The 115343-nt window shown below is 62.7% G+C and carries 100 protein-coding genes, 6 tRNA genes, 3 rRNA genes and 1 pseudogene (2 of these 110 only partly in view); 37 read left to right on the forward strand and 73 right to left on the reverse strand.

Translation table 11 applies throughout. The features are described from left to right. The 37 genes from rplX to FAZ95_RS20315 form a co-directional block, all read right to left on the reverse strand. A protein-coding gene (gene rplX / locus FAZ95_RS20135; protein ID WP_137334060.1) for a 50S ribosomal protein L24 crosses the window boundary here: on the reverse strand, positions 1–131 show its beginning. It extends 178 nt beyond the left edge of the window; 131 of the gene's 309 nt are visible here — the first part of the coding sequence; its start codon is at positions 129–131; its stop codon lies beyond the left edge, outside the window. Positions 132–140: 9 nt separating this feature from the next. Beyond that, entirely contained in the window at positions 141–509 is a 369-nt protein-coding gene (gene rplN / locus FAZ95_RS20140; protein WP_012402188.1) for a 50S ribosomal protein L14, read from the reverse strand. Positions 510–814: 305 nt separating this feature from the next. Next, on the reverse strand, positions 815–1087 hold the full coding sequence (gene rpsQ / locus FAZ95_RS20145; protein ID WP_102611090.1) for a 30S ribosomal protein S17: 273 nt from the start codon (positions 1085–1087) through the stop codon (positions 815–817). Then, positions 1084–1278, reverse strand: coding sequence for a 50S ribosomal protein L29 (rpmC, locus tag FAZ95_RS20150; RefSeq protein WP_054918554.1), 195 nt, complete (start codon positions 1276–1278; stop codon positions 1084–1086). Before rpmC ends, rpsQ begins: the two co-directional genes overlap by 4 nt. Positions 1279–1288: 10 nt before the next feature. Continuing rightward, a complete protein-coding gene (gene rplP / locus FAZ95_RS20155) occupies positions 1289–1705 on the reverse strand; it encodes a 50S ribosomal protein L16 (protein WP_121281878.1) in 417 nt (138 codons plus the stop codon). Between the two features lie 2 nt (positions 1706–1707). After that, entirely contained in the window at positions 1708–2520 is an 813-nt protein-coding gene (gene rpsC / locus FAZ95_RS20160; RefSeq protein ID WP_137334061.1) for a 30S ribosomal protein S3, read from the reverse strand. Positions 2521–2531: 11 nt separating this feature from the next. After that, positions 2532–2861 carry a 50S ribosomal protein L22 gene (gene rplV / locus FAZ95_RS20165; RefSeq protein WP_004199272.1) on the reverse strand — a complete coding sequence of 110 codons (330 nt, stop codon included), beginning with the start codon at positions 2859–2861 and terminating at the stop codon, positions 2532–2534. Positions 2862–2873: 12 nt separating this feature from the next. Continuing rightward, on the reverse strand, positions 2874–3149 hold the full coding sequence (gene rpsS / locus FAZ95_RS20170; RefSeq protein WP_137334062.1) for a 30S ribosomal protein S19: 276 nt from the start codon (positions 3147–3149) through the stop codon (positions 2874–2876). 10 nt (positions 3150–3159) lie between these two features. Further along, the gene (gene rplB / locus FAZ95_RS20175; protein ID WP_137334063.1) at positions 3160–3987 is read right to left on the reverse strand and encodes a 50S ribosomal protein L2; all 828 of its coding nucleotides are present in this window, start codon (positions 3985–3987) and stop codon (positions 3160–3162) included. Positions 3988–3989: 2 nt separating this feature from the next. Then, positions 3990–4304 carry a 50S ribosomal protein L23 gene (rplW, locus tag FAZ95_RS20180; protein ID WP_137334064.1) on the reverse strand — a complete coding sequence of 105 codons (315 nt, stop codon included), beginning with the start codon at positions 4302–4304 and terminating at the stop codon, positions 3990–3992. Beyond that, positions 4301–4921 carry a 50S ribosomal protein L4 gene (gene rplD, locus FAZ95_RS20185; RefSeq protein WP_136899562.1) on the reverse strand — a complete coding sequence of 207 codons (621 nt, stop codon included), beginning with the start codon at positions 4919–4921 and terminating at the stop codon, positions 4301–4303. Before rplD ends, rplW begins: the two co-directional genes overlap by 4 nt. Further along, positions 4921–5580 (reverse strand): 50S ribosomal protein L3, encoded by a 660-nt coding sequence (rplC, locus tag FAZ95_RS20190; RefSeq protein WP_137334065.1) that lies wholly within the window; start codon positions 5578–5580, stop codon positions 4921–4923. The genes rplD and rplC overlap by 1 nt, the downstream gene beginning before the upstream one ends. Before the next feature lie 200 nt (positions 5581–5780). Beyond that, positions 5781–6092: a 30S ribosomal protein S10 gene (gene rpsJ, locus FAZ95_RS20195; RefSeq protein WP_006998489.1), complete on the reverse strand. Its 312-nt coding sequence runs from the start codon at positions 6090–6092 to the stop codon at positions 5781–5783. Positions 6093–6229: 137 nt separating this feature from the next. Then, on the reverse strand, positions 6230–7420 hold the full coding sequence (gene tuf / locus FAZ95_RS20200; RefSeq protein ID WP_102645092.1) for an elongation factor Tu: 1191 nt from the start codon (positions 7418–7420) through the stop codon (positions 6230–6232). Between the two features lie 48 nt (positions 7421–7468). Next, entirely contained in the window at positions 7469–9571 is a 2103-nt protein-coding gene (gene fusA, locus FAZ95_RS20205) for an elongation factor G (RefSeq protein ID WP_137334066.1), read from the reverse strand. 124 nt (positions 9572–9695) lie between these two features. Continuing rightward, the gene (gene rpsG, locus FAZ95_RS20210) at positions 9696–10166 is read right to left on the reverse strand and encodes a 30S ribosomal protein S7 (protein ID WP_027797954.1); all 471 of its coding nucleotides are present in this window, start codon (positions 10164–10166) and stop codon (positions 9696–9698) included. A 212-nt stretch (positions 10167–10378) separates the two neighbouring features. Then, positions 10379–10759, reverse strand: a complete 381-nt coding sequence (rpsL, locus tag FAZ95_RS20215) for a 30S ribosomal protein S12 (protein ID WP_006053290.1) — start codon at positions 10757–10759, stop codon at positions 10379–10381. Between the two features lie 234 nt (positions 10760–10993). Then, complete coding sequence (recQ, locus tag FAZ95_RS20220; RefSeq protein WP_137334067.1) at positions 10994–12841, reverse strand: DNA helicase RecQ; 1848 nt, start codon at positions 12839–12841, stop codon at positions 10994–10996. 176 nt (positions 12842–13017) lie between these two features. After that, a complete protein-coding gene (rpoC, locus tag FAZ95_RS20225) occupies positions 13018–17256 on the reverse strand; it encodes a DNA-directed RNA polymerase subunit beta' (protein WP_137334068.1) in 4239 nt (1412 codons plus the stop codon). Positions 17257–17277: 21 nt separating this feature from the next. Further along, positions 17278–21384 (reverse strand): DNA-directed RNA polymerase subunit beta, encoded by a 4107-nt coding sequence (rpoB, locus tag FAZ95_RS20230; RefSeq protein WP_137334069.1) that lies wholly within the window; start codon positions 21382–21384, stop codon positions 17278–17280. 367 nt (positions 21385–21751) lie between these two features. Further along, entirely contained in the window at positions 21752–22129 is a 378-nt protein-coding gene (gene rplL / locus FAZ95_RS20235) for a 50S ribosomal protein L7/L12 (protein WP_137334070.1), read from the reverse strand. Positions 22130–22207: 78 nt separating this feature from the next. After that, positions 22208–22744, reverse strand: a complete 537-nt coding sequence (rplJ, locus tag FAZ95_RS20240; protein WP_175425653.1) for a 50S ribosomal protein L10 — start codon at positions 22742–22744, stop codon at positions 22208–22210. 262 nt (positions 22745–23006) lie between these two features. After that, positions 23007–23705 (reverse strand): 50S ribosomal protein L1, encoded by a 699-nt coding sequence (rplA, locus tag FAZ95_RS20245; RefSeq protein WP_137334071.1) that lies wholly within the window; start codon positions 23703–23705, stop codon positions 23007–23009. Beyond that, positions 23706–24137: a 50S ribosomal protein L11 gene (gene rplK / locus FAZ95_RS20250; RefSeq protein ID WP_118185824.1), complete on the reverse strand. Its 432-nt coding sequence runs from the start codon at positions 24135–24137 to the stop codon at positions 23706–23708. 150 nt (positions 24138–24287) lie between these two features. Continuing rightward, a complete protein-coding gene (gene nusG, locus FAZ95_RS20255; RefSeq protein WP_026121916.1) occupies positions 24288–24845 on the reverse strand; it encodes a transcription termination/antitermination protein NusG in 558 nt (185 codons plus the stop codon). 1 nt (position 24846) lies between these two features. Next, entirely contained in the window at positions 24847–25227 is a 381-nt protein-coding gene (secE, locus tag FAZ95_RS20260; protein ID WP_137334072.1) for a preprotein translocase subunit SecE, read from the reverse strand. Positions 25228–25262: 35 nt separating this feature from the next. Beyond that, positions 25263–25338, reverse strand: a tRNA-Trp gene (locus tag FAZ95_RS20265). A 67-nt stretch (positions 25339–25405) separates the two neighbouring features. Beyond that, a complete protein-coding gene (tuf, locus tag FAZ95_RS20270) occupies positions 25406–26596 on the reverse strand; it encodes an elongation factor Tu (protein ID WP_102645092.1) in 1191 nt (396 codons plus the stop codon). Positions 26597–26659: 63 nt separating this feature from the next. Further along, a tRNA-Thr gene (locus FAZ95_RS20275) sits at positions 26660–26734 on the reverse strand. Between the two features lie 15 nt (positions 26735–26749). Beyond that, positions 26750–26823: transfer RNA gene (locus tag FAZ95_RS20280), tRNA-Gly, on the reverse strand. Positions 26824–26864: 41 nt separating this feature from the next. After that, positions 26865–26950 (reverse strand) — tRNA-Tyr (locus FAZ95_RS20285). 146 nt (positions 26951–27096) lie between these two features. Further along, a 5S ribosomal RNA gene (gene rrf / locus FAZ95_RS20290) occupies positions 27097–27209 on the reverse strand. A gap of 183 nt (positions 27210–27392) precedes the next feature. Next, positions 27393–30273: ribosomal RNA gene (locus FAZ95_RS20295) — 23S ribosomal RNA — on the reverse strand. A gap of 315 nt (positions 30274–30588) precedes the next feature. Then, positions 30589–30665 (reverse strand) — tRNA-Ala (locus FAZ95_RS20300). A 47-nt stretch (positions 30666–30712) separates the two neighbouring features. Then, positions 30713–30789: transfer RNA gene (locus FAZ95_RS20305), tRNA-Ile, on the reverse strand. A gap of 65 nt (positions 30790–30854) precedes the next feature. Next, positions 30855–32384 (reverse strand): 16S ribosomal RNA (locus FAZ95_RS20310). The 16S, 23S and 5S rRNA genes sit together here with 5 tRNA genes alongside, the layout of an rRNA operon. Before the next feature lie 437 nt (positions 32385–32821). Beyond that, on the reverse strand, positions 32822–34108 hold the full coding sequence (locus tag FAZ95_RS20315; protein WP_137334073.1) for an SGNH/GDSL hydrolase family protein: 1287 nt from the start codon (positions 34106–34108) through the stop codon (positions 32822–32824). Between the two features lie 267 nt (positions 34109–34375). On the opposite strand from FAZ95_RS20315, the gene FAZ95_RS20320 reads away from it, so the two are divergent. The 3 genes from FAZ95_RS20320 to FAZ95_RS20330 are packed head-to-tail and all read left to right on the forward strand — an operon-like array spanning position 34376 to position 35703. Beyond that, on the forward strand, positions 34376–34756 hold the full coding sequence (locus FAZ95_RS20320; RefSeq protein WP_254699756.1) for a hypothetical protein: 381 nt from the start codon (positions 34376–34378) through the stop codon (positions 34754–34756). Between the two features lie 18 nt (positions 34757–34774). Then, positions 34775–35206, forward strand: coding sequence for a hypothetical protein (locus tag FAZ95_RS20325; protein ID WP_137334074.1), 432 nt, complete (start codon positions 34775–34777; stop codon positions 35204–35206). A 26-nt stretch (positions 35207–35232) separates the two neighbouring features. Continuing rightward, positions 35233–35703 carry a lytic transglycosylase domain-containing protein gene (locus FAZ95_RS20330; protein WP_137334075.1) on the forward strand — a complete coding sequence of 157 codons (471 nt, stop codon included), beginning with the start codon at positions 35233–35235 and terminating at the stop codon, positions 35701–35703. Between the two features lie 67 nt (positions 35704–35770). Here the strand turns inward: FAZ95_RS20330 and zwf are convergent, their stop codons facing one another. Then, the gene (zwf, locus tag FAZ95_RS20335; RefSeq protein ID WP_137334076.1) at positions 35771–37243 is read right to left on the reverse strand and encodes a glucose-6-phosphate dehydrogenase; all 1473 of its coding nucleotides are present in this window, start codon (positions 37241–37243) and stop codon (positions 35771–35773) included. Between the two features lie 291 nt (positions 37244–37534). On the opposite strand from zwf, the gene paaA reads away from it, so the two are divergent. From paaA to FAZ95_RS20375, 8 genes are all read left to right on the forward strand, one after another. Beyond that, positions 37535–38536 carry a 1,2-phenylacetyl-CoA epoxidase subunit PaaA gene (gene paaA / locus FAZ95_RS20340; RefSeq protein ID WP_137334077.1) on the forward strand — a complete coding sequence of 334 codons (1002 nt, stop codon included), beginning with the start codon at positions 37535–37537 and terminating at the stop codon, positions 38534–38536. Between the two features lie 23 nt (positions 38537–38559). After that, positions 38560–38844 (forward strand): 1,2-phenylacetyl-CoA epoxidase subunit PaaB, encoded by a 285-nt coding sequence (gene paaB, locus FAZ95_RS20345; RefSeq protein WP_010092957.1) that lies wholly within the window; start codon positions 38560–38562, stop codon positions 38842–38844. Positions 38845–38851: 7 nt separating this feature from the next. Next, entirely contained in the window at positions 38852–39655 is an 804-nt protein-coding gene (gene paaC / locus FAZ95_RS20350; protein ID WP_137334078.1) for a 1,2-phenylacetyl-CoA epoxidase subunit PaaC, read from the forward strand. Between the two features lie 41 nt (positions 39656–39696). Further along, a complete protein-coding gene (gene paaD / locus FAZ95_RS20355) occupies positions 39697–40239 on the forward strand; it encodes a 1,2-phenylacetyl-CoA epoxidase subunit PaaD (protein ID WP_137334079.1) in 543 nt (180 codons plus the stop codon). A gap of 2 nt (positions 40240–40241) precedes the next feature. Then, positions 40242–41330 carry a 1,2-phenylacetyl-CoA epoxidase subunit PaaE gene (gene paaE, locus FAZ95_RS20360; RefSeq protein ID WP_137334080.1) on the forward strand — a complete coding sequence of 363 codons (1089 nt, stop codon included), beginning with the start codon at positions 40242–40244 and terminating at the stop codon, positions 41328–41330. Between the two features lie 115 nt (positions 41331–41445). Beyond that, the gene (locus tag FAZ95_RS20365; protein WP_137334081.1) at positions 41446–42279 is read left to right on the forward strand and encodes a DUF1835 domain-containing protein; all 834 of its coding nucleotides are present in this window, start codon (positions 41446–41448) and stop codon (positions 42277–42279) included. A gap of 33 nt (positions 42280–42312) precedes the next feature. Further along, positions 42313–42918 (forward strand): TetR/AcrR family transcriptional regulator, encoded by a 606-nt coding sequence (locus FAZ95_RS20370; RefSeq protein ID WP_137334082.1) that lies wholly within the window; start codon positions 42313–42315, stop codon positions 42916–42918. Positions 42919–43246: 328 nt separating this feature from the next. Then, complete coding sequence (locus FAZ95_RS20375) at positions 43247–43918, forward strand: GNAT family N-acetyltransferase (RefSeq protein ID WP_137334083.1); 672 nt, start codon at positions 43247–43249, stop codon at positions 43916–43918. A 74-nt stretch (positions 43919–43992) separates the two neighbouring features. Here FAZ95_RS20375 and FAZ95_RS20380 read toward each other — a convergent pair whose 3' ends face one another. After that, entirely contained in the window at positions 43993–44517 is a 525-nt protein-coding gene (locus FAZ95_RS20380) for an Lrp/AsnC family transcriptional regulator (RefSeq protein WP_137334084.1), read from the reverse strand. 145 nt (positions 44518–44662) lie between these two features. Here FAZ95_RS20380 and hppD point away from each other — a divergent pair, with 145 nt between their 5' ends. Next, positions 44663–45760: a 4-hydroxyphenylpyruvate dioxygenase gene (hppD, locus tag FAZ95_RS20385; RefSeq protein ID WP_137334085.1), complete on the forward strand. Its 1098-nt coding sequence runs from the start codon at positions 44663–44665 to the stop codon at positions 45758–45760. A gap of 129 nt (positions 45761–45889) precedes the next feature. Here the strand turns inward: hppD and FAZ95_RS20390 are convergent, their stop codons facing one another. Next, positions 45890–46072: a hypothetical protein gene (locus FAZ95_RS20390; RefSeq protein WP_137334086.1), complete on the reverse strand. Its 183-nt coding sequence runs from the start codon at positions 46070–46072 to the stop codon at positions 45890–45892. A gap of 384 nt (positions 46073–46456) precedes the next feature. Here FAZ95_RS20390 and FAZ95_RS20395 point away from each other — a divergent pair, with 384 nt between their 5' ends. After that, the gene (locus tag FAZ95_RS20395; protein ID WP_137334087.1) at positions 46457–50056 is read left to right on the forward strand and encodes an indolepyruvate ferredoxin oxidoreductase family protein; all 3600 of its coding nucleotides are present in this window, start codon (positions 46457–46459) and stop codon (positions 50054–50056) included. 126 nt (positions 50057–50182) lie between these two features. On the opposite strand, the gene FAZ95_RS20400 is transcribed toward FAZ95_RS20395, so the two are convergent. Then, positions 50183–52207: a YadA family autotransporter adhesin gene (locus tag FAZ95_RS20400; protein WP_137334088.1), complete on the reverse strand. Its 2025-nt coding sequence runs from the start codon at positions 52205–52207 to the stop codon at positions 50183–50185. A gap of 430 nt (positions 52208–52637) precedes the next feature. After that, a complete protein-coding gene (locus tag FAZ95_RS20405) occupies positions 52638–54908 on the reverse strand; it encodes an NADP-dependent malic enzyme (protein WP_137334089.1) in 2271 nt (756 codons plus the stop codon). A gap of 501 nt (positions 54909–55409) precedes the next feature. Here FAZ95_RS20405 and FAZ95_RS20410 point away from each other — a divergent pair. Next, positions 55410–56096 (forward strand): orotate phosphoribosyltransferase, encoded by a 687-nt coding sequence (locus tag FAZ95_RS20410; protein WP_137334090.1) that lies wholly within the window; start codon positions 55410–55412, stop codon positions 56094–56096. A gap of 141 nt (positions 56097–56237) precedes the next feature. Here FAZ95_RS20410 and FAZ95_RS20415 read toward each other — a convergent pair whose 3' ends face one another. After that, on the reverse strand, positions 56238–56927 hold the full coding sequence (locus FAZ95_RS20415; protein ID WP_137334091.1) for a response regulator: 690 nt from the start codon (positions 56925–56927) through the stop codon (positions 56238–56240). A 274-nt stretch (positions 56928–57201) separates the two neighbouring features. Here FAZ95_RS20415 and FAZ95_RS20420 point away from each other — a divergent pair, with 274 nt between their 5' ends. The 5 genes from FAZ95_RS20420 (at position 57202) to FAZ95_RS20440 (ending at position 63195) form a co-directional block, all read left to right on the forward strand. After that, positions 57202–57804: a YbhB/YbcL family Raf kinase inhibitor-like protein gene (locus FAZ95_RS20420; protein ID WP_137334092.1), complete on the forward strand. Its 603-nt coding sequence runs from the start codon at positions 57202–57204 to the stop codon at positions 57802–57804. Between the two features lie 270 nt (positions 57805–58074). After that, positions 58075–59022 (forward strand): N-acetyl-gamma-glutamyl-phosphate reductase, encoded by a 948-nt coding sequence (argC, locus tag FAZ95_RS20425; RefSeq protein WP_137334093.1) that lies wholly within the window; start codon positions 58075–58077, stop codon positions 59020–59022. Between the two features lie 492 nt (positions 59023–59514). Beyond that, positions 59515–60855 carry a DUF2957 domain-containing protein gene (locus tag FAZ95_RS20430; protein WP_137334094.1) on the forward strand — a complete coding sequence of 447 codons (1341 nt, stop codon included), beginning with the start codon at positions 59515–59517 and terminating at the stop codon, positions 60853–60855. Between the two features lie 86 nt (positions 60856–60941). Next, positions 60942–62198 carry a DUF2957 domain-containing protein gene (locus FAZ95_RS20435; RefSeq protein WP_137334095.1) on the forward strand — a complete coding sequence of 419 codons (1257 nt, stop codon included), beginning with the start codon at positions 60942–60944 and terminating at the stop codon, positions 62196–62198. A gap of 169 nt (positions 62199–62367) precedes the next feature. After that, the gene (locus tag FAZ95_RS20440) at positions 62368–63195 is read left to right on the forward strand and encodes an OmpW/AlkL family protein (protein ID WP_137334096.1); all 828 of its coding nucleotides are present in this window, start codon (positions 62368–62370) and stop codon (positions 63193–63195) included. A gap of 233 nt (positions 63196–63428) precedes the next feature. Here the strand turns inward: FAZ95_RS20440 and FAZ95_RS20445 are convergent, their stop codons facing one another. Next, complete coding sequence (locus FAZ95_RS20445; RefSeq protein ID WP_137334097.1) at positions 63429–63803, reverse strand: response regulator; 375 nt, start codon at positions 63801–63803, stop codon at positions 63429–63431. Between the two features lie 612 nt (positions 63804–64415). Between FAZ95_RS20445 and FAZ95_RS20450 the strand changes: the two genes are divergently transcribed. Together FAZ95_RS20450 and FAZ95_RS20455 are read left to right on the forward strand one after the other, a co-directional pair. Beyond that, a complete protein-coding gene (locus FAZ95_RS20450; RefSeq protein WP_175425705.1) occupies positions 64416–64838 on the forward strand; it encodes a DUF2844 domain-containing protein in 423 nt (140 codons plus the stop codon). Between the two features lie 10 nt (positions 64839–64848). After that, the gene (locus tag FAZ95_RS20455; RefSeq protein ID WP_137334099.1) at positions 64849–66111 is read left to right on the forward strand and encodes a DUF3443 domain-containing protein; all 1263 of its coding nucleotides are present in this window, start codon (positions 64849–64851) and stop codon (positions 66109–66111) included. Between the two features lie 75 nt (positions 66112–66186). On the opposite strand, the gene FAZ95_RS20460 is transcribed toward FAZ95_RS20455, so the two are convergent. Both FAZ95_RS20460 and FAZ95_RS20465 read right to left on the reverse strand, forming a co-directional pair. Then, entirely contained in the window at positions 66187–66822 is a 636-nt protein-coding gene (locus FAZ95_RS20460) for a LysE family translocator (RefSeq protein ID WP_137334100.1), read from the reverse strand. 143 nt (positions 66823–66965) lie between these two features. Then, the gene (locus tag FAZ95_RS20465) at positions 66966–67835 is read right to left on the reverse strand and encodes an NAD(P)-dependent oxidoreductase (RefSeq protein ID WP_137334101.1); all 870 of its coding nucleotides are present in this window, start codon (positions 67833–67835) and stop codon (positions 66966–66968) included. A gap of 157 nt (positions 67836–67992) precedes the next feature. Between FAZ95_RS20465 and FAZ95_RS20470 the strand changes: the two genes are divergently transcribed. From FAZ95_RS20470 to FAZ95_RS20480, 3 genes are all read left to right on the forward strand, one after another. After that, the gene (locus FAZ95_RS20470) at positions 67993–68784 is read left to right on the forward strand and encodes a Mut7-C RNAse domain-containing protein (RefSeq protein ID WP_137334645.1); all 792 of its coding nucleotides are present in this window, start codon (positions 67993–67995) and stop codon (positions 68782–68784) included. A 108-nt stretch (positions 68785–68892) separates the two neighbouring features. After that, a complete protein-coding gene (locus FAZ95_RS20475) occupies positions 68893–70689 on the forward strand; it encodes an IlvD/Edd family dehydratase (RefSeq protein WP_137334102.1) in 1797 nt (598 codons plus the stop codon). A gap of 98 nt (positions 70690–70787) precedes the next feature. Then, complete coding sequence (locus FAZ95_RS20480) at positions 70788–71063, forward strand: hypothetical protein (protein ID WP_137334103.1); 276 nt, start codon at positions 70788–70790, stop codon at positions 71061–71063. A 122-nt stretch (positions 71064–71185) separates the two neighbouring features. Here the strand turns inward: FAZ95_RS20480 and FAZ95_RS20485 are convergent, their stop codons facing one another. Then, complete coding sequence (locus FAZ95_RS20485; protein ID WP_137334104.1) at positions 71186–71530, reverse strand: hypothetical protein; 345 nt, start codon at positions 71528–71530, stop codon at positions 71186–71188. Between the two features lie 291 nt (positions 71531–71821). Between FAZ95_RS20485 and FAZ95_RS39400 the strand changes: the two genes are divergently transcribed. Continuing rightward, on the forward strand, positions 71822–71971 hold the full coding sequence (locus FAZ95_RS39400; protein ID WP_175425654.1) for a hypothetical protein: 150 nt from the start codon (positions 71822–71824) through the stop codon (positions 71969–71971). Positions 71972–72063: 92 nt separating this feature from the next. Then, entirely contained in the window at positions 72064–73719 is a 1656-nt protein-coding gene (locus FAZ95_RS20490; protein ID WP_137334105.1) for an NRAMP family divalent metal transporter, read from the forward strand. Here the strand turns inward: FAZ95_RS20490 and FAZ95_RS39760 are convergent. The 4 genes from FAZ95_RS39760 to FAZ95_RS20505 all read right to left on the reverse strand — a co-directional run bounded on the left by FAZ95_RS39760 (position 73691) and on the right by FAZ95_RS20505 (position 77808). Continuing rightward, entirely contained in the window at positions 73691–73846 is a 156-nt protein-coding gene (locus FAZ95_RS39760) for a hypothetical protein (protein WP_217497413.1), read from the reverse strand. The two genes, FAZ95_RS20490 and FAZ95_RS39760, sit on opposite strands and share 29 nt — an antisense overlap. After that, positions 73843–75435, reverse strand: a complete 1593-nt coding sequence (locus FAZ95_RS20495) for a methyl-accepting chemotaxis protein (protein WP_137334106.1) — start codon at positions 75433–75435, stop codon at positions 73843–73845. Before FAZ95_RS20495 ends, FAZ95_RS39760 begins: the two co-directional genes overlap by 4 nt. A 235-nt stretch (positions 75436–75670) precedes the next feature. After that, positions 75671–76696, reverse strand: coding sequence for a class I fructose-bisphosphate aldolase (locus FAZ95_RS20500; RefSeq protein ID WP_137334107.1), 1026 nt, complete (start codon positions 76694–76696; stop codon positions 75671–75673). A 197-nt stretch (positions 76697–76893) separates the two neighbouring features. Continuing rightward, positions 76894–77808 carry a DMT family transporter gene (locus FAZ95_RS20505; protein ID WP_137334108.1) on the reverse strand — a complete coding sequence of 305 codons (915 nt, stop codon included), beginning with the start codon at positions 77806–77808 and terminating at the stop codon, positions 76894–76896. A 166-nt stretch (positions 77809–77974) separates the two neighbouring features. Between FAZ95_RS20505 and FAZ95_RS20510 the strand changes: the two genes are divergently transcribed. Beyond that, a complete protein-coding gene (locus FAZ95_RS20510; RefSeq protein WP_254699757.1) occupies positions 77975–78904 on the forward strand; it encodes an AraC family transcriptional regulator in 930 nt (309 codons plus the stop codon). Positions 78905–79240: 336 nt separating this feature from the next. After that, entirely contained in the window at positions 79241–80248 is a 1008-nt protein-coding gene (locus FAZ95_RS20515; RefSeq protein WP_137334647.1) for an ABC transporter substrate-binding protein, read from the forward strand. Between the two features lie 77 nt (positions 80249–80325). On the opposite strand, the gene FAZ95_RS20520 is transcribed toward FAZ95_RS20515, so the two are convergent. From FAZ95_RS20520 to FAZ95_RS20545, 6 genes are all read right to left on the reverse strand, one after another. After that, entirely contained in the window at positions 80326–80598 is a 273-nt protein-coding gene (locus FAZ95_RS20520; protein WP_137334109.1) for a type II toxin-antitoxin system Phd/YefM family antitoxin, read from the reverse strand. A gap of 131 nt (positions 80599–80729) precedes the next feature. After that, positions 80730–81533: an ABC transporter permease gene (locus FAZ95_RS20525; protein WP_137334110.1), complete on the reverse strand. Its 804-nt coding sequence runs from the start codon at positions 81531–81533 to the stop codon at positions 80730–80732. Next, entirely contained in the window at positions 81530–82399 is an 870-nt protein-coding gene (locus tag FAZ95_RS20530) for an ABC transporter permease (protein ID WP_137334111.1), read from the reverse strand. The genes FAZ95_RS20525 and FAZ95_RS20530 overlap by 4 nt, the downstream gene beginning before the upstream one ends. A gap of 38 nt (positions 82400–82437) precedes the next feature. Further along, the gene (locus tag FAZ95_RS20535; RefSeq protein WP_137334112.1) at positions 82438–83742 is read right to left on the reverse strand and encodes an NAD(P)/FAD-dependent oxidoreductase; all 1305 of its coding nucleotides are present in this window, start codon (positions 83740–83742) and stop codon (positions 82438–82440) included. Positions 83743–83776: 34 nt separating this feature from the next. Next, complete coding sequence (locus FAZ95_RS20540; RefSeq protein WP_137334113.1) at positions 83777–84490, reverse strand: HAD-IA family hydrolase; 714 nt, start codon at positions 84488–84490, stop codon at positions 83777–83779. A 75-nt stretch (positions 84491–84565) separates the two neighbouring features. Beyond that, positions 84566–85654 carry an ABC transporter ATP-binding protein gene (locus tag FAZ95_RS20545; RefSeq protein ID WP_137334114.1) on the reverse strand — a complete coding sequence of 363 codons (1089 nt, stop codon included), beginning with the start codon at positions 85652–85654 and terminating at the stop codon, positions 84566–84568. 101 nt (positions 85655–85755) lie between these two features. Here FAZ95_RS20545 and FAZ95_RS20550 point away from each other — a divergent pair, with 101 nt between their 5' ends. Both FAZ95_RS20550 and FAZ95_RS20555 read left to right on the forward strand, forming a co-directional pair. After that, positions 85756–86727 (forward strand): LysR family transcriptional regulator, encoded by a 972-nt coding sequence (locus tag FAZ95_RS20550; RefSeq protein ID WP_137334115.1) that lies wholly within the window; start codon positions 85756–85758, stop codon positions 86725–86727. 212 nt (positions 86728–86939) lie between these two features. Then, a complete protein-coding gene (locus FAZ95_RS20555; RefSeq protein WP_137334116.1) occupies positions 86940–87965 on the forward strand; it encodes an IS110 family RNA-guided transposase in 1026 nt (341 codons plus the stop codon). 445 nt (positions 87966–88410) lie between these two features. Here FAZ95_RS20555 and FAZ95_RS39405 read toward each other — a convergent pair whose 3' ends face one another. The 10 genes and pseudogenes from FAZ95_RS39405 to FAZ95_RS20605 form a co-directional block, all read right to left on the reverse strand. Further along, positions 88411–88665, reverse strand: coding sequence for a hypothetical protein (locus FAZ95_RS39405; protein WP_175425656.1), 255 nt, complete (start codon positions 88663–88665; stop codon positions 88411–88413). Between the two features lie 344 nt (positions 88666–89009). Further along, positions 89010–90137, reverse strand: a pseudogene (locus FAZ95_RS20565) (IS110 family RNA-guided transposase). 361 nt (positions 90138–90498) lie between these two features. Next, positions 90499–90816: a helix-turn-helix transcriptional regulator gene (locus FAZ95_RS20570; protein ID WP_137334118.1), complete on the reverse strand. Its 318-nt coding sequence runs from the start codon at positions 90814–90816 to the stop codon at positions 90499–90501. 11 nt (positions 90817–90827) lie between these two features. Beyond that, the gene (locus FAZ95_RS20575) at positions 90828–91982 is read right to left on the reverse strand and encodes an NAD(P)/FAD-dependent oxidoreductase (protein ID WP_137334119.1); all 1155 of its coding nucleotides are present in this window, start codon (positions 91980–91982) and stop codon (positions 90828–90830) included. Next, positions 91979–93355, reverse strand: a complete 1377-nt coding sequence (locus tag FAZ95_RS20580) for an FAD/NAD(P)-dependent oxidoreductase (RefSeq protein ID WP_137334120.1) — start codon at positions 93353–93355, stop codon at positions 91979–91981. Before FAZ95_RS20580 ends, FAZ95_RS20575 begins: the two co-directional genes overlap by 4 nt. Next, positions 93352–93645 (reverse strand): (2Fe-2S)-binding protein, encoded by a 294-nt coding sequence (locus FAZ95_RS20585; RefSeq protein ID WP_137334121.1) that lies wholly within the window; start codon positions 93643–93645, stop codon positions 93352–93354. Before FAZ95_RS20585 ends, FAZ95_RS20580 begins: the two co-directional genes overlap by 4 nt. A 32-nt stretch (positions 93646–93677) precedes the next feature. Beyond that, the gene (locus FAZ95_RS20590; RefSeq protein ID WP_137334122.1) at positions 93678–94955 is read right to left on the reverse strand and encodes an NAD(P)/FAD-dependent oxidoreductase; all 1278 of its coding nucleotides are present in this window, start codon (positions 94953–94955) and stop codon (positions 93678–93680) included. Between the two features lie 203 nt (positions 94956–95158). Then, positions 95159–95827, reverse strand: coding sequence for a haloacid dehalogenase type II (locus FAZ95_RS20595; RefSeq protein WP_137334123.1), 669 nt, complete (start codon positions 95825–95827; stop codon positions 95159–95161). A gap of 179 nt (positions 95828–96006) precedes the next feature. Beyond that, on the reverse strand, positions 96007–97866 hold the full coding sequence (locus FAZ95_RS20600; RefSeq protein ID WP_137334124.1) for a hypothetical protein: 1860 nt from the start codon (positions 97864–97866) through the stop codon (positions 96007–96009). 285 nt (positions 97867–98151) lie between these two features. Continuing rightward, on the reverse strand, positions 98152–99633 hold the full coding sequence (locus tag FAZ95_RS20605; protein ID WP_137334125.1) for an aldehyde dehydrogenase family protein: 1482 nt from the start codon (positions 99631–99633) through the stop codon (positions 98152–98154). A gap of 290 nt (positions 99634–99923) precedes the next feature. On the opposite strand from FAZ95_RS20605, the gene FAZ95_RS20610 reads away from it, so the two are divergent. From FAZ95_RS20610 to FAZ95_RS20640, 7 genes are all read left to right on the forward strand, one after another. Continuing rightward, positions 99924–100745 carry a GNAT family N-acetyltransferase gene (locus FAZ95_RS20610; protein ID WP_137334648.1) on the forward strand — a complete coding sequence of 274 codons (822 nt, stop codon included), beginning with the start codon at positions 99924–99926 and terminating at the stop codon, positions 100743–100745. A gap of 50 nt (positions 100746–100795) precedes the next feature. Next, the gene (locus FAZ95_RS20615) at positions 100796–101734 is read left to right on the forward strand and encodes a 2-hydroxyacid dehydrogenase (protein ID WP_137334126.1); all 939 of its coding nucleotides are present in this window, start codon (positions 100796–100798) and stop codon (positions 101732–101734) included. Positions 101735–101944: 210 nt separating this feature from the next. After that, positions 101945–103324, forward strand: a complete 1380-nt coding sequence (locus tag FAZ95_RS20620) for an aspartate aminotransferase family protein (protein WP_137334127.1) — start codon at positions 101945–101947, stop codon at positions 103322–103324. 176 nt (positions 103325–103500) lie between these two features. Beyond that, entirely contained in the window at positions 103501–103983 is a 483-nt protein-coding gene (locus FAZ95_RS20625; protein ID WP_137334128.1) for an Lrp/AsnC family transcriptional regulator, read from the forward strand. Between the two features lie 156 nt (positions 103984–104139). Next, a complete protein-coding gene (locus tag FAZ95_RS20630; RefSeq protein ID WP_137334129.1) occupies positions 104140–105621 on the forward strand; it encodes an NAD-dependent succinate-semialdehyde dehydrogenase in 1482 nt (493 codons plus the stop codon). Between the two features lie 32 nt (positions 105622–105653). After that, entirely contained in the window at positions 105654–106637 is a 984-nt protein-coding gene (locus FAZ95_RS20635; RefSeq protein ID WP_137334130.1) for a M14 family metallopeptidase, read from the forward strand. A gap of 19 nt (positions 106638–106656) precedes the next feature. Further along, positions 106657–107208, forward strand: coding sequence for a SanA/YdcF family protein (locus FAZ95_RS20640; protein ID WP_137334131.1), 552 nt, complete (start codon positions 106657–106659; stop codon positions 107206–107208). Positions 107209–107311: 103 nt separating this feature from the next. Here the strand turns inward: FAZ95_RS20640 and FAZ95_RS20645 are convergent, their stop codons facing one another. The 6 genes from FAZ95_RS20645 to FAZ95_RS20670 all read right to left on the reverse strand — a co-directional run. Further along, the gene (locus FAZ95_RS20645) at positions 107312–107890 is read right to left on the reverse strand and encodes a hypothetical protein (RefSeq protein WP_137334132.1); all 579 of its coding nucleotides are present in this window, start codon (positions 107888–107890) and stop codon (positions 107312–107314) included. Beyond that, on the reverse strand, positions 107845–110472 hold the full coding sequence (locus FAZ95_RS20650) for a glycoside hydrolase family 19 protein (RefSeq protein ID WP_137334133.1): 2628 nt from the start codon (positions 110470–110472) through the stop codon (positions 107845–107847). The genes FAZ95_RS20645 and FAZ95_RS20650 overlap by 46 nt, the downstream gene beginning before the upstream one ends. Positions 110473–110759: 287 nt before the next feature. Next, complete coding sequence (locus tag FAZ95_RS20655) at positions 110760–111143, reverse strand: cupin domain-containing protein (protein WP_137334134.1); 384 nt, start codon at positions 111141–111143, stop codon at positions 110760–110762. Between the two features lie 37 nt (positions 111144–111180). After that, complete coding sequence (locus tag FAZ95_RS20660; RefSeq protein WP_137334135.1) at positions 111181–113178, reverse strand: hydantoinase B/oxoprolinase family protein; 1998 nt, start codon at positions 113176–113178, stop codon at positions 111181–111183. Positions 113179–113191: 13 nt separating this feature from the next. Further along, positions 113192–115255 carry a hydantoinase/oxoprolinase family protein gene (locus tag FAZ95_RS20665; RefSeq protein ID WP_137334136.1) on the reverse strand — a complete coding sequence of 688 codons (2064 nt, stop codon included), beginning with the start codon at positions 115253–115255 and terminating at the stop codon, positions 113192–113194. Between the two features lie 84 nt (positions 115256–115339). Next, positions 115340–115343, reverse strand: partial view of an ABC transporter ATP-binding protein gene (locus FAZ95_RS20670; RefSeq protein WP_137334137.1) — the end only. 1907 nt of this gene lie beyond the right edge of the window; only the last 4 of its 1911 coding nucleotides appear in the window; its start codon lies beyond the right edge, outside the window — the gene reads right to left on this strand; the stop codon is at positions 115340–115342.

The raw sequence follows: 115343 nt of genomic DNA on the forward strand, positions 1-115343 counted from the left end.
ACGTGCTTTTTGACGAGGTTGACACCCTCGACCGTCACACGATCTTCGCCAACAGCCAGCACGACACCGCGCTTGCCCTTGTCCTTGCCGGTGATGACGATCACTTCGTCACCCTTGCGAATCTTGTTCATCGCGACTCCTTACAGCACTTCCGGCGCCAGCGAAACGATCTTCATGAATCGTTCGCTACGCAGCTCACGCGTGACCGGCCCGAAAATGCGGGTGCCGATGGGCTCAAGCTTGGTATTCAAAAGCACGGCGGCGTTGCCATCGAACTTGATCAGCGAGCCGTCTTGACGGCGCACGCCCTTGGCGGTGCGAACCACCACGGCGTTGTAAATCTCGCCTTTCTTCACGCGCCCGCGCGGCGTTGCCTCTTTGACGCTCACCTTGATGATGTCGCCGATGTTGGCGTAACGACGCTTCGAGCCGCCGAGCACCTTGATGCACATGACTTCACGCGCACCCGTGTTGTCGGCCACTTCAAGCCGAGTTTCGGTCTGGATCATGGTTTATCTTTCCCAACTTAATCCGATTGCACCACCATGGCGCATCCGGTCAGTCTTGGTCCCGTCAGCCGTACTGCATTGCTCAGCTGCTTGGGTCAGAACAGCAGCGACGGCAAACGAAACCCGCCATCGCAATCAGGTGAATCCTTCGGAGAGGCATGGCGCCCATCCGCTTCCCCCACCAACTTCGCCCGCGACGGGGCTCCCATAAAGAGGGAAGACCGAGATTATAACAAATAATCTCGGTCTTGCAAGCGAAATCTACTGCGATTTCAACTACTTCTACTACTCAAGCTGCCGCAGTCTTAGATGACGCGGGCGGCTTCGACCAGGCGGGACACGGTCCAGGCTTTCGTCTTCGAGATCGGACGGGTTTCCTGGATTTCAACGAGGTCGCCCTCGTTGTACGTGTTCGCGTCGTCATGCGCGTGGTACTTCTTCGAGCGAACGACATACTTCCCGTAGATCGGGTGCTTCACGCGGTGCTCGACCAGCACGGTGACAGTCTTGTCCATCTTGTTGCTGACGACCTTGCCGACCAGCGTCCGCTTGAGCGAGGTTTTTACGCTATCGTTCATTTCTGGTTCGCCTTCTCAGTCAGGACGGTCCGCACACGTGCGATGTCGCGACGAACCTTCTTCAGCTGGCTCGTGTTCGTGAGCTGCTGAGTCGCGAGTTGCATGCGCAGGCCGAATTGCGCCTTCAAAAGGTCCGACAGCTCTTTGTCGAGCGCGGCCTTGTCTTTCTGGTGAAGTTCGGAAGCCTTCATCATTTGCTCCTTAGGCGCCGAGCTGACGCACGATGAAGGTCGTCTTCAGCGGCAGCTTCGCTGCAGCCAGACGGAACGCCTCACGCGCCAGTTCTTCGGTTACGCCGTCCATTTCGTACAGCATCTTGCCCGGTTGAATCTCGGCGACGTAGTACTCAGGGTTACCCTTACCGTTACCCATCCGCACTTCGGCCGGCTTTTGCGAGATCGGCTTGTCCGGGAAAATGCGAATCCAGATGCGGCCACCGCGCTTGATGTGACGCGTCATTGCACGACGCGCCGCTTCAATTTGACGCGCGGTCAGACGGCCACGACCGATAGCCTTCAGGCCGAACTCACCGAACGACACGGCGTTGCCGCGCGTCGCGATACCGGTGTTACGACCCTTCTGCTCTTTGCGATACTTCCTGCGTTTCGGTTGCAGCATCGTTATTCTCCAGTCTTGCCGTCGCCGCCGGCGCCGCCAGCACCACCGCTACGACGCGGGCCACCGCGACGAGCACCTGCCGGCGCACCTTCGCCATCACGACGCGGACGGCGATCGCCACCCGGACGTGCGTTGCGGCGCGGACGCTTTTCTTCAGCGACTTCTTCCACCACCGGCGCGTCGTTGCGGCCCAGGGTATCGCCCTTGTAGACCCACACCTTGACGCCGATGATGCCGTACGTCGTCTTCGCTTCCGAGGTTGCGTAGTCGATGTCCGCACGCAGCGTGTGCAGCGGCACGCGGCCTTCGCGATACCACTCGGTACGAGCGATTTCGATACCGTTCAGACGGCCGGCGCTCATGATCTTGATGCCTTGGGCGCCAAGACGCATCGCGTTTTGCATCGCACGCTTCATCGCGCGGCGGAACATGATCCGGCGCTCGAGCTGTTGCGTGATCGAATCGGCGATCAGTTGAGCATCGGTTTCCGGCTTGCGGATTTCTTCGATGTTCACGTGAACCGGAACGCCCATGCGCTTTTGCAGCTCGGACTTCAGCAGTTCGATGTCCTCGCCCTTCTTGCCGATAACGACACCCGGACGCGAGCTGAAAATCGTGATGCGAGCGTTCTTCGCCGGACGCTCGATGACGACGCGGCCAACCGAAGCGTTCTTCAGCTTCTTCTTCAGGTATTCACGAACACCGATGTCTTCCTGCAACATCGCCGCGAAATTGTTGTTGTTCGCGTACCAACGCGACGCCCAATTGCGGCTGACGGCCAAACGGAAGCCAGTCGGATGAATTTTCTGTCCCATCGTATGACCCCTTAATTCCCGACCGTCACAGTGATGTGACAGGATTGCTTCTCAATGCGGTTGCCGCGGCCTTTGGCGCGCGCGGTGAAACGCTTGAGCGATGCAGCCTTGTCGACGTAGATGCTCTTGATCTTGAGCTCGTCGATATCGGCGCCTTCGTTGTGCTCCGCATTCGCGATTGCCGACAGCACAACCTTTTTCACGATGCCAGCCGCTTTCTTCGGCGAGAACGTCAGAACGTTCAGCGCCTTGTCGACCGGCAGACCGCGGATCTGGTCAGCCACAAGGCGCGTCTTCTGCGCCGAGATGCGGGCACCGCGATGAATTGCTTTCACTTCCATCTTGATTGCCCCTTATTTCTTGGCCTTCTTGTCGGCTGCGTGACCCTTGAACGTGCGGGTCAATGCGAACTCGCCAAGCTTGTGGCCGACCATGTTTTCCGAGATGTACACCGGAACGTGTTGACGGCCGTTGTGAACGGCGATCGTCAGACCGATGAAATCCGGGAGGATCGTCGAGCGACGCGACCAAGTCTTGATTGGCTTCTTGTCGCGCGAAGCTGCAGCCGCCTCAACTTTCTTCAGCAAATGGGCGTCGCAGAACGGACCTTTTTTGATTGAACGTGCCATTGCCTACTCCTTAACGCTTGTGACGGCGCTGGACGATCATCGTCGTCGTGCGCTTGTTGCTGCGGGTGCGATAGCCCTTCGTCGGCGTGCCCCACGGGCTCACCGGATCGCGACCTGCTGCCGTCTTGCCTTCACCACCGCCGTGCGGGTGATCGACCGGGTTCATTGCAACGCCACGCACCGTCGGACGGATACCGCGCCAGCGGTTCGCGCCAGCCTTACCGATTTGACGGAGGCTATGCTCTTCGTTGCCCACTTCACCGATCGTCGCGCGGCACTCGACGTGCACGCGGCGAATTTCGCCCGAACGCAGACGGACCTGCGCGTAGACACCTTCGCGAGCCAGCAGCATGGCCGACGTACCAGCCGAACGCGCCATTTGCGCGCCCTTGCCCGGCAGCATCTCGATGCAGTGGATCGTCGTACCGACCGGAATGTTGCGGATCGGCAGCGTGTTGCCTGCCTTGATCGGCGCTTCCGAACCGGACATCAGCTGTTGGCCCACCACGACGCCCTTCGGCGCGATGATGTAGCGACGTTCGCCGTCGGCGTACAGCACGAGCGCGATGTTCGCGCTACGGTTCGGGTCGTACTCGAGACGCTCGACCTTGGCCGGAATGCCGTCTTTCGTGCGACGGAAGTCGACGACACGGTAGTGCTGCTTGTGACCGCCGCCTTGGTGGCGCGTCGTCACGTGACCGTTGTTGTTACGGCCGGCAGCCTTGCTCTGCGGCTCGAGCAGCTGCGCAAACGGCTTGCCCTTATGCAGATCCTTGTTGACCACCTTCACCATCGCGCGGCGACCCGGCGAGGTCGGCTTAACTTTCACGATTGCCATGATTACTTGGCCTCCGCTTCAAAGTTGATTTCCTGGCCGGGCTTCAGGCAGACGTACGCCTTCTTCACGTCCTTACGGCGGCCCATGCCAAAGCGGTTACGCTTGACCTTGCCTTTCACGTTCAGAACGTTGACGGAATCGACTTCCACCTTGAACAGCAGTTCGACCGCAGCCTTCACTTCCTGCTTCGTGGCATCGGGCGCGACTTCGAACACGACTTGCTCGTTCTTGTCGGCCACCAGCGTCGCCTTTTCGGAGATCACCGGCGCGAGCAGGACCTGCATCAAACGATGATCGTTCTTGCGAATCTCGCTCATGACAGCAACTCCTCGATCTGGGCGACCGCTGCCTTCGTGATCAGGACTTTCTTGAAGTAGATCAGCGAGAGCGGGTCGGCGTAACGCGGCTCGACAACCGCCACGTGGGCGAGGTTGCGCGACGCGAGGTAGAGGTTCTCGTCGACCGTGTCGGTGATGACCAGCACGGAATCGAGACCCATGGCCTTGAATTTTTCAGCCAGCAGCTTGGTCTTCGGCGCTTCGAGGATGATGTCCTCGACGACCGACAGACGGCCTTCGCGGGCCAGCTGCGAGAAGATCGAGCAGAGACCTGCGCGATGCATCTTCTTGTTGACCTTGTGCGAGAAGTTTTCTTCCGGCGAGTTCGGGAAGATGCGACCACCGCCGCGCCACAACGGGCTCGACGACATACCGGCACGAGCACGGCCCGTACCCTTTTGACGCCACGGCTTCTTGGTCGTGTGCTTGACTTGCTCACGGTCCTTCTGCGCGCGGTTGCCGCTGCGTGCATTGGCTTGGTAAGCCACCACGATCTGGTGGATCAGCGCTTCGTTGTAGTCGCGGCCGAACACTGCGTCCGACGCGGTCACACCTGCACCTTCCTGACCGTTTGCGTTCAGGAGCTTAAGTTCCATTATTTCGCTCCTTTCACGGCACGCGCCTTGACAGCCGGCGTCACGAAAACCTTGCCGCCCTTAGCACCCGGAACGGCACCCTTGACCAGCAGCAGCTTGCGTTCAGCGTCGATGCGAGCGATTTCGAGGTTCTGCACCGTCACCGTCTCGTCACCCATGTGACCGGTCATGCGCTTACCCGGGAACACACGGCCCGGATCCTGCGCCATACCGATCGAGCCAGGCACGTTGTGCGAACGCGAGTTACCGTGCGAAGCGCGGCCCGAGCTGAAGTTGTAGCGCTTGATGGTACCGGCATAGCCTTTACCGATCGACACGCCTTGCACGTCGATTTTCTGGCCGACTTCGAAGAGGTCGACACCGATCACGGCGCCGGCGGAAAGCTCGGCAGCCTTGGCGGCATCGATCTTGAATTCTTTGAGGACTTCACCGGCTTGAACACCGGCTTTGGCGAGATGACCTGCCAGCGGCTTCGTCACGCGCGAAGCACGACGCTCACCGAATGCAACTTGAACGGCGGTATAACCATCCGTTTCAACAGTCTTGATCTGCGTCACGCGGTTGTCGGACACGTCCAGCACGGTGACGGGAATCGAATCCCCTTCAGCCGTGAAGATACGGGTCATGCCAACCTTGCGACCTACGAGTCCAAGGCTCATCGTTTTCTCCATTCCCGACTGCGATTGGTCGGGGCTAATTTACAAAATTGCCGGCGATTTTCAGCCCAATTGCACGAGCCAAATCACCGACTTTTTTACGCAAATGCGCGAAAAGCCTTGCATTATAGCGAGGCTTTTCGTTTTCCGCAAGCAATCAATGACTTAGCGCCATCGGCATGAGCCGGCGGCGCCTGAAAGCCTTATTGCAGCTTGATCTCCACGTCCACGCCGGCCGGCAGGTCGAGCTTCATCAGCGCGTCGACGGTCTTGTCCGTCGGATCGACGATGTCCATCAGGCGTTGGTGGGTGCGGATTTCGAGCTGATCGCGCGACGTCTTGTTGACGTGCGGCGAACGCAGGATGTCAAAACGTTGGATGCGGGTCGGCAGGGGCACCGGACCACGAACGATTGCGCCAGTCCGCTTTGCCGTATCGACGATTTCGGCTGCCGATTGATCGATCAGACGATAGTCGAATGCTTTCAGGCGAATGCGGATTTTCTGGTTTTGCATGACGTTTCCTTGGAAAGAGCGAGGCGGTCTTGCACCGCCGGATTAAAAAAGAACGTGAGGTTGGGCGCTCTCGCGGGAGCGCGCGCCCAACCCCGGGCACCACTTCTACTGCTTACTGCCACAGCAAACCAGCGATTTTACTCGATGATCTTAGCGACGACACCTGCGCCGACGGTACGGCCACCTTCGCGGATGGCGAAGCGCAGACCTTCTTCCATCGCGATCGGCGCAATCAGCTTCACCGTGATCGACACGTTGTCGCCCGGCATCACCATTTCCTTGTCCTTCGGCAACTCGATCGAACCCGTCACGTCCGTCGTACGGAAGTAGAACTGCGGGCGATAGTTGTTGAAGAACGGCGTGTGGCGGCCGCCTTCGTCCTTGCTCAGCACGTACACTTCAGCCGTGAAGTGCGTGTGCGGCGTGATCGAACCCGGCTTGGCCAGAACCTGGCCACGCTCCACGTCTTCACGCTTCGTGCCGCGCAGCAGAATACCCACGTTGTCGCCCGCTTGACCTTGGTCCAGCAGCTTGCGGAACATTTCCACGCCCGTGCAGGTCGTCTTCACCGTCGGCTTGATACCGACGATTTCGATTTCCTCGCCGACCTTCACCACGCCGCGCTCCACGCGACCCGTCACCACCGTGCCGCGGCCCGAGATCGAGAACACGTCTTCCACCGGCATCAGGAACGCGCCATCCACCGCGCGCTCCGGCGTCGGGATGTACGTGTCCAGCGCGTCGGCCAGGTTCATGATCGCCACTTCACCCAGCTCGCCCTTGTCGCCTTCCAGCGCCAGCTTGGCCGAACCCTTGATGATCGGCGTGTCGTCGCCCGGGAAGTCGTACTTCGACAGCAGCTCGCGCACTTCCATTTCCACCAGCTCGAGCAGCTCGGCGTCGTCCACCATGTCGCACTTGTTCAGGAACACGATGATGTACGGCACGCCAACCTGACGCGCCAGCAGGATGTGCTCACGCGTTTGCGGCATCGGGCCGTCGGCGGCCGAGCACACCAGGATCGCGCCGTCCATCTGCGCGGCACCCGTGATCATGTTCTTCACGTAGTCAGCGTGGCCCGGGCAGTCAACGTGCGCGTAGTGGCGGTTGGCCGTCTCGTACTCGACGTGCGCCGTGTTGATCGTGATGCCGCGCGCCTTTTCTTCCGGCGCCGCGTCGATCTGGTCGTACGCCTTCGCTTCGCCGCCGAACTTCGCCGTCAGCACCGTCGTGATTGCTGCCGTCAGCGTGGTCTTGCCATGATCAACGTGACCGATCGTGCCGACGTTCACGTGCGGCTTGGTCCGTTCGAATTTACCTTTAGCCATGATTCTCTTCTTTCAAAAAAGTTGTTCGGTGAATGACTTGCCGAATGATTACTTCGACTTCGCGCTGATGATCGCTTCGGAAACGTTACGCGGCGCTTCAGCGTAATGCTTGAACTCCATCGTGTACGTAGCGCGGCCTTGCGTTGCCGAACGCAGCGACGTGGAGTAGCCGAACATTTCCGACAACGGCACTTCGGCACGGAGAATCTTGCCGCCGCCAACCATGTCTTCCATGCCCTGGATGATGCCGCGACGGCCCGACAGGTCGCCCATCACGTTGCCCATGTAGTCTTCCGGCGTTTCCACTTCCACGGCCATCATCGGCTCGAGGATCACCGGGTTCGCACGGCGCATTGCTTCCTTGAACGCCATCGAACCGGCCATGCGGAACGCGTTTTCGTTCGAGTCAACGTCGTGGTACGAACCGAACGTCAGATGAACCTTCACGTCGACGACCGGGAAGCCTGCCAGCACGCCGCTCTTGAGCGTGTCGGCGATACCCTTGTCGACCGCCGGGATGTATTCACGCGGAATGACACCACCCTTGATCTCGTCGAGGAACTCGTAGCCCTTGCCTTGTTCGTTCGGCTCGAGCGTGATGACCGCGTGACCGTACTGGCCGCGACCGCCCGACTGCTTGACGAACTTGCCTTCCACGTCCGAGGCCGTGCTGCGGATCGTCTCGCGGTATGCCACCTGCGGCTTGCCGACGGTCGCTTCCACGCCGAACTCACGCTTCATCCGGTCAACCAGAATTTCGAGGTGCAGTTCGCCCATGCCCGAAATAATGGTTTGGCCCGATTCTTCGTCCGTTTGCACGCGGAACGACGGATCTTCCTGAGCCAGACGGTTCAGCGCCAGGCCCATCTTTTCCTGGTCAGCCTTCGTCTTCGGCTCGACGGCCTGCGAGATCACCGGCTCCGGGAACACCATGCGCTCGAGCACAATCGGGTGCTGCGGGTCGCACAGCGTGTCGCCCGTCGTCGCTTCCTTCAGGCCCACGGCTGCTGCGATGTCGCCGGCGCGCACTTCCTTGATTTCTTCGCGCTGGTTCGCGTGCATCTGCAGAATACGGCCCAGACGTTCCTTCTTGTCCTTGGTCGAATTCAGCAGCGTGTCGCCCGAGTTGACCACACCGGAGTACACGCGGAAGAAGATCAGCTGGCCGACGAACGGGTCGGTCATGATCTTGAATGCGAGCGCCGAGAACTTCTCGTCGTCCGACGCCTTGCGCTCAGCCGATTCACCGCTTTCCAGTTCACCCTTGACCGGCGGAATGTCGACCGGCGACGGCAGGAAGTCGATCACGGCGTCGAGCATGCGCTGCACGCCCTTGTTCTTGAACGCGGTACCGCACAGCATCGGCTGGATTTCGCAAGCGATCGTACGGTCGCGCAGCGCCTTGACGATCTCGGCGCGGGACAGCGTCTCGCCACCGAGGTACTTTTCCATCAGCTCTTCGCTCGCTTCGGCGGCGGACTCGACCATCTTCTCGCGCCACTCGTTGCAGGTGTCGATGAGCTCAGCCGGAATGTCGACGTAGTCGAACTTCGTGCCTTGCGACGCTTCGTCCCAAATGATCGCCTTCATCTCGAGCAGATCGACGACGCCCTTGAAGGTCTCTTCCGAGCCGATCGGCACCACGACCGGGACCGGGTTCGCCTTCAGGCGGGTCTTCAGCTGATCGTAGACCTTGAAGAAGTTCGCGCCGGTACGGTCCATCTTGTTGACGAACGCGAGACGGGGCACCTTGTACTTGTTAGCCTGGCGCCACACCGTTTCCGACTGCGGCTGCACGCCGCCCACTGCGCAGTAAACCATGCACGCGCCGTCGAGCACGCGCATCGAACGCTCCACTTCGATCGTGAAGTCGACGTGGCCCGGGGTGTCGATGATGTTGATGCGGTGTTCCGGGTAGTTGCCACCCATACCCTTCCAGAAGGCCGTCGTAGCAGCGGACGTGATGGTGATGCCGCGCTCTTGCTCCTGCTCCATCCAGTCCATCGTTGCTGCGCCGTCGTGCACTTCACCAATCTTGTGGTTCACGCCGGTGTAGAACAGGATGCGCTCGGTCGTCGTCGTCTTGCCGGCGTCGATGTGAGCGCTAATACCGATATTACGGTAGCGCTCGATAGGTGTCTTACGAGCCACTTTGATCCTCTATTGGGATGACGCGAAAAGTATGCATATAGTTTTCGCGCCCTAACACAAACGGGCGAGGCGCCGATAAGCGCACCCGCCCGGATATTTTTCCGTTGCCTCTGGGTTCGAGGGCTTAGAAACGGAAATGCGAGAACGCCTTGTTGGCTTCTGCCATCCGGTGAACTTCATCGCGCTTCTTCATCGCACCGCCACGGCCTTCGGCCGCTTCGGTCAGTTCACCAGCCAGGCGCAACGCCATCGACTTTTCGCTACGCTTCTTCGCAGCCTCGCGCAACCAACGCATCGCCAATGCCATACGACGCGACGGACGCACTTCGACCGGAACCTGATAGTTCGCACCACCAACGCGGCGGCTCTTCACTTCGACCACCGGCTTCACGTTGTTGAGCGCGACAGTGAACACTTCCAGCGGGTCCTTGCCACCCTTGGTCTGGATCTGTTCGAAAGCGCCGTACACGATACGCTCGGCAACCGACTTCTTGCCTGAGAGCATCAGCACGTTCATGAATTTAGCAACATCAACGTTACCGAACTTCGGATCCGGCAACACTTCCCGCTTGGGGACTTCGCGACGACGCGGCATGTTTCTTCCTTTGATTTTTCAGTTGGAGCTCTGAGCCGAAGCTCTATCGCCCCGCGGCCACCAACTAACCCGATCCATCTTTACGACTAACCAGCTTGGCCGGGTGACCACTTACTCGACAGCACCGGCGAATCCGGCACCACCGCCTTTGACTACTTGACCACTCTCGATTGCCTTGCGGGCATCGCTAAGCAGCCATACGAAGAGGCTGCTTACTTGCCAGCCTTGGCACGCTTCGCACCGTACTTCGAGCGAGCCTGCTTACGATCCTTGACGCCCTGGGTATCCAGCGAGCCGCGAACCATGTGGTAACGCACACCCGGCAAGTCCTTCACACGGCCGCCGCGAATCAGCACGACCGAGTGTTCCTGCAGGTTGTGGCCTTCACCACCGATGTACGAAATGACTTCGAAGCCGTTCGTCAGGCGCACCTTCGCGACCTTACGAAGTGCCGAGTTCGGCTTTTTCGGCGTCGTGGTGTACACACGGGTGCACACGCCGCGACGCTGGGGGCAGTCCTGCAAGGCCGGGCTCTTGCTCTTCGTCGTTTCCGACGTGCGGCCTTTGCGAACCAATTGATTGATGGTTGGCATTGTTTATTCCTGAAATTGAACAAAATCGACGCATCCATTTCCGGGCAAAGCGGTCACTGATGCGTATCGAACTTCCTGCCTCGACTGCCGGTGCGCGAGTTTACCCCTCGACCTAGCATGCCAAGAACCGGAACCCAGCATCATATTCGGAAAATGCCAACTGCGTCAATAGTTTGCAGCGGATCGGGAGCGGCTGACGGGCGAGTCGCCCGGCTTCGGTCAAGAGGACCGTCGTCAGTCCGCCGCGACGACGTCGAGCAGTTCCTCGCCGAAGCGATCGAGCTTGCGCGCACCGATGCCGGGAATGTGGCGAAGATCGTCGATGGTATCGGGGCCGCTACGCGCAATTTCGGCGAGCGTCGCGTCGTGAAAGATGACGTAGGCCGGCACGCCGTCACTCTTGGCGGTTTCGGTACGCCACGCGCGCAGGCGCTCCCACCGGGCACGCTCGCGCGGGCCCATGCCGGCAGTCGGGTCGGCCCGCTCGCCGGTACGGCTCGACGATTGGCGCGTGCGCGTCGGCTTCACGTAGCGCCGCAACGTGACCTTCTCCTCACCTTTGAGCACGGGTTTGCTCGCCTCGGTGAGCACGAGCGAGCCGAATCCCTCGTGATCGACCGCCAGATAGCCGAACGCGACCAATTGACGGAAAATCGCGCGCCACTCGGGTTCGGACAGGCTCGCGCCGATGCCGAAGGTACTGAGGCTTTCATGGCCGCGCTGAAGGATCTTCTCGTTTCGGTTGCCGCGCAGGATGTCGATCAGATGCCCGGCGCCGAAATGAAAACCGCTCGCGCGCTGAGCGCGGAACACGCACGAGAGCGCCATCTGCGCTTCGCGCGTGGCGTCCCACGACGCCGGCGGCTCGAGGCAAGTATCGCAATTGCCGCACGGCTCGCTGGCTTCGCCAAAGTAGGCCAGAAGGCGCACGCGGCGGCAGGCAGCGGCCTCGCAAAGGCCGAGCAGCGCATCGAGCTTGCCGGTCTGCACGCGTTTGTGCGCATCGTCGGCGTCCGACTCATCGATCATCTTGCGCTGCTGCACGACGTCGCCAAGACCGTACGCCATCCACGCGTTGGCGGGCAGACCGTCGCGGCCCGCGCGCCCCGTTTCCTGGTAGTACCCCTCGACGCTCTTCGGCAGATCCAAGTGAGCGACAAAGCGCACGTCCGGCTTATCGATGCCCATACCGAAGGCGATCGTCGCGCACATGACGATGCCCTCTTCGCGCTGGAACATCTCCTGATGCCGCTGGCGGATCTCGAACTCCATGCCCGCGTGATAAGGCAGCGCCCGGATGCCCTGCCCCTTTAGCCACTCGGCAGTCTCCTCGACCTTACGGCGCGACAGGCAGTAGACGACGCCGGCATCCGTCGTGCCTTCCGGGTTCGTGTGTTCTGCGCGAATGAAGTCGAGCAACTGAGCGCGCGCGTTGTCCTTCTCGACGATTCGATAGCGAATATTCGGGCGATCGAAGCTCGACACGAAAATGCGCGCGTCATCGAGCGCGAGGCGGTGGACGATTTCGTCGCGCGTGATCGCGTCGGCGGTGGCGGTGAGCGCGATGCGCGGCACCGACGGAAACCGCTCGTGCAGCACGGAAAGCTGGATGTACTCGGGGCGGAAATCGTGCCCCCATTGCGACACGCAATGGGCTTCATCGATCGCAAAGAGCCCGATGCGCGCGCGCTCGAGCAGATCGAGAAAGCGCGGCGTCATGAGCCGTTCCGGCGCGACATAAAGGAGATCAATATCGCCGTCGCGCAGCGCGCGCTCGGTGGCGGCGGCCTCGGCGCCGGACAGCGTCGAATTCAGATACGCCGCCCGCACGCCAAGTTCAGTGAGCGCGGCCACCTGATCCTGCATCAGCGCGATCAACGGCGAAACCACGATGCCGGCGCCGAGCCCGGCTTCGCGCCGTACGAGTGACGGGATCTGGTAGCAAAGCGATTTACCGCCGCCGGTGGGCATCAACACGAGGCAATCGCCTCCGCCGGCGACGTGCTCGACAATATCGCCCTGCTGCCCTCTGAAGGCGGGATAACCGAAAGTTTCGTTGAGGATTTCGAGGGCGCGGGACATGAATGCTTAAGACAGGCAGCGAAGTGCAGGTGCAACGAATTTTACCAACGCACCGGCGCGCAAAACGCGTTAATCGGCAACGTTAGCCATTCAGCCTGCAAAAAAGAAAAAAGCCGCTCAGTCGAAACTGAGCGGCTTTCCAAGCTAAGCAGTCAAGCGGCTTGCACCGCCCAAACTTACTCCGCCGATTGCTGCGGTTCGGCAGCCGGGCTTTCCGGCGTGCCGAACTCGAACGCTTCTTCCGCAGCGATCTGATCGAAACGCTCGCGATCCGAAGCTTCCTTGCTCTTGCGTGCCTTGTGGAACGCGAGACCCGTACCGGCCGGAATCAAACGGCCGACGATCACGTTTTCCTTCAGGCCACGCAGATCGTCGCGCTTACCCATGATCGCCGCCTCGGTCAGCACGCGCGTCGTTTCCTGGAACGATGCAGCCGAGATGAACGAGTCGGTCGACAGCGACGCCTTCGTGATACCGAGCAGCACGTTGTCGTACGACGCCGGACGCTTGTCTTCCGCGGTCATCTTGTCGTTCTCGTCGAGCATGTCTGACCGCTCGACTTGTTCGCCCGGGATGAAACGCGTATCGCCGTTGTCGACGATCTGCACGCGGCGCAGCATCTGACGCACGATCACTTCAATGTGCTTGTCGTTGATCTTCACGCCTTGCAGACGGTACACGTCCTGCACTTCGTCCACGATGTAGCGCGACAGCGCCTCGATACCCTGTAGGCGCAGGATGTCGTGCGGATCGGCCGGACCGTCGACGATCATTTCGCCCTTGTTGACGACTTGACCATCGTGCACCAGGACCTGCTTTTCCTTCGCGATCAGGAACTCGTGCTGGTTGCCCTCGAGGTCCGTGATGACGAGACGCTGCTTGCCCTTCGTGTCCTTGCCGAACGACACCGTACCCGTGACTTCCGCCAGAATGCCGGCGTCCTTCGGCGAACGCGCTTCGAACAGCTCGGCCACGCGCGGCAGACCACCGGTAATGTCACGCGTCTTCTGCGATTCGGTCGGGATACGTGCGAGCACTTCACCGACCTGCACTTGCTGACCGTCCTTCACCGTGATCAGTGCGCCGACCTGGAAGCCGATCTGCACCGAGTGCTCGGTGCCCGGGATCTTCACTTCCTCGCCGCTCGCGTCGAGCAGTTTCACCTGCGGACGCACGCTCTTCGAAGCCTGCGAGCCGCGGCGCTTCACGTCGATCACGACGAGCGTCGAGAGGCCCGTCACGTCGTCGATCTGCTTGGCGACCGTCACGCCTTCCTCGACGTTTTCGAACTTCACCGTACCGCCGTACTCGGTGATGATCGGACGCGTCATCGGGTCCCACGTGGCCAGCTGCGTACCTGCCTTGATCTGCGCGCCGTCGAGCTGCAACAGCGTGGCGCCGTACGGCACCTTGTGACGTTCGCGCTCGCGGCCGTGGTCGTCGGTGATCATCGCTTCGCCCGAACGCGAGATGACGATCTGCTCGCCCTTCGCATTCGTCACGTAGCGCATCGTCGCCGTGAAACGCACCGTACCGTTCGACTTCGCTTCAACCGACGAAGCCACCGCCGCACGCGATGCCGCGCCACCGATGTGGAACGTACGCATCGTCAGCTGCGTGCCCGGCTCACCGATCGACTGCGCCGCGATCACGCCGACCGCTTCGCCGACGTTCACGAGCGAGCCGCGGCCGAGGTCGCGGCCATAGCAGGCTGCGCACAGGCCATAGCGCGTTTCGCAGGTGAGCGGCGTGCGAACGCGCACTTCGTCGATGCCGAGGCGTTCGATCTCTTCGACCGCCGTTTCATCGAGCAGCGAGCCCGCTTCGTACAGCGTCTCTTGCGATTCTGGGTTGACGACGTCAGCCACCGCGACGCGGCCGAGAATCCGGTCGCGCAGCGCTTCGACGACTTCACCGCCTTCGACCAGCGCCTTCATCGCCACGCCTTGGCTCGTGCCGCAATCGTCTTCGACCACGACGAGATCCTGCGTCACGTCGACCAGACGACGCGTCAGGTAACCCGAGTTCGCCGTCTTCAGTGCCGTATCAGCCAGACCCTTACGCGCGCCGTGGGTCGAGATGAAGTACTGCAACACGTTCAGACCTTCACGGAAGTTCGCGGTAATCGGCGTTTCGATAATCGAGCCGTCCGGCTTCGCCATCAGGCCGCGCATACCGGCCAGCTGACGAATCTGCACCGCCGAACCCCGGGCGCCCGAGTCGGCCATCATGTAGATCGAGTTGAACGATTCCTGGCGCGTTTCGTTGCCGTCGCGGTCGATCACCGGCTCCGTCGACAGCTGCTCCATCATCGCCTTGCCGACCGCTTCCGAGGTCGCCGACCAGATGTCGACCACGTTGTTGTAGCGCTCCTGCGCGGTGACGAGACCCGACATGTACTGACGGTCGTATTCCTTCACCTTCTTCGCGGCGTCGCCGACGATCGTTTCCTTCTGCGGCGGCACGAGCATGTCGTCGACGCAGATCGAAATGCCGGCGCGCGTCGCCAGGCGGAAGCCCGACTGCATCAGCTGGTCGGCGAAGACCACCGTCGCGCGCAGACCGCACTTGCGGAACGCCGTGTTGATCAGGCGCGAGATTTCCTTCTTCTTCAGCGGCTTGTTCAGCACCGAGAACGGCAGGCCCGGCGGCAGGATTTCCGACAGGATCGAGCGGCCGACCGTCGTTGCGTACAGCGAGATCTTCGGCACGAATTCCGGCGCGCCTTCCGACGTGTCTTCGTTGCGGACCATTTCGGTGATCCGCACGTTGACGCGCGAGGCGAGCTCGACTTCCTTGTTCTCGTACGCACGCAGCACTTCCGACACGCCCGTGAACGACAGACCTTCGCCCTTGCCGTTCACCGCTTCACGCGTCGCGTAGTAGAGGCCGAGCACGATATCCTGCGACGGCACGATCGACGGATCGCCGTTCGCCGGGAACAGGACGTTGTTCGACGCCAGCATCAGCGTGCGCGCTTCCATCTGCGCTTCAAGCGACAGCGGCACGTGGACAGCCATCTGGTCGCCGTCGAAGTCGGCGTTGAACGCCGCGCAGACGAGCGGGTGCAGCTGGATTGCCTTGCCTTCGATCAGCACCGGCTCGAAAGCCTGAATGCCGAGGCGGTGCAGCGTCGGCGCACGGTTCAGCATCACCGGGTGCTCGCGGATCACCTCTTCCAAGATGTCCCACACGACCGGCGTCTGGTTTTCGACTTCCTTCTTCGCCGCCTTGATGGTCGTCGCGACGCCCATCACTTCGAGCTTGTTGAAGATGAACGGCTTGAACAGCTCGAGCGCCATCAGCTTCGGCAGACCGCACTGGTGCAGCTTCAGCGTCGGACCCACCACGATGACCGAACGGCCCGAGTAGTCGACACGCTTACCGAGCAGGTTCTGACGGAAGCGGCCGCCCTTGCCCTTGATCATGTCGGCGAGCGACTTCAGCGGGCGCTTGTTCGCACCCGTCATCGCCTTGCCGCGACGGCCGTTGTCGAGCAGCGAATCGACGGCTTCCTGCAGCATCCGCTTTTCGTTGCGGACGATGATTTCAGGCGCCTTCAACTCGAGCAGACGCTTCAACCGGTTGTTACGGTTGATCACGCGGCGATAGAGATCGTTCAGGTCCGACGTCGCGAAACGGCCGCCGTCGAGCGGCACGAGCGGACGCAGTTCCGGCGGCAGCACCGGCAGCACTTCGAGCACCATCCAGTCGGGCTTGATGCCCGAACGCTGGAAGGCCTCGAGCACTTTCAGGCGCTTCGCGTACTTCTTGATCTTCGCTTCCGAGCCGGTGTTCTTGAGCTCGGTGCGCAGCATTTCGACTTGCTCGTCGATGTTGATCGCACGCAGCAGCTCGCGCACGCCTTCCGCGCCCATTTCGGCACGGAATTCGTCGCCGTATTCCTCGACCTTGTTGTAGTAATCCTCTTCGGTCATGATCTGGCGCGCTTTCAGCGGCGTCATGCCCGGATCGATCACCACATACGCTTCGAAGTACAGCACGCGCTCGATGTCGCGCAGCGTCATGTCGAGCACCATGCCCAGACGCGACGGCAGCGACTTCAAGAACCAAATGTGCGCGACCGGCGAGGCCAGCTCGATGTGGCCCATGCGCTCACGGCGCACCTTGGCCAACGTCACTTCAACGCCGCACTTCTCGCAGATCACGCCACGGTGCTTGAGGCGCTTGTACTTGCCGCAAAGGCATTCGTAGTCCTTGATCGGCCCGAAGATCTTCGCGCAGAACAGACCATCCCGCTCCGGCTTGAACGTCCGGTAGTTGATGGTTTCCGGCTTCTTCACTTCACCGAACGACCACGAACGAATCTTGTCAGGCGAGGCCAGACCGATCTTGATCGCGTCAAAAACTTCTTCTTGTTGGACTTGCTTGAATAGATCGAGCAGAGCTTTCATTGCTTTCTCTCCGTAGTCCGATTAGTTGCGGTCGAGATCGATATCGATACCGAGCGAGCGGATTTCCTTCACGAGCACGTTGAAGGATTCCGGCATGCCTGCATCGATCACGTGATCGCCCTTGACCAGGTTTTCATAAACCTTGGTCCGGCCCGTCACGTCATCCGACTTGACCGTCAGCATTTCTTGCAGCACGTACGACGCGCCATACGCCTCGAGCGCCCACACTTCCATCTCACCGAAGCGCTGGCCGCCGAACTGCGCCTTGCCGCCCAACGGCTGCTGCGTCACGAGCGAGTACGGGCCCGTCGAACGCGCGTGCATCTTGTCGTCGACCAAGTGGTGCAGCTTCAGGTAGTGCATGTAGCCGACCGTGACCGTACGCTCGAACATCTCGCCCGTGCGACCGTCGTACAGACGCACCTGGTTCTTTGACGGCGTCATGCCGAGTTGCTTCGCGATATCGTCCGGGAACGCCAGATCCAGCGCGCGCGACATTTCTTCTTCCGTCGCACCGTCGAACACCGGCGTCGCGAACGGCACGCCTTCGCGCAGGTTCTTCGCCAGCTCGACGATCTCGTCGTCGCTGAAGCCGTCCAGCTCTTCCGCGCGGCCCGACTCGTTGTAGATCTTCGTCAGGAACTCGCGCAGCTCGGCGATCTTCGCCTGACGCTGCAGCATTTCGCCGATCCGCCAGCCGAGGCCCTTAGCAGCCCAGCCCAGGTGCACTTCGAGCACCTGACCCACGTTCATCCGCGACGGCACGCCGAGCGGGTTCAGCACGACGTCTGCCGGACGGCCGTCGGCCATGTACGGCATGTCTTCGATCGGAACGATCTTCGACACCACGCCCTTGTTACCGTGACGGCCTGCCATCTTGTCGCCAGGCTGCAGACGGCGCTTCACCGCGACGTACACCTTGACCATCTTCAGCACGCCCGGCGGCAGTTCGTCGCCTTGCGTGAGCTTCTTGCGCTTCTCTTCGAACGCGAGGTCGAACTGGTGACGCTTCTCTTCGATCGAGTTCTTGATCGCTTCGAGCTGTGCCGCTGCTTCTTCGTCCGCGAGGCGGATGTCGAACCAGTGGTAGTGGTCGAGATCTTCCAGGTAAGCCTGTTCGATCTTCGTGCCCTTCGCGAGCTTCTTCGGACCGCCGTTTGCGACCTTGCCGTCGAGCATGCGCGCGAGACGCTGGAATGCATCGCCTTCCACGATACGCAGCTGGTCGTTCAGGTCGAGGCGATAGCGCTTCAGTTCATCGTCGATGATCTGTTGGGCACGCTTGTCGCGCTGGATGCCTTCACGCGTGAACACCTGCACGTCGATGACCGTGCCGCTCATGCCCGACGGCACGCGCAGCGACGTATCCTTCACGTCCGATGCCTTCTCGCCGAAGATCGCGCGCAGCAGCTTTTCTTCCGGCGTCAGCTGGGTTTCGCCCTTCGGCGTGACCTTGCCGACCAGCACGTCGCCCGCCTCGACTTCCGCGCCGATGTACACGATGCCCGACTCGTCGAGACGGCCAAGCTGCACTTCCGCGAGGTTCGAAATGTCGCGCGTGATTTCTTCCGGTCCGAGCTTCGTGTCGCGAGCGACAACGTTCAGCTCTTCGATGTGGATCGACGTGTAGCGATCGTCCGCAACCACCTTCTCCGAGATCAGGATCGAGTCTTCGAAGTTGTAGCCGTTCCACGGCATGAACGCGATCAGCATGTTCTGGCCGAGCGCGAGCTCGCCCAGGTCCGTCGAGGCGCCGTCAGCCAGCACGTCGCCGCGCGCAACCTTGTCGCCGACCTTCACGATCGGGCGCTGGTTGATGTTCGTGTTCTGGTTCGAACGCGTGTACTTGATCAGGTTGTAGATGTCGACACCGACTTCACCCGCCACCGCTTCGTCGTCGTTCACGCGAATCACGATACGGCCTGCGTCGACGTAGTCGACCACGCCACCGCGGAACGCCTGAACCGTCGTGCCCGAGTCGACCGCCACCGTGCGCTCGATACCCGTACCGACCACGGCCTTCTCAGGACGCAGACACGGCACAGCCTGGCGCTGCATGTTCGAGCCCATCAATGCACGGTTCGCGTCATCGTGCTCGAGGAACGGAATCAGCGATGCCGCCACCGACACGATCTGCGACGGCGCCACGTCCATGTACTGGATGCGGTCCGGCGTGACCATCAGCGTTTCGCCGGCTTCGCGCGACGACACGAGTTCGTCGGTCAGCGTGCCGTCGTCGGCCACCGCCGCGTTCGCCTGAGCGATCACGTAACGGCCTTCTTCGATCGCAGACAGATAGTCGATCTGGTCGGTCACCTTGCCGTCCGTCACCTTGCGGTACGGCGTTTCGAGGAAGCCGTACTCGTTCAGGTGCGCGTACAGCGCGAGCGAGTTGATCAGACCGATGTTCGGACCTTCCGGCGTTTCAATCGGGCACACGCGGCCGTAGTGGGTCGGGTGCACGTCGCGGACTTCGAAGCCCGCGCGCTCGCGCGTCAGACCGCCCGGGCCAAGAGCCGAAACACGGCGCTTGTGGGTGATTTCCGACAGCGGGTTGGTCTGGTCCATGAACTGCGACAGCTGCGACGAACCGAAGAACTCGCGAATCGCCGACGAAATCGGCTTCGAGTTGATCAGGTCGTGCGGCATCAGGTTTTCGCTTTCGGCTTGGCCGAGGCGTTCCTTGACCGCGCGCTCGACACGCACGAGACCGGCGCGGAACTGGTTTTCCGCCAGTTCGCCGACGCAACGCACGCGACGATTGCCCAAGTGGTCGATATCGTCCACTTCGCCCTTGCCGTTGCGCAGCTCGACGAGGATCTTGATCGTCGCGAGGATGTCGTCGTCCTGCAGCGTCATCGGGCCGACGATTTCATCGCGGCCGACACGGCGGTTGAACTTCATACGGCCGACCTTCGACAGGTCGTACGCGTCTTCGCTGTAGAACAGACGATTGAACAGCGCCTCGACCGCCTCTTCGGTCGGCGGTTCGCCCGGACGCATCATGCGGTAGATCGCAATGCGCGCGGCCGTCCGGTCGGCGGTTTCGTCGATGCGCAGCGTCGATGAGATGTACGGACCTTGGTCCAGATCGTTCGTGTAGAGCGTCTGGATGTCCTTGATCTTCGCTTCGCGCAGCTTTTCGAGCGTGCTTTCGCCGATTTCTTCGTTCGCGTTCGCGATCACTTCACCGGTATCGCCGTCGACGACGTTCTTCGCCAGCACGCGCCCGATCAGATAATCTTCGGGGACCGAAATGAATTTCGTCTTCGCGTTTTCGAGGTCGCGGATATGCTTCGCGTTGATCCGCTTGTCCTTCGTGACGATGACGTTGCCGTCGCGATCCGAGATGTCGAAACGCGCGACTTCACCGCGCAGACGCTCGGGCACAAATTCCATTTGTGCGCCTTCGGGCATCAGCGCGAAGTTGTCGAACACGAAGAAGTTCGCGAGGATCTGTTCCGGCGTCAGGCCGATCGCCTTCAGCAGAATCGTGACCGGCATCTTGCGGCGACGGTCGACGCGGAAGTACAGCACGTCCTTCGGGTCGAATTCGAAGTCGAGCCACGAGCCGCGGTAAGGAATGATCCGCGCGGAGAACAGCAGCTTGCCCGAGCTGTGGGTCTTGCCCTTGTCGTGCTCGAAGAACACGCCCGGCGAGCGGTGCAGCTGCGAAACGATCACGCGCTCAGTGCCGTTGATGACGAACGAGCCGGTCGGCGTCATGAGCGGAATTTCGCCCATGTACACTTCCTGCTCCTTCACTTCCTTCACGACGGGCTTGCTCGGCGATTCCTTGTCGAGCAGCACCAGACGCACTTTTGCGCGCAGCGCCGAACAGTACGTGAGACCGCGCTGCTGACATTCCTTGATATTGAATGCCGGCGGCGACAACATGTAGCTGACGAACTCTAGACGAGCGAAGCCGTTGTGAGAAACAATCGGGAAAACAGACGTGAACGCAGCCTGCAAACCCTCGGGTTTGCGTTGAGCCGCAGGCACATCCGCTTGCAGAAACGTGCTGAATGATTCAAGCTGGGTAGCCAGCAGGAAAGGTACTTGGTGAACGATGGGGCGCTTCGCAAAGTTCTTGCGAATACGCTTCTTCTCGGTGAAGGAATATTGCATACGATCTCCGAATCACGGCGGGCATTGTCGAGGCTGCGAACCTTGATGAGACAATCCGAGTGTTCACCGACTGAGACCCGATGGCCGTCCGATGGCTTGAACGAGCCTTAGAAGCTTGGTGGTTGGCCGCTACCAACCGCTGGCTGACGGCAGCGGATGCCTGTGTTGCCCGCTACCCGACCAAACTTGCCTTCTGCAGTCGCTTCAGAAGACAAAGAGAAGCGCCGGTCAGTTATCCCGAAAGGCGTTTGTCTTTGGCTTCTGGGGCCACGTTTTTGCCGATTCCCTAGCGCAAAAACACTGTCCCCACAAAGCACAAAAAGGCCGGCGGTGAAAAACCGCCAGCCTTCGCACAGCGCGCAGGGTCTTACTTGATTTCAGCCTTCGCGCCTGCTTCTTCCAGCTTCTTCTTGGCTTCTTCAGCAGCAGCCTTGGGCACCGCTTCCTTCACGGGCTTCGGTGCACCGTCGACCAGGTCCTTCGCTTCCTTCAGGCCCAGGCCCGTCAGCTCACGAACAGCCTTAATCACGGACACCTTGTTCGCGCCCGTTTCAGTCAGGATAACCGTGAACTCGGTTTGCTCTTCAGCAGCAGCAGCGCCAGCGCCGCCACCTGCCGGGCCTGCCACTGCAACAGCAGCTGCCGACACGCCAAACTTCTCTTCGAACGCCTTGACCAGCTCGTTCAGTTCCAGAACCGACATCGAGCCTACGGCTTCGAGGATGTCTTCTTTTGCGATTGCCATTTGAAATACTCCTAAATTGAATTCGGATACAGCCAGCGATCCATCGCGCTCAACTGAAGCGCGCTATGCACCCTGCGATTAAGCAGCTTCGCCTTGCTTCTTTTCTGCCAGCGCGGCCAGAGCGCGCGCAAAGCCGGAAACAGGCGCTTGCATAACGAACAGCAGCTTGGAGAGCAGTTCCTCGCGGCTCGGGATGTTGGCAAGCGCTTGCACGCCAGCCTTGTCCATCACCTTGCCTTCGTAGGAACCGGCCTTGATGATCAACTTGTCGTTGCTCTTGCTGAAGTCGTTGACGACCTTAGCAGCGGCAATAGCATCTTCCGAGATGCCGTAGATCAACGGACCAGTCATCTGCTCTGCCAGCGGAGCAAACGGAGTACCTTCAACAGCGCGACGCGCCAGCGTGTTCTTCAACACGCGCAGGTACACCTGTTGCTCGCGCGCTTTCGCGCGCAGCTTGGTCAGATCGCCAACCGTGATCCCACGATACTCAGCCAGAACGACGGTCTGGGCCTTCGCGACTTGCGCGGAGACCTCAGCGACGACGGCCTGCTTGCTTTCTTTGTTCAGTGGCACGGTTAACCTCCAGATTCGATACACGCAGCGGAATGCCATGTGTACCGCGTTCAACAACGGCGTCCGAGGTTTAGGAGTATTTCGACCTGTTGTGGCCTGCATCACTGCAAGCAACAACAGGCTTCATCACTTCAAAACTGTTTCGGGTTCGCCATCTGCGTTGGCTTTGCATTAAGGAAACACCCGACTGCTGCGCTTCCGCCAACGGTCTTTGACAACCGGCCGCTCGATGCTGACTGCCATCTTGCGACCGCCCAAAGCCCTTAAGACCGCGCCGAGATGACTCGGCACGGTGAATTTCTTACTGTGCTGCGAGCGTAGCCTGATCGACACGCACGCCAACACCCATCGTGCTCGACAAAGCGATCTTGCGCAGGTACACGCCCTTGCTCGTCGCCGGCTTCGCCTTCTGCAGCGCTTCGACGAGCGCCGACAGGTTGGTGCGCAGCGCGCTCGGCTCGAACGATGCACGGCCGATGGTCGCGTGGATGATACCGGCCTTGTCGACGCGGAATTGCACCTGACCGGCCTTGGCGTTCTTCACTGCCGTAGCCACGTCCGGCGTCACGGTACCGACCTTCGGGTTCGGCATCAGGCCGCGCGGGCCGAGGATCTGACCCAACGTACCGACAACGCGCATCGTGTCCGGCGAAGCGATCACGACGTCGAAGTTCAGGTTGCCGGCTTTGATTTGCTCAGCCAGGTCTTCCATGCCGACGATTTCAGCGCCGGCGGCCTTTGCCTGCTCGGCCTTCTCGCCTTGCGCAAAAACAGCGACGCGAACCGACTTACCGGTACCTGCCGGCAGAACGACGGAACCACGAACCACTTGATCCGACTTCTTCGCATCGATGCCGAGCTGAACTGCTACGTCGATCGACTCGTCGAACTTGGCGCTCGCGCACTCTTTGACAAGCGCGAGTGCGTCGTCGATCGGGTACAGCTTCTGGCGATCGACCTTGTTTGCAAATGCTTGCAGACGCTTCGAAAGCTTAGCCATTTACACGCCCTCCACGGTGATGCCCATCGAGCGGGCGCTGCCAGCGATCGTACGAACCGCTGCGTCCAGATCAGCTGCCGTAAGGTCCGGCATCTTCGTCTTGGCGATTTCTTCAGCTTGCGCGCGGGTGATCTTGCCGACCTTGTCGGTGTGCGGCTTGCTCGAACCCTTGTCGATCTTCGCTGCCTTCTTGATCAAAACCGTAGCCGGCGGCGTCTTCAGGATGAACGTGAAGCTCTTGTCCGCGAATGCCGTGATCACGACCGGAACCGGCAGACCCGGCTCCATCGCTTGAGTCTGCGCGTTGAACGCCTTGCAGAACTCCATGATGTTCAGGCCGCGCTGGCCCAGTGCCGGACCGACCGGCGGCGACGGGTTGGCTTTACCTGCAGGAATCTGCAGCTTGATAAAGCCGATGATTTTCTTTGCCATGTTGAAAACCTCGTTGGAACGCATGAGCGTTCGGTGAGTAGTAACGCGCGCTCGCCTGTGAAGGCTACTGACGCTCCTCAACGGCCATTACGCGGACCGTAAGCGCGAAAGACGGATCGCGTCGTTCGACGCGATCCGTAAAATATTCGATTACAGCTTTTCGACCTGGCCGAATTCGAGTTCGACAGGGGTCGCGCGGCCGAAAATCGTAACAGAAACACGGACGCGCGATTTTTCGTAGTTCACTTCTTCGACGCTGCCATTGAAGTCCGTGAACGGACCATCCTTCACGCGAACCATCTCGCCAACTTCGAACAGGGTCTTCGGGCGCGGCTTCTCCACACCTTCCTGCATCTGCGACATGATCTTCTCGACTTCCCGCGGGGAAATCGGGCTCGGGCGATTGCGCGCCCCGCCTACGAAGCCCGTCACCTTCGCCGTGTTTTTCACGAGGTGCCAGGTTTCATCGGTCATTTCCATTTCCACCAGTACATAGCCGGGGAAGAAACGACGCTCGGTCACCGACTTGTGACCACCCTTCACTTCGACCACCTCTTCCGTCGGGACGAGGATCTGGCCGAACTTATCTTGCATGCCTGCACGCTCGATGCGCTCTTGAAGCGCGCGTTGCACGCTCTTCTCCATACCGGAGTAGGCGTGCACGACGTACCAACGTTTACCGCTCGGGGATGCCGGAGTATCGCTCATATCATTTCCAACCCAGAATCGCCGAGAAAATCACCCATTCAATGGACTTGTCGCTGATCCAAAGAAACACCGCCATCACGAACACAAAGCCGAAGACAACGAGCGTTGTTTGCGTGGCTTCCTTGCGCGTGGGCCACACAACTTTGCGGACTTCCTTGTAGGAGTCTTTGGCGAATGCGATGAAACCCTTACCAGGGGTGGAGAGAAGACCAACCACGACACCGGCGATGACCCCAACGGCAAGAGCCGCGCCGCGAACGTACCACTCCTGGCCGCCGAGCCAGAAAAACCCCACGAACCCGGCCAAGACCAACAATACGCCCGCGATGAGCATCAATTTATCGCTGGAAGTATTTACAGTTTCGACGGAAGGATTCGCCATAACACCTTAACGAGCGCCCACGTGGGCGCGAGAATTGGCAGGGGCAGAGGGAATCGAACCCCCAACCTTCGGTTTTGGAGACCGACGCTCTGCCAGTTGAGCTATACCCCTAAACCATTTTGGGGTCAGCGACATCGCCAACCCCGAAACTACCGATCAACGAGAATTAACTGGCTTCTTACTCGATGATCTTAGCGACGACACCTGCGCCGACGGTACGGCCACCTTCGCGGATGGCGAAGCGCAGACCTTCTTCCATCGCGATCGGCGCAATCAGCTTCACCGTGATCGACACGTTGTCGCCCGGCATCACCATTTCCTTGTCCTTCGGCAACTCGATCGAACCCGTCACGTCCGTCGTACGGAAGTAGAACTGCGGGCGATAGTTGTTGAAGAACGGCGTGTGGCGGCCGCCTTCGTCCTTGCTCAGCACGTACACTTCAGCCGTGAAGTGCGTGTGCGGCGTGATCGAACCCGGCTTGGCCAGAACCTGGCCACGCTCCACGTCTTCACGCTTCGTGCCGCGCAGCAGAATACCCACGTTGTCGCCCGCTTGACCTTGGTCCAGCAGCTTGCGGAACATTTCCACGCCCGTGCAGGTCGTCTTCACCGTCGGCTTGATACCGACGATTTCGATTTCCTCGCCGACCTTCACCACGCCGCGCTCCACGCGACCCGTCACCACCGTGCCGCGGCCCGAGATCGAGAACACGTCTTCCACCGGCATCAGGAACGCGCCATCCACCGCGCGCTCCGGCGTCGGGATGTACGTGTCCAGCGCGTCGGCCAGGTTCATGATCGCCACTTCACCCAGCTCGCCCTTGTCGCCTTCCAGCGCCAGCTTGGCCGAACCCTTGATGATCGGCGTGTCGTCGCCCGGGAAGTCGTACTTCGACAGCAGCTCGCGCACTTCCATTTCCACCAGCTCAAGCAGCTCGGCGTCGTCCACCATGTCGCACTTGTTCAGGAACACGATGATGTACGGCACGCCAACCTGACGCGCCAGCAGGATGTGCTCACGCGTTTGCGGCATCGGGCCGTCGGCGGCCGAGCACACCAGGATCGCGCCGTCCATCTGCGCCGCGCCCGTAATCATGTTCTTCACGTAGTCAGCGTGGCCCGGGCAGTCAACGTGCGCGTAGTGGCGGTTGGCCGTCTCGTACTCGACGTGCGCCGTGTTGATCGTGATGCCGCGCGCCTTTTCTTCCGGCGCCGCGTCGATCTGGTCGTACGCCTTCGCTTCGCCGCCGAACTTCGCCGTCAGCACCGTCGTGATTGCTGCCGTCAGCGTGGTCTTGCCATGATCAACGTGACCGATCGTGCCGACGTTCACGTGCGGCTTGGTCCGCTCAAACTTACCCTTGGCCATTTTCGACTCCTAAGAGGATTTTCCGTACGTTGCGCCGCGCGCAAACAATCACTGACTACCTGCTGGTGCCCATGGGCAGGATCGAACTGCCGACCTCTCCCTTACCAAGGGAGTGCTCTACCACTGAGCCACATGGGCGCTACTTCTTGACACTGGAGCGGGTGAAGGGAATCGAACCCTCGTCGTAAGCTTGGAAGGCTTCTGCTCTACCATTGAGCTACACCCGCAAGGGCTTTCCGATTCCCTATCGCTGCTACAGCTTGCATTCTGGTGGAGGAGGTTGGATTCGAACCAACGTAGGCGTAAGCCAACAGATTTACAGTCTGCCCCCTTTAGCCACTCGGGCACCCCTCCGCAGAGAACTGACGATTATGGGGGTACATCGACGCAATGTCAAGCACTATGTGAGCCCCAGGCTATCGTTCGCTCTCACTTATAGCCTTACCGCGTAAACGCCACAACCCCACCTTTGAGGGGTGGGGTTGTGGACGTATAGAGAAGCCTGACGATTACCTACTTTCACACGGGCATCCGCACTATCATCGGCGTGGAGTCGTTTCACGGTCCTGTTCGGGATGGGAAGGGGTGGTACCAACTCGCTATGGTCATCAGGCATGACTTGTTGCTGCATCGCTTGAGGCGGCGCAGCCAATCTGGGAAGAAGTAGGGTGTGTAATGGATTGGGTTGTGACTGTGTGCACAACGCGGTTGATCTCAACCTTGGGCGTGTTGCTCTGCATGGGACCAGAGTAAGCGCTGAAGCGCTAACACTGGTCGACAGAAACGCACTGGTTATAGGATCAAGCCGTACGGGCAATTAGTATCGGTTAGCTTAACGCATTACTGCGCTTCCACACCCGACCTATCAACGTCCTGGTCTCGAACGACCCTTCAAGGGGATCAAGTCCCCGGGGATATCTCATCTTAAGGCGAGTTTCCCGCTTAGATGCTTTCAGCGGTTATCTCTTCCGAACATAGCTACCCGGCGATGCCACTGGCGTGACAACCGGTACACCAGAGGTTCGTCCACTCCGGTCCTCTCGTACTAGGAGCAGCCCCCTTCAAATATCCAACGCCCACGGCAGATAGGGACCAAACTGTCTCACGACGTTTTAAACCCAGCTCACGTACCTCTTTAAATGGCGAACAGCCATACCCTTGGGACCGGCTACAGCCCCAGGATGAGATGAGCCGACATCGAGGTGCCAAACACCGCCGTCGATATGAACTCTTGGGCGGTATCAGCCTGTTATCCCCAGAGTACCTTTTATCCGTTGAGCGATGGCCCTTCCATACAGAACCACCGGATCACTATGACCTGCTTTCGCACCTGCTCGACTTGTCGGTCTCGCAGTTAAGCACGCTTATGCCATTGCACTATCAGCACGATTTCCGACCGTACCTAGCGTACCTTCGTACTCCTCCGTTACACTTTGGGAGGAGACCGCCCCAGTCAAACTGCCTACCATGCACTGTCCCCGACCCGGATCACGGGCCAAGGTTAGAACCTCAAACAAACCAGGGTGGTATTTCAAGGACGGCTCCACCGAAACTAGCGTTCCGGTTTCATAGCCTCCCACCTATCCTACACAGATCGGTTCAAAGTCCAATGCAAAGCTACAGTAAAGGTTCATGGGGTCTTTCCGTCTAGCCGCGGGGAGATTGCATCATCACAAACACTTCAACTTCGCTGAGTCTCGGGAGGAGACAGTGTGGCCATCGTTACGCCATTCGTGCAGGTCGGAACTTACCCGACAAGGAATTTCGCTACCTTAGGACCGTTATAGTTACGGCCGCCGTTTACCGGGACTTCAATCAAGAGCTTGCACCCCATCATTTAATCTTCCGGCACCGGGCAGGCGTCACACCCTATACGTCCACTTTCGTGTTTGCAGAGTGCTGTGTTTTTATTAAACAGTCGCAGCCACCAGTTTATTGCAACCCCTTCACCCTCCTGGCGCAGGCCAGTCAAGCTACAGGGGCGTACCTTATCCCGAAGTTACGGTACCAATTTGCCGAGTTCCTTCTCCCGAGTTCTCTCAAGCGCCTTAGAATACTCATCTCGCCCACCTGTGTCGGTTTGCGGTACGGTCATTGTTAAACTGAAGCTTAGAGGCTTTTCTTGGAACCACTTCCAATTGCTTCGCGACCGAAGTCGCTCGCGCCACACCCTTGAATCCTGTGCCCGGATTTGCCTAAGCACCTTCTCCAATGCAGCGACCGGGACGTCCAACACCCGGACAACCTTCCGCGATCCGTCCCCCCATCGCATTTAACAATGGTGCAGGAATATTGACCTGCTTCCCATCAGCTACGCATTTCTGCCTCGCCTTAGGGGCCGACTCACCCTACGCCGATGAACGTTGCGTAGGAAACCTTGGGCTTACGGCGAGGGGGCCTTTCACCCCCTTTATCGCTACTCATGTCAGCATTCGCACTTCCGATACCTCCAGCACGCTTTTCAACGCACCTTCGCAGGCTTACGGAACGCTCTCCTACCATGCACATAAATGTGCATCCGCAGCTTCGGTATATGGCTTAGCCCCGTTACATCTTCCGCGCAGGACGACTCGATCAGTGAGCTATTACGCTTTCTTTAAAGGATGGCTGCTTCTAAGCCAACCTCCTGACTGTTTTAGCCTTCCCACTTCGTTTCCCACTTAGCCATATTTGGGGACCTTAGCTGGCGGTCTGGGTTGTTTCCCTCTTGACACCGGACGTTAGCACCCGATGTCTGTCTCCCGTGATTGCACTCTTCGGTATTCGGAGTTTGCTATGGCGAAGTAATCCGCAATGGACCCTTCAACCATGACAGTGCTCTACCCCCGAAGGTGATACACGAGGCACTACCTAAATAGTTTTCGGAGAGAACCAGCTATTTCCAAGTTTGTTTAGCCTTTCACCCCTATCCACAGCTCATCCCCTAACTTTTCAACGTTAGTGGGTTCGGTCCTCCAGTACGTGTTACCGCACCTTCAACCTGGCCATGGATAGATCACTTGGTTTCGGGTCTACGCCCAGCAACTGAACGCCCTATTCGGACTCGCTTTCGCTACGCCTGCCTTAATCAGTTAAGCTTGCTACTGAACGTAAGTCGCTGACCCATTATACAAAAGGTACGCCGTCACCCCTTGCGAGGCTCCGACTGTTTGTATGCATGCGGTTTCAGGATCTATTTCACTCCCCTCCCGGGGTTCTTTTCGCCTTTCCCTCACGGTACTGGTTCACTATCGGTCGATCACGAGTATTTAGCCTTGGAGGATGGTCCCCCCATCTTCAGACAGGATTTCACGTGTCCCGCCCTACTTGTCGTACCCCTAGTTCTTCCTAACTGTTTTCGCCTACAGGGCTATCACCTGCTATGGCCGCACTTTCCAGAGCGTTCGGCTAACAACTAAGATAAAAGGTACAAGGCTGATCCCATTTCGCTCGCCACTACTTTGGGAATCTCGGTTGATTTCTGTTCCTGCGGTTACTTAGATGTTTCAGTTCACCGCGTTCGCTTCACTAGACCTATGTATTCAGTCTAGGATGACCCATACGGGCCGGGTTTCCCCATTCGGACATCTTCGGATCAAAGCTTGTTTGCCAGCTCCCCGAAGCTTTTCGCAGGCTACCGCGTCCTTCATCGCCTGTGATCGCCAAGGCATCCACCACATGCACTTGTTCGCTTGACCCTATAACTAGTGCGTCTCGCTCGCTTGCGCTTTCGCGTCCGCTTCCAAGCACACCCGTCATAGGTTGAGTTTTCGCGTTGTGCCGTATTCCAATTGAGCCGAACATTAAGTTCGAATCATCTTGAGATACATCGATACAATCACAACCCAGATAGCGTCCACGCCCATCTCTAAGCGCTTTCGCTATCCATTACTACTTCTTCCTGATTGTTAAAGAACGACAGCCGATAAGCTTTCACTTACCGCTCTGACTGGCTCAATCGCCAATGACAAACACTCGATCCTCACTCGGATCAAGTCCTTATCATTAGTGATTGGTGGAGGATGACGGGATCGAACCGACGACCCCCCTGCTTGCAAAGCAGGTGCTCTCCCAGCTGAGCTAATCCCCCCGTACCTGACACTCCAAGGGTTCCGAGCTCCAGCCACCGCAGACAATTGGTGGGTCTGGTTGGATTCGAACCAACGACCCCCGCCTTATCAAGACGGTGCTCTAACCGACTGAGCTACAGACCCCTTAAGCCTGTCTTTATCTACAGCCGATAAGCGTGAGCGCTTAACTTTGACGCGTTAAGCTCGAGAAAGGAGGTGATCCAGCCGCACCTTCCGATACGGCTACCTTGTTACGACTTCACCCCAGTCATGAATCCTACCGTGGTGACCGTCCTCCTTGCGGTTAGACTAGCCACTTCTGGTAAAACCCACTCCCATGGTGTGACGGGCGGTGTGTACAAGACCCGGGAACGTATTCACCGCGGCATGCTGATCCGCGATTACTAGCGATTCCAGCTTCATGCACTCGAGTTGCAGAGTGCAATCCGGACTACGATCGGTTTTCTGGGATTGGCTCCACCTCGCGGCTTGGCGACCCTCTGTTCCGACCATTGTATGACGTGTGAAGCCCTACCCATAAGGGCCATGAGGACTTGACGTCATCCCCACCTTCCTCCGGTTTGTCACCGGCAGTCTCCTTAGAGTGCTCTTGCGTAGCAACTAAGGACAAGGGTTGCGCTCGTTGCGGGACTTAACCCAACATCTCACGACACGAGCTGACGACAGCCATGCAGCACCTGTGCGACGGTTCTCTTTCGAGCACCCCCACCTTTCAGCAGGGTTCCGTCCATGTCAAGGGTAGGTAAGGTTTTTCGCGTTGCATCGAATTAATCCACATCATCCACCGCTTGTGCGGGTCCCCGTCAATTCCTTTGAGTTTTAATCTTGCGACCGTACTCCCCAGGCGGTCAACTTCACGCGTTAGCTACGTTACTAAGGAAATGAATCCCCAACAACTAGTTGACATCGTTTAGGGCGTGGACTACCAGGGTATCTAATCCTGTTTGCTCCCCACGCTTTCGTGCATGAGCGTCAGTATTGGCCCAGGGGGCTGCCTTCGCCATCGGTATTCCTCCACATCTCTACGCATTTCACTGCTACACGTGGAATTCTACCCCCCTCTGCCATACTCTAGCCCGCCAGTCACCAATGCAGTTCCCAGGTTAAGCCCGGGGATTTCACATCGGTCTTAGCGAACCGCCTGCGCACGCTTTACGCCCAGTAATTCCGATTAACGCTCGCACCCTACGTATTACCGCGGCTGCTGGCACGTAGTTAGCCGGTGCTTATTCTTCCGGTACCGTCATCCCCTAGCCATATTAGGGCCAAGGATTTCTTTCCGGACAAAAGTGCTTTACAACCCGAAGGCCTTCTTCACACACGCGGCATTGCTGGATCAGGGTTGCCCCATTGTCCAAAATTCCCCACTGCTGCCTCCCGTAGGAGTCTGGGCCGTGTCTCAGTCCCAGTGTGGCTGGTCGTCCTCTCAGACCAGCTACAGATCGTCGCCTTGGTAGGCCTTTACCCCACCAACTAGCTAATCTGCCATCGGCCGCCCCAATAGCGCGAGGCCTTTCGGTCCCCCGCTTTCATCCTAAAATCGTATGCGGTATTAATCCGGCTTTCGCCGGGCTATCCCCCACTACTGGACACGTTCCGATGTATTACTCACCCGTTCGCCACTCGCCACCAGGGTTGCCCCCGTGCTGCCGTTCGACTTGCATGTGTAAGGCATGCCGCCAGCGTTCAATCTGAGCCAGGATCAAACTCTTCAGTTCAATGCCTGTTACTGTTTTCGGTTCCGTAGAACCGGTCGCTCACTCAACGTACTGACGATGATTAATCCATCTTTCGACGGATAAACCTTCCTCTAATACTGTGTGAGACTTGATACTTTTGCTTGGAGCAGACCCCGAAAGATCCGCCTCGCATCGCCATCAAGCGCCCACACTTATCGGCTGTAAATTGTTAAAGATCGCATCGCGCAACAGCACCGAACTTCGCTACCGTCTTGCGTCGCTGCATCAGCAGCAGAGAAACGAGATTATGAAGAACCTTTTTCGCTTCGTCAACTGATTTTTTGCATTCGCTTAAATCTCGCTGACGTTGCGGCCGCTGGTTTCTGCAGCGGCGCTCGCTTCAAAAAAGCGAGGACCCGAATAGTAGGCCAACCATCGCTCCGTGACAAGGGTGTGACGCAACTTTTTTCGCCCGCTCAGCGGTGCGCCGCTTCCGTGACCGCCGCAAGCGGGACTGCCTCCGCCATTGCCGCGTAGCCCACATCGCTCGGGTGGATGTGGTCGCCGCTGTCGTAGCGCGGCAAGAGGCGATCCGGCCGGGCCGGATCGCGCACCGCGCCGTCGAAATCCACCACGCCATCGAACGCGCCGCTCGTCCGAATCCACCGGTTGACCGCCAAGCGAATCTCCTCGCGATCGCGGGGCAGCGACGCGGGTGTCAGTGTGGCGCCGAAGATCCGCAGCCCATGCCGATGCGCCGCCGCAATCACCTGCTGATAGCCGGCGATCAAACTCTGCGCTGTCACCGGCGTGTGCGGGAAATCGCAGTCGAGGCCGGCGCGCGGCGGCATCGCCGGGAAGTTGATGTCGTTGATCCCGATCAGCAGCACGACCGCCTTCACGCCTGGGTGGGCGAGCACGTCGCGGTCGAAGCGGCGCACGAGCGCATCGCCGTAGCACGGGGAGTCGCTCAGCAGCCGATTGCCGCTAATTCCCAGATTCAGGATCGAGGTCGAGCCCTTCCCCGACTCGGCTAGGCGGCGGGAAAACGCGTCCGGCCAGCGCTGATTTCGATTCAGGCTCGAGCGCATGCCATCGGTAATCGAGTCGCCGATCGCAGCGATGGCAGCCGATGAGGGCGCATCGACTGTCAACGCCGTCACCCACGCGTACTGGGTGAATTTCGTCCGATAGGCGTCCGCGCCGGCATCAGCAGCGTGGTTGCCAGCCGTCGACACGTAGTTGACCTGGTTCGAAACGCGGTGCCATACCGTCAGAGTCTGTTGCTGCCCCATATAGGAACTGATCACATAAGGCGCACCCGCGCTGACTTCCATCGCAACCGGGTCGCTATCCAACTCCCCTCCAGGCGGCACCGCTACGGATTTGCGTCCGCCAAACGTCACCTGCATCGAGCTGCCGGCCCTCAGCGCGGCCCCGCCGGCGGACTGCGCAATCTGCACATCTTCCAGCACCAACGGCTCCCTGCCGTACGCGTTGCTGATGTGAACGCGCACTCCGCGCCCGGACAAGGTCGGGAAAACAATTTGCCGCACCGTGCGCGCCGCCACTTCCGGCGCGCGATAAAGCGGCGGCAAGTCGGCTCGGTTCGGAATCGGCTGGAGCGCGGTGGCCCAGGACGTCACCCAGTGGGAAGGCGCGTCGGCCGCGACCGCGCAGGGGATCGCGGGCAATTGCGAGAACAATGCGGCGCCGAACAGCGTGGCGCCCAGGGCGATGAATTTACGGAAGCGAAAGGTCATTCGGATGGCGTCGGTTTCGGGCGAAACGCCGATTGTGCCTGATGGGCCCGCGTTTACGTCACTCGCCGGAGAACTGCCATTCAGGTGTCAAACGGCCGTGTTTTCATCACACGATTGCGCGTTCGAAGCCTTGTTATGGAAACGCTTAAAAACAAGTGCTTCACAAATAACGACCTGTCTCCCTTATCCCACGGCAATCGTTTGCGTCGAGGGGTAAATCATTCGCCGCGCCTGCCGATAAGACACCTCTAATCGTGGGAGAGACACGTGAAACTGCTTATCGGCCTCGTCATCGTGGCGGCCCTATCCGGGTGCGCTCAATTCCAGTCGCAGCATCCGGACGCCAGCGCAAACGTTAGCGCGGCGGCCACAGGACCCAAGAAGATCGTCGATTTCGTGATCCCGGCCGACGCGCTAGGCGCCCGCGATCCCCAACTCACCGAGGTGCTTGCCAAGGTGGGCACCGTGGCGTCGAAGCAGCCGCAGCCGACGACCATCGTCGTCGCCGCGCTTCCGCAGGACTTCGCGTATCTGAATCAGTCCGTGAAGCGCGGAATCTCGCCGCAGCGGACCGCCGCCATTCGACTCGAAAACGTCGCCGTCGGCAGTTGTCAGCCGTACAGCGTCCAGGTCAAGCCGACCGAGTAACCCGGGGGAGCCTTCGCCATGTTCCGAATCATCATCTCCATCGCCGCACTAGCGTGCGGTACAGCGTGCGCCGCGCCGCCCGCCGACGATGCCCAAGCCGCGACGAGCCAGAGCGACGCGTCGAAACCGTTCGCGATCAAGCCGACCACGGCGACGGCCGCGCCGAACCAAGTGTTCCCCCCGATTCCATCCTTTGCATCGTTGCCGCCGCCCGCAGGTGACAGCGACGAGGACGCGCCCGCAGCTGCGCCTGCGGAAAATCGCCATTCGAAGAAAGGACGCCGCGCCCCGGTGAAAAAAGCACCGGAGATGCAGGTTCGCATGGTGGTCAGCGACGAATCGCACGCCTATCTGGCGAACGTGGAAACGCAGCTCGACGCGCTCCTGCAGTCGCCTTCGCGTGACCGGCACGTTGCGGCGGGCGCCGTGTCCGTCGCCATGTGGCACTAACGCACCGCACAGAGCCGAGGTCCGCCATGAATTCGCTATTCGCATCGCCGCGCGTGCGCCGCGCCGGCATCGCTGCGCTACTTGCCCTGTTCGGCTTCGCGCTGCCGGCGCTGAGCTATGCCGACGACGATTGCTTCGCCCGCGCCGGCGCCTATCAAGGCGTGAACCCGGTGATCCTGCGCGCGATCGCCTGGTTCGAGTCCAAGGGCAATCCGGACGCCGTACATCGCAATTCGGACGGCAGCATCGATGTCGGTCAGGCGCAAATCAACTCGGTCCATTTCGGCGAGCTGCGCCGCTACGGCGTTCCGCCAAACGCGCTAAAGGATGCGTGCGTGAACGTCTACGTGGCCGCGTGGATTCTCAAGCAGAAGATGATTCGCTACGGCAACACCTGGAAGGCGATCGGCGCCTATCACTCCGAGAGTCCGCAGCCGCGCGATCAATACGCGCGCGGCATCTACAAGGTGCTCGTGTCGTGGGGCGCAGCACCCTGAAATGCGAAGGGGCCAGCCTTCCTGACGGGAAGCCTGGCCCCTCCTCGGCGTTAAGGCGCGTCGCGCCTTACACCTCTTCGGCCCACGACATGTTTTCGCGCGCCATCAACGCCGACGATGCCGCCGGCCCATAGGTGCCCGCCGTGTAGTTGCGCGGCCGGTCAGCCAGTTCCTTCCAGCCGTCGATAATCGGCTCGACCCACGCCCACGCCGCTTCGACCTCGTCGCGACGCATGAAGTGCGTCAGGCGCCCGCGGATCACGTCGATCAGCAAGCGCTCGTAGGCTTCCGCGCGACGTCCGGTCATGGCCTGCTGGAGATCGAGATTCAGGTTGACCGGCAGCATGTGCATGCCGCTGCCCGGCTCCTTGGCGAGCATCTGCAACTGGATCGACTCCTCCGGCTGCAGCTGGATCACGAGACGGTTGCCATAGTTGCGAGGACCGGTCGGGAAAATCGAAAACGGCATATCCGCGAACTCGATGACGATCTCGGAGTGCCGCTTCGGCAGACGCTTACCGGTGCGCAGGAAAAACGGCACGTTGGCCCAGCGCCAATTGTTGATCTGCGCCCGCAGCGCGACGAACGTTTCCGTGCCGCTGCCGGCCGGCACGTTGTCTTCTTCGAGATAGCCCTTCACCGGCTCGCCGTCGACCGCGCCCGCCATGTATTGCGCACGCACGGTATCGCGCGCGATGTCGGCCACGGACATGCGTCGCAGCGAGCGAAGCACTTTCAGCTTTTCGTCGCGCACGGCATCCGGGTCGAGCGACACGGGCGGCTCCATCGCGACGATGCACAAGAGCTGCAGCAAGTGGTTCTGGACCATGTCGCGCAACGCGCCCGTCTGGTCGTAGAAACCTGCGCGACTACCGACGCCGACCGTCTCGGCCACCGTGATCTGCACGCTCTTGATATACGGCGCCTGCCAGAGCGGACCGAAAATCGCGTTGCCGAAGCGCAGCACCATCAGGTTCTGCACGGTTTCCTTGCCGAGGTAGTGGTCGATCCGATAGATCTGCGATTCGCTGAAATGGCGCCCGACCGCCGCGTTGATCGCCTGCGCCGACTCGAAATCATGGCCGAGCGGCTTTTCGAGCACGACGCGCGCCTTGTCATCGCACAGGCCGCAGGCCGAGAGGTTGTCGCAGATCGTCGTGAAGAGTTCGGGCGAGGTCGCGAGATAGAACACGCGCTGAGCGCCGCGGCGAGCCGTCGCGCAAAGGCGCGAGTAGTCGCCGGCGGCACCGATGTCGATTCGCACGTACGCGAACAGTGCGAGGAATTTGTCCCACGCTTGCGGATCGAGCGCCTCTTTGTCGACGAACGGACGCGAGTGCTCGTCCATGAAGGCAAGGTATTGCTCGTGCGTCCAGTCCTTGCGGCCGACGGCGATGATCCGCGTCTCCGGCGGCAGATTGCCGTGCAGGTGCGCCATATAGAGCGCCGGCAACAGCTTGCGCGCGGACAAATCCCCGCCTCCGCCGAAGATGATCATGTCGAGGGGAAGGGGGGGAGCGGAGGAAGGAGCCTGAGTCATGATGGACGTGCGGTTCAAAGAAGTTGGACGAGCGATTTTCTCAAGGCACCTATGGTGCATGTTTGCCGGACTTTTTGCACGAGCCGGTGAGGCCAGCCCGGCCCTTTTTTGCGCGTTCGCGCGGTCCGAACTCGTTACTGTGCTCCGTTCCTATGTCAATCCGCCGAATGCAGGCGTTCGCTTGCCGGACACACCGCCGGTCTGACCGCAAAAAACTCAAAATAATTTATTAACCGACCGGTCGGTTGATTTATACTCCAGCAACGACAACTTCGGACGAGAGCGTTCCCCATGTATACGCAATCCCTCGACATCCCCGGCAACGTCGCCCCGCTCGACGCCGCCGCCGATTCGCCCGAACTGCAAGCCCGCTTCGACGCCGTGATGGAAGCCGACGGAAAAATCGAACCGCAGGACTGGATGCCCGACGCCTACCGCAAGACGCTCGTGCGCCAGATCTCGCAGCACGCGCATTCGGAGATCGTCGGCATGCTGCCGGAAGGCAACTGGATCACCCGCGCACCGAGCCTGAAGCGCAAGGCGATCCTGCTCGCGAAGGTGCAGGACGAAGCGGGCCACGGTCTCTATTTGTATAGCGCGGCCGAAACACTCGGCGTCTCGCGCGATCAACTGGTCGACGCGTTGCACTCGGGCAAGGCCAAGTATTCGAGCATCTTCAACTATCCGACGCCGACCTGGGCAGACGTCGGCGTGATCGGCTGGCTCGTCGACGGCGCCGCGATCATGAACCAGATCCCGCTGTGCCGCTGCACGTACGGCCCCTATGCGCGCGCGATGATCCGCGTCTGCAAGGAGGAATCGTTCCACCAGCGCCAAGGCTTCGACGCCCTGCTCGCGATGATGAGCGGCACCGACGCGCAGCGCGAATTGGTGCAGCAGGCGGTGGACCGCTGGTGGTGGCCGGTGCTGATGATGTTCGGGCCGAGCGACAAGGATTCGGTCCATAGCAACCAATCGGCGAAATGGGGCATCAAGCGCATCACGAACGACGACCTGCGTCAGAAGTTCGTCGATGCGACGGTCGAGCAGGCGAAGGTGCTCGGCGTCACGCTGCTGGACCCGGATCTCAAATGGAACGAAGCGCGCGGCCATTACGACTACGGCACGATCGACTGGGAAGAATTCTGGCGCGTCGTGAATGGTGACGGCCCGTGCAACAAAGAGCGCCTTGCCACGCGCGTGAAGGCACACGAAAACGGCGCCTGGGTCCGCGAAGCGGCCCTCGCGCACGCGGAAAAGCAGCGCCGCCGTGCGCATCAGGAAGCCGCTTAAATCAGAGGATTAGGAGAGTTTCGATGAACAAGGAATGGCCGATTTGGGAAGTGTTCGTGCGCAGCAAGCAAGGGCTCGACCACAAGCACTGCGGAAGCCTGCATGCCGCCGACGCCTCGATGGCGCTGCGCATGGCGCGCGACGTCTACACGCGCCGCCAGGAAGGCGTGAGCATCTGGGTGGTGCCGTCGTCGGCGATCACGGCGTCCGATCCGAACGAGAAGGCTGAGCTGTTCGAGCCGGCCGGCGACAAGATCTACCGCCATCCGACGTTCTATACGCTGCCCGACGAAGTCAACCACATGTAAGCGCGCCATGAACACGACGCCCCAACATCTCTCGTACGTGCTGCGCCTCGCGGACAACGCGCTGATCCTCGGACAGCGCAACGCCGAATGGTGCGGCCATGGCCCGGTTCTCGAAGAAGATATCGCGCTCACCAATATGAGCCTCGACCTGATCGGTCAGGCGCGCCTGCTGTACTCGCACGCGGCGGTGCTCGACCTGGCGCTCACCGGCGCGAACAAGACCGAAGACCACTACGCGTACTGGCGCGCCGAGCGCGAGTTCGCGAACTACACGTTCGCCGAGCTGCCGCACTACGGGCCGCTCAGCGGCACCGCGCGCGCCGAGAACGACTACGCGGTGACGATCGTACGCAACTTCCTCTACGCCGCGCTGATGGCGCACGTGTGGACGGCGCTCGAAGCGTCGAGCGATGCGCAATTGGCCGCGATCGCGTCGAAGTCGATCAAGGAAACGCGTTACCACCTGCATCACGCGCGCGAATGGCTGATCCGTTTCGGCGACGGCACCGATGAATCGCATCGCCGCGCGCAAGCAGCGCTCGACTACCTGATGCCCTACACGCGCGAATTCTTCGCGACCGATGCGGTCGAGGAAACCGTCGCCGCAGCGGGCATCGGCCCGAACATCGCCGACTTTGAAGCGGTGTGGCTCGAAGACGTGCGGGCCGCGCTCGAGGAAGCGACCCTCGCGCTGCCCGAGCCGGTCAAGCACATCACGACCGGCAAGCACGGCGAGCATTCCGAGCACATGGGCTACCTGCTCGCGACGATGCAGAGCATCGCCCGTCAGCATCCGGGCGCGACTTGGTAATCAGCGGGCTGACGACGCCCACGGCAAATGGAGTTTCAACGATGACATCGACCGCCCCTCTCGCTTCCGACGCCGTGCTCGAGCGTGCCTGGTCCGTGCTCGAATCGGTACCGGACCCCGAGATTCCGGTCGTCTCGATTCGCGAGCTGGGCATCTTGCGCAACGTCGGCCGCGCCACGGACGGCGTGCTCGAAGTCGTCATCACGCCGACGTACTCCGGCTGCCCGGCGATGTCGCAAATCGCCGAGGACGTCGCGCATGCGCTCGACGTCGCCGAGCTGGCGCCGTACCGGATCGAAACCGTGCTCGCCCCGGCGTGGACGACCGACTGGATGACGGAAGAAGCCAAAGACAAGCTCCGCGCCTACGGCATCGCACCGCCAACGGGCCAATGCGGCAGCGGCTCGAGCGCCGCCGCCGAAAAGGTCGTCCGCTTCGCGCCGCGCCCGATGGCGGCGCCCGCCTGCCCGCGCTGCGGCTCCGCGCACACCGAGCGTCTCGCGCAATTCGGCTCGACCGCCTGCAAGGCGCTCTACCGCTGCTTCGATTGCCGAGAACCCTTCGACTACTTCAAACCCTACTGAATATGGCGACCCCGCAATTCCATCCGCTGCGCATCCGCGAGGTGCGCCCCGAAACCGCCGACGCGGTGTCGGTCTCGTTCGAAATCCCCGTCGAGCTGCGCGAGCAATACCGCTTCACGCAAGGCCAGTTCGTCACGCTGAAGACCCACATCGACGGCGAGGAGACGCGCCGCTCGTATTCGATCTGCGTCGGCGTCACCGACTACGATCGCGACGGCGAGCTGCGCATCGGCATCAAGCGCGTGCGCGGCGGGCGCTTCTCGAACTTCGCGTTCGATACGCTCCAGCCCGGTCACACGATCGACGTGATGACGCCCGACGGCCGCTTCTTCACGCACCTGAACGCCGATCAGGGCAAGCAGTACGTCGCGTTCTCGGGCGGCTCGGGCATCACGCCGGTGCTCGCGATCATCAAAACGACGCTCGAAATCGAGCCGCGCAGCACGTTCACGCTGATCTACGGCAACCGCAGCGTCGACGCGATCATGTTCGCCGAAGAGCTCGAAGACCTGAAGAACCGCTTCATGAACCGCTTGGTGCTGTACCACGTGCTATCCGACGATGTGCAGGACGTCGAGCTTTTCAACGGCGTGCTCGATCAGCCGAAGTGCGCGGCATTCCTCGAAGAACTCATTCCCGCAGCCGCGATCGACGAAGCGTTCATCTGCGGCCCCGCGCCGATGATGGATGCGGCCGAAGCCGCGCTCAAGGCCGCCGGCCTCGCGCAAGAGAAAATCCATGTCGAGCGCTTCGGCACCCCGCTGCCGCAGGCAGGCGCACCGGTCGTCGAAATCACGGAAAGCACGCCGGCCGCGGATCTCGAAATCGTCCTCGACGGCAAGCGGCGCAAGCTGCGCCTGCCGTATGAAGGCGTGAGCCTGCTCGACGTCGGCCTGCGCGCCGGCCTCGCGCTGCCCTACGCGTGCAAGGGCGGCGTGTGCTGCACGTGCCGCGCGAAGGTGATCGAAGGCGAAGTGCGGATGGAGAAGAACTACACGCTCGAAGAGCAGGAAATCGCCGATGGTTTCGTACTGACGTGCCAGTGCCATCCGGTCAGCGACAAGGTCGTCGTGAGCTACGACGAGCGCTGAGCGTCGCGAGCGCTCCCTCGGCCGCCGGCTTTCACGGTCGCGCGATCGCTTAAAGGGGCCGCTCGCTGGCCGGACCAACGGGTCCGGCCAGCGAGCGGCCTCACCCGCTATCTCGATGAGCACAATCCACGTCATCCATGGCGACTCGGCCGCCGAAGCCTTGCGCATCGCCCTTCTGCAAGCAGGACGAAGCGACGAAGTCGTCGTGCTGCGCGACGATCTCGCCATCGGCCCGCTGCGCGGCGCCGACGATACGCCCGACGTTCGCAGGGCGTTCTGGGAACGCGTGTTCGACGACGATACGCGCATCGATTTCGCCCGCGAACTCGACGCCGAGGCCGCACGCATCGAACGGCTCGTCAGCACGGATGCGCCTGTCGTCATTTGGCACGCACAGAGCGCCGGCGACCAGTTGATGCTGCGTCGCGTCGCCTATCACCTGCGCAACGTGCCGCAGCGGATCAACGAAGTGCGTCTTTCGATCGACGATCTCGGCGCCGGCGCGCTGAAAACGGCGCGCTCCGACCGTGCGACCGCGGTCGGCATGTTCAGCTCCGAGATTCTGGGCGCGAAGCTCGCCGACGCCGCGCCGCTCTCCGTGCTGCGCATCGGCCGTCTCGCGCTCGAGTGGCAGGAGGTCAAGCAGGCGAATGCGGAAACCCGCCGCTGGCAGGACAACACGTTCAAAAGCGGCAGCTTCGCCGAACTCGACGCGATTCTCGTCGACCGCGCGAGCGCCACATGGCAGGTCGCCGCGCGCGTCGCCTCCGAACTGATGGTGGCGGACGTGGGTTTCCTCGTCAGCGACTCCGTCGCGCTCTGGCGTTGCCGCGAAGCCGCCGCAGCCGGGCGCATCGAGCTGCGCGGCGAGTTGCCGAACGCGTCGAACTGGCGCACGCTGGAACTGCGCGCAGCCGGCGACGCATGCCGCGCCGTCGCCCCCCAATAACAACAACGCAGCAACGATTCTGCGCCCTAAGTCATGGCCCGCACCCGAGCACCCGATCACGAATCCCAGCGCGAGCAAATCCTCGAACTCGCAGCGGCAAAGTTTGCACAAACCAGCTACCCGAGCACGTCGATGGCGGATCTCGCCGCGGCGAGCGGCACGTCGAAGGCGCGCCTCTATCACTATTACGAGAGCAAGGAAGCGATCCTCTTCGACCTGCTCGACCGCTACACGAAACGGCTGATGCTGATCATCGCCGAGGTCGAGGGCTCGAGCCAGCGGCGCGGGCTATCCGAACGCGAGACCTTCGCGGAGCTGGTGCGCGCCTTTCTAGCAGAATACGAGACTTCGCACAGCCGCCACGTCGCGCTTCTGAACGACGTCAAATATCTGGTCGAGACGCAGCGCGAGATCGTGCTCGATCGCCAGCGCGACATCGTCGCCGCGTTTGCCCGCCAGCTTGCCCGTGCCTATCCGGAGCGCGCGACGAAGGAAAACCAAACCGCGCTCACGATGATGGTGTTCGGCATGATCAACTGGACCTTCACCTGGCTCAAGCCGGGCGGACGGCTGGGGTATAGCGAGTTTGCCGAGCAAGTCGTGAGCGTTCTCGAGAATGGGCTGCTCGACAAGGGTTGATCTTGCACGGCAGCAATTGCCAGGTCGCGCCAGATCGACGGAGCAGCGTGTTGTGCAATTACACAACACACTCGTCATATTCATATAAAACAATAGCTTAGATCACATTTCCACAAAGTTTAGAAGCTACCCTCAACCGAGATACGGGTTTTCCCTAGGTCGCCAGCTCCGTTTTAGTTAAAATGCATATTGCGTTGCAGCAATGCCGCTGCATGACGAGCTTTGCATGGACCCCGAGTCAGTGCTCTGCATGTTGCCGAAGTCAGTGCCGATGCACTCACTCCGGCCGACAGCTCAAGCGCTAGCTCGCGCCGACATAGGAGAACCCATGAAGAAACTGCACCGTAACCGCACCACCGAGCCGATCGAGACCTCCGATCGTCCGTTGCAAGCTGCTGTTCGCGGGCCGGCTCTCGTCCGGGAACTGACGTCCAATGACCGTGAACGTCTGCTCACGCACTTTCTCGCGCTCGCTTCGGATGACCGTCTGCTGCGATTCGGCCAAATCGTGCCGGATCACGTCATCGAAAACTACGTCCGCACGATCGACTTCTCGCGCGATACCGTGTTCGGCGTCTTCAACCACGAATTGGAACTGGTGGGCGTCGGCCATCTGGCCTACTTGCCGGCCGAAGGCGACAAGCGCACGGCGGAATTCGGCGTCTCGGTGCTCGAAAGTTCGCGCGGCGCCGGCATCGGCACGAAGCTCTTCGAGCGCGCCGCGATCCGCAGCCGCAATACGCACGTCAGCCAGCTCTATATGCACTGCCTGTCGCGCAACTCGACGATGATGCACATCGCGAAGAAATCAGGCATGAAGATCGAATACGCGTACGGCGAAGCCGATGCCTACCTGACGCTGCCGCCCGCCGACCAAACCAGCATCATCGCGGAAATGCTGCAGGAGCAAGCCGCGGTGTTCGACTACGCGATCAAGCGCCAGATGCGGCGCACGACGCAGTTCATCGAATCGATGGTGCCGTCCGATATCGCCGTGTAATCGGCGGTTCTCGTTTCACTCGGACGCGGGCGGCTTCGGCCGCCCGTTTTCGTTGCTTCGTTGCGGCGGCCCGCTCACAGAATCGGCAGCGCCGTCGTCTCCTTGATGCGCTCCAGCGAAAAACTCGTCTTCACATCGATCACCGACGGATGGTGCAGCAACTGGTCCTGCACGAAGCGCGAAAAGTGAGCCATGTCCTCGACTTGTACGCGCAGCAGATAATCCATGTCGCCCGCCATCGCATGGCAGGCGACGACCTCCGGCCAGGTCTGCACCGACGCCTTGAACAGTTCCGCGTGCGTCGTACCCGCGCGCATCGCCGCTTCGCCGCGCTTCCCGGACAGGCTATCCGCGGGGCTGCCGCGCTTTTCGAGCCGCACGTTCACGTACGCGAGCAGGTCGAGCCCGAGCTTCTGCGCGTCGAGCAGCGCGACGTAGCCGCGAATCACCCCGCTCTCCTCGAGCCTCCGGATGCGCCGCAGGCAAGGGCTCGGCGACAAGTTCACCCGGTCGGCGATGTCCTGATTCGACAACCGTCCATTCTCCTGAAGGACCGCAAGAATTCGCCTGTCGACGGCGTCGAGTTCGATGGCAGCCATTTTCCGTCCTGAATCTCTTTAATAGAGGCAGTAAATTGCGCCATCGTAGTCACGGTCGATTAAGTTCGCAAGTTTCCGCCGCCCTCGCCGCTCTACACTTGCGTTTATTCAATACGGCTCGCGCCGGGCTAGTTAGGAGACGCAGATGCAAGTCCAAACCTGGGACAACCCCGTCGGCACCGACGGTTTCGAATTCATCGAATACACCGCGCCGGACCCGAAGGCGCTCGGCAAATTGTTCGAGCAAATGGGCTTCACCGCGATCGCGCGGCATCGCCACAAGGACGTGACGCTGTACCGCCAGGGCGGCATCAACTTCATCGTCAACGGCGAGCCGGATTCGTTCGCGCAACGTTTCACCCGCCTGCACGGCCCGTCGATCTGCGCGATTGCGTTTCGCGTGCAGGACGCCGCGAAGGCGTACAAGCACGCGCTCGAACTCGGCGCCTGGGGCTTCGACAACAAGACCGGCCCGATGGAGCTGAACATCCCCGCGATCAAGGGCATCGGCGATTCGCTGATCTACTTCGTCGACCGCTGGCGCGGCAAGAACGGCGCGCAACCGGGCAGCATCGGCGACATCGACATCTATGACGTCGACTTCGAGCCGATCCCCGGCGCGGACCAGAACCCGGCCGGCCACGGCCTCACCTATATCGACCACCTGACGCACAACGTCCATCGCGGCCGTATGCAGGAATGGGCCTCGTTCTACGAGCGGCTCTTCAATTTCCGCGAGATCCGCTACTTCGACATCGAAGGCAAGGTGACGGGCGTGAAGTCGAAGGCGATGACGTCGCCGTGCGGCAAGATCCGCATCCCGATCAACGAAGAAGGCTCGGAGACGGCCGGCCAGATTCAGGAATACCTCGACGCCTATCACGGCGAAGGCATCCAGCACATCGCGCTCGGCTCGAACGACATCTATCGCACCGTCGATGGCCTGCGCGCGTCGAACATCAAGCTGCTCGACACGATCGACACGTATTACGAGCTCGTCGACCGCCGCGTGCCCGATCACGGCGAACCGATCGACGAGCTGAAGAAGCGCAAGATCCTGATCGACGGCGCAAAGGAAGACCTGCTGCTGCAGATCTTCACCGAGAACCAGATCGGCCCGATCTTCTTCGAGATCATCCAGCGCAAGGGCAATCAGGGCTTCGGCGAAGGCAACTTCAAGGCGCTGTTCGAGTCGATCGAGCTCGATCAGATCCGGCGCGGCGTCGTGCAGGACAAGAGCTGATCAGCGGGGGCTTTGAGCGCGTCGCACGCGGACTGCGGCGACGCGCTGTTTGAAAACACAAGGACCGTAAGTAGAAAGGGCGAAGATCTCGCGATCTTCGCCCTTTTGCTTTTACGCGTGGCTCGCGCGTCAGAAGCGCGTGTCTTCGATCGTCAATTGGACCTGGTTCGTGTCCGCTGCAGCCTCGGCGGTCTGCGCCGAATGCGCGACCGCTGCCGCGAGCGTGTTGCCGCTCGTCGCCCGAACCGGCGCGCTCATCGCGAAGAACGCGGCGGAGACCATGAGGAAGGTCTGGATATTTCGAGTGTTCATAGAGACTCCTTTTTCTACACTGCAAAACTGCCTTTCGGCCGCGACGCACTTCACTGAGCCTCGCGGCGCTGCGCCTATGCGCAGATCAAGCAAGTGGGGAATTAGACAGAGGTTCTATGACCGGTTCCGCCCGTGCACGAGGTTTTACAGGACGTTACAGAACGCCTAATTCCGTTGCATCCCGCGCCGGCTGGCGTAATCGGCATGTCACAAACCCTGGCTAGCCGCGTCAGATAAGGCTTGATCGGCGTTCTGCGGCGGGTTTCCACCAGTGCTAGGATTTCCCAAAAACCGTCAACATGGCGGCCGCGGCCGGAGCGTTCACAAGACGCCCCAGGCCCAGAAGTTTTGGCGATCCCAGACTGGGTTGGAGGAGTACACATAATGAATGCCCCGCTAGACGCTGGTCAGCGAGCCTCGCTCGAAGCCGCGTTGTCTTCCGTCACGCTCGACGACAAATACACGCTCGAACGCGGCCGCGCGTACATGAGCGGCATCCAGGCGCTGGTCCGCCTGCCGATGCTGCAACAGGAACGCGACAAGGCCGCCGGGCTCAATACGGCTGGCTTCATTTCCGGCTACCGCGGATCTCCGCTCGGCGGGCTCGATCTTTCATTGTGGAAAGCGAAGAAGCACCTCGCTGGCCACCAAGTGGTGTTCCAACCCGGCATCAACGAAGACCTCGCCGCGACCGCGGTCTGGGGCTCGCAGCAAGTCAACCTCTACCCCGGGGCGAAGTACGACGGGGTGTTCTCGATGTGGTACGGCAAGGGCCCCGGCGTCGATCGCAGCATCGACGTCATCAAGCACGCCAACTCGGCCGGCACGTCGCGGCACGGCGGCGTCCTCGTGCTCGCCGGCGACGACCACGCCGCCAAGTCCTCCACGCTCGCGCACCAGTCCGAGCACGTCTTCAAGGCATCCGGCGTGCCGGTGCTGTTCCCGTCGAACGTGCAGGAATATCTCGACTTCGGTCTGCACGGCTGGGCGATGAGCCGCTACTCGGGCCTCTGGGTCGCGATGAAGTGCGTGACCGACGTGGTCGAATCGTCCGCCTCGGTCGATATCGATCCGCAACGCACGCAGATCGTGCTGCCCACCGATTTCACGATGCCCGACGGCGGCCTGAACATTCGCTGGCCCGATCCGCCGCTCGTGCAGGAAGCGCGTCTGCTCGACTACAAGTGGTACGCCGCGCTCGCTTATGTGCGCGCGAACCAGCTCGACCGCATCGAGATCGATTCACCCCATGCGCGCTTCGGCATCATCACCGGCGGCAAGGCGTATCTCGACGTGCGCCAGGCGCTCACGGACCTCGGTCTCGATGACGAAACGTGTTCGCGCATCGGCATTCGTCTCTACAAGGTCGGCTGCGTGTGGCCGCTCGAAGCGCAGGGCGCGCATGCGTTCGCGCGCGGTCTCGACGAGATTCTGGTGGTCGAGGAAAAGCGCCAGATTCTCGAATACGCGATCAAGGAAGAGCTGTACAACTGGCCGGACGGTCAGCGTCCGCGCGTGTTCGGCAAGTTCGACGAGAAGGACGGTGCAGGCGGCGAATGGTCGGTGCCGATGGGCAACTGGCTGTTGCCCGCGCACTATGAACTGTCGCCGGCGATCATCGCGAAGGCCATCGCGACGCGCCTCGACAAGTTCGACCTGCCGTCCGACGTGCGCGCGCGCATCGCAGCACGCATCGCCGTGATCGAAGCGAAGGAGAAGGCACTCGCCAAGCCGCGCGTCATCGAAGCCGAACGCAAGCCGTGGTTCTGCTCGGGTTGCCCGCACAACACGTCGACGAACGTGCCGGAAGGCTCGCGCGCGATGGCCGGCATCGGCTGCCACTACATGACCGTCTGGATGGACCGCAATACGAGCACGTTCAGCCAGATGGGCGGCGAAGGCGTCGCGTGGACCGGCCAGGCGCCGTTCACGACCGAAAAGCACGTGTTCGCGAACCTAGGCGACGGTACGTACTTCCACTCCGGGCTGCTTGCGATTCGCGCGTCGATCGCGTCGAAGGCGAACATCACCTACAAGATCCTCTATAACGACGCGGTCGCGATGACGGGCGGCCAGCCGGTCGACGGCGTGCTGACCGTGCCGCAAATCACGAATCAGCTCGCGGCCGAAGGCGCAACGAAGATCGTGATCGTCACCGACGAGCCGCAGAAGTACCAAGACACGACGCTGCTTGCGCCGGGCGTGAACATTCATCACCGCGACGAACTCGACACGGTGCAGCGCGAGCTGCGCGAGATCGCCGGCACGACCATCCTGGTCTACGACCAGACCTGCGCGACCGAAAAGCGCCGCCGCCGCAAGAAAGGCGAATTCCCTGACCCGGCGCGCCGCGTCGTCATCAACGAGGCGGTGTGCGAAGGCTGCGGCGATTGCTCAGTGCAGTCGAATTGCCTGTCGGTCGAGCCGCTCGAAACCGAGTTCGGCACGAAGCGGCAGATCAACCAGTCTTCGTGCAATAAGGACTTCTCGTGCCTGAAAGGCTTCTGCCCGAGCTTCGTGACGGTGGAAGGCGGACACTTGAAGAAGCCGAAGGCGGTCGGCGGCGACGTCGGTGAATTGCCCGAGATTCCCGAGCCAGACCTGCCCGCGATCGGCCGGCCGTATGGCGTGCTCGTGACGGGCGTCGGCGGCACCGGCGTCGTGACGATCGGCGCGCTGCTCGGCATGGCGGCGCACCTCGAGCAAAAGGGCGTCACCGTGCTCGACGTGACCGGCCTCGCGCAAAAGGGCGGCGCCGTGATGAGCCACGTGCAGATCGCGAACGCGCCGGCCGACATCCACGCGACCCGCATCGCGATGGGCGAAGCGAATCTCGTGATCGGCTGCGACGCGATCGTCACCGCGACCGACGAATGCACGTCGCGCATGAAGCATGGCCAGACGCGCGTGGTCATCAACAGCGCGAAGACGCCGACGGCCGAATTCATCAAGAACCCGAATTGGGCGTTCCCGCGCCTCTCCACCGAAGCCGACGTGCGCGCGGCAGCGGGCGACGACGTCGATCTCGTCGACGCGAACCATTTCGCTGTCGCACTGCTCGGCGACGCGATCTACACGAACCCGTTCGTGCTCGGCTACGCGTGGCAGCGCGGCTGGCTGCCGCTCACGCACGAGTCGCTCACGCGCGCGATCGAGCTGAACGCCGTGCAGGTCGAGAAAAACCTCGCGGCGTTCGAGTGGGGCCGCCGTGCCGCGCATGATCTGGCGAGCGTAAGGCGCGCCGCGTCGCCGGCCAGCACGGGTGTCGCCGCAAGCGATGCGACGAGCGCGACGGTGATCGCGTTGCATACGAAGAAGGCCGTCGATTCGCTGATCGCGAAACGCATCGAGCAGCTGACCGCCTATCAAAACGCGGCCTACGCGACGCGCTACGCGACGCTCGTCGAGCAAATGCGCGCGGCCGAGCACGCGCTCGACAGCGACGCCATGCACGAACCGCTCACGGAAGCCGTCGCGCGCAACTTGTACAAGCTGATGGCGTACAAGGACGAGTACGAAGTCGCGCGATTGCAGTCGGACCCGGCGTTCATCGAAAAGCTGAAGACGCAATTCGAGGGAGACTGGAAGCTCAACTTCTATCTCGCGCCGCCGGCCTTCGCGAAGAAGGACGCGCAAGGGCACCTGCTCAAGAAGCAATACGGCCCGTGGATGATGTCCGCGTTCCGCATCCTCGCGAAGATGAAGTTCCTGCGCGGCACCGCGTTCGACATTTTCGGCAGGACCGAGGAGCGCAAAACCGAGCGTGCGCTGATCGGCGAATACGAGGCGCTCGTGCGCGAGTTGATCGGTGGATTGAAGGCCGGCAAGCTCGCGCTCGCGATCGAGCTCGCAAGCCTGCCGGACGGGATTCGCGGTTACGGCCACGTCAAGGAGAACAACTTGCGTGCGGTTCGCGTGAAGTGGAACGATTTGCTCGCGCGCTGGCGCACACCGGGCGGCGGGGAGGCCCGGCACGCGGCATAAGCGACCCTCTGCGGCGCGATGGATCGGTTGGATGGGTAGGTAGGCAACCCATTCGATAACCGCTTGGCAACGAAAAAGGCGGCTGCCCTCACGGACAGCCGCCTTTTTCAGTCGCTTCGGCGCTTCTTAGAACTCGTAGCCAACCTGAGCGCGAACCCCGGCTTCGCCGGATTGCGTCATCGATAGCGCGCCGTTCACCAGCAGATTGCCACTGCGCGAACGGTACGTCGCGCCTGCCGCAATCGCGTTGTACCCCTTGTAGTTGGCAGCGCCTGCCGCGACCACCGTCTTGCCGGGACCGCTCGGCGTCATGTTCGGCATGGCCATCGCCGCGGCGATACCGCCGTATGCAGCTTTCGCGACCTGGTTGATGCTGTTGTTCATGTCGCTGCGCAGCGCGTTCAGTTGGCCCATGTTCGCAGCGTCGGTCGGCGCCTGGCCTTTGTCGACATTCGTGATGCGGCGCTCATTGCCTTGCGAACCGACCGAGACCGTCTTGTCTTCGCTGGCCACCGAACCCTGACCCAGCGCGACCGAGTTGGTCCCCGTTGCTGTCGCGTTTGCGCCCAGCGCGACCGAGGTAGTCCCCGTCGCCGTCGCGTTTTCGCCCAGCGCTGTCGAGTTGGCGCCGCTCGCCACCGAACCGCCGCCAATCGCAACCGATCCGCTGCCGCTCGCCGACGCAACAGTCGGGTTCGCCGCGTTGATCGAGACGTTCGAGATACCCGTCGTCTGAGTATTGGTCACCTTCTGATCCAGGTCCTGGAGCAACTGATGGGTCTCCCAAAGCTGACCGCCGTTGACGGCGTCGGTGCTGTTCTGGGAAACGTCGCCGCTCTTCACGTTCTTCAGGCTCACCGCGTCGGTGCCATTGCCCATCGTCACGCTGTCGTGGGCATCGGAGTCGTACTGGACGCTGTTCTTCGTCAAACCACCGCCACCATCGCCGCCGTTGATGATACTGATGGCATTGGTGTTCTGCGTAACCTGCTGGCTAAGCGCGTACAGCTGGGAGCCGTTGACAGCATCCGTGCTCGTCTCGCTGACGCTGCCCGCCGCCACGCCCGTGAGGGTGCGGGTGCCGGCGGTACCCAGGAAGCTCACCGTCGTGCCGCCAGTCAAGGCCGCCACGGTGATCGCTTTGGTGGCGTCGTCTTGCTGTACCAGGCCGACCTCGCCCGACGAGATCTGCTTTATCTGCTGTGACAGGTCACTGATGTTGGTGGTGTTCTGGTCTACGACGGATTTCACAGACGAAAGCTGACCGTAGTTCACCGCGTCATTGACGTTCGTGCCGTCGCTCACGTTCGTGAGCTTGCGCGTGATCGCTTTACCATCCGCGTCCTGACCCGCGGCGAAGCTCACCTCCGTGCCGCCCGCGCCCTTGCCTACCGTCAGGTTCATCGTACCCGCGTCTTGTTGCACCAAGCCCACCGAGCCGTTGTCGATCTTAGTGCTGAGGTCTTTGATATCACCGGTGTTCTTATCGACGACCGTCTTCACAGCCGAAACTTGCCCTACGTTGGCGGCATCAGTCGACTGCGTACCGGCGGCGACGTTGGTGATTTGGCGCTGCGCGTTCGAAGAGCCGACGGAAATTTCGCCGACAGACGTGCTGACCCTGGCGTTGGAATACGAAAGCGGATCGGCTACGCTGGTGATGCTCCCGCGAGTGGTCGTTGAACCGCTGCCCAGCGCGACGCTGTCAGCTTGAGTCGCTTGAGCGCCCGTACCGATTGCGTTCGCGCTTTCAGCATTAGCAGTTGCTAGATAGCCGATAGCGGTCGAGTTATGGCCCGATGCCGACGAATTGGCGCCAATCGCCTGCGCACCGTCATTGGTGGCACTTGCGCTTCTGCCAATAGCGAGCGGGCTGCCTTGACTCAAGACGTTTGTCACTGTCGCGCCATCCCCGATGGCGACCCCGCTCGACCCACTATTGCAAAAGTAGTTGTTCGAAGCGCTAGCCGTACATGTATCCGCTCGGGACTCGTCGGGGGCCAATACGCCGCCCAAACCCAAAATAAGCCCAAGCGCAACAACACCTTCACGCGTCACACTACGGCCCTTGCTCTGCCCATTGGCGATTTCTGAAACCGCGGTCCACGTGCCCGACGCCTTGTTAAGAATCAGGCGATATGCCTTGTTCATGGTCGTTTCTTTGCAATATTCGGAGGGGTTGAAATGAGAAGGCACGACACTTCCAACCGATCTCAATATGTCGATTCGGTGCTTAGCTGGAGGAACAGCGGGGAAATGGGACGAGCGTCGCCGAGCTAACTGTCTGCCGTGCTTTGAGACTAATTTACAGATGCCCGGCCAAACCGTGAATCGGACAAGTCCTAAAACACTGTTAAAAGCGAATCAAGGGATATGAAAAGACATGAAGCAGCTTTTCATACTATTTAAGGCAGCCATTCAACACATATAGACCTAATTACATCAGCGCCGTCTCATCTGGAAATGCAATCGGATTCACAAAGAAAAACGCCACGAAATTCTCATTTCGTGGCGTTCTATTTCCAGCAATCAGACGCTGCCGCCGCACAGCGGCGCGTCGATTTACATCAGCATCGACTCATCAACCGGCATGCACATTCGCCGCCGCGACAGCCGTCATATTGATGATGCGACGCACCGTCGCCGCCGGCGTAAGAATGTGCACCGGCTTAGCCGCGCCGAGCAGGATCGGCCCCACCGTCACGCCTTCGCCGCCGATCATCTTCAGCAGGTTGTAGGTGATATTCGCCGCCTCGACGTTCGGCATGATCAGCAGGTTCGCTTCGCCGTGCAGCGTCGTGCCCGGGAACGCCTGCTTGCGTACCACCTCCGACAGCGCTGCGTCGCCGTGCATTTCGCCGTCCACCTCGAGCTGCGGCGCGCGCGCCGCGATCAGCTCGCGCGCGTCGGCCATCCGCCGCGACGACGCCGACGGCGCGCTGCCGAAGTTCGAGTTCGACAGCAGCGCGATCTTCGGCACCATCCCGAACTTCTCGACTTCGCTCGCGGCCAGGATCGCCATGTCGGCGAGCTGCTCGGCGCTCGGCGTCTCGTTGACGTAGGTGTCGCAGATGAACAGGTTGCGGCCCGGCAACATCAAGAGGTTCATCGCCGCGAAGTGCTCGGCGTTCGACGCGCGGCCGAGCACCTGATCGATGAACTTCAGATGGCTGTGGTAGGTATCGATCAGGCCGCAGATCATGCCGTCCGCATCGCCCAGCTTCACCAGGATCGCGCCGATCAGCGTATTGAACTTGCGCATCGCGGCCTTCGCGACTTCAGGCGTCACGCCTTCGCGCGCACCCAGCTCCTGGTACGCCTGCCAGCACTTCTGATAGCGCGGATCGTCTTCCGGATTCACGATCTCGAAATCTTCGCCGCACTTGAGCTTCGAGCCCATCTTCTTCAGGCGCATCTCGACGACCGCCGGACGGCCGACGATGATCGGCTTCGCGATCTTCTCGGTCAGCACGAATTGCGCCGCGCGCAGCACGCGCTCGTCCTCGCCTTCCGCGAACACGATGCGCGCCGCCTTCTGCTTCGCCGACGCGAACACCGGACGCATCACCATGCCGGTACGGTAGACCGTCGCGCCGAGCTGCTCGCGGTACGCGTCCATGTCCTGAATCGGACGCGTGGCGACGCCCGAATCCATCGCGGCCTGCGCCACGGCCGGCGCAATCTTGATGATGAGGCGCGGATCGAACGGCTTCGGAATCAGGTACTCGGGGCCGAATTCGAGCGTGTGGCCTTCATACGCCTTCGCGACTTCGTCGCCCTGATCGGTTTCTTCCGCGAGTTCGGCGATCGCGCGCACACAGGCGAGCTTCATCTCTTCGGTGATCGTCGTCGCGCCGACGTCGAGCGCGCCGCGGAAGATGAACGGGAAGCACAGCACGTTGTTGACTTGGTTCGGATAGTCCGAACGGCCCGTCGCGATGATCGCGTCCGGGCGCACCTTCTTCGCTTCTTCCGGGCGAATTTCCGGTTCGGGGTTCGCAAGCGCGAGGATCAGCGGCTTGTCGGCCATTTCCTTGACCATCTCGGGCTTCAGCACGCCGGCACTCGAGCAGCCGAGGAACACGTCGGCCGATTTGATGGCGTCGGCGAGCGTGCGCGCGTCGGTGTTCACCGCGTAGCGCTCCTTCGACGGATCGAGGCCGCCGCGGCCTTCGTAGATCACGCCCTTCGAATCGGTGACGAGAATGTTCTTCTTCGTGAGGCCCAGGTTCACGAGCAGGTCCAAGCACGCGATCGCCGCCGCGCCCGCGCCCGAGCACACCAGCTTCACGCTCGCCAGATCCTTGCCGACCACTTTCAGGCCGTTCAGGATCGCCGCCGACGCGATGATCGCCGTACCGTGCTGATCGTCGTGGAAGACCGGAATCTTCATGCGCTCGCGCAGCTTCTTCTCGATGTAGAAGCACTCGGGCGCCTTGATGTCTTCGAGGTTGATGCCGCCGAGCGTGGGCTCGAGCATCGCGATCGCCTCGACGAGCTTGTCGGGATCGGATTCGGACAATTCGATATCGAAGACATCGATGCCCGCGAACTTCTTGAAGAGGCACCCCTTGCCTTCCATCACCGGCTTCGCTGCGAGCGGGCCGATGTTGCCGAGGCCGAGCACCGCGGTGCCGTTCGTGATCACGCCGACCAGGTTGCCGCGCGACGTGTACTTCTGCGCATCGAGCGGATCGGCGTGAATCGCCTCGCATGCCGCGGCCACCCCGGGCGAATACGCCAGCGACAGATCGAGCTGGTTCGACAGCGGCTTGGTGGGGGTCACCGAAATCTTGCCGGGTTTCGGATTCTGGTGATAGGCGAGAGCGCTTTGCTTCAGTTGTTCGTCCATGTTTTAGCCTGCGAGACGTTATGAATGGGGCCCAGCACTGCGCGACGAGCCGCGTTGGCGAGTTCCGGTTGGAGGGTCGGCGACGGCTCGCTTTTTCGCGCCGGTTGGGCGCGCTTTCGAACCTTGGCGGATGGCAAGACAGCGCAGTACGATTTTCGGGGGAGTTAGTGTACACCCCCTAATCGCAAAAACGTGCGGCACGGCGGGCGGCCCAGAGCCGCACCGGGCCGGCGTTCGCGATGCTGCGGCGCCGCATATTCGCTGCGGATACCGCGCAGCTTCTTGCTCGAACCCGCAGCATCGGCCAGCCCGAATACCGGCAACCGGGCGGCGCAAGGCATCTCAATTCGGGTAAAATGTCGGCCTACGCGCGCAGCAATCCGGCCGCTAGCCACACCAGCGCGGCCCACGCCTTGTCCCTTTCGTCGGCACGAGGCGCATTGATCAGCGCCATTCGGGCCACATGCCCGCCTCTCTTGCTCACACCCAAGGATTCGCCCCATGACAGGCATCGATCGCCAAACGATCTCCGACACGACCGCCAAAATGCTGCTCGAAGTGCAAGCGGTGCACTTCAACGCCGAAAAGCCGTACATCTTCACGTCCGGCTGGGCGAGCCCGGTCTACATCGATTGCCGCAAGCTGATTTCGTATCCGCGCGTGCGCCGCGGCCTCATGGAGATGGCGGAAACGACGATTCTGCGCGACGTCGGCTACGAGCAGATCGACGCCGTCGCGGGCGGCGAAACCGCCGGCATCCCGTTTGCCGCGTGGATCGCCGATCGCCTGATGGTGCCGATGCAATACGTGCGCAAGAAGCCGAAGGGTTTCGGCCGCAACGCCCAGATCGAAGGCAACTTGGAAGAAGGTTCGCGCGTGCTGCTCGTGGAAGACCTGACCACGGACAGCCGCAGCAAGATCAACTTCATCAACGCGCTGCGCACGGCGGGCGCGAAGGTGAACCACTGCTTCGTGCTGTTCCACTACAACATCTTCAAGGAAAGCGTCTCGGTACTGAAGGACATCGACGTCGACCTGCACGCGCTCGCCACGTGGTGGGACGTGCTGCGCGTCGCGAAGGCGTCGGGCTACTTCGACACGAAGACGCTCGACGAAGTCGAGAAGTTCCTGCACGCGCCGGCCGAATGGTCCGCGGCGCACGGCGGCGCCACGGCGGCACCTCAGTAAGACAGACTCCGGCCTTCGCCTGCTGCAGTGCTTAGCCGCCGCCGCGCGGCGACCATAAAAAAACCGCCTGTCATCGCGACAGGCGGTTTTTTCTTGCTTTGCGTTTTTCCGCGCGTGCGGACCAGCTTCACGCGCGATGGTTTATTCCGGCGCCGTTTGCCTTTCCCGCCCACCGGACGACAAATTCATCAGCCCGTTGCCTTGCGCGTACTGGAGGAGTTCCGAATCGCGCTCCAAGCCGAGCTTGCGCATCGCCATATTCTTCTGCGTACTGATCGTCTTGATGCTGCGGTTCAGCTGCGTCGAAATTTCCTTAACCGTCATACCGGATACGAAAAGTCTCACCACTTCGAGTTCGCGGCGCGAGAGGATCACTTCATCGGTCTTGCCGCCGGCATTCATGCGCAGCGTAGCGAGCGACGCCCGCACTGACGGGCTCGCGTACGGCAGGTCGCGCATCACATGGCGAACCGCGAGACCGATATGGGCGAGGTCGTCCGACTTGTTGACGACCGCGATCACGCCGATCTCGCCAAGCCGCTTGAGCAGCGCCGCATTCTCGAGCATCGTCAGCACGACGATCCGCAGGCCGCTGAAGTGCCGCAGGATGTAGCTGATGAGCGGCAAGCCATCGCCATACTGGCCGCCCGGCATGGCGAGATCCGTCACCAGCACGTCGGCCGGCACCGTCTGCAGCACCTTGATGAGCTCGGTCGATTGACCTGCCCGCGCCACCACCTCGACATCCGGGAATTTCATCAGCGCCTGCTCGGCCCCGAGCAAAATCACCGGATGGTCGTCAGCCACGACGACTTTCATGCGGTGTTGCATCGGCTTTCGCCCGGATATTTCGCTTTCCGATAATTCGTTCATGCAAACCGTTATTTATTTGTTTGTGACGCCGCCCGGCCTAGCCGGGCTGCCCGCATCCGTAACAGCGCCCCGAAATGACTGAAACGCCGAACCCTCAGCATTTCGTTGCGGCAATTGCAATAACCGCTGCGCATCCCTAATGTTAGACTTGGTTTCATGTCCGGGCACATTTTTGGGACACTAATCGTTCAAAGAAGCCACGAAGCCTCGCCCCTGAGAGGAGAATCGACTCATGCGCAAGCATTGTCTGGTCGTTTCGGTCGCTTCGCCTTACCCTCGCCTGCCGTATTTGGCGCTGATGTCCCTGAGCGCCGCCATCATAATCGCCAATGGCCCTCGCGCGCTCGCGGAAGGTGCCTTTGCCGTGACCAGTGCCGACCTTCGGTCAGGCGGCACCATGCCGGACGCGCAAGTCTTCGATGAGGGCGACTGCAAGGGCGGCAACCGGTCGCCTCAGTTGTCATGGCGCGACGCGCCGGCCGGCACCCGCAGTTTCGCAGTGACGATGTTCGATCCCGACTCCCCGGGTCCCGGCTGGTGGCACTGGGCGGTGGCCGGCATTCCGCCCGGCGTTCACCAGTTGCCGGCCAACGCCAGCGCGTCGGGCTACCTGAAAAAACTCGGCGCCGTCGAAGCGCGCAACGATTTCGACGCCGATGGCTACGGCGGCCCCTGCCCGCCGCCCGGCAAGCCACACCGCTACGTCATCACCGTCTACGCGCTCGATACGACCGATCTGCGGCTCGCGACGGGCCGCCCCGCGCTGATGTTCGATCATGAGATCGGCACGGCGACACTGGGTTCGGCACGGCTTGTCGTCACCTATGGACGCTGACGGATTGGTCCGGCCGCACGTTGATTGAGTGCCGCCGCGGCGCTCAATCAACGTGCGCGATACGGTTGCGATTCGGTGTCGAACGACGAGCAACGGCCGCTGAACTGCCGGCATTTGTGTCACATCTGCGTCATTTGCGCGGCGCAACGTGTTTTTTGCCCCTGCATGCGCACACGCGCCGCCATCCGGTCTTAAAATCACGGATTCGCGGACCGCGTGCAGCCGATGCGCGTCCACCAGTTGAACTCAGTCAGTCAAGCGAGATTCGAGATGAGCACCAAGGTTTTTGTCGACGGACAGGAAGGGACCACCGGCCTGAAGATTTTCGAGTACCTGTCGCAGCGTGACGACGTGGAAATTCTGCGCATCGAGGAAGCGAAGCGCAAGGACATCGACGAGCGCCGCCGTCTCATCAACGCTTCGGACGTGACGTTCCTGTGCCTGCCGGATGTCGCTTCGCGCGAATCAGCCTCGCTCGTCGAGAACGACAAGACCGTGCTCATCGACGCGAGCACCGCGTTTCGCACCGCCGCCGACTGGGCCTATGGCCTGCCGGAACTCGCCCGCGCGCAGCGCGAGCGCCTGCGCACCGCCAAGCGCATCGCCGTGCCGGGCTGCCACGCATCGGCCTTCGTACTCGCGATGCGGCCGCTCGTCGAAGCCGGCGTGGTCTCGCCGGACTTCGCCGCGCACAGCTATTCGATCACCGGCTACAGCGGCGGCGGCAAGAAAATGATTGCGGACTACGAAGCAGGCGGGAACGCCAAGCTCGATAGCCCGCGTCCGTATGCGCTCGCGCTCACGCACAAGCACCTGCCGGAGATGGCCGCGCATACCGGCCTCAAGAACGCGCCGGTGTTCACGCCGATCGTGGGCAACTTCTACAAGGGCCTCTCGGTCACGACCTACTTCTCGCCGAAGGATCTCGCGAAGCGCGTGAGCCCGCAGGACGTGCAAGCGCTCTTCGCCGAATACTATGCGGGCGAAGCATTCGTGCGCGTCGCGCCATTCGATGCCGAAGAGAACCTCGACGCCGGCTTCCTCGACGTCCAGGCGAACAACGACACCAACCGCGTCGACCTGTTCGTGTTCGGCAATCAAGAGCGCTTCGTGACCGTCGCGCGGCTCGACAACCTCGGCAAAGGCGCATCGGGCGCCGCGATCCAGTGCATGAACTTGAGCATCGGCGCGGCGGAAGACGCCGGCTTGAAGCGCTGACGCGAAGCGCGCTGCCGCTCCCCATGCAAAGCCGGCTCATCGAGCCGGCTTTTTATTTCGACCAGCTTTAATCCCGGGTTAAGTTAAAAATAATCAAATCGATAGATCATACGAATTCAATCCGATAACAATTAGATACATTTTAAAATAACAATTTGATACAAATCGGCAATTCATCCCTCGTTCGCCGAAGCCAATTTCAAGCATAAATTTCCGCCTAGGGATTGTCCCGATTCAGCGACGAACGGGCGTTCTAATATGCTCGTCCGTTTTTCCAAAAGTCTTGCGCGACAAGGCTTGGCCGATCAGCAACGGTTCCGCACCGATGCTTGAAACGGCCCCGTCTGTTTGAGTCCCCACGCCCCGCCCCAGCCGCCTTAGCGACGTAAAAAATCCAGCGTTTGAATTGCATTTTTTAGACGGTTTAATCAATTGACATTAATAAATCGCACGGCGAAATTACGTCGCACAATTACATTCAGGGAGACGGGCATGTCACATGCCATTTCAAAAGGCGTGGCTTTGGCCATTGCCGCTGCACCGCTTTTCGTCGCGTGCGGCGGCGGCACCGCAAGCGCACCAACCGCCATCAACGCTCCGCAATGTTCGGGCTCGAGCTGCGGCGTGCAGGGCCCGCCTGCCCAGGGCACCACGGCGTCGTTGTGTCCCGCCACGGCGGACATCGTCAATAGCACCTACCTGGGCGGCGCGGGCAGCGGCGAGATCGCGAGCATCCACATCGACGCCGTCGCGATGACCTACACGCTGAAGTGGTACGAATCGCCGATTCCCCTCGCGGCCGGCAACGTCACGCCGACTCGCGCCGGCACGACGATCACCGGCTCGGTCATGCATCCGCCCGCAGGCACGCTGCCGACCGCCGAACAGACGCGCTGTGCGTTCATCCTCGAACCCGGCGCCGGCACCGCGGCGGCTACTGGCGGGACGTACTCGACCACGTCGACCTTCAACTCCGCGAACCCGCCGATGATCCTCATCGGCAATGGCGTCGCAGGCGGCGGCATTCCAGGCGCCGAGGTGCAATACCCGGGCGTCCTGGGATTGTTCGCCGTGCCGGACCGCAAGTTCGACTTTTATCCGTTCATCGGCTTCGCGCAGGTCGACACCCGCCTTGCCGACCTGCGGGGCACCTATAACGCGCTGCTCTATCACATCCAGCCTTCGGACTCGTGGGCCCAAGCCGGCGTCAACGCCGTCGAAACCTTCGATGCGAGCGGCAACTGCTCATCGACCTCCGGCTGCAAGACGACGGGTGGCGCATGGACTGCGAGCACGTCGGGTTCCTACTTCGCGAGCAGCGCCCCGCCGAAGATCGTCAACGGCGCCCAGATCGGACAAAGCGCTCAAGCGCACATGGTGATCGGCCAGTTGAACGGCGCCATCGTGCCGGTGGTCGTGCGCACCGGGAATGCCAATCCCGGCCAGCTGGCCGTCGACGACGAATCGGGCATCGCGCTGCTCACCGCCGCCCAGTCGCTTGCCTCAGGCGGTTTCGACGGCGCCTACGCGGGCGCGGACTCGAACTTCAAGTACACGGCGACGCTGATCCAAGGCGGCTTGGGCAGCTTCGTCAATCCGTCGACGAGCGCGCAGGAATCGGGCTTCGCCTTGCAGTACGGGTTGTCGAGCCCGGGCCTCGTCGGCGTGACGGATCAGCAAGGCAATGCGGGCTTTGCGATCGCGTCGGGTGGGCTCTACGCGATTTTGATCCAGGGCGAGGAGAACGGCGGGATCACGGCGTCGTCGGGGATCGTCGGGCAGACGACGAGCTCGGTGCCGTACTTCGGCATCGGCGCGCTCGTGAGCAAGTAGCTGCGCGTCACCGCAGCACATCAATCAAGAGGCGGCCGACAGGGAGCCAGGCCGCCCGATAACGACAAACATCATGGAGGGGCAGCATGAGTTGGAAAATCTATTCGGCGCTGGCCGTTGCCGCGCCCTTGCTTGCCGCGTGCGGCGGTGGCGGCGGCAGCGGCGGCGGTGATCCGGCGCCCGTGGCCGCGAGCCTGTGCCCGTCGTCGCTCGATTACAGCACCGTCTACACGGGCGGCGGCGGCGACGGCGAACTGGTCAAGCTGCAGCTCGACACGACCAAGCTGACTTGGCAGATCACCTATATCGAATCGCCGATTCCGCAAACCACCGGCACCGTCGCCCCGACGCGCGCCGGCACGACGCAAAGCGGCACGCTGACCCAGGAAACCGGGCTGCCGACGCAAAAGCTCAACAATTGCGCGTACCGGCTGAACGGCGCGAGTCTCGACCCGAACCGGCCGGCGCGCGTCTTCATCGGCGAAGGCGTCGCGGGCGGCACGATTCCGGGCAAGGAGATCCAGTTCAACGGCATCGGCGGCGACGGCGCGGTGCCCGACACGACCTTCCCCTACTACCCGTTCATCGGCTTTTCGTCGCTGCAGACGAACCTCGCGAGCGTCGCGGGCACCTATAACCAGGTCGGCTATCACCAGGTTCCGTCGCAGAACTTCCTGCCCGTGGCGGTCGATTCGAAGATCACGATCAACGCCGACGGCACCTGGATCGAGTGCGACAACACCGGCATCAACGCCGGCACCTGCCAGCAGCCCGGGACCAACCTCGTGCAGTCGGCGGACGGCAGCGGCGCGTTCGAAACCGACCACTTCCAAGGCCAGGCGAAGCCGACGCTCGCGCCGACGCGGGTCGCGAAAGGCTTCATGATCGTCGGTCAATTGCGCGGCCAACTGGTGCCGATCCTGATCCGCACCGGCGTCGCGAACTCGTCGCTCGCGACGAATCCGCAAAACGGCCTGACCGGGCCCGTCGCCGACGACGAATCCGGCATCTCGATCCTCGCACCGCAAACGACGATCGGCCAAGACTCGCAGGACGGCGAGTACATCGGCGTCGACAGCCAGTTCGACTACCGGACGACCGCGCTCGAAGGCACCCAGGCCACGCTGCTCGATCCGTTCAACGCCTCGCAGGCATCGCTCGCGACCGCGCTCAACCTCGACTACACGCAGAGCGTGCCGGGCGTGGTGAGGTCGTCGCACGTGGGCGCGTCGACGGGCAGCGCGGCGACCGGCAAGTTCATTTTCACGGGAGGCATATTCGGCTTTCTCGACGAATCGACGCCGTCGTCGCCGTATTTCACGATCGGCGCATTCGTGCAGTAGTTCGCGGCGCGTTCGCCGGTATGCGCCGGTATCCGCCGGTTAACCAGCAATGAGGCAGGCCCTTTGTGCGACGTCGCTTAGACGTCCACAAAGCGGCCCAATAAGAAGCGGCGCGCGCGGGCATCGAGCCCGGCGCGAGATCCGCACGCCCGCCTGAGGAGGGGGGAACATGATCAAAAAAATAGGCGCCGCGCTCGTCGCGGCCTGGGTCTCGCTCGCCGCGCATGCGCAGCAGGCAGGCGACAACGTGGTCACGCTCGGCTGGTTTCACGTGGCGCCCCAGCAATCGAGCACGGCGCTCACGACGAACGTCGCGCCGACGCCGATCAACACGCCGCTGCGGCTGCCGAATTCGTTCACCTCGGCCGGCACGGGGCTGTCGACCAACAATGCCGATACGGCAGGGCTCGTCACGAGCCACTTCTTCACCGACAACATCGCGCTGACGACCGTCGCCGGCGTGCCGCCGACGTTCAAGGTCTACGGGCACGGCACGATCAAGCCGCCGGGACCGGCCGGCGCGCTCGGCATCCAGAACCTGGGCGATCCGTCGGCGAATCCGATCATCAACAGCGTGCGGCAATGGAGCCCGGCGGTGCTCTTGCAGTACTACTTCGGGAAGGCCACGGCGAAATTCCGGCCGTATGTCGGGATCGGCGTCTCGTATAACTTCTTCACCAATATCCAGCTGAACCCCGCCTTCATCCAGTCGACGCAGAGCAATCTCGGCGCGGTGCTTGCCGCAGGCGCGGGCAAGCCAGGGACGACGACCGTATCGGCGAAAGCGTCGTCGTCATGGGCGCCGGTGTTCAACGTGGGCGCGTCGTATTTCTTCACGAAACACTGGGGCATGACCGCGAATGTGACCTACATCCCGCTGAAGACCACTTCGTCGGTGATCATCAAGGCCGCCGACGGCACGGAGCTCTCCGAGTCGCAGGCGGAATTGAAGGCGGACCCGATCATCACGTTCGTCGCCGTGTCGTACAAGTTTTGACGGGAGTTGCCGGAGATATGGGGAGAAAAGGGGATGAGCTTTGCATGGGACCCAAGTAAGCGCTAAAGCGCTAACTTGGGTCGACAAAAAAAAAGCCCGCCTAGGTTGGCGGGCTGAATCCATATCAGAGGAGACATGGAGGAGACAGTTCCTACTATAGCAAACCCTGTGATGCAGTGCAACATCTTCGTATTCCGCTGTTCTGGGGCGTTGCGCTTGCGCGACACCCGAAGTCAATCCGCCCGCTCGCACGCCATCGACAAGATGAAGCTCAATTGATCCTCTGCCAACGGCTTGATGAGATGCACGTCGATACCGGCAGCGAGCGCCATCTCTCGATATTGCGGCTGCCCCCAGCCAGTGAGCGCGATCAACAGCAGGGAACGCTCCCCCGCCATGTCCCGCAATCGGCGCGCGGTTGCCAGGCCGTCGAGCTCTGGGCCGCCGATGTCGAGAATCGCGACATCCGGCCATTGGCGCTCGGCGATGCTGAGCGCATCGGCCGCGGTGTGCGCGAGCGTCAAGTCGTAGCCCATCTCATCGAGCAGATTCGCAAGGCCGGCTAACGCATCGTCGTCGCGGCCGGCGATCAATATGCTCTTATGCACGGTGCCTCCCGATGTGTCGGCTGCATTTCCTCGTTTGATCGGTTTCACGCCGAATAGATTTCACTTTCTCGCAACAATCTGTTGCGTATTCCCCCGATCGGGCCGCAAACATCACATCAATCCTTCTGAATCGCACTCCAAACTGTTGTCTGAAACGCTGATTTACGCAAGCGCTTTTCAGCACTCGGTTAAAAGAAAATCGTTTTCTATCACGTCGCCAACTTTTTTTTGCGACCGCGTCGAACCCTTTTTGAACGGCAGTTCGATTCAAACGGGTGCGGGCCCACAAAAAAGCGTCAAACCCTCATCCAGTCGGCGGCCGAGTGTCCGGTCTCGAACAGTCCGCATTCCTCATACCGTTCAAATTCAATCGCAAACGATTGCGCATTCCACGCACTTAGCACCGGCCGATCGTTAAAGTTCCGCGCCGCTTTTCCGTAGACGCAACCAAGCAGTTCGACAGTGTCCGTTCCGTAGCGGCAGCCGCAATGAAAGCCGTATGCGAAGGATGTGTTGCCGTTCTTCGCTTGCGCGTCACCCAGGCTCGCAAGCGGCTTTCACCGCAAAGGAAGTCTCGTGAAACCGATTTTCGATACGAGCGTTGCTCGCGCAATGCTCGGGGCAGCGCTCGTCTATGCGCCGCTCGCCTACGGGTCTCTTGGGCAATCCGCCAGTTCCATTGCGAACGACGAAGCGTCGATGCAAGCCGTCAGTCACGCGAGCGTCGCGCAAGCGGCCTATTCAGTTCATACGATTACGCTGCCCTCCGGCACCGTGGTGCGCGAATACGTCGCGCCAAACGGCATCGTGTTCGGCGTGGCTTGGGACGGTCCGACACTGCCCGATTTGAAGACCACGCTCGGCGCCGCGTTCGACCGCTATGTCGCCGCGAGCTCGACGGGGCGCGGCAATCCGCTCGCGGTGTCGGCGGATGATCTGGTCGTGTACTCAGGCGGGCACTTGCGTGCGTTTGCCGGGCATGCGTATCTGCCCGCGGCATTGCCCGCTGGCGTCAACGCCAGCGTCGTTCAGTGACGGAGCGCATATGCGTGCTTTCTCTTCGCTCTATCGGCTCGCGCTCGCGACCGCCCTTGCCGCCACGATGCTTTCCGCCTGCGGCGGCGGCGGAGGAGGCTCCTCATCCGCGGCGTCCTCGGCGACCAACTCGAGTTCGAGCGGCACAACCAACACTTCGGCCGCGCCCGCGGTAGTCGCCAATGCGGCGACGATCAGCGTCGACAGCGGCATTTCGAATGTGCCGAATATGCCGTTCGTGAGCGTCACCGTCTGCGCGCCGGGGAGCGGAAATTGTCGGACGATCGATCACGTGCTCGTCGATACCGGGTCATGGGGCTTGCGGGTGTTCGCGTCGCAATTGCCGGCGTCGGTCGCATTGCCGCAGGAATCCGACGCGAACGGCAACGCGCTCGCCGAATGCATGCAGTTCTTCGACGGCTATACCTGGGGCTCGATCCGCACGGCCGACGTGAAGATCGCGGGCGAAACCGCGGCGTCGCTCCCGATCCAAGTGATCGATCCGAACTACGCGACCGTGCCCTCCAGTTGCTCGAACACCGGCACGTCGCGCAACACGCCTGGCGCGCTGGCGGCAAACGGCATCCTCGGCATCGGCGTCTTCAAGCACGATTGCGGCGCCGCTTGTGCAGGGCAGGCCGTCGCGGGGACGTATTACACGTGTCCCGCGTCGGGCTGCACCTCGCTTGCGGTCGCGGAGCCGCTGCAGGTCGCCAATCCGATCCCCTACTTCGCAACCGACAACAACGGCGCGATCGTCAGCCTTCCGGCATCCCCGGCGACTGGCGAAGTGTCGCTCACCGGTCAGCTGATCTTCGGCATCGGCACGCAAAGCAACAACGGACTGGGCTCGGCGCAAGTGCTCGCGGCCGACGCGTCGACGGGCAACTTCACGACTGTGCAGAACGGCACGACCTATACGAAAAGCCTGATCGACAGTGGCTCGACGGGGATCTTTTTCGCTACCAGCCAGATGTCCGCGTGCGCGAGTCCGAACAACGGGTACTACTGTCCGGCGTCGAACGAGCAGTTCAGTGCGGTCAATGAGGGTGTCAACGGCGTGACGAGCTCGGTGACGTTCACCGTCGGCAACGCCACTGCAATCGCCGCGACCCGCGGCGGCGATGCGGTGCTGCCGCTGTTGGCCGGTCCAGCGTTCGTCACTTCGTCGGTATTCGACTGGGGGCTGCCGTTCTTCTATGGCCGCAATATTTACGCGGCGATCGAGCAGCAATCTACGCCGGGCGGCACCGGCCCCTACTTCGCGTACTGACCCGGGCGCGCCACACCGCGGATATAAAAAAGGGAGCGCCGGCGACGCTCCCTTTTTTCGCGCGATGGCGATTCGTCAGTGCCGCACGAGCGCCATCATCGCGCCGAATCCGACGAACACGCCGCCCGTCAGGCGATTGAACGCCTTCGCGACGCTGCGGCTCTTGAGCGTCGCGCCGATGCGCAGGCCAAAGCCTGCGTAGACCAGGTACCAGCTCACCTCGATCACCGCGAACGTCGCGACGAGAATGCCGAATTGCGGGAGCTTCGGCGCGGCCTCGTTGATGAACTGCGGCAACAGGGCCGCCGCGAACAGGATCGCCTTCGGGTTGCTGCTCGCGACCAGGAAGCCGTTGCGATAGAGCGCCGCGGGCGAACGGACGGGCTTTGCGGCGGCTTCGACGCTGTTTGCGTCAGGCGCTTCGTCGACCTTCGCGCGCCACGCCTTCACGCCGAGATACACGAGGTAGGCGGCGCCGATCAGCCGCAGCGCGTTGAACATCGCCGGCCATGCTTCGAGAAACACGCCGAGCCCCGCCGCCGACACTGACAGCATCAGCACCAGCGCCGACAGGCACCCCGCCATCGTCGCGCTCGCGCGGCGCAGGCCGTGCTGCGCGCCGTGCGTCATCACGAGCAGCATGTTGGGGCCGGGAATGGCGGAAACGACGAAAACGGTGGCGACGTAAAGCCACCAGGTATGCAGATTCATGGCGATGGCGCGGGCTGGTGAGTCGGAATGGGCTGAACGGGTGATTATGCCTGCAAGCGTCGAATTATTCCGGGCGGCCGCGGCGCGCGGGCGCGTAGCCCGCCCACGCCGGTCGCCCGCATCGGCCGCCGGCTCGGCCCCGTTTAGCGCGCGGCGCGGCGCGCCGCCACTTGTCCGAGCACCGCGAAGTCCTTGTCGCCGTCGCCGTGCGCGATCGCGTCGAGCAGGCTGTCGCGCACGACGCTCGCGATCGGCAGCGGCGTGGACGCGGCATCGCCGGCGGCGAGCGCGAGCCGCACGTCCTTCAAGCCCAGACGCGCCTTGAACATCGCCGGCTCGTAGCGCCCCTCGGCGATCAGCTTGCCGTAGCCCTGGTACACGGGCCCGGGAAACGCGCTGCTCGTGATCACGTCAAGAAAATCCGACATCGCGACGCCATAGCCGCCGAGCAGCGCCGACGCTTCGCCGAGCGTCTCCACCGCCGAGGCCAGCGTGAAGTTCGCCGCGAGCTTCACGACGTTCGCATGCTGCGGCAAGGAACCGAGGCGCCACGTCTTCTGCCCGATCGCATCGAATATCGGCTGCACGCGGTCGATCGCTTCGGCGGGGCCCGCCGCCATGATCGTGAGCTTCGCCGCGGCGGCCACGTCGGGACGTCCCATCACCGGCGCGGCCACATAGTTGAGCCCGCGCGCCGCGTGCTCGTGCGCGAGTTCCTCGGCGAAAGCGACCGAAACCGTCGCCAGGTTCACGTGAATCAGGCCGCGCGGCGCATGTTCGAGCAGCGCGGCATCGAACACCGCGCGCGCGGCCGCGTCGTCGGCGAGCATCGAGAGCACCGCATCGCCCGCGAACGCATGGGCGGGCGTTTCGACCACTTGCGCGCCGAGCGCCTCGAGCGAGCGCGCGCGCTCGGCCGTGCGGTTCCATACCCTGACGCGATGCCCCGCCTTCAGGAGATTCGCCACCATCGCGCTGCCCATGCTGCCCAGACCGATAAAACCGATATCCATGGATTGCTCCTTCGTTTCTCCGCAAAGAACTAGCGAGTAGAGCACAAGCGCGTGAAGCTTGCTGGCGGCCGGATTCACTCGCCAAGCGCCGATTCGCATGATGAAGAGACTGCCTGCCGGCCCGGCGAGCCGCTCGCCTTGGTGCCATACTGATCCGATGGCTCCCGTCACCGCGACTTTCCGCTTCTATGAAGAGCTGAACGACTTCATCGCCCGGCCGCTGCGCAGGCGGTCGTTCAGTTGCGTGTGCCCGCCCGCCGCGACGGCCAAACATATGATCGAAGCGCTCGGCGTGCCCCATACGGAAGTCGAATTGATCCTCGTGAACGGGGAATCGGTCGGCTTCGAGCGGATTCTCGAGGACGGCGACCGCGTCGCGGTCTACCCCAAATTCGAGGCGCTCGACATCCGCCCGCTGCTGCGCGTGCGCGCCGAGCCGCTGCGCATGATCCGCTTCGTCGCCGACGCGCATCTCGGCGGCCTCGCGCAATTGCTGCGGCTCGCGGGTTTCGACACGCTCTACGACAATCACTACGCGGACGCCGCGATCGAAGCGCTCGCCGCCGCGGAACAACGGATCGTGCTCACCCGCGACCGCGAGCTGCTCAAGCGCCGCACGATCACCCACGGCTGCTACGTGCGCGCGCTGAAACCCGAGGCCCAGTTGCGCGAGATTTTCGGGCGGCTCGATCTCGCGGGCAGCGCGCGGCCGTTCCGGCTGTGCCTGACTTGCAATGCACCGCTGCGGCGGATCGAGAAAGAAGAAGTGGCTGACCGCGCGCCCCAGGGCGTGCTCGAACGTCATACTCAGTTCGTCACCTGCGACGTCTGCCGGCGGGTCTTCTGGGAAGGCTCGCACTGGAGGCGCATGCGCGCGCTGATGGACGCCGTCGTGGACGGCGTGCACGCCGTGCATGCCGCGCCGCCCGCCGCGGGAGGCGCACAATGATGGCTCGGGCGGCCGCGTGACGCGCGCGCCGCCGCCAACGCATCGCCGCCCCCTTTACACCACCGACCCCGCCATCAAACTTCAAACCAAGCCCCGGAGACACCCGCCATGCGCCATCGCCCCGATTCGGACCAGCCGCACCGCCTGCGCAGCCGCCGCTGGTTCGACGATCCGTCCAACCCCGGCATGACCGCGCTCTATCTCGAGCGCTACATGAACTACGGCATCACGCGCGAAGAGCTGCAGTCGGGCAAGCCGATCGTCGGCATCGCGCAGACCGGGTCGGACCTGGCGCCGTGCAATCGTCATCACCTGGAGCTCGCCGGGCGCGTGCGCGACGGCATCCGCGACGCGGGCGGCATCCCGCTCGAATTCCCGGTCCATCCGATTCAGGAGACCGGCAAGCGCCCCACCGCCGCGCTCGACCGCAATCTCGCCTACCTCGGGCTCGTCGAGATCCTGCACGGTTATCCGATCGACGGCGTGGTCCTGACCACCGGCTGCGACAAGACCACGCCCGCGTGCCTGATGGCCGCCGCCACCGTCAACATCCCGGCGATCGTGCTCTCGGGCGGGCCGATGCTCGACGGCTGGTGGCACGGCAAGCTCGCGGGCTCGGGCACGGTCATCTGGCATGCGCGCAAGCGGCTCGCGGCGGGCGAGATCGATTACGAGGAATTCATGAACATGGTGGCGTCGTCGGCGCCGTCGGCGGGGCACTGCAATACGATGGGCACGGCGCTGTCGATGAATTCGCTGGCTGAGGCGCTCGGCATGTCGCTGCCCGGCTGCGCCGCGATTCCCGCCCCGTATCGCGAGCGCGGACAGATGGCCTACGCCACCGGCAAACGCATCGTCGGCATGATCCACGAGAACCTGCGCCCGTCGGACATCATGACCCAGGGCGCGTTCGAGAACGCCGTGGTCGCGGCGGCCGCGCTCGGCGGGTCGTCGAATTGTCCGATTCACATGATCGCGATTGCGCGGCACATGGGCGTCGAGCACACGCTCGACGACTGGCAGCGGCTCGGGCCGGACGTGCCGCTCCTGGTCGATTGCCAGCCGGCCGGGCGTTTTCTCGGCGAGGCGTTCCATCGCGCGGGCGGCGTGCCGGCGGTCATGAAAGAGCTGCTCGATGCCGGCAAGCTGGACGGCAGCGTGCGCACGGTCACGGGACGCACGCTGGCCGAAGACCTCGCGAACGTCGCCGAGCCGGATCGCGAAGTGATTCGCCGCTACGCAGAACCGCTCAAGGAAGCCGCGGGCTATGTCGTGATGTCGGGCAACCTGTTCGACAGCGCCGTCATGAAGATCAGCGTGATCGATTCGGCGTTCCGCAAGCGCTTCCTCTCCGATCCTGAGCATCCCGATGTGTTCGAAGGACGCGCCGTCGTGTTCGAAGGGCCCGAGGATTATCACGAGCGCATTGAAGATCCCGAGCTCGGCGTCGACGCCCAATCGGTGCTCGTGATCCGCAATAGCGGCCCGGTCGGGTATCCGGGCGGCGCCGAGGTCGTCAACATGCAGCCGCCCGCCGCGCTCATCAAGGAAGGCATCGATACGCTGCCGACCATCGGCGACGGACGGCAAAGCGGGACGTCGGCGAGCCCGTCGATTCTGAATGTGTCGCCTGAAGCGGCGGTCGGCGGCAATCTCGCGCTGCTCAAGACCGGCGACAAGATCCGTATCGATCTGCAAGCGCGCAAAGTCGACGTGATGATTTCGGCGGACGAACTCGCCGCGCGCCGCGCCGCGTGGAAGGCGCCGCTCCTGCAGCACAAGACGCCGTGGGAGGAGATCTATCGCAGCATGGTCGGCCAGCACGCGACCGGCGCTTGCCTCGAGCACGCGACGCTGTATCTGAACGTCATCGAGACGCGCGGCGAGTCACGGCACAATCATTGACCCATGGAATCGGCGAGCCCGTGCTGTGCGTACAATACGGGCCCACCCAATAGGCCAATCACTGGGCCGCACCCTACCCAACCGCAGGACACTTTCGCATGGCAATGAAGAAAACCGACCTTGAAAAAAACAAGGCGCTCAAACTGACCCACTCGATGAAGCAGACGCGCTCCGAGCGCTTCGGCGCAGGCACGCCGGAAGTGCTCGACCGTCGCGAGCAGCGCAAGCTCGATCAGGCGAAAGGGCTCGTGCCGTTCGCGTGCAAGCTCGACGGCGAGCTCGTGGCGACGCTAAAAGAACGCGCGGCCAGCCATCCGGAAGGGATGAACGGCCTGCTCGACGAACTGCTGCGCAAAGGTCTCGCAGCGAGTTAAAACGCCACGACGGTCAGCGCATCGGCAACCGCTTCGTTGCCGATGCGCTGGCCGTTGTTGTTCGGGTTCGGAATCCCGCCGATCCGATACAGAGGTGTGCAGAAGAATTCGGGGCATATGCACTATGTAATTGAAACGTAAGAAAATTTTTCTGAGATATGCGTTGACTCGACTGATAGCGAATCACTAAAATTCAAATGTTTCCACAAATGGGGCATATGCCTTGGACAGCTGCAGTAGTCGATCTTCGAACAGTTTTTCTGCCTGACAGGCACGACGCCCCGCGCTGATTCCTCTTTAGCCGCCGTCATGCCAGCAGGCAGACGGTGCGCATCGCAGTAGCTTCCGCAGTACTTCCTTCGCACCTCTTCGATCGATACGCCGTCTTCGCGACGTGTGCGCGTTCGCACATCCGCTTCGATGGTTTGGCGCATCGAGCCATCAGGCTCGCGGCGCTGTTCGTTCATGCCTTTTCGATCGCCGCGCTCCCGCAGCCCGGCACTCGAAGCGGCGTGCGGTTCAACACATCCGTGCTTCGCGACGCGACAACGCGAAAGACAAAAGGAAACCGAAATGCCCGACCCTGAGCCCAGTCACTCTTGCCGTACCCGCGCCATGACGCGCTCACTTTTTTGCTTTGCCTGACGGAAGGCCCGCATTCGTTCCTCCCCACACGTCCGATCGCCCAGATCCGTGTGAGCTGAAACTGGAGTGGCCACCCTCGGGCCCCAGGTTTCAATAATTTTGGAGGATTCACCATGCACTTCGCTCTTCTCGTATCGCAGCTCCCGCACGTCGACGAAGCTCGCCACCACTACAACGAGATGCTGATGCTCGAGCCGCGCCCGAACGTCTCGACCCGCGTGGCCGCGGCGTTCTGGACCGCGCTCAAGAAGCTCGCTCGCTGACGACACAGAAATAGCGCAGCCCGCCGCTCGAACCACGTCGTCCGGCAGGCTGCGCCACGACCGCATTCGCTTTATCCATAGGAAAACTAAAAATGTCCACACCTGCAAACGTCTCGTCGACGACACGCAGCGCCGTGCTCGACGACGCCCACGTGGGCGATATTCGTGGTGCGTTCGGCACGATCGCACACCACGACACCGCGCCGCGCACCAACTGGTGGGCGCGCCTGCGCACGCTGCTCGCGATTCTCGGCCCGGGCCTCATCGTGATGGTCGGCGACAACGATGCCGGCGCGTTCGGCACCTATACGCAAGCCGGCCAAAACTACGGCACGACGCTGCTCTGGACGCTCGCGCTCCTGATCCCGGTGCTGTACGTGAACCAGGAAATGGTGCTCCGCCTTGGCGCCGTGACGGGCGTCGGCCATGCGCGCCTGATCTTCGAACGCTTCGGCAAGTTCTGGGGCGCATTCAGCGTCATCGATCTGTTCCTGCTCAACGCGCTCACGATCGTCACCGAATTCATCGGCATCACCTTCGCGCTCGACTATCTCGGCGTGTCGAAGATTCTCGGCGTCTGCATCGCCGCCGTGCTGACGATGGCGGCCGTGAGTACCGGCAACTTCAGGCGCTTCGAACGCTTTGCGATCGTGCTGTGCCTGTTGAGCCTGCTGCTGGTTCCGGTGCTCGTCTCGATCCATCCGCCCGTCAGCCAGATCTCGCGCGATTTCTTCATCCCGAACTGGCCCGCGAACTCGAAGCTCTCCGACGTGATGCTGCTCGTGATCGGCATCGTCGGCACGACCGTGGCGCCGTGGCAGCTGTTCTTCCAGCAAAGCTATGTGATCGACAAGCGCATCACGCCGCGCTTCATGAAGTACGAAAAAGCTGACCTGTGGATCGGCATTGCGTTCGTGATCATCGGCGCTGTCGCGATGATGGCGTTCTGCGCGGCGCTCTTCGGCGGCAAGCCCGAGTTCGGCAACTTCACCGACGCAGGCGGCGTGATCGCCGGGCTGCACAAGTATGTCGGCCCGACCTCGGCGACGATCTTCGCCGTCGCGCTGCTCGACGCTTCGATCATCGGCGCCGCCGCGGTCTCGCTCGCGACGGCCTACGCCATCGGCGACGTGTTCAAGATCCGCCACTCGCTGCATCGCAGCGTGCTCGACGCGAAGGGCTTCTACCTCGTGTACTTCGGCATCATCGGGCTCGCCGCGGCGCTCGTGCTGATGCCGGGCAGCCCGCTCGGCCTCCTGACCGAAGCCGTGCAGACGCTCGCCGGCGTGCTCCTGCCGAGCGCCACCGTGTTCCTGCTGCTCCTGTGCAACGACCGCGCCGTGCTCGGTCCGTGGGTGAACGGCAAGAAGCTGAACCTGTTCACGGGCGCCATCATCTGGACTCTGGTTGTGCTGTCGATCATCCTGACCGCCGCCACCGTCTATCCGGATATCAGCGGAAAGGCGATCGTCGAGATCCTCGTCGGCGGCACGCTGCTCGCAGTCGTGGGCTACGTTGCGACCGAAATCGTGCGCAGGACGCGCGGCCCGGTGGAACAGGAAGCGCCGGCGCCGAGCAAGGCGGCTTTGAAGAAGGTCCGCGACACGTGGCGCATGCCGCCGCTCGAGGATTTGCCGAAGCCGAATCTCACGCTGTCCAAGCGTGTGTGGATGGGCGTGCTGCGTGCTTATCTGGTGATCGCGGTGGGTCTGGTGATCGTCAAGGTCGTGGAGATGGCGTTGCATTGAAGTCGAGCCACAGGCTGCGGCGGTGCCATTGAGCCGCCGCGCTGCGGTCTGAAAACAAAAAGGCCAGAGCGGAAACGCTCTGGCCTTTTTGTTTGCTGCGCTCGCCGATCTGCGGCAGGTCGATCAATTCACCGCAGCGTCCGCCGCGATCGCCCAGTCGTCCGGTTCCGCCCGCGCGGCACCGGCATGGGTCGCAGTCCATTTGCGCGTGGCTGTCGATCCTCCCGCGCGCGCGAAGTCCGAACGATTGCGCAGCTTGAAACCGGTCAAGGTCTGCTGCAGCCGCGCCGCCTGCTCCGACAGCGACTGTGCGGCCGCCGCGGCCTCCTCGACCAGCGCGGCATTCTGCTGCGTCACTTCGTCCATCTGCGTCACCGCGATGCTGACTTGTCCGATGCCGCGCCCCTGCTCTTCCGATGCGCCCGCGATCTCGGCGATGAGTCCGCTGACGCGCTCGACGTCGCCGCGAATGCCGGTCATCGTCTCACCGGTGCGGTGCACGAGCGTCGAGCCCGCGGCGACGCGCGCGACGGAATCCGATATCAAGTCGCGAATCTCGCGCGCCGCGCTCGCCGAGCGTTGCGCGAGCGTGCGGACCTCGCCCGCCACGACTGCAAAGCCGCGCCCCTGCTCGCCCGCGCGCGCCGCCTCGACGGCTGCGTTCAGCGCGAGGATATTGGTCTGGAACGCGATGCTTTCGATCACCGTGATGATCCCTTCGACGTTCTTCGAGCTCTCGGCGATGCCTTGCATCGTCGCCACGATTTCATCGACCGCATTCGCGCCCGCGCCGACGTCCTGCGTCACGCGCGCCGACATTTCGTTCGCGTGGCGCGCGTTGCCGGCGTTGTGCTGCACCGTGCTCGTCAATTCCTCCATGCTGGCAGCGGTTTCCTCGAGCGACGCAGCTTGCTGTTCCGTGCGCTGCGACAAATCGATGTTGCCGGCCGCGATCTCGTGCGCCGCCGACGTCACCGCCGCCGCCACTTCGCCGACACCGCGCAACACGCCGGACAGCTTGCTCGCCATCTCGTTGAGCGCATGGAGCAGGTCCGCGATTTCGTCCTTGCCTTCGGGCCTCAGCTCGACCGTGAAGTCGCCGGCGGCGACCTGGTTCGCCGCGAATACGGCCGTAGCGAGCGGCCGCGTGATGCGCCGCGTGACGGCCCAGGCCAACACCGACCCGGCCAGCACGGCGAGCAAGGCCGCCGCGATCATCACCGTGCGCGAGATCGTGGAGACACGCGCGCTGGCGTCGACCGCGAGCGAGGCCGCATGGGCTTGGTAGTTGGAGAGCGCACGCAAATCGTCGGCGAACCGGTGCAGCTTGACGTAGGTGTCGCCGTACGCGAGCTGGACGGCTTCGTCGCGCTTACCGGCGTCGACGAGCGCGATCGTCTGCGTGCACGCATCGTTGTAGAGCGCTTCGGAGGCGCGCGCCTTCGCCAGCACGGCCTGGCCGTCCGCCTCCGTGAGCATCGCGCCGAGCTTTTGCAGCGCGTCGTCGTACTCGGATTGATTGTCGTGCAGACGGTCGCGCGCTTCGCGCATGCGGTCGGCGGACGGATCGGAGGCGATCTGGAAGACCCGCGCGATGCTGCCGCGCTCGTTGTCGAGCGCGCGCGTCACCTGGACGCCGGCGGCCCAGTCGTGCTCGACGAGGTGCGTCGTGCCGTCGGCCATCTTCGACATCGAGACGATCGCCACGACGCACATGGCAAAAATCAGACAAATAAGAACTGCGAAACTAATGGCAAGGCGCTGCCCGATTTTCACAATGACTCCATCCCGTTCGTTCGACCGCAGGCGATGCCGTCGGCATCATTCAGGTCGTTAACGGCACGGGCAACGGAGTCTTTATCGCTCGAGGACGGTTATCGCCAAGGCCGCGCTATGGGATCGTTTCCATCACGTTACGCATCGTGACAGCGCGCTCGCCACGCGAACGCCGTCACGCCGCGAGCGCTTCCTGTGCGGCGTCGTAGCGGCCGATGCTGGCCGCGCCGTTCAGCCGCGCACGCTTGATGAGCGCCTGCTGCGCCGCGCCGAGGTTCGCGGCCTGCCCCTTCCAGGCTTTGAGCGGCGGCTCCTGCAGTGCGCGTCCGTAGGAAAAGCTCAGCGGCCACGGGCGCCGGCCCGTGCGATTGATCGCATCGAGATTGGCGGTGGCCTCCTCCGGCGTTTGCCCGCCCGACAGGAAAAAGATGCCCGCCACAGCGGCCGGCACCGTGCGACCGAGCACGCACACGGTCTGCGCCGCGATCTCGGCGGCCGGCGCCTGCCGCGCGTGCTCCTTGCCCGCGACGACCATGCTCGGCTTGAGCAGCATGTGCTCGAGCGTCACCGCATGGCGATGGAGCGCGTCGAACACTTCGTGAAGCACGGCTTCGGTCACCTCCGCGCAACGCTCGATCGAGTGGCCGCCGTCCATCAGCACCTCCGGCTCGACGATCGGCACGATGCCGGCCTCCTGGCAGATCGCCGCATAGCGCGCGAGCGACGCCGCATTGGTTTCGATCGCGAGGCGGCTCGGCAACATATCCGACACGTTGTACACCGCGCGCCATTTCGCGAATCGCGCGCCCTGCTTCTTGTAGCCGTCGAGACGCTTCGCCAGGCCGTCGAGTCCCTCGGTCACTTCGTCGCCCGGCGCATGGGCGAGCGCGATCTTGCCCGCGTCCACCTTGATGCCCGGCACGATGCCGTGGCGCGCCGCCAGCTCCGGCAGCGGCGTGCCGTCGTCGGCGCACTGGCCGAGCGTCTCTTCGTACAGGATGACCCCGCTCACGAACTCGCCGAGGCCCGCGGTCGAGAGCAGCAGACTGCGCCACGCCCGGCGGTTCTCCTCGGTCGATTCGACGCCTATCGTCTTGAAGCGCTTGGCGATAGTGCCGCCGCTCTCGTCGGCCGCCAGCAGTCCTTTGCCCGGCTGGACCAGCGTGTCGATCGTGCTTTGGAGTTCGTCCCGAATGCTCATGGTGTGGCCCTCCGTGGAAGTGGCTTGAGCGGCGCCCGTTGTCGGCGTGGATACGCGCTAGTCTGCGCGGCAAATAGACCGGGTGCCAGCATTGGATCGAGCCAAATGCGGCCCAGGTCTCGCAATCCAGTCAGCAAGAACCAAGCCGGATGTCCGGCTACGCGATCGTGCGCAACCCAAGGCGGTGGCCCGCGCCGCTATCGTCCGAACGCCCGCCGCTCGCTTCCCCGCCACGCAACGAGGCGGCGCGTCAGGTCGAAGGCGACCAGATTGCCGGCGACCACGAGCATCAACCCCAGCACCGCGAGCGCGGACCATCGATAGCCCTCGAACACCGTCGACACGGCCAGCGCGACGATCGGGAACAGCACCGTGCAGTAAGCGGCCCGTTCCGGCCCGATCCGCCCGACCAGCATCAGATACGCCGTAAAGCCGATGACCGAGCCGGGCACCGCGAGGTAGGCCAGCGCGCCGAGGTAGCGCACGGTGAGTTCCGGCTTGAACGGCAGCCCGGCCAGCAGGCTGCCGACGGTGAGCACCGCCGCGCCGATCAGCATGGCCCAGCTATTCGTGACGATCGGATGCAGGCCCATCGACTGCATGCGGCTCGACAACAGGTTGCCGGCCGAGAACGACATCGTCCCCAGGAACGCGATGACAAGGCCGAGCCACATCTCGGTGTCGCCGGCATGGCCGGCCATTTGTTGCGCGAAGAGACACCCGATGCCCGCGAGGCCCAAGAGCGCGCCGACGATCGCGCTCGCGCGCAGCGGACGTCCCATGAAGATCCGGCCGTTGATCGAGTTGAGCAGCGGCGCGGTCGAGAAGACGACGGCGACGAGGCCGCTCGGCACGATCCGCTCGGCGTAGTAGAAGCACAGGAAGTTGACACAGAAGAGCGCGAGAGCCTGCGCCGCGAGCAGCGGCCAGGCCGCGCGCGGCGGCACGATCGGCCGGCGCATGATGCGCAGGAGCGCGAACAGGACGATCGCCGCACACCCGAAGCGCAGCGCGATCGACACGGGCGGCGCGACGACGCCGAGTTGCCATTTGATCGCGATCCAGGTGGTCCCCCAGATCAGCACGGTCACGATGTAGAGCAGCAGGTTCATGAGCGGGTATAAAACGAGACGATAGATAGCCCGACTATGCGGCTGCCGCGGCCCCCACCCTTGTCCATCCTTGCGCTTTTATGGGGGCGGGATAACCGCGGCTCGGGCGCGATCGGGCGGCCGCCTCTATACTCGGAGCATCGTTCCCTTCGCCCCATCGACACCCGTGACGGTCTGTCCACCCGCTTTAGCCACGCTCGACGAGCGCGCCGGCCAATCGCTCGGCGTGCAGTCGGTGTGCCGCACGCTTGCCGACGCCAACGCCAAGCTCGAACGCTTTACGTGGCTCGGCGACCAGCTCGCGGCCGCCGTCTGGACGCGCGACATCGACGTCGCCGAGACCGCCTACGACCATCCCGGCCATCACACGCTGTCGTGCTACCTGGACGGCGGCTACCGGACCGAGCGCCAGAAGATCCCCGGTTTCGGCGCGCCGCGCCGCCTCTGCGCGCTGCCCGGCGATCACGAATCACGCTGGTGGGTGCGCGGGCACATGCATTTCATGCATCTGTACTTCATGCCCGAGCATTTCACGCGCCGCGCGGTGGTCGAGCTCGATCGCGAGCCGCGCGAACTGACGCTCGCCGATCGCACCTATTTCGAGGACCCGCGCATCGCCGAGCTGTGCCAGTCGCTGGCGATGCTGCCGTGGGACGGCGCCGATGAGCGGCTGCGCGCCAACGAGATCGCGCACGAAGTGCTCTCGCTCTTGCTGCGCGGCCAGTCGACGCGGCGCGACAATGCGCGGCTCAAGGGCGGATTGTCGGCGTCGACGCGGCGCCGCCTGCGCGATTACATCGACGCCAACCTGACCGAGCCGCTGACGCTCGGCGAACTCTCCAACGTCGCGTGCCTGTCGGAATTCCATCTCGCGCGCATGTTCCGAGCGTCGTTCGGCGCGCCGCCGCATGCGTGGATCGCGCAGCAGCGCATCGATCGCGCGCGCGTGCTGCTCCAAACCACCGCGATGCCGCTCGAACAAGTCGCGGCGCTTTGCGGCTACGCCAACGGCAGTCACTTCAGCCACCGCTTCCGCGCGGCCGTCGGTGCGAGTCCGCTTGCGTTCCGGCGTGCGATGACGCCGTCGCCGTTCTAAGTCTCTCCCTCTGCAGGACTTCCCACCGCCGCGCGCCATGACGCCACGTTATGGCCGCTCCAACAATTCGAGCGTTGCCATTCATAAAATGGCCTCGTATATTTTTTTCAAGCCCGCTACTGCGCGTTCTGTTGCTGCACTGCCGCGCGTCGAGTCACGCTTTGCGGCATGTTTTGCCAGGTCGAGCGGATTCGATCCGTCGCCTACCGGCCATTACATTTTGTGCAGCGGATGGCTCGCCGCCGTTCATGCCGGGCGCTTTGGACCTTTTTCGTCAACTCGACCATCAGGACCGCCGCCGTGAAGCACACCATTCGCCCCATCGCCCTGTCCTTGATGCTTGGCTTCGCCTGCGCGAATGCGGCGCACGCGGCAGGCGGCAAGATCACCTTCGTGTCGCAAGGCGGCGCGTATCAGGAAGCGCAGACGAAGGCCATCCTCGATCCCGCCGCGAAACAACTCGGCATCACGATCAACCAGGACAGCATTCCGGACGCGTGGCCCGCCATCAAGGCGCAAGGCGCGACCGGCAAGCCGATCTGGGACGTCGTCGACACGCCGCAATCGAACTGTCTGCGCGGCGGCCACGACGGCCTGCTCGAAACGCTCGACTTCTCGAAGATCCCGAACGCCGCGGCGATGCCCGCGCAATACCGCACGCCGTATTCGGTCGCCTACGAGTTCTATTCGACGGTGATCGCCTACAACAAGAAGACGCTGAAGAAGACGCCGAGCAGTTGGGCCGACTTCTGGAACGTGAAGGATTTCCCGGGCCAGCGCGCGCTGCGCAACGACCCGCAAACGGTGCTCGAAGCCGCGCTGCTCGCCGACGGCGTGCCGCGCGACAAGATTTATCCGCTCGACGTCGACCGCGCGTTCAAGAAGCTCGCGCAGATCAAGCCGAACATCGCGGTGTGGTGGACCTCGGGCGGCCAGGCGGCGCAACTGCTGCACGACGGCGAAGTCGACATGGAGATGATCTGGAACGGACGCGCGAGCGCCGTGATGAAGGACAACCCCGATATCGGCTTTACGTACAACGACGGGATTCTGCAGAACACGCAGCTTTGCGTGCTCAAGAACGCGCCGAACCTGAATACCGCCGTGCAATTCATCAACGCGGCGGTGTCGCCCGATTTGCAGGCGAATCTGCCGCTCTACATCGATTACGGTCCCGGCAACCCGGCCGCGTTCAAGACCGGCAAGATCTCGGCGCAGCGCGCCGCCGAGCTTCCGAGCTCGCCGCAGAACGCCGCGAAACAGGTGCTGATGCAGGAGGAATGGTGGGCGTCGCCGGCGGGGATCGATGCGAAGGCGCGGTGGTTGAAGTTCATGCAGCAGTAACGGTGGCGACGGCGGCCTCCGGATGGGAAGATCAGGCCGGCGGCTACCTGCTCAGCAGCCGTCTTGCGAGCAGGGCTTCATTGCGGTTTGTCCTCCGCATCCAATTCGGCCAGAAACTCATCGATATCGCGGTAGTGGCCAGCTTGGATGTCCCTCTGCCCCATGGCAAGGATCTTCAACAATGCAATGATTTGCTGCATGTCTTCGTATGAGTGGGCATGCTGCACGACCACCTTGGCTTCCCCGTTTTGAGTAGTCAGCATCGGCTCGCCGCTCTCGGAAATCGTTTCGACGATTTCGGCCGCGTGACTTTTGAGGTAGCTGATCGGTTTGACGTGGCTGGGCTTCATGCTGGCTCCCGCTGGCTGAATGCAGAGAACCAAATATAGCCAAAATTCAGACCGCATCCATATGCGTAGCAGGACAAAACCAACGCCAAAGTCGATCTCCCGACTCGCCACCGCGAGACCGAATCGATCGCTCAAGCCCTGACCACCACCCCCGCCTTCGACTTCCGGCTCACCGCCACGACCATGATCAGGCACAGCGTCAGCGCCGTGAGCATCGTGCTGACCGCCGCGATCGTCGGGTCGATTTCGTCGCGCAGCGTGACGAACATGCGCCGCGTGAGCGTCTGGTTGTCGCCGCCGGAGATGAACAGCGCGACCACCGTTTCATCGAGCGCCTGAATGAACACGAACACCGCGCCCGCAATCACGCTCGACTTGATCTGCGGCAGCGTCACGGTCATGAAGCTGCGCAAGCGATTCATGCCGAGGCTGCGCGCGACCATCTCCTGCGTCGGATCGAACGTGCGCAGATCCGCGCTGACCGAGATCAGCACGTACGGCAGGCCGAGCATCGTATCGGCGACGATCAGGCCCGAGAGCGTATTCACGTAGCCCGTCTTCGAATAGACGAAGAACACGCCGACCGCAACGATGATGATGGGCACCATCAGCGGCAGCATCAGCAGCGTGCGGGCGTAGCGCATGAAACGATGCTTGCCGTTCTGGATCGCGTAGGCCGCGGCCACGCCGAGCGGCGTCGCGAAGAGCACGGCGAACGCCGACGCCGTGAACGACGTCTTCGCCGCCTCGATCCACTCGGGGTTGCCGAAGAACGAGTCGTACCAGCGCAGCGAATACGCGGGCGGCGGGAACGTCATGAAGCGCGTGTCGGAAAACGAGATCGGCACGACGATCAGCACCGGCAGCATCAAGAAGACGAGGATCGCGGCGACCGCCGCGCCTAGCGCGATTCGTCCGTAGGAGATCGGTTTCATTTCGCCCCCAGGGTCTTTTCGAGCGGCACCACGCGGCTCGCGAGGAAGAAGATCGCGAACACGCAGACGAGCAGCACGAGGCTCACCGCGCTTGCCGCGCCCCAACTGTTGTAGATCTCGACGTTGCGGCTCACCACCATCGACACCATGATCGACTTGCCGCCGCCCATCAGCTCCGGCGTGATGTAAAAGCCGAGGCACAGCACGAACACGAGCGTGACGCCGGCGAGCACGCCGCTCATCGAAAGCGGCAGGAACACGCGGAGGAACACGTGCAACGGCGAGCCGCCGAGGCTCGCGCCCGCTTGCACGAGGTTCGACGGGATCTTCTGCATCGCCGAGTAAAGCGGCAGCACCATGAACGGCAGCAGGATGTGCACCATCGCAATCACGGTGCCGAGCTGGTTGTACGCGAGCTGCAGCGGCGTATCGATGATGCCCATCGACATCAGCGCCTTGTTGACGAGGCCGGTGCGCTGCAAGAGCACGAGCCACGCGTAAGTGCGCACCAGGACGCTCGTCCAGAACGGCAGCACCACCATGCCGAGGATCAGCGAGCTGACGCGCGGCGACTGCGACGCTGCGAAGTACGCGACGGGATAGCCGAGCAGAAGCGTGAGCCCCGTCACGATGAAGCTGAGCTTGAACGTCAGCAGGAACGTATCGAGGTAGGTGCCGGTGAAAATGCGCTGAAAGTTCGCGAGCGTGAAGCTGCCGTCGTGATAGATCGATTGCCACGACAGCCACGCGAGCGGCACGATCAGGAGGATGACGATCACCGCGAGCGCGGGCGTCATCAAGAACAGCATCTTGCGATCCTCGCGCCGCTGATGCTCGACGGCGGGGTCGTGCGCACGGGTGTGCATCGAAGCCCATCCGTGCAATGGCCGGTTGATCGTGCGCATCATGCCCCCATCGCGTCGAGGATCTGGTACCACGCGGCGACGACGCGTACGCCCGGCGCGCGTAATGAATGAAACGGCACGGGCTTGAGCCCGCGTTGTGCGAGCAGCGACAGCTCGGGCTTTTCGCCGAGCGCGAGCGCCGCCGCGTGCTGGCCGAGCAGGCTTGCCATCGCGACGCCCGCGCCGTTGTAGCCGAGACAGAACGTGGTCCTGTCGTCGCTGCGTCCGACGTGCGGCAGCGCATTGAACGTCATGCCGACGTAGCCCGACCAGCCGTACTCGACGCGCACCTCCGCCAAATCGGGAAAGAGCGCGACCATCGCGCGCCGCAGCGCTTCGAGGCCATCGGTCCGGCCTTCCTTGCCGAACGCGTCGCGGCCGCCGAACAGCATGCGGCCGTCGACTTTGCGAAACCACTTCATCATGCGGCGCGTCTCCGTGTAGCTGCGTCGCTCGGTCATCAGCTTCGCGTCGAGGTCGTCGGGCAAGCGCTCGGTCGCGATCATCGCGCTGCGGAAGGGCACGAGCTCGCGCGTGAACGGCGAGGTCGCTTCGGTGAGATTCGAGTACGCGTTGGTCGCGACGATCACCTGGTTCGCGCGCACCGTGCCGCGCGACGTGCGCAGCATGACGCCCGCTCGGCCTTCGGCGCGCTCGATCGCGAGCACGGGCGTCGATTCGTAGATCTCGGCTCCGCGCTTCACGAGCCCGGCAGCGATGCCGCGCACGTATTCGAGCGGATAGATCGTGCCCGCGTCCGCGCTGAGCACGCCGCCGACGAAGCCGTTCGAACCCGTCTCGCGCGTGACTTCGGCGCGCGATTGCACGGTCATCGTGCGGTCGTTGAGCGTCGTCCTCACCCACTCCGCCTCGGCCTTGATGCTCTCGAACGCGCGGTCCGTATGCGCGCAGCGCAGGCTGCCGGTGTGCTCGAATTGCGCGCGCGGGATCTCGAACTCGTCGACGAACTGTTCGACGACGCGCACGCCGTCATGGGCGAGACGGTGCATGGTTTTCGCGGTGTCGAGCCCATGCAGCCGCTCGATCAGCGGAAACGACAAGCGGAATTTCGACGACACCACGCCGCCGTTGCGCCCGCTCGCGCCCCAGCCGATCGGGTTCGCGTCGAGCACGACCGAGCCGACGCCGCGCTTTTGCAGCGCATACGCGGCGGCAAGACCCGTGTAGCCCGCGCCGATGATCGCGACCTCGGTCACGAGGTCGCGATCGAGCGGCGCGTCCATGCTCACCCGCTGTTGCAGCGGGCCGGCCAGCGCTCTCCACAGTGACGGCGCGTCTTGCATCTTCGATTGCCCCACTCGTCCGATGGTGTCCGACTCAGGCCGCGGCGCGCGCTTCGGCTTCGACGGCATCGGCGAGCGCGCCTAGCGTCGCGAACTTGAAGGTCGGCGTGGTCACGGCGTCCGGCGTCGGCGTCGCGCCGAAGCCGTTCAAGCCCCGGCGGCGCTCGATCCAGCAAGTCGCGTAGCCGAGCTTCGTCGCGATGCCGATGTCGTGGTACTGGCTCTGCGCGGTGTGCAGGATCTCGCGAAACTTGTAGCCGAATGCCGACTGACGGCCTGCGTTGTACGCGAAGAAGCGCGGATCGGGCTTCGCGACGCCGGTTTCGTCGCAGCAGACGGTGTCGTCGAACGGGTCGCCGAGCGTATGCGCGTAAGCCGACAACGCGACGCGGTCCGCGTTCGTCATGGCGACGAGCCGGAAGTGCTTGCGCAAGCGCTTCAGCGCATCGACCGAATCCTTGAACGCGGGCCAGTCGAGCACGTCGCGCTGGAAGGCGGCGGCGCTGATGTCGTCGGCGGGCAGGTCGAGTTCTTTCGCGAGCGACCGGTAGACGTCGGCCATCGCGTGGCTCGAACGGCCCGGGAATGCCGCGCGGCCGCGCATGTAGGGCTCGAAGATCTGCTCGTCGGTGAGGTGTTTCGCGGCCGCGCCGCCGATGCGCCGCACCGAGGCGAGCAGGCCGGTTTCGAAATCGATCAGCGTGCCCACGACATCGAACGTCAACACTTTAAAGTCAGTCAGCTTCATGGTTAGTGATCCTATTGATCAAAATAGAAACGTCAAAGTCAGGAGCGCCCGCCACTCGGCAAGCATCGAGAAAAGTCACGCAGGCACGACAATCGTGTCGTGCGGATCGAGCACCACCGTCATTTCGCGGCCGGGTTCGGGAATGCGCAGGCGCGCATCGCGGTTGCCGGGCTGCCGCAGGCTGATCGACGTGCCGTCGGCGAGCGTCGCGAACACGCGCAGGCTTTCGCCCTGGTAGAGCACGTCGGTGACGCGGCACGCGAGGCGGTTCACGTTCGCTTCGTGCTGGCCGCCGTCGATCACGAGCTTCTCGGTCTGCACTGCGAGCAGCAGGTTCTCGCCGCGCGGCAGCGGCTGCGTCGAACGCAGCACGGTATCGCCGAGCCGCACGGCGTCGTGGCCCGCGCGCGCGACGCGCAAGAGCGTCGCCTCACCGATGAAGCTCGCGACGAACGCGTCGCTCGGGCGGTCGTAGAGCCGCTCGGGCGTGTCGATCTGCACGAGCTTGCCGCTCTTCAATACGGCGACGCGGTCGCTCATCGTCAGCGCCTCGCGCTGGTCGTGCGTTACGTAGACGATCGTCGCGCCGAGCTTGCGGTGCAGGCGGCGCAGCTCGATCTGCATCGTTTCGCGCAACTGCTTGTCGAGTGCGGAAAGCGGCTCGTCCATCAGGATCAGTTGCGGCTCGAAGACCATGGCGCGCGCGAGCGCCACGCGCTGACGCTGCCCGCCGGACAGTTGTGCGATGTTGCGATGCTCATACCCCGCGAGCTCGACCATCGCCAGCGCATCGGCGACCTTCTTGGCCCAGCCCGCTTTCGGCTGACGGCGCGCGCGCAACGGAAACGCGACGTTCTGGCCGACCGTCATATGAGGAAAGAGCGCGTAGTTCTGGAAGACGATGCCGATATCGCGCTTGTGGGGCGGCTCGAATGTAATGTCCCGCTCGCCCACCCAGACGCTGCCCGAACTCGGCTGCACGAAGCCGCCGAGGATGCCGAGGAGCGTCGTCTTGCCCGAACCGGACGGCCCGAGCAGCGACACGAACTCGCCCGGCGCGATTTCGAGGGACACGTCATCGAGCGCGACCACCGCGTCATAACGCTTGCTCGCCGAGCGTATCGATACGCCGGCTTTCGCTTCCGTTCTCGCACTCGTGTCCATGGCCTGTCTTCCTCGCGAAACAGCTTGGGTTGGGTCCAATATAGGCGTCGGCATTTTTGACGGCAATTCCCGAATTGTTGGATTAGGCATAACATCAAGTCATGCCCAATCTCCGCAGAAAACTGCCGAGCGCGAACGCGCTGTTCGTCTTCGAGGCCGCCGCGCGCTGCGGCAACTTCACGCGCGCGGCCGAGGAGCTTTACGTCAGCCAGCCCGCCGTGAGCCGCATGCTCGCGCGCATGGAAGACCGGCTCGGCGTGCGCCTGTTCGAGCGCGTGCACGGCGGCATCGAGCTCACGGAGAACGGCAGAATTCTCTATCGCAAGATCGCCGAAGGGTTTGTCGGCATCGAAGACGCGATACGGGAAATCGAGGCGCGCAAGACGGGGGTGGAAGCGGTCACGCTGTCGGTATCGACGGCGTTTACGACGCACTGGCTGATGCCGCGCTTGAATCGTCTGAACCAGGCGTTTCCGTCTGTCGATCTGCGCTTTCAGTTGATATCGGGGCGGCTGGGCGGGCCGCTCGTGGACGTCGATCTCGGCATGCGCTTCGTGAAGAACGACGAAATCGACGAGCACTGCCGTCTCGTGATGCCTGAGACGCTCTTGCCCGTGTGCAACGCGCGCTATCACGAAGCGGCGCTAGCGGATGCCGGCGGCGACCACGACGACACCGTGATCGTGATGGACGACGAAGAGCGCGGCTGGCACGAGCGCTTTGCCGCATTCGCGGAGCACCGGCGGCGCGCGGCAAACATGCTGAGCTTCAACGATTACGCGATCGTCGTGCAAGCGGCGCTGCTTGGGCAGGGGGTGGCGCTTGGGTGGCTTTCGGTGGTGTCGCACTGGCTGGCGCAAGGGGCGCTGTTGCCTGCGGAGCAGGAGCTGATCGTGACGAATCGGCGTTGTGTGCTCATGACGCCGCTAAACCGGCCGCTACGGCCGGTCGTCGCTGAGGTGCGCGATTGGATCATCGCTGAGACGCATCATGATATGCGTACTGTCGATCGCATTTATCCGGAGCTCGAATTGCGTGATGCGATGCGGCGCGCTGGGATGGCGCTGCGTTAGGGTGTGGTCGTCGATTCGGGGCGGTTGGTTTTTTTGCCTGCGGCGCGTTGTTGTCGTTCGCTTGGGTTTGTCTGTCGTGCAACTTTGATTTCGCGCCGTTCCGTATAGTCCGTCCCTCCCCGGGACCGGGGTCACTAATGAGATGGTCAGCCTGACCGAAGCAGCCCGATCGGCTTACGCTGATCGGGCTGCTTCCTTTTCGGGAGATCGTCATGGACCCCATCTCGTTGATCGGAATCGATCTTGGCAAGCATTGCTTCCACCTGCACGCGCAGTCGGCCTCGGGCCGCATGGTGTGGCGCAAGAAGCTCACGCGCAGCCAGATGTTCACCCTGCTTGGCAATGTTCCGAGCTGTACGGTGGTCATGGAAGCGTGTGCGGGTGCGCACTGGGTGGCGCGGCGGGTCGAGGCACTGGGCCATCAGGCCAAGCTGATCTCCCCGCAGTTCGTCAAACCATTCCTGCAGAGCAACAAGAACGATTTCGCCGATGCGCAGGCGATCTGCGAGGCGGCCTCGCGCCCGAGCATGCGCTTCGTCAGTGCGCGCAACGAGGCGCAGCAAACCCTCTCGGCCTTGCACCGCGTGCGCGAGGGGCTGGTGCGCGATCGCACCGGCACGGTCAATCAGATTCATGCCTTTTTGCTGGAATTCGGCGTGAGTTTGCCCACAGGGATGGCCGTCATTCGCCGGCTGCCGGCCGTGCTGGGCGCGCATGATCTGCCGCCGCGGCTGATCGCGCTGCTCGAGCGTCTGCAGGCGCATTTCAAGTACCTCGATGCACAAATTGGCGAGATCGAGGGCGATCTGATGCGGCAACTGCGGGAGGATGAGCGCAGCCAGCGTTTGCTGGAGATTCCGGGCATCGGGCCGATCACGGCCAGCGTGCTGGCGAGCGAATTGGGCGACGCGCGGCAGTTCGCGTCGGCCCGGCAGTTCGCGGCGTCCGTCGGGCTGGTGCCGCGCCAATACAGCACGGGCGGCAAGCCGACGCTGCTGGGGATCAGCAAGCGCGGCGACAAGAATTTAAGGCGGCTGTTGGTGCAATGCGCGAAGGCCGTCATGCAGCACATCGAGCGGCGCACCGATCGCTTGGGCGCCTGGGTGCGCGGCCTGCTGAGCCGACGGCATGCGAACGTGGTGGCGTGCGCGCTGGCGAACAAGTTGGCGAGGATCGCCTGGGCCATCCTCGCCAGAGGCACGCACTACCAAGGTGCTCAGGCTGTAGCCGCAGCCTGACACTCTGCGCCGCTTGCGTTAGCTTTTACCCTAGTCACTTCCTGGTTTTGCGACGCGAGATACGTGAAGACATAAACGGCTCAACGGCCGGGCAAGCAACCTGAAAGACAAAACAGCGTTCCCATGCTGAGTCACTTTTGAGGTTTGCCCGGTGCGGCTCTCATCATGGGGCGGAAACCTGTTTCCACAGCGACCCCGGATAGATTTGCGCACGTCCAATTTACGTCAACACCACCTCGCTTGCAAAAGTCAGGCTGACCATAGATTTTGTCCTTGCCAAAAGTAACCAAAAGCGCGTCCTCGCCGGACGGCCTACCCGGAGGCACTCAACCCTGTTAGTACCGATGTCCCGAGCGCTACCGTGGGAAACCGTTATCGCTCGCCTTTAGTCCCGTTTGCATGCGGCACAGTATTTCGTCCGTTCGCGTCAAATCGGCGATGCAGGTCAGGAAAGACCTGAAAGTGCTTGTCTTGCGGTGGGCCCACGCACTTGCACTTGCACTTGCACTTGCACTTGCACTTGCACTTGCACTTGCACTTGCACTTGCACTTGCACCTGCACTTGCACTTGCACCTGCACTTGCACTTGGGCTTGGGCTTGGGCTTGGGCTTGGGCTTGGGCTTGGGCTTCGGCTTCGGCTTCGGCTTCGGCTTCGGCTTCGGCTTGCTTCCAATCGTAGGCAACGGGGGGTGCGGGCAAACCGGTAGCTTCGATTTGGTTCGAACGGACCTCATCACGTGCCGCGTACTGATATGACTCCCGCTGTCAATCGGGATCGGTTTTCCAGTTTTCAACTGCATGTTGTCCGAATTTCCTGAGGGCGGCGTAGCAGTAAGTCTCGACGGTGGATCACGCTGATATCCGCGGGTTGGCTACCGCATTACAGATGTCCGCCCAATAAGCCTACCGCTATCTAACGCCGCAAGTCGGATGCAATCCGTTGCGTAGTACGCTCGCGGGTTACTCAGGTGCCGGGCTACGCCGCCCTCAGGAAACACCTTCTCAAGTGGCCAGGGTAATTCAAGCGTCGCGCAGGCGTTGCGTCACGCCATGCGCACCTCGGGCCGCGCGGCGAGCGACATCGCGAGCCGGCTGATGTCCCAGATGAAGCCGCTCAGTTCCCGGGCGAGCGCGACGACCGCAATGTTCTTTGGCTTGCCACGTGCGACAAGCTTGCGATAACGCCCACACAGGCGCACCTGCGCATCCCAGGCACGATCAACGATGGGTTTGGGGATGCCCTCGTGGCGACGCTGAATCTCCGGACTCACACGGGCCGGATGCTGGTAGCTCCAAGCGGCTTCGACAAGCAGCTTTCTCGCATAGCTGTTGCCGTTCTTGGTGATACTGCCTTGACGGCGCTTCTCGCCCGACGAATGCTCGCATGGCGTCACCCCCAGCCAAGCCATCAACTGGCGTGGCTGGGCAAAGCGCGATAGATCGCCCAGTTCGGCAAGCAGGCCCACCGCCGTAGTGAACTGCACGCCGCGCATGGCCTGCAGGCACAGCACCGCTGGATAAAAGCGCCAGTCGACGGCCGCCTCGCGCAACGCGGTCTCCAACCGTTCGCATTGCGCGAGACGATCCTCGATCGTGCGCCGATGTTCCTCGAACGCCAGTTGCTGCCAGGCGCTGTCGAACGCAAATGTGCTCAGCCAGCGCCGGTGCGCAGGTCCCCAGTCGGCTCGGCCGGCATAACGCACATCGTGCGAGAGTAAAGCCCTTCAGGCGTTGCCGTGCACGTTTCAGATCGTCCTTGGCGCTGGCCCACGCGCGGGCCAGATCGCGAAATGCTTCGTCTTCGACGCTGGGCACATAGACCGCTGACAGGTCGCCGGCACGCAGTGCCCGCACCAATTTGATCGCATCGCGCCGATCGGTCTTCACGCGCTCTCCCGGCTTCCTGGGAATCAGGACGGAGCGCACACCATGCAGTCGAACCCCTTCTGCGCGAGCTGGCGGTAAAGCGCGTAGCCGCACGGCCCCGCTTCGTAGACGATGCCGATGCGCCGCGCCTTCGACTGCAGGCGCTTGCACAGGCGATCGATATCCGTCTTGGTCGTACCGATCTTGCTAAGCAGTTCGACCTCGCCCGCGCCAAGCGCATAGGCGACCGTGATCGAATCCTTATGGACATCAAGACCGACGTACAGAGTGCTATCGTGTTCCATGCTGGCCTCCGCGGTGGACATCGCCGGGTGTGGCCCTGTCCACACCGTGCGGCTCTGGCAGCGATGCTAACCCGCGTTTGATGCCTCGCGGCGGGCCAGCCTCTACCTCACGGGAGTCATACTGACTAACCGGACGCGCGGCGAGCAATAACGGTTTCCCACGGTTGACCTTGGAACGCCGGTACTAACAGGGTTGAGTGCCTCCGGGCAAGGCCGTCCGCCCAGGACGCGCTTTTGGTTACTTTTGGCAAGGACAAAAGTAACCCCGGTCCCGGGGAGGGACGGACCATACGGAACGCCGCGAATTCAAAGTTGCACCACAAACCCAAGCAAACAAAACCAACGCCGTAAGGCAAAAACATCACCGCCCAGCAAGACACGCACTCGGCGTGATACCGAGCGTGCGCTTGAAATGCCGCCCAAGATGACTCTGGTCAAAGAAGCCAACTTCGGCGGCAACAACCGACGGCGGCACGCCACCCCGCAAGAGCCGCTCCGCGTGCCTAACGCGCACAAGACACACATAGCGATGCGGCGAAATCCCCACCTGCGCGCGAAAGAGAGCCGCAAACCGCGACACGCTTAATTCCGCAGCAGCCGCAAGCGTCGCAAGCGGCACAGGCTGCGCGAAAGAAGCCTCGATGAATTCGATTGCCCGCTGGATCGGTTCGGTCACCATCGCGCCCGCCCCTATGCCGCCTGCGGCGCCCGGCTCGCGACGGTGGCGAAGCGGCGGATGTCGAACGGTTCGAGCGGCGTGCTCGTCGCGCCCGTATCGATCAGCTCGGCCATCACGTCGCCTACCCCCGGTCCGAGCTGGAAGCCGTGTCCGCAGAAACCGAACGCGTAGTAGAGGCCGCTTACGTTGCCGCTCGCGCCCATGATCGGCTTGTCGTCAGGCATGTAGCCTTCGATGCCGCTCCACACGCGGATGATGTTGAGCCGCGTGAGCACAGGCGCCACGCGATACAACTGACGAAACTGCAGCAGCGTGTTCTGCGGCAGCACATACGCGCGCCGCACGTCGGGATAGGCCGGGCCGCGCGCGCAGCCGCCAAGCACGATGTTGCCGCGCGCGACCTGGCGGAAATACACGACCTCTTCCATCAGCGGCGACGAGACGCCGACCACCGGCTTGAAGCTGTAGCGGACCGGCTCGGTCACGGCCATCTGCGGGCCGTGCACGGCGATCGGCACGGGCTCGCCGAATTGCTCGGAAAGCAGGCTGCCCCACGCGCCCGCAGTGATCAGCAATTGCGGCGCGCGAAACACGCGGCCGTCGGTGCTGGTCGCGCGAAACTCGGCACCCTCTTTTTCGACGGTGACGATCTCAGTGTTCTCGACCATGTGCGCCCCGAGGCGCGCCGCGGCACGCCCGAATGCGGGCGCGGCGAGACGCGGGTTCGCGTGGCCGTCCGTCGCGGAATACGATCCGGCCAGCACCTCGGGACCGAGGAACGGAAAGCGCGCACGCATCGCGTCGCCGCGCACGAGTTCGAGATTGAGGCCGTAGTGGCTCGCTTCCTTCGCGTAGGTTTCGAGCATGTCGGCCTGCTCTTCGCGATAGCAGACGCGGATATGGCCCGACGGCAGAAACTCCGCGTCGTGGCCGATCAGCTCGGGCAGCTTGCCCCAGATCTCGCGCGAACGGTTCGCAAGCGGCAGTTGCGGCAGGAAGCGCCCCTGGCGCCGCACGTTGCCGAAATTGGTGCCGCTCGCCTGCTGGCCGATCAAGCCGCGTTCGATGAGGATCACCGAGCGCCCGCGCTTGCGCAGGAAGAACGCGGCGGACGCGCCCATGATGCCGCCGCCGACGATGATCACATCCGCTTCGATCGTGCTCATTCCACATCCTCCACGGTGGCGATCGAAATCGGCTTGACGGGCCCCTGCCCGCGCAGCCGGCCGACTTGTTCGAGCGGCACACGCGCCTCGGCCGCGATGATTTCCGCGCCGGCGTGGCCGCAATAGCGCCCTTGGCAGCGTCCCATGCCGACCCGGCTGAACGCCTTCGCGCGATTCGCTTCGCGCGCGCCTTCGTCGCGGATCACGCGCCGCAGCTCGCCCGCCGTGATGCCTTCGCAGCGGCAGACGATGGTGTCGTCGCTCAATTTCGCCGCTTGCTCGGCGGGCCACGGGAATGCTTGCGCCAGGCCGAGACGGAATCGGTCCATCTTCTGCTGCGCTCGCTTCAACTGCTCGACTTTAGCGGAGTCGATCGTGTGGCCCAGGTCGGCTAAAGCCGCGTAGGCAGCGAGCCGCCCGGCCAGTTCCGCGCCGTCCGCGCCGAACACGCGCACACCGTCGCCCGCGAGGTAGACGCGCGGCACCGAGCTACGGCCGAGCTCGTCGATCTGCGGCAGCCATTGGCGCGTGTTCGCGTCGAAATAGAACGCGCAGCGCGCGAGGTCCGCGAGCTGCGTTTCCGGACGCAAGTGGTAGCCGAGCCCGATCGCGTCGCAGGCGATGTGTTGATCGTGTCCGCTCGAGTCGCGGTATCGGATACCGCGTACGCCGTCCGCATCGGTGCCGACGATCTCGGCCGGCTCGATCCCGTGCTCGATCCGCACGCCGGACTTCTTCAGCGACGACACCAGCGCCGCCCCCTTCCTCAGCACGTCGAGCCGCGCGAGGAGCTTCGGCAGCGCTTGCAGGCGAGCGCCGCGCGTCGACGTATCGAGCACGGCCGCCACTTGCGCGCCCGCTTGCACGTATTGATTCGCGACGAGATACAGGAGCGGGCCCGAGCCCATGAAGACCACCTTGCGGCCGATCGCGCAGGCTTGCGCCTTCAATGCGATCTGCGCGGCGCCGAGGCTGTAGGTGCCCGCGTACTGCCAGCCTTTCACGGGCATCAAGCGGTCGGTCGCGCCGGAACAGAGGATCAGCGCGTCGTAGGGCAAGGCGCGCGAATGGCCGTCGTGCAGCGTGTGCAGCTTGCCTTCGGCGACATTCCACGCGAGCGTGTCGGGCAGGTAGTCGAGCCGCGTGCGCAGCCGCTCGAAGGTCTGGTGCAGATCTTCGGCGCGCGCGGCTTCCGTGCCGTAGAGCTTCGCGTACGGACGCGAGAACGTCTCCGGCTGCCGCCGGTAGATCTGACCGCCATCGCGGCGGCTTTCGTCGACGACAGTGGGCGCGATGCCCGCCGCGAGCAGCGTCTCGGCGCAGCGCACGCCTGCGGGCCCCGCACCGACGATGATTACGCGAGGCATGCTCATATCAGCTCCGGTTGCGTGGTCACGATATGCATGCCTTCGCTCACCACCGTCGTGCAAGCGCGCAAGCGCTCGCCGTCCGCCGTCCACACCCAGCAGTCCTGGCAAGCGCCCATCAAGCAAAACCCCGCGCGCACCTCGCCGCCGAACTCCGATTGGCGCACGTGGCCGACCGAGCACAGCATCGCGACGAGCAGCGTGTCGCCCGCGAGCGCGTCGATGTCCTTGCCGTCGACGCGCAGCTTCACCGTCTTGCGCCCTGTCTCGCCCAGGCGGATGAATCGTCCGCTCATGCCCCTGCCTCCCTGCGCTCCGAAGCGGTTGTTCAATGCAAAATGTCCTGCAACCGGTAATACGCGCCGACGAGCGGCAAGAACCACGGGCTGCCGAAATGCCCCGGAATCGCGGGCCATTCGAGCTGCCGCCACGGGTTGTGCGACGCGGCGCCGAACATCACGTCGGCCATCACGCGCCCCATGTGCACCGACATCTGCACGCCGTGGCCGCTGTATCCCATCGAATAGAACAGCCCCTCGTGCTGGCCCGCGCGCGGCAGGCGGTCAGCCGTCATGTCGACGAGACCGCCCCAGCAGTAGTCGATTTGCACGTCGGCGAGCGAGGGGAAATAGTTCGCGAGTGCGGCGCGCAGAATCCGGCCGCTCTTTTCGTCGGAGCGCGGATTCGACATCGCGAAGCGCGCCCGTCCGCCGAACAGCAGCCGTTTATCGGCGGTCGTTCGGAAGTAGTTGCCGATATGGCGCGTCGTCACATAGGCGCGGCGCTTCGGCAGCAGCACGTCGAGCTGCTCGGTCGCAAGCGGCGCGGTCGCGACGATGAAACTGCCCACCGGCGCGATGCGGCGGCGGAACCATTGCAGCGGCCCGATCTGCGACGCGCCGGTCGCGACGAGCACGCGGCCCGCGCGGATCGTCCCGCGTTCGCTGGTCACCTCATACGTTTCGCCGGAAATGCGCTTCAAGCCCGTGACCGGCGCGTGCTCGAAAATCCGCGCACCGTGCCGCGCTGCCGCTTCCGCGAGACCGACGCCGAACTTGCCCATGTGCATCTGCGCGCCGTTGCGCTGCACGAGCCCGCCGTAGAAACGATCGGAGCCGACTTCGTTGCGAATGTGCTCGGGCGGCACCAGCTCGACGTTCGGATCGACGTTGGCGCGCAACGACTCGTAGGTCTTCGCGAGCTTGTCGAAATGCTGCGGCTTGGCGGCAAGCTTGATCTTGCCGCCGTGGAAGAAATCGCAATCGATCTGCTCGCCGGCGACGATCGATTCGACCGTCTTCACCGCGCTCTCGTGCGCGCGATAGAACGCCTTCGCGCGCTCAGCGCCGATGCGCTCGGCGAGCGCCGCATAGTCGTGCGCGAGACCCGTGTTGCAGTGCCCGCCGTTGCGCCCCGACGCTTCGCCGACGATGCGCCCCGCCTCCAGCACCGTCACCGGCACGCCGCGCTTGGCGAGCTCGAGCGCCGCCGACAAACCGGTGAACCCACCGCCGATCACGACCACCTCGGCGCTTCCCTCGACCGGGCCAACTTGCCCCTTCCGAAACGGCGGGGCGGTGTCGAGCCAGTAGGATTCGAGCTTCATGCTGCCTCCCGCCGGGCCGCCCCAAGGGAGGCAGCAGCCCCCTCGGGGGGAGCTTTGCATGGGACCGGAGTAACCGCTAAAGCGCTAACTCCGGTCGACAGCGAACGATAGTGAGCGTGGGGGTCGTTCATCGTGCTCCTTCGCGGATGGCGTGCGGGGTAGTCGTGGGAGGGCGGCCCGTCAGCGTTGTCGAGCGTGGCGGCTTAGAGACCGACCACGCCGGCCAGCCCGCCGATGTCCTGGATCTCGGTATAGCCATAGTAGGGCGTCGACGGCTCGTGTCCGCGCGCGACGAACACCTTGTTCTTGATGCCGAGATCGTGAGCCGACATCAGGTCGTAGCGCAGGCTCGACGACACGTGCAGGATGTCCTCCGGATTGCAGCCGAGGTTGTCGAGCATGTACTCGAACGCCTGGAAGCGCGGCTTGTACGCCTGCGCCTGCTGCGCCGTGAAGACCTTGTGGAACGGCGCGCCGAGCTTGTTGACGTTGCTGTGGATCTGGTCGTTCGATGCGTTCGACAGGATCACGAGCGGAAATTCCTTCGCCACTTTCGACAGGCCCGCCGGGACGTCGGCATGCGGGCCCCAGGTCGGCACGGCGTCGTAGAAGCGCTGCGCTTCGGCGTCGTCGTAGGCGAGGTTCCAGCGCTTGAGCGTGCGGCGCACGGCGTTCTTGACGACCTCCTGATACGGCTTCCATGCGCCGAGCACTTCGTCGAGGCGGTACCCGGCGAAGTCCTTGACGAACTGCTCCATCTGCTCGGGGCCGACGCGGTCGGCGAAGATCTCGCGCGCCATGTCGCCCATGCGGAAGCGGGTCAGCGTGCCGTAGCAGTCGAAGGTGATGTATTTGGGCTTGAAGTGGGCCATGTCGATGTCCTTGGTCGGGCAAATTGAGCGTTCGAAGCACCGGTTGCTGAGAAGCATTACAGCACCACAAAAAATGTGGCTTGCCGCGTATTCGATGGGGCTCAAGAAAGAATCGGCCGTTTTGGGGGCATCATGCAGCAGAGAATGCGGCGGGTGAACGCGGCCCGCTCGTCACCTGGTCAGCGCAGCGACACACGGCACCACTGATAGCTCACATGCCCGGTGCCGACTCCCGCCACATAGCGCTCGCACGAGGACACGTCGAGCTCGAAGCCATCGCGCTCGAACGCAAGTGCCGCTTGCTTCAGGTCGTCCTGGTTTTCCCGCTGGAAACGTTCGGCGTCGTCGGCCCGCTCGGCCAGCTCGCATGCCCTCGCCGAATGCGGCGTCGACACGACCGACGCGTGAAGATGCAGACGGGTCACGGCCTCGCGCAGCACGGCGCAGCCCCTTTCGCCGCGCGTCATGCCGATTCGCTCGACGAAACGGCCGACCCGCGCCACCGAGTCGGCCCGCCAGTCGTACTCGCCGTCGACGACGGCGTAGATCGGCCCGCCGCGGCTGCGTGCCGTGTCCCGCATATGCGCGAGGAAAAGACTCGTGCCCGGAAAGCTGCTGTCCAATTGCATGAACGCGATCTCGGGCGGAAAAAACGTCGCGAGCCAGGCCCACGCGCGTCGGTGCTGCGAGGAGAGGATCACCGTGGCGCGCGCCGGCTGGCTGACTTCCGGCAGTTGCGCGTGATAGAGCGGGTCGCTCCATCCCTCATGCCCCCAGGTTCGAGCGCCGCCCGTCACGACGACGGCCGTCGCCGCCACCAAAATCCACTTCGCCGCGCGCCGGGCCGCCTCGGGCCGCAGCAGCCGATGCAGCAGGATCCAGATGACGAGCGGCGTCAACGCCTCGATTGGGACGACGTACCGGTAAATGCTGAAGAGGCGCATCCAGACGACGAACCCGACCACGACGAACACGACGATCAGCCGGGCGCGCGGGTCGAACGCACTACGCGCGGCGGACTTGAGCCTGCCCGATACCTGCCCGACGCCCCAGGCGAGAAGCAGCAGATAGACGAGCGCCCAGACGATCTGTCTGATCGGTATCTCGCTGACGCGGCCGGAGTCGAGCGTGATGATGATGGGCCACAGCACGCTTTCCCAGGCGCCGTGCGGCCCCCAGCGAGAATCGCCGGCGCCGCCGGCCTGCGTCATCGGATTCGGGAACAGCCCGCCGAACTGCGGATACAGCGGATTGCCGAACAACTTCCACATGTGGACGAACCAATAGCCGCCCGTCAGGGCCAGCCCGATCAGCACACCGATACCGAAGCACACGCTCACGCGCAGCCTCGCTGCAACACCGCCTGGATAGCTCAGCAGCGCAACGCAAAGCGCAACAGCGAAGACCGCGTTGGTCAGCTTCAGCCCCACGCCCAAGCCGAGCACGATGCCGCCCGCGATCGCCGCAGCAATCGAGCGCGGCGTCGCCGTCGCCAGCCGTTCCCAGTTCGCAAGCAGGACGAACAGACCGGACAGAACCAACAGCGCAGTCGAATCGTCGCCCATCAAGTTGCCGAGCCCCGACAGGAAATTGCCGGTCAGGCAGCCTGCGACCGCAAGCAGCAGCGGGACGCGATACCGGTCGCTTTCGGGCAACCCCGTCAGCACCCGCTGAGCGATCGCCAGGATCAGGACGAAGCTCAGCCCATGCAGCCACCCGAGTGCAAATCCGACCAGGCGAGACGGCAAATGCGTATTCGCCCAATAAAACACGAGGTCCAGGAGCGGATTGAAATACGATTGAAGACCGGCCGGCGCAATGTCGAGCAGCCATTTGCCGTGCAACCAGGCAAACGGGTTGTACAGGTGATAGTTGAACAGATCCCAATTCGAATCCGCACCGAGCCAGAGCGAATACATGCCGAAGCAGATCGGAATGAAAATTCGCGCGACACTCAGCGCGAGCGGCGTATTGAGATTGACGCGATACCTGAATGGCGAGCGAAGCAGGTCTTGCCCCGGCGGATTGCTGCTTGACATGGTCGATTGTGGCGAATGCGATCAGGAACGAAACAAGCCGCGAAATATTCACGCCGCCCGTGAAAGCAGGCCTTTCATGCGATGGCCGCCGTTTCGTCTTTTGAATGGGTGAGGCGGATTGTAAACCGGCCAGATGAGACGGTTGGCCAGCCCTTCCAAACGGAGCATGGCTCTTGCTTCCCTGTGCAAACGACAACGGCCGCGTCGGGTACCGACGCAGCCGTTGCGAGTAATAGCAGGAAGTTAAAAACGCGGTTTTACATCACCGATAAAACCCGCCCCGCCTCAAGCCCCCTGATTCAAATCGATCAACACGCTCTTGAAGCGCAAATTCGCCTCGAACGCGTGACGTCCCAGATCCTTGCCGAGCCCCGACTGCTTATAACCGCCGGTCGGGATCACGAAATCGGACGTACGCCCATAGCGATTGATCCAGACTGTGCCCGCTTCGAGGCTGCGCATCGCGCGCAGCGCGCGGCTCAAGTCCGACGTATGGACGCCCGACGCCAAGCCATATTTCTCATGACTCGCGAGTGCGAGCGCTTCGTCTTCGTCGTCGAAGGTCTGCACGGTCAGCACCGGGCCGAATACCTCTTCGCGCACCGCTTCCGATTCCGTCGTCACGTCCGTCAGGATGGTCGGCGCGTAGAACGCGCCCTCGCCTTCCACGGCGATCCGCCCACCGCCTGTCGCGATTTGCGCGCCCTGCTGCACCGTGCGCGCGACGATGCCGTCGATGCGCTGCGCCTGGCCCGCGGAAATGATTGGCGAGAGCGTGGTGCCCGGCGCCCATGTGTGCCCGGCCTTGAGCGCTTGGAACACCGCCCCGATGCCGTCGATCAAACGCGGCGCCGCCGAGCGCTCGACAATCAGCCGCGAACCGGCCACGCACACCTGTCCCGCGTTGCCCGTGATCGCCCCCGCGACGCGGCGCGCGACGAGATCGAGATCGGGCGCATCGGCGAACACGATCTGCGGGCTCTTGCCGCCCAGCTCGAGCGTGCAGGGCTTCGTGCCGGTCTCGGCGCAGGCGCTCATGATCGCCGCCCCCGTCTTGCTCGACCCGGTGAACGTGACCTTGGCGATCTTCGGATGACGCACGAGCGCATCGCCCGTCGTGCGTCCGTCGCCTTGGACGACGTTGAAGATGCCGGCAGGCACGCCCGCTTCGATCGCGAGCTCGGCCAAGCGCAGCGTCGAAAACGGCGTCAGCTCGGACGGTTTCAGCACCACCGCGTTGCCCGCCGCGAGCGCGGGCGCGATCTTCCACGACGCCATCACCAACGGAAAATTCCATGGCGCGATCGCGCCGATCACGCCGTACGGCTCGGCGACGATCATGCCCAGATGATCGGGACGCGTCGCCGCGACCTCTCCCCCGACTTTGTCGGCGAACTCCGAATAGAAGCGGATGCCCTCGGCCGTGAACGGCACGTCCCACTGCGCGGCGTCGCGGATCGGCCGCGTCGAGCCGACCGACTCCAGCCGCGCGAGTGTCTCGACGTCGGCCTCGATCAGCTCGGCCCAGCGGCGCATCACGCGGGCCCGCTCGCGCGGCGCGCAGCGCGCCCAGTCGCTCGTCTTGAACGCGTGCCACGCGTCTTCCACCGCGCGGTCGACGAGCTCCGCATCGGCGATCGGCAGGTCGGCATACACGACGCCGTCCGACGGGCGCGCGACGTCGAGCGCCGCCGCACCCGCCACATAGCGGCCTCCGATGAAGTGCGCGCTGCGCACGGCGACAAGAGCGGGATCGAAGCTGTCCATGATGTGGGTTCCGGTTCGGTTCGCTGAAAAGACGCCAATCAACGCAGATCATGGTACGGGCGGTGCCGCAGCATTTGCTGCCGTGCTGACGGGGCTCGACCGCTTGCGGCGCGCGTTGTGACGGGCCCGCGCAGCGCAGCATGCGGTATCGGCCGCACAATAAGATCGTCCTAGCCGCGACTTTTCGCCGATGCGACAGTACCCACGCGAAGTGAAGCACTGAACAGGAGTGGAACGTGACTGAACCGATTGCTCGCGGCGAAGCCGCCGCACAGGTCCGCTATCGTCCGATGACGGCCGACGATCTCACCGCCGCGCACGAACTGTCGATGGCCGTCAAATGGCCGCATCGCCGCGAGGACTGGGAGTTCGCGCTGAACCTCGGCACGGGGTTCGCGGCCGAAGACGGCGGCAGCGTCATCGGCACCGCGCTCTACTGGGAGTTCGGGGCGGAGCACGCGTCGCTCGGCATGGTGATCGTCGCGCCCGATCAGCAGGGCCGCGGGATCGGCCGCGATCTGATGACGCTCACCGTCGACGCGCTCGACAAGCGCACGACGTTCCTGAACGCGACGCCCGCCGGACTGCCGCTCTACGAGAAGTTCGGCTTCAAGGCGATCGGCAGCATCCATCAGCATCAAGGACCGAGCGACGCGCATCCGCCTGTGGTCGCGCTCGCGCCCGGCGAACGCGTGCGTCCGCTCGGCGCGCGCGACCGCGACCGGCTCGCGGCGCTTTGGAACCAGGCGGCCGGATACGATCGCACGCCGCTCATCGATGCGCTGCTCGACGTCGCCGAGGGAATCGTGCTCGCGCGCGACGGCGAACCGATCGGCTTCGCGATGATGCGCCGCTTCGGGCGCGGCCATGTGATCGGGCCGGTCATCGCGCCGCACGCGGAAGGCGCGAAGGCGCTGATCAGCCACTGGCTCGCCGCCAACGATGGGAAATTCACGCGCATCGACGTGACGGGCGACAGCGGCTTGTCGGACTGGCTCGAAGAGCTGGGCTTGCCGAAAGTCGACAGCGTCGTGACGATGGCGCGCGGCGAGCCGCCTCGCGCGGCGGGCAAGGCGCGCGTGTTTGCGATTACCAATCAGGCGCTCGGCTGATCGGCGCCAATCGGTCGATCACCGACGCCCTCCTTCTTTGACGCCACACCATGACGTTCGTCTACAAGGCCGATCCGGTGCGCGGCGCGCAGTGGGCGCGCCTCTTCGCCGAGAAAGCGCCCGACACGCCCTTTCACATCTGGACCGGCGACAGGCCGCCGTGCGACGCGCGCGAGGTCCGCTATCTCGCGCTATGGCAAGTGCCGAAGCTCGATCTCGCGGCGGTCTTCCCCAACCTCGAAGTGGTGTTCTCGACGGGCGCGGGCGTCGATCAATTCGACTTGTCGGCGATTCCGCCGCATCTGCCGGTCGTGCGGATGGTCGAGCCGGGGATCGTCGCGGGGATGGTCGAATACGTGACGTTCGCGGCGCTCGCGCTGCATCGCGACTGGCTCACCTACGCGGCGCAGCAGCGCGAGGGACGCTGGGCCCCGCTGCAGACTCACGTGGCGAGCGCGCGGCGAGTCGGCGTGCTGGGTCTCGGCGTGCTTGGCCAAGCCGTGCTGACGCGCCTTGCGAGCTTCGGCTTTCAATGCGCCGGGTGGAGCCGTTCACCGCATACGCTCGACGGGATCGAGTGCTTCGCTGGCACGGAGGCGCTGCCCGCATTTCTTGCGCGCACCGACATCCTCGTGTGTCTGCTGCCGCTGACCGATGCAACTCGCCATTTCCTGAACCGCGATCTGTTTGCGCAATTGCCGCGCGGGGCATCGTTGATCAACGTCGGGCGCGGCGGGCACTTGCAGCAGGACGATTTGCTCGCGGCGCTGGAGAGCGGACAGCTCGGCGCGGCCGTGCTCGACGTGGCCGATCCCGAGCCGCTCGCCGCCGATCATCCCCTGTGGCGTCATCCGCGCGTGATGCTGACGCCGCACGTCGCGAGCATGACGCAGCCGGAAAGCGCGGTCGAAGTCGTGCTCGATAACCTGCGCCGTCATCGCGAGGGCGCGCCGCTGGTGGGGCGGGTCGACCGCTCGCGCGGATACTGACGCGGCGAAGCGACGACGCCCCCGCAGCACAAAATGCTGCCCGCACCGCAAAAACACAATTCCTGCGCTTAAGCGGCAGCGAATCCAAACGTCTTCGTTATTTCTCTGCCGCTACCATGGTCTGCAAGCGGTTCGCGCTCGTCACGCACGATGCGCGCGCCTTTCCCGCACTTCGCGACGTGCCCCGCACGCCCCAACCGCGCCGACACCATGCCGACCTCCGCCCTGATCGAGTCCGACCGCAAATATCTGATCCACCCGGTAGCGAGCCTGCGCGCGCACGAAGCGCGCGGCGTCACGATCCTCGAATCGGGGCGCGGGGCGTGGCTCACCGATATCGACGGCCACGAACTGCTCGACGCGTTCTCCGGCCTCTGGTGCGTGAACACCGGCTACGGTCACGAGAGCATCGTGCGCGTGGCCACCGAGCAGATGCGCCGGCTGCCGTACGCGACCGGCTACTTCCACTTCGGCAGCGAGCCCGCGATCAAGCTCGCGGAGCAAGTGATCGACAAGGCGCCCAAGTCGCTGCGCCACATTTACTTCACGCTCGGCGGTTCGGACGCGGTCGATGCGGCCGTGCGCTACATCACGAACTACTACAACGCGACGGGCCGCCCGCAGAAGAAGCAGTTCATCGCGCTCGAGCGCGGCTATCACGGGTCGTCGTCGGTCGGGGCGGGGCTCACCGCGCTTCCCGTGTTTCATCACAACTTCGACTTGCCGCTGCCGCATCAGCATCACATTCCGTCGCCGTACGCGTATCGCAGCGAGGTCGGCGACGATCCACGGGCGCTCATCGCGCAGTCGGTCGCCGCGCTGCGCGAGAAAGTCGCCGCGCTCGGGCCCGAGCGCGTGGCCGCGTTCTTCTGCGAGCCGATTCAGGGCTCGGGCGGCGTGATCGTGCCGCCGCAAGGCTGGCTGAAGGCGATGCGCGAGACGTGCCGCGAACTCGGCATCCTCTTCGTCGCCGATGAAGTCATCACCGGTTTCGGCCGCACCGGCCCGCTCTTCGCGTGCGAAGGCGAAGGCGTCGAGCCGGACCTGATGACGGTCGCCAAGGGCCTCACCGCCGGCTATGCGCCGATGGGCGCGGTGCTGATGTCCGACGAGGTCTACGCGGGCATCGCCGACGGCGCGGGCACAAGCTCGGCGGTCGGCCACGGCCAGACCTATTCGGCGCACCCGGTGAGCGCCGCGATCGGACTCGAAGTGATGCGGCTCTATCACGAAGGCGGGCTGCTCGCGAACGGCGCGGCGCAAGCGCCGCGCTTCGAAGCCGGCTTGCGCGACCTGCTCGCGCATCCGCTCGTCGGCGATGCGCGCAGCCGCGGCCTGCTCGGCGCGCTCGAGCTGGTCGCCGACAAAGCCACGAAGCGCCGCTTCGATCCGGCGCTCAACCTGAACGAACGGATCGCCTCGACCGCCTATCGCAACGGCCTGATCTTCCGCGCGTTCAACGACAACATCCTCGGCTTCGCGCCCGCGCTCTGCTACACGAGCGAAGAGTTCGACGTGCTGTTCGAGCGCTTGAAGAAGACGCTCGATACGGTGCTCGACGCGCCCGACGTGCGCGCAGCGCTGGCCTGAGGCGCCTTGGGACGGCCGCAGCGGCAACGTCTGGCACGCCGCCGTCCCACGTCCTCAGAGGCTTGCCGCACAACGGTTTGCCGAGGAATAATTTTGGGACGACGCGTGCTACGATAGTTCGATCATCACGCTCCATAGGTCAATACCCCGCCGTGTCGACGAACGCAAACGGATCGATGAAGTTGGACCGGATCGACCTTCGCATCCTGTCCCAGTTGCAACGGAAGGGCCGCATTACGAATGTCGAGCTCGCGGATGCGGTCGGCCTGTCGCCGAGCCCTTGCCTGATTCGCGTGAAGCGGCTCGAGAAAGCCGGTTATATCGCGGGCTACGGCGCGCATCTGGAGCTCAGCAAGCTCGGCGACATCCAGCTCGTGTTCACCGAGATCACGCTGCAAGACCATCGCCGCGAAGACTTCGTGAAGTTCGAGGCCGCGATTCGCAACGTCGACGAAATCGCCGAATGCCATCTCGTGAGCGGGGGCTACGACTACCTGCTCAAGTTCGTCACGCGCAGCGTCGTGCACTACCAGACCGTGATGGAGGGGCTGCTCGAACGCAACATCGGCATCGAGAAGTATTTCAGTTACGTCGTCATCAAGACGCCGTTCGTGAAGAACCATTTCCCGATCGAGAAGCTGTTTCCGTTGAGCGAATGAGCGCCTGAGCGTGGGTTCGATACCTTCGATACCCACCGGCACGGCAGGCGCGCGGCGGATCGATCGATAACGATAGTCGTGCTTTGCCGCTCTTTCCCGCGGCATCGCCGATCATTACATTTCGTCATCCTTAATCTTTCAGAATCGTTCACCGCCATGCCTCTCACGCTCACCCGCCCCGAACTCTCGCGCTCGCAGAACTTCATCGCAGGAAAATGGCAAGACGCCGCCTCGGGCGCGCGCCATCCCGTCAGCGATCCCGCCACCGGCATCGAATTCACGAGCGTCCCCGACAGCGGCGCCGCCGACGCCCAAGCCGCCACCGACGCCGCGCACGCCGCCTTCGACACCTGGCGCGACCGCACCGCCCGCGAGCGCGCGCAGTTCTTGAAGCGCTGGCACGCGGCCATCGTCGCCAACGGCGAGGACCTCGCGCGCATCATCTCGCGCGAGCAAGGCAAGCCGCTGGCCGAAGCGCGCGGCGAAGTCGCGTACGGCGCGTCGTACGTCGAGTGGTTCGCCGAGGAAGCCGTGCGCGCTTACGGCGACATGATTCCCGCGCTGATGCCCGGCAAGCGGATGATGGCGGTGAAGGAACCGGTGGGCGTCGTCGCGGCCGTGACGCCGTGGAATTTCCCGCTCGCGATGATCGCGCGCAAGATCGCGCCCGCGCTCGCGGCGGGCTGCACGGTCGTCGCGAAGCCGGCGGAGGATACGCCGCTCACCGCGCTTGCACTGGTGCGGCTCGCCGAGGAAGCCGGATTGCCGGCGGGCGTGCTCAACATCGTGACCGCCTCGCGCGACCATACGCCCGCCACGGTCGCGAACTGGCTCGCCGATTCGCGCGTGCGCAAGATCACGTTCACGGGCTCGACGCCGGTCGGCAAGTATCTCGCGCGCGAATCGGCCGAGACGTTGAAGAAACTCTCGCTGGAGCTGGGCGGCAACGCGCCGTTCATCGTCTTCGACGATGCGGACCTCGACGCGGCCGTCACCGGCTTGATGGCCGCGAAGTTCCGCAACGGCGGGCAGACCTGCGTGTGCCCGAACCGCGTCTATGTGCAAAGCGGCGTGTATGACGCGTTCGCGCGCAAGCTCGTCGAGCGCGTGGCGGCGTTGCGTGTCGGCCCGGCCACGCGCGACGATTCGCAGATCGGCCCGATGATCAACGCGCGCGCCGTCCACAAGATCGAACGCCACGTCGAGGATGCGCTCGCGCACGGCGCAACCGTGCTGACGGGCGGGCGGCGTCTTTCGGGCGACGGCCTCGAAGGCGCGAACTACTATGCGCCGACCGTCCTCGGCAATGCGAACCGCGACATGGCGTTGTTCCGCGAAGAAACGTTCGGACCCGTCGCGCCGCTGTTCCGTTTCGACGACGACGCCGACGTGGTCCGCGAAGCCAACGACACCCCGTTCGGCCTCGCCGCTTATTTCTATTCGACTGACGTGCGCCGCATCTGGCGCGTGGCGTCGCGCTTGGAGAGCGGCGTGATCGGCATCAACGAAGGCGCGGTCGCAAGCGAGGCAGCGCCGTTCGGCGGGATGAAGGAATCGGGCTACGGCCGCGAAGGGTCGCGCTACGGGCTCGACGACTACATGCACGTCAAATATCTTTGCCAGGGCGGATTGGCTTGAAGCCGCTTTGTCTTCGTTGAAAGGACCCGCACATGACAACCGAATCCGCGCCGCGCGATCACGCCGACGCCTATCCCGTCGATCTCGAGTTTCCTGTTTTGGATGCGTACGCGGCGGGCAACGCCGGCGTGCCGTATGTCTACACGTATGACAGCGGCGCGCCGGGGCCGCACGTGATGATCAACGCGCTCACGCACGGCAACGAGGTGTGCGGCGCGATCACGGTGAAGGCGCTGCTCGATCTCGGCGTGCGTCCGCGGCGCGGCAAGCTCACGCTGTCGTTCGCCAACATCGACGCTTACCGCACGTTCGATCGCCGCAGGCCCGATGCGTCGCGCTATGTCGATCAGGATTTCAATCGTGTCTGGACCGCGGAAAAGCTTGACGATAAGACCGCCATTTCCGTCGAGCTGCGTCGTGCGCGGGCGTTGCGTCCCATTGTCGATACGGTCGATGCGCTGCTCGATTTGCATTCGATGCATGAGAAGAGCGCGCCGTTGATCGTTTCCGGGCCGCTCGAGAAAGGCATCGCGCTTGCACGCGCGCTCGGCGCGCCCGCGACTGTCATCAGCGACGAAGGCCATCCCGAAGGACGGCGCATGCGTGACTACGCGGACTTCGGCGATCCGCTCAGCACGCGCAATGCGCTGCTGGTCGAGTGCGGGCAGCATTGGGAGCCGTCGGCGGTGACGGTGGCGAAGGATTGCACAGCGCGGTTTCTGGTGTTGTCGGGTGTGGTCGATGAGGCCGACTTGCCGGCGGATTGGTTTGCGCCGAAGCCCGACACGATGCGCGTGATTCGCGTGACGGAACCGGTTGTGGCGAAGAGTATGGATTTTCGCTTTGCGGCGGCTTATACCGGACTCGAGACGTTCGAGAAGGCCGGAACGGTGATTGGGTGGAATGGCGGTGAGCCAGTGGTCACGCCTTACGACAACTGCGTGCTTGTGATGCCGTCGCTTCGGCAGTTAAGGCCCGGGGTGACGGTGGTAAGGTTGGGGCAGTTGATCGAGTGATAGTGACGGGGATGCGCATTTGAAGCTTTTGAAAATCGTCGCGGGCTTGTTCTTGCTTGTGTGCGCGGGACTGACTGCCGCCGGCCTGCTGACGCACCCGCGGCCCGCCGACGTCGCCATCGTGCTGGGCAACACGGTGTATCACGACGGGACGCCCTCACCAAGGCTGGCCGCGCGCTTGGGCGAAGCGCTGCAATGCTACGAGAGACGGCAATGCAGGATCGTCTTCGTGAGCGGCGGCATCGAAGCCTCCGGCACGAACGAAGCTGCGGCGATGCGCGCGTGGCTGGTCCGTAGAGGCGTTCCGGACGGAAGCATCGTGGAGGACGAGGCGGGAAATGACACCTGGGCGACCGCGCTTCATGCCAGCGAGTTCATGCGCAAACGTGGGCTTTCGAGCGCGGTGGTCGTGACGCAGTATTTCCATCTGCCGAGGACTATGCTCGCGCTCAAGCGGTTCGGGGTGGCCGAGGTCAGCGGGGTGTACCCGTGGTTCTGGGAAACGCGCGACGTGTATTCGATCGTGCGGGAGGGGCCGGCGTTTGTTTGGTACGCGGTGAGGCCGGTTTGAACGGAGTTGTCGGCGGGTAAAGCTACACATCGGCAAGCCCTGCCCAATCGAGCGCCAGGACCATATGCTGCGCGGCTGTCCCCAAGAACATTCCCCTTAATCCTCAATATCCGAATCGATCAAGCGCTTTACGAATAGAATCAGCATTTTTATAGGGAAAATGAACTGGCTTCCCATCCAGAGTTCCTTCCAACCCTTCACCAAATCTCTTCATTATGTCTTCATTGCGAGAAAACGGTTTGACAGGATTTTTTTTCATGTAACGATATGCGTACACCCTGTAATAGTCACCTTGAGTATCCGCGACCCGAGAGTTCGAACTCCATTTTACCAAGACGATTATGTCGCGCGCCTTTCTGTAGAGAACCGTCACAACGTCTGGGCTACCCCCCTCTATTTCATATCTGTCAATGATCCGGACTGGCTGTTCATCACACGACCATCTTAAATCTAAAGAATAGTCGGGTCGCCCAATTGCCGGCTTTTCACCCTCAATAGCGTACAAATTCAATCCACACCCTTTTTCAATTTGATCGGCTGATAATTGCTGCACCACAAGCTCATCGCATCGACTAAAAATAGGGAATGCAATAGCAGCAAGTAGAATCAGAAGGCGAAAAATTTTTGATTTTCCTATCATCCCTGCTCTCCGTTTAATGTTGAATCCCATTTCAACTTGCATGGTGAACATCCTTGATTGACTATGGTAAAAGCGCGTTTCGCTGCATCTCCTCTGCGATTAAGCTCCTTTAGGGCAGGGTTGATTTTTCGTGTAACCCCTTTTACATCATTGACGTCAGCGGACTGACTAATGAAATGAGTGCTCCAGTACCAAACTGAGGACTCGGTTGCAATGTGCCTGTCATTCTCGACCTTTAGGGGATCGGAGACAACATCGATACCACTCGAAATTTTGTACCGCTCATAATTCTCATGCCATGTTAGATGTAGCAATCCTCTCCCTCGATAGTCGACGGACGGGTTTGATGCATCGCCAAACAACACAATCCCGAGTTCCGAATCGTTTTTTATTAAATTTGATTTAGCATATTGTTCGATCTGCAACTGCGACCACGTCGGATACAAACGTCTCAATCCAGCCGTAAGAGCACTTCTATAGGTATTCCACAAGCGGTTACCGTCTGTGTATCGCAGATTTTCGTGGAACCTTGTGAATCCAGTACATTCAACCTCACACTGACCAAAGAAATGAGCAACCCTGTGGCAAGTATTAATATCGTATTTTTCAAAAGCCGAATTTAATTCCGGAGCGAATCCATCTGCGTCATCGTCCGTAATTCCGGAAAAGATGCTCTTAAGAATTTTCGACGTAACAGTCAGAGTAACTCCGCAATGTATGCAGGAGAGTTGAGATCGGACCTCAAAATTGGCTACTAGGCTGACGGGATGAATATGAAAAACCTCCGCCCCCGGGAAACCAGGAACACCAGCCTTCACCTCATCCCACCACGCCAGCTTTTCGATCCGCTTCTGCTCTTCCTCGTGCTGCGGTTTCGGCCCCGTCTGCTTTTCCAGCTCGCTCGCCAACTGCTTCCACTTGGACGGATTCGCCCATTCGCTCTCATGCTTCACGATCAGGCGCGATGCCGCCTGCATCAGCCACGGATAGCCGCCTCGTTCGGTCCTCGACAGCGTGCAAAGCTCATCTGCCGCCTGTCTGCCGTCACCCTTCGTGAACAGCGCGTCGTACACGCTCAGCATCAACGGGCTCAGCTTAGAACGCGACGCTGCGGCGGCGACTTCGGCATGGCTCGCGTAGTCGATCCAATCCCGGGTGGTCGCGAAGATCGTATGCGCCGGGTCGCAAGCGCCTTCGATGCACTTGAAGTCAATCCACTTCTGCGCAAATTCGCATGTGACTCGTCCGCCATCATGATTGAACTCACGCACCCAGCCTTCGATCGGATTGCCGAGTACGCCCGCACTGTCGACTCGCCACCAATTCGCTTTTCGCTTGAAAAGCCGGTCTGGCTCCTTCTCCGTGAATGGCTGGTCTTTGCCGCGCCCTAACTCCGCGAGCGCGTAGACCTGAACGACGTCCGTCTTTCTCGACTGCGGGTCCGCGCCTTTGACGAACGTGTCGCCATTGCGCTGGAACAGCGTCGTGTTCGGCCCAATCCGCAGGATGGTCGGATCGGCAGGCAATCCCAGCTCGTCCCAATCTTCCTTGTGCGGACTATGCTGCAAGACCCAGCCGCGCCCTTGTTCGATGAACGATTTGATGCTGTCGTCGCAGAACACTTCGAGGTGCACCATCCGGGTCCCGCTCGTGCATTGGTTCAGCGAATCGTAACGACCGAGGTGACCGATCAACTCGCCGGCCTTGATCGGAATGCCGGCCCCTTCCGTATCGTCAGGCCGGCAAACCGCCGATGCCGTGACAATCACCCGGTCGAACGCCGAATCCTCCGGCGTGATCTCATTGACGAGCGGCCCACCGTTTTCCTGGCCCAAATAAATCCATCCGCCGATCGCATCCAACGGCGAAACAAAGCTCCCCGTAACAGGCACGGACAGCTCCGCTCCGTGCACGTCTTTGACTTGTCCCCAACCTTTTTCCAGCTTCCCGGTACTGACGGTTGCTCCCTGCGGGAGGATGCCGATCGCGTTGCCTTTCGACGACGGCCCGCTACGCACCCGCAGCCCTTGCTGCCCCTTGCCTGCGGCCTGTCCCTGCTTGCCGGTCAAAGGCTTGTCCTGAGCAAATTCCGTCACCCGCCACTGCTTTGGCCAATACGCCGGCTTCTCGCGCTTCGGCAAATTCGCGTAGTCCTCGTAGGACATGAGATGCATGTACAGGCTGTAGAACGTCAGCGTCGTGCCCTTCGGAAACTCCATCGTGTGGCGCACCAGCGTAAAGCCCGTGCTGTACGGCGCCGGAACGAGTGCCTGGTTGCCAGTGGCGGAAATCTCGCTCACCGGATAGGCACGATCGATCCGGTATGCGATGACGTGTCCATCGGCAATGCAGCGCACGCCTGCGTCGAGATCGAGCGATTGGCCTGCGCCGGCCTCGGTGATATGTATCCCGCCGTGCCACATTCCCGTGCGGCTCACCAGATACGAGCCAGTTGGTTCACGCTCGGCCAGCAGCCGATAGATGTCGTGCTCGTCGGTGAATCGGGCGGACGTCTCCGATTTTCCTTGCTTGCTTTGCCCTTTGCGCAGGAAGGGAAAGGCGAACGGCAACAGCTTCAATTTGAGGGTTTGTTGTGCTTTCTTCGGTGCAGGTTGGGTCGTCATGATCCGTTTACTTGTCCCTTATTCGGCAATCCCGCTCATGAACGGCTACTAGAACTAGCGGGAAAACGGTAGGTCGGCCACGGTAACTATTGCGAACACCTTGGCTATCCATAGAAAAAGGACGAATTTGACAGAACAAACCCACAATCCGACATCGGAATAATCCGAAAAGCACCCTCAGCATTTCTAAGCAAAGTGGGTGAACGTAGACGTTTATCTCCACTGCTTCCCCAAAACACCGAGGGCCGCATTCGCGGCCCTCGTTTCCCAAGCTCTGCAAGAGACGTTCACACGTTCTGCACAAACATATACTGCTTCGTCACCTTCTCGCTCACTTCGAACACCCCCCGAAACCCCTGCGGCACGAACACCGCATCGCCAGGCCCGAACGGCTTGCGCATCCCTTCATCGGACACGATCGCCCCCGTGCCTGATATCACGTGAAAGAACTCATACTGCCCCGCCGGGAATTCGACCCGCCAAGCCCCTTCAGTACCGCTCCAAATACCGCTCGACACCTTCCCATCCGCGCTTTCGAAATGCGGCCAGTCGCGCCGATCAGGGTCGCCGCGCAGCAGGCGTCCAGGCGCGAGCGTCAACTGCACGCCGTCGCCTTCGGGCAGGTTGAAGCAATGACTTTCGATCGGACTGTTCGTCAGGGTCAAAGACATCGGTCAGCTCTCTTTCTCTTGATGGTTTCAAAAACGTTCAACTCGACTTCGCCTGCCGAAGCTCGGGCCACGACGCGCATAACTCCGCGAAAATCTCATCGATCGCTGCCGCGCCGTCGTTGATCGCAACACGCGCATCGAGCGCATCGAAGATCCGATGCTTGATGAAGTACCGCCACTGCACCGGCACGCCAGCCAAAATACGCGTGAGCGCGGCATACCGCTCGCGCGTCCATTTCGCTTCGAACGCACTGCGGTAAGGTCCGAAGTCGAACGCCGGCATCTCGCCATCACGCGCCGCGACCTGCGCCCGCTCGCGCAACACCGCCGTCTCTGCGGCGTCGATTTCACCGTCGGCCAGCGCCACCGCATACACCTCGCGCGCCTCCCGTTCGGTGACATATCCACGCAGCACGTCATCGCGCACACGCTCGGCATCGCGTTCGATCGGCAATCCATAGCCGCCCGCCCCCGCGCCCTCCAGACGAATCACATCGCCCGGATTGCAGATCACGAGATCGGTGTTGCCGAGCGGCTCCTCATTCGGCGCGCCCGGATTCTTCGTAAAGCGCGCGTTCGCACCCGCATGGCCGCCGCGCACGCCCCACGACGCGAAGTGCGTGCGGTCGCGATTGCGCGCGGTGACGAGCGTGTTCGGCGAGAACACCTGGAACTCCATCACGAGCCCCTGTCCCCCGCGGAATTTGCCTGCGCCGCCCGAGCCGGGCGAGACGCCGTAGCGCGTGATGCGGATCGGCACCTCGGCCTCGTTGATTTCGACCGGCGTATTGCGCAGGAACGCATTGTTCGCACCCGAGCCGTCTTCGCCGTCGTCGAACGGCATGCCGCCCGCGCCACCGCCGATCGGCCCGATCGACGCCATCACCGTGCCGCCCTCTTTGTTCATCGTCTTCACACTGAGGATCGACAGGCCGCCGGCCGGGCACGCCGCAAGCCGTTCGGGAATCGCCTGCGAAAACGCGCCGAACGTCAGCAGATGCAGCAGCTTGCACGTGAGGCTGCGCATGCCCACGGCCGCCGGACGCTGCGCATTGACGACGCTGCCTTCGGGCAGCACGCAGCGCGCGGCGCGCAGCAGGCCGCTGTTGAGCAGGATCTCCGGATTCAGCGTGTACAGCACATAGACGAAGCCGACGAGCGCCAGCGCGTGCCGCTCGCGTCCGCCGGTCGGAATGTTCAGCGACGACTGCAGTTGCGGATCGCTGCCCGTGTAATCGAACTCGACGCTGCCGTCGCGAATACGCAGCGTGAGCGCGACACGCATCGGCTTGCCGCGCACCGAGTCTTCGTCGGCGTACTCGGCGAAGCAGTACTCGCCGTCGGGAATGCCGCGCAAGATCGTGTGCGCCTGCTCCTCCGAATAGTCGAGCAGCGCACGCATGCCGGCCTTGAAGCCGTCGATGCCGAAGCGCTCGATGATCTCGAGCACGCGCCGCTCGCCCGTATGCAGCGACGCGAACTGCGCATGCAAATCGCCGACGTTCTGCGCGGGCACGCGCACGTTCGCCGCCATCACGCGCAGCAGCGCTTCGTCGAGCACGCCTTGGCGCACGATCTTGGTCGGCGGAAAGCGGATGCCCTCCTGCTCGATTTCGGTCAGCGTGCGCGAGAGCGACGCGGGCACGGCGCCGCCCATGTCGGTGTTATGGATGTGGCCGCCGACAAAGCAGACGATCTCACCTTCGTAGAACACCGGCTTCCACAGCACGATGTCGGGCGTGTGCGTCGCGACGAAACCGCTGTAAGCGTCGTTCGTCATGCCGATGTCGCCCGGCTCGTAGTGGTCGATCATGCCGATCACGGGGCCATAGTCGAGGCCGACGTACCACGTCGCGCCGAGCGTCTTCGGCGACGCGAACGTGTGGCCCTCCGGCGTCATGATTGCGCACGAGAAGTCTTCGGTCTCTTTGACGAACGTCGAGTGCGCGGTGCGCACGAGCGTGTAGGCCATGCTTTCCGCGGCGGCCACGCAGTAGTTCGCGAAGATCTGCAGCACGGACTTGTCGAAAGGCATTCGCGGCTCCGGGTTAGTTCGTGCGGACTTGGGTGAGGATCAGATTGCCGTACGGGTCGACCTGGCCCGAGAAGCCTGGCAGTACGCAGGTCGTGCAGTCGTCCTGCGCGATCACGGCGGGGCCTTCGAGGCGCTGTCCGGCGAGCAGCTTCGAGCGATGGAATAGCGCGGCATCGTGGAACGCGCCGTCCATCCAGACTTTCACGCGTGCATCGGGGACGGCGGGTTCGTCGCTGGCCGCGATCGGGCGCAGCGCAGGCTTCGGCGTTTGCGAGGCGATCACCAAGCGCAGTGCGACGACCTGGATCTTTGCGTGCGCGTCGCTGTGGCCGTAAAGGCGCGCATGCTCGCGATGGAACGCGTCGCTCAAGGCGCCGAGGTCCTGGGTTTCGAGCCACGCCATGTCGAGCATCGTGTCGATTTCGAACGATTGGCCCTTGTAGCGCATGTCGGCGGAAACGGAGACGGTCACGCGGGCCTCGCTGAATGCATCGGCGCCGCCGGCTTCACCGGCCAACCACGCCCGCGCCGCCGCATCGAGCGTGCGCGCATCGTCGCGCAATTGCTTAAGAGACGCCGCATCGAGGTCGTAGTACGTCGTCTTCACGAAGTCGTTCTTCGTATCGGCGATCAAGCCGCCGAGCGCGCTCAGCACGCCGGGCGTCACCGGCACGACGATCTGCTCCATGCCGAGCGCCCGCGCGAAGTAGCACGCGAGCATCGGACCCGCGCCGCCGAACGGCAGCAGCGAGAACATGCGCGGATCGATGCCGAAGCGCGACACGATCCGGCTCACGCCCGCGTACATCCCCGACACGGAGACATCGACGATCGCCTCCGCCGTCTTGTAGGGATCGGCGCCGAGGCGCTGCGCCAAGGCATCGATCGCGCGGCACGCGGCGTCGTGATCGACCTTCACCGAGTTGTAGCCGAGGCTCGCGTTGCCGATCACGCCCATCACCGCGAACGCATCGGTGATCGTCGCACGCGTGCCGCCGCGTCCGTAGCAGACGGGCCCCGGGTTGGAGCCCGCGCTTTCGGGGCCGACCTTGAGCACGCCGAAGTCGTCGACCCAGGCGATCGAGCCGCCGCCGTCGCCGATCGACGACACGGACACCGACGGAATGTGAATCTGAAAATCGCCGATATATTCGCCGGTCGCGTACTGCGGCTCGCCGTCGACGATCAGCGCGACGTCGGCCGTGGTGCCGCCGATGTCGAGGCTCATGCAGTGCTTCAAGCCGCACAGCTGCGCGACGTAAGCCGCGCCGATCACACCCGACGCGGTCCCCGAAAGAATCATCTGCACGCAGTTGGTCTTGCCGGCCTCGGCGCTCATCACGCCGCCGTTCGACTTCGTGACCTTCATGTCGGCGGCGATGCCGGTCTCGCGCAACGCGCGCTGCAGCGACGACAGGTAGTGCGCGACCTTGGGCTGCACATAGCCGCCGATGACAGCCGTCGACGTGCGCTCGTATTCTCGGATGATCGGCCACACATCGCTCGAGCACGACACGAACAGCCCCGGCATTTCGCGCTCGAGAATCGCCTTCACTTCATGCTCGTGCGACGGGTTGCGATACGCATGCAGCAGCGCAACGACCACGCCTTCGCATCCGGCGCGGCGCAATCCGGCGAGTGCTTCGAGCACGCTCGCTTCGTCGACCGCTGTCTCTTCGGTACCGTCCGCCGCGAGCCGCTCGACGACGCCGAACACGCGCTCGCGCGGCACCAGCGGCGCGGGGCGCTTCGAAAACAGGTTGTACATATCCGGCCCCTTGAGGCGCGCGATGTCGAGCACGTCCTCGAAGTGGCGCGTCGTGATGAGGCCAAGGCGCAAGCCCTTGCGCTGCACGACCGCGTTCACGCCGACCGTCGTGCCGTGCGTGAAATAGGCGACGTCATGAGGATCGATTCCGTAGCGCTCGGCCAAGCCCTCCATGCCGCGCAGCACTTCGGCGCCGGGGCTGTCGGGCCGCGAGAACACTTTGAGCGTTTGCAGCTCGCCTGTCTGGTCGTTTAGCACTGCGAAATCGGCGAACGACCCGCCGATGTCCACGCCGATTCTCATGCCCATGCAGGTTCCTTGTTCCCGGCTTGTTGATGAGGCGGTGCGTCGACGCGCTATCGAGCAGCAAGCGTCAACGCACCGCTCGACACGTCAC

The organism is Trinickia violacea (assembly GCF_005280735.1).
Lineage (GTDB): Bacteria > Pseudomonadota > Gammaproteobacteria > Burkholderiales > Burkholderiaceae > Trinickia_A > Trinickia_A violacea.

What these genes read in the sequence shown, in the direction of transcription:
- FAZ95_RS20580 (WP_137334120.1), bottom strand. Translation starts at nt 93,355, where the DNA reads ATGAGCATGCCTCGCGTAATCATCGTCGGTGCGGGGCCCGCAGGCGTG.
- FAZ95_RS20530 (WP_137334111.1), bottom strand. Translation starts at nt 82,399, where the DNA reads ATGCACACCCGTGCGCACGACCCCGCCGTCGAGCATCAGCGGCGCGAG.
- FAZ95_RS20370 (WP_137334082.1), top strand. Translation starts at nt 42,313, where the DNA reads ATGGCCCGCACCCGAGCACCCGATCACGAATCCCAGCGCGAGCAAATC.
- rplA (WP_137334071.1), bottom strand. Translation starts at nt 23,705, where the DNA reads ATGGCTAAGCTTTCGAAGCGTCTGCAAGCATTTGCAAACAAGGTCGAT.
- rpsQ (WP_102611090.1), bottom strand. Translation starts at nt 1,087, where the DNA reads ATGAACGATAGCGTAAAAACCTCGCTCAAGCGGACGCTGGTCGGCAAG.
- FAZ95_RS20315 (WP_137334073.1), bottom strand. Translation starts at nt 34,108, where the DNA reads ATGACCTTTCGCTTCCGTAAATTCATCGCCCTGGGCGCCACGCTGTTC.
- hppD (WP_137334085.1), top strand. Translation starts at nt 44,663, where the DNA reads ATGCAAGTCCAAACCTGGGACAACCCCGTCGGCACCGACGGTTTCGAA.
- FAZ95_RS20585 (WP_137334121.1), bottom strand. Translation starts at nt 93,645, where the DNA reads ATGAGCGGACGATTCATCCGCCTGGGCGAGACAGGGCGCAAGACGGTG.
- paaE (WP_137334080.1), top strand. Translation starts at nt 40,242, where the DNA reads ATGGCGACCCCGCAATTCCATCCGCTGCGCATCCGCGAGGTGCGCCCC.
- rpmC (WP_054918554.1), bottom strand. Translation starts at nt 1,278, where the DNA reads ATGAAGGCTTCCGAACTTCACCAGAAAGACAAGGCCGCGCTCGACAAA.
- rpoC (WP_137334068.1), bottom strand. Translation starts at nt 17,256, where the DNA reads ATGAAAGCTCTGCTCGATCTATTCAAGCAAGTCCAACAAGAAGAAGTT.
- FAZ95_RS20515 (WP_137334647.1), top strand. Translation starts at nt 79,241, where the DNA reads ATGCTTGGCTTCGCCTGCGCGAATGCGGCGCACGCGGCAGGCGGCAAG.
- FAZ95_RS20625 (WP_137334128.1), top strand. Translation starts at nt 103,501, where the DNA reads ATGAAGTTGGACCGGATCGACCTTCGCATCCTGTCCCAGTTGCAACGG.
- FAZ95_RS20630 (WP_137334129.1), top strand. Translation starts at nt 104,140, where the DNA reads ATGCCTCTCACGCTCACCCGCCCCGAACTCTCGCGCTCGCAGAACTTC.
- FAZ95_RS20470 (WP_137334645.1), top strand. Translation starts at nt 67,993, where the DNA reads ATGGCTCCCGTCACCGCGACTTTCCGCTTCTATGAAGAGCTGAACGAC.
- FAZ95_RS20610 (WP_137334648.1), top strand. Translation starts at nt 99,924, where the DNA reads ATGACGGCCGACGATCTCACCGCCGCGCACGAACTGTCGATGGCCGTC.
- rplD (WP_136899562.1), bottom strand. Translation starts at nt 4,921, where the DNA reads ATGGAACTTAAGCTCCTGAACGCAAACGGTCAGGAAGGTGCAGGTGTG.
- FAZ95_RS20520 (WP_137334109.1), bottom strand. Translation starts at nt 80,598, where the DNA reads ATGAAGCCCAGCCACGTCAAACCGATCAGCTACCTCAAAAGTCACGCG.
- FAZ95_RS20395 (WP_137334087.1), top strand. Translation starts at nt 46,457, where the DNA reads ATGAATGCCCCGCTAGACGCTGGTCAGCGAGCCTCGCTCGAAGCCGCG.
- FAZ95_RS20330 (WP_137334075.1), top strand. Translation starts at nt 35,233, where the DNA reads ATGAATTCGCTATTCGCATCGCCGCGCGTGCGCCGCGCCGGCATCGCT.
- paaB (WP_010092957.1), top strand. Translation starts at nt 38,560, where the DNA reads ATGAACAAGGAATGGCCGATTTGGGAAGTGTTCGTGCGCAGCAAGCAA.
- tuf (WP_102645092.1), bottom strand. Translation starts at nt 7,420, where the DNA reads ATGGCTAAAGGTAAATTCGAACGGACCAAGCCGCACGTGAACGTCGGC.
- FAZ95_RS20650 (WP_137334133.1), bottom strand. Translation starts at nt 110,472, where the DNA reads ATGACGACCCAACCTGCACCGAAGAAAGCACAACAAACCCTCAAATTG.
- FAZ95_RS20420 (WP_137334092.1), top strand. Translation starts at nt 57,202, where the DNA reads ATGCGCAAGCATTGTCTGGTCGTTTCGGTCGCTTCGCCTTACCCTCGC.
- rplV (WP_004199272.1), bottom strand. Translation starts at nt 2,861, where the DNA reads ATGGAAGTGAAAGCAATTCATCGCGGTGCCCGCATCTCGGCGCAGAAG.
- FAZ95_RS20505 (WP_137334108.1), bottom strand. Translation starts at nt 77,808, where the DNA reads ATGAACCTGCTGCTCTACATCGTGACCGTGCTGATCTGGGGGACCACC.
- recQ (WP_137334067.1), bottom strand. Translation starts at nt 12,841, where the DNA reads ATGTCCCGCGCCCTCGAAATCCTCAACGAAACTTTCGGTTATCCCGCC.
- FAZ95_RS20550 (WP_137334115.1), top strand. Translation starts at nt 85,756, where the DNA reads ATGCCCAATCTCCGCAGAAAACTGCCGAGCGCGAACGCGCTGTTCGTC.
- FAZ95_RS20435 (WP_137334095.1), top strand. Translation starts at nt 60,942, where the DNA reads ATGAGTTGGAAAATCTATTCGGCGCTGGCCGTTGCCGCGCCCTTGCTT.
- FAZ95_RS20410 (WP_137334090.1), top strand. Translation starts at nt 55,410, where the DNA reads ATGACAGGCATCGATCGCCAAACGATCTCCGACACGACCGCCAAAATG.
- FAZ95_RS20450 (WP_175425705.1), top strand. Translation starts at nt 64,416, where the DNA reads ATGCTCGGGGCAGCGCTCGTCTATGCGCCGCTCGCCTACGGGTCTCTT.
- FAZ95_RS20325 (WP_137334074.1), top strand. Translation starts at nt 34,775, where the DNA reads ATGTTCCGAATCATCATCTCCATCGCCGCACTAGCGTGCGGTACAGCG.
- FAZ95_RS20555 (WP_137334116.1), top strand. Translation starts at nt 86,940, where the DNA reads ATGGACCCCATCTCGTTGATCGGAATCGATCTTGGCAAGCATTGCTTC.
- FAZ95_RS20635 (WP_137334130.1), top strand. Translation starts at nt 105,654, where the DNA reads ATGACAACCGAATCCGCGCCGCGCGATCACGCCGACGCCTATCCCGTC.
- FAZ95_RS20570 (WP_137334118.1), bottom strand. Translation starts at nt 90,816, where the DNA reads ATGGTGACCGAACCGATCCAGCGGGCAATCGAATTCATCGAGGCTTCT.
- rpsJ (WP_006998489.1), bottom strand. Translation starts at nt 6,092, where the DNA reads ATGCAAAACCAGAAAATCCGCATTCGCCTGAAAGCATTCGACTATCGT.
- FAZ95_RS20380 (WP_137334084.1), bottom strand. Translation starts at nt 44,517, where the DNA reads ATGGCTGCCATCGAACTCGACGCCGTCGACAGGCGAATTCTTGCGGTC.
- zwf (WP_137334076.1), bottom strand. Translation starts at nt 37,243, where the DNA reads ATGACTCAGGCTCCTTCCTCCGCTCCCCCCCTTCCCCTCGACATGATC.
- FAZ95_RS20440 (WP_137334096.1), top strand. Translation starts at nt 62,368, where the DNA reads ATGATCAAAAAAATAGGCGCCGCGCTCGTCGCGGCCTGGGTCTCGCTC.
- FAZ95_RS20495 (WP_137334106.1), bottom strand. Translation starts at nt 75,435, where the DNA reads ATGTGCGTCGTGGCGATCGTCTCGATGTCGAAGATGGCCGACGGCACG.
- rplC (WP_137334065.1), bottom strand. Translation starts at nt 5,580, where the DNA reads ATGAGCCTTGGACTCGTAGGTCGCAAGGTTGGCATGACCCGTATCTTC.
- argC (WP_137334093.1), top strand. Translation starts at nt 58,075, where the DNA reads ATGAGCACCAAGGTTTTTGTCGACGGACAGGAAGGGACCACCGGCCTG.
- FAZ95_RS20545 (WP_137334114.1), bottom strand. Translation starts at nt 85,654, where the DNA reads ATGGACACGAGTGCGAGAACGGAAGCGAAAGCCGGCGTATCGATACGC.
- FAZ95_RS20575 (WP_137334119.1), bottom strand. Translation starts at nt 91,982, where the DNA reads ATGAGCACGATCGAAGCGGATGTGATCATCGTCGGCGGCGGCATCATG.
- FAZ95_RS39400 (WP_175425654.1), top strand. Translation starts at nt 71,822, where the DNA reads ATGCACTTCGCTCTTCTCGTATCGCAGCTCCCGCACGTCGACGAAGCT.
- FAZ95_RS20480 (WP_137334103.1), top strand. Translation starts at nt 70,788, where the DNA reads ATGGCAATGAAGAAAACCGACCTTGAAAAAAACAAGGCGCTCAAACTG.
- paaA (WP_137334077.1), top strand. Translation starts at nt 37,535, where the DNA reads ATGTATACGCAATCCCTCGACATCCCCGGCAACGTCGCCCCGCTCGAC.
- FAZ95_RS20415 (WP_137334091.1), bottom strand. Translation starts at nt 56,927, where the DNA reads ATGCAACACCGCATGAAAGTCGTCGTGGCTGACGACCATCCGGTGATT.
- rplB (WP_137334063.1), bottom strand. Translation starts at nt 3,987, where the DNA reads ATGGCAATCGTGAAAGTTAAGCCGACCTCGCCGGGTCGCCGCGCGATG.
- FAZ95_RS20430 (WP_137334094.1), top strand. Translation starts at nt 59,515, where the DNA reads ATGTCACATGCCATTTCAAAAGGCGTGGCTTTGGCCATTGCCGCTGCA.
- rplP (WP_121281878.1), bottom strand. Translation starts at nt 1,705, where the DNA reads ATGCTGCAACCGAAACGCAGGAAGTATCGCAAAGAGCAGAAGGGTCGT.
- FAZ95_RS20615 (WP_137334126.1), top strand. Translation starts at nt 100,796, where the DNA reads ATGACGTTCGTCTACAAGGCCGATCCGGTGCGCGGCGCGCAGTGGGCG.
- FAZ95_RS20540 (WP_137334113.1), bottom strand. Translation starts at nt 84,490, where the DNA reads ATGAAGCTGACTGACTTTAAAGTGTTGACGTTCGATGTCGTGGGCACG.
- FAZ95_RS20660 (WP_137334135.1), bottom strand. Translation starts at nt 113,178, where the DNA reads ATGCCTTTCGACAAGTCCGTGCTGCAGATCTTCGCGAACTACTGCGTG.
- FAZ95_RS20400 (WP_137334088.1), bottom strand. Translation starts at nt 52,207, where the DNA reads ATGAACAAGGCATATCGCCTGATTCTTAACAAGGCGTCGGGCACGTGG.
- FAZ95_RS20655 (WP_137334134.1), bottom strand. Translation starts at nt 111,143, where the DNA reads ATGTCTTTGACCCTGACGAACAGTCCGATCGAAAGTCATTGCTTCAAC.
- FAZ95_RS20455 (WP_137334099.1), top strand. Translation starts at nt 64,849, where the DNA reads ATGCGTGCTTTCTCTTCGCTCTATCGGCTCGCGCTCGCGACCGCCCTT.
- FAZ95_RS20590 (WP_137334122.1), bottom strand. Translation starts at nt 94,955, where the DNA reads ATGAAGCTCGAATCCTACTGGCTCGACACCGCCCCGCCGTTTCGGAAG.
- tuf (WP_102645092.1), bottom strand. Translation starts at nt 26,596, where the DNA reads ATGGCCAAGGGTAAGTTTGAGCGGACCAAGCCGCACGTGAACGTCGGC.
- FAZ95_RS20605 (WP_137334125.1), bottom strand. Translation starts at nt 99,633, where the DNA reads ATGGACAGCTTCGATCCCGCTCTTGTCGCCGTGCGCAGCGCGCACTTC.
- FAZ95_RS20600 (WP_137334124.1), bottom strand. Translation starts at nt 97,866, where the DNA reads ATGTCAAGCAGCAATCCGCCGGGGCAAGACCTGCTTCGCTCGCCATTC.
- rpsG (WP_027797954.1), bottom strand. Translation starts at nt 10,166, where the DNA reads ATGCCGCGTCGTCGCGAAGTCCCCAAGCGGGAAGTGTTGCCGGATCCG.
- rplJ (WP_175425653.1), bottom strand. Translation starts at nt 22,744, where the DNA reads ATGGCATTCCGCTGCGTGTATCGAATCTGGAGGTTAACCGTGCCACTG.
- rplW (WP_137334064.1), bottom strand. Translation starts at nt 4,304, where the DNA reads ATGAGCGAGATTCGCAAGAACGATCATCGTTTGATGCAGGTCCTGCTC.
- rplL (WP_137334070.1), bottom strand. Translation starts at nt 22,129, where the DNA reads ATGGCAATCGCAAAAGAAGACATCCTCGAAGCCGTAGGCTCGATGTCG.
- FAZ95_RS20595 (WP_137334123.1), bottom strand. Translation starts at nt 95,827, where the DNA reads ATGGCCCACTTCAAGCCCAAATACATCACCTTCGACTGCTACGGCACG.
- rpsC (WP_137334061.1), bottom strand. Translation starts at nt 2,520, where the DNA reads ATGGGACAGAAAATTCATCCGACTGGCTTCCGTTTGGCCGTCAGCCGC.
- nusG (WP_026121916.1), bottom strand. Translation starts at nt 24,845, where the DNA reads ATGAGCGATACTCCGGCATCCCCGAGCGGTAAACGTTGGTACGTCGTG.
- FAZ95_RS20535 (WP_137334112.1), bottom strand. Translation starts at nt 83,742, where the DNA reads ATGCAAGACGCGCCGTCACTGTGGAGAGCGCTGGCCGGCCCGCTGCAA.
- FAZ95_RS20490 (WP_137334105.1), top strand. Translation starts at nt 72,064, where the DNA reads ATGTCCACACCTGCAAACGTCTCGTCGACGACACGCAGCGCCGTGCTC.
- FAZ95_RS20390 (WP_137334086.1), bottom strand. Translation starts at nt 46,072, where the DNA reads ATGAACACTCGAAATATCCAGACCTTCCTCATGGTCTCCGCCGCGTTC.
- FAZ95_RS20500 (WP_137334107.1), bottom strand. Translation starts at nt 76,696, where the DNA reads ATGAGCATTCGGGACGAACTCCAAAGCACGATCGACACGCTGGTCCAG.
- FAZ95_RS20460 (WP_137334100.1), bottom strand. Translation starts at nt 66,822, where the DNA reads ATGAATCTGCATACCTGGTGGCTTTACGTCGCCACCGTTTTCGTCGTT.
- FAZ95_RS20485 (WP_137334104.1), bottom strand. Translation starts at nt 71,530, where the DNA reads ATGAACGAACAGCGCCGCGAGCCTGATGGCTCGATGCGCCAAACCATC.
- FAZ95_RS20375 (WP_137334083.1), top strand. Translation starts at nt 43,247, where the DNA reads ATGAAGAAACTGCACCGTAACCGCACCACCGAGCCGATCGAGACCTCC.
- rpsL (WP_006053290.1), bottom strand. Translation starts at nt 10,759, where the DNA reads ATGCCAACCATCAATCAATTGGTTCGCAAAGGCCGCACGTCGGAAACG.
- FAZ95_RS20405 (WP_137334089.1), bottom strand. Translation starts at nt 54,908, where the DNA reads ATGGACGAACAACTGAAGCAAAGCGCTCTCGCCTATCACCAGAATCCG.
- FAZ95_RS20475 (WP_137334102.1), top strand. Translation starts at nt 68,893, where the DNA reads ATGCGCCATCGCCCCGATTCGGACCAGCCGCACCGCCTGCGCAGCCGC.
- rpoB (WP_137334069.1), bottom strand. Translation starts at nt 21,384, where the DNA reads ATGCAATATTCCTTCACCGAGAAGAAGCGTATTCGCAAGAACTTTGCG.
- FAZ95_RS20465 (WP_137334101.1), bottom strand. Translation starts at nt 67,835, where the DNA reads ATGGATATCGGTTTTATCGGTCTGGGCAGCATGGGCAGCGCGATGGTG.
- FAZ95_RS20665 (WP_137334136.1), bottom strand. Translation starts at nt 115,255, where the DNA reads ATGGGCATGAGAATCGGCGTGGACATCGGCGGGTCGTTCGCCGATTTC.
- FAZ95_RS20525 (WP_137334110.1), bottom strand. Translation starts at nt 81,533, where the DNA reads ATGAAACCGATCTCCTACGGACGAATCGCGCTAGGCGCGGCGGTCGCC.
- FAZ95_RS20620 (WP_137334127.1), top strand. Translation starts at nt 101,945, where the DNA reads ATGCCGACCTCCGCCCTGATCGAGTCCGACCGCAAATATCTGATCCAC.
- FAZ95_RS20365 (WP_137334081.1), top strand. Translation starts at nt 41,446, where the DNA reads ATGAGCACAATCCACGTCATCCATGGCGACTCGGCCGCCGAAGCCTTG.
- rplN (WP_012402188.1), bottom strand. Translation starts at nt 509, where the DNA reads ATGATCCAGACCGAAACTCGGCTTGAAGTGGCCGACAACACGGGTGCG.
- secE (WP_137334072.1), bottom strand. Translation starts at nt 25,227, where the DNA reads ATGGCGAATCCTTCCGTCGAAACTGTAAATACTTCCAGCGATAAATTG.
- paaD (WP_137334079.1), top strand. Translation starts at nt 39,697, where the DNA reads ATGACATCGACCGCCCCTCTCGCTTCCGACGCCGTGCTCGAGCGTGCC.
- FAZ95_RS20645 (WP_137334132.1), bottom strand. Translation starts at nt 107,890, where the DNA reads ATGCAAGTTGAAATGGGATTCAACATTAAACGGAGAGCAGGGATGATA.
- paaC (WP_137334078.1), top strand. Translation starts at nt 38,852, where the DNA reads ATGAACACGACGCCCCAACATCTCTCGTACGTGCTGCGCCTCGCGGAC.
- rpsS (WP_137334062.1), bottom strand. Translation starts at nt 3,149, where the DNA reads ATGGCACGTTCAATCAAAAAAGGTCCGTTCTGCGACGCCCATTTGCTG.
- rplK (WP_118185824.1), bottom strand. Translation starts at nt 24,137, where the DNA reads ATGGCAAAGAAAATCATCGGCTTTATCAAGCTGCAGATTCCTGCAGGT.